97 protein-coding genes are annotated in these 115,343 nt (G+C 65.5%); 46 read left to right on the top strand and 51 right to left on the bottom strand.

Features of this window, described 5'->3' with window-relative positions; all coding sequences use genetic code 11:
- Positions 1–45: 45 nt before the first annotated feature.
- The 4 genes from ACQR1B_RS28230 (at position 46) to ACQR1B_RS28215 (ending at position 4,039) form a co-directional block, all read left to right on the top strand.
- On the top strand, positions 46–459 hold the full coding sequence (locus ACQR1B_RS28230) for a Zn-ribbon domain-containing OB-fold protein (RefSeq protein ID WP_434835612.1): 414 nt from the start codon (positions 46–48) through the stop codon (positions 457–459).
- A 4-nt stretch (positions 460–463) separates the two neighbouring features.
- Positions 464–1,606 carry a thiolase C-terminal domain-containing protein gene (locus ACQR1B_RS28225; RefSeq protein ID WP_434835613.1) on the top strand — a complete coding sequence of 381 codons (1,143 nt, stop codon included), beginning with the start codon at positions 464–466 and terminating at the stop codon, positions 1,604–1,606.
- Positions 1,607–1,883: 277 nt separating this feature from the next.
- Positions 1,884–2,798, top strand: coding sequence for an SDR family oxidoreductase (locus ACQR1B_RS28220; RefSeq protein ID WP_434835614.1), 915 nt, complete (start codon positions 1,884–1,886; stop codon positions 2,796–2,798).
- 125 nt (positions 2,799–2,923) lie between these two features.
- On the top strand, positions 2,924–4,039 hold the full coding sequence (locus tag ACQR1B_RS28215) for an SMP-30/gluconolactonase/LRE family protein (RefSeq protein WP_434835615.1): 1,116 nt from the start codon (positions 2,924–2,926) through the stop codon (positions 4,037–4,039).
- A 1,710-nt stretch (positions 4,040–5,749) separates the two neighbouring features.
- On the opposite strand, the gene ppc is transcribed toward ACQR1B_RS28215, so the two are convergent.
- The 3 genes from ppc to ACQR1B_RS28200 all read right to left on the bottom strand — a co-directional run bounded on the left by ppc (position 5,750) and on the right by ACQR1B_RS28200 (position 11,089).
- Complete coding sequence (gene ppc / locus ACQR1B_RS28210) at positions 5,750–8,536, bottom strand: phosphoenolpyruvate carboxylase (RefSeq protein WP_434835616.1); 2,787 nt, start codon at positions 8,534–8,536, stop codon at positions 5,750–5,752.
- A 129-nt stretch (positions 8,537–8,665) separates the two neighbouring features.
- Positions 8,666–10,210, bottom strand: coding sequence for an acyl-CoA synthetase (locus ACQR1B_RS28205; RefSeq protein ID WP_434835617.1), 1,545 nt, complete (start codon positions 10,208–10,210; stop codon positions 8,666–8,668).
- A gap of 69 nt (positions 10,211–10,279) precedes the next feature.
- On the bottom strand, positions 10,280–11,089 hold the full coding sequence (locus tag ACQR1B_RS28200; RefSeq protein WP_434835618.1) for a crotonase/enoyl-CoA hydratase family protein: 810 nt from the start codon (positions 11,087–11,089) through the stop codon (positions 10,280–10,282).
- Positions 11,090–11,194: 105 nt separating this feature from the next.
- Here ACQR1B_RS28200 and ACQR1B_RS28195 point away from each other — a divergent pair, with 105 nt between their 5' ends.
- Both ACQR1B_RS28195 and ACQR1B_RS28190 read left to right on the top strand, forming a co-directional pair.
- Positions 11,195–12,070, top strand: coding sequence for an SDR family oxidoreductase (locus ACQR1B_RS28195; RefSeq protein ID WP_434835619.1), 876 nt, complete (start codon positions 11,195–11,197; stop codon positions 12,068–12,070).
- Between the two features lie 126 nt (positions 12,071–12,196).
- Positions 12,197–13,777 carry a fatty acid--CoA ligase gene (locus tag ACQR1B_RS28190; protein ID WP_434835620.1) on the top strand — a complete coding sequence of 527 codons (1,581 nt, stop codon included), beginning with the start codon at positions 12,197–12,199 and terminating at the stop codon, positions 13,775–13,777.
- 283 nt (positions 13,778–14,060) lie between these two features.
- On the opposite strand, the gene ACQR1B_RS28185 is transcribed toward ACQR1B_RS28190, so the two are convergent.
- Positions 14,061–15,335 carry an acyl-CoA dehydrogenase family protein gene (locus ACQR1B_RS28185; protein ID WP_434835621.1) on the bottom strand — a complete coding sequence of 425 codons (1,275 nt, stop codon included), beginning with the start codon at positions 15,333–15,335 and terminating at the stop codon, positions 14,061–14,063.
- Positions 15,336–15,492: 157 nt separating this feature from the next.
- On the opposite strand from ACQR1B_RS28185, the gene ACQR1B_RS28180 reads away from it, so the two are divergent.
- Positions 15,493–16,272 (top strand): enoyl-CoA hydratase-related protein, encoded by a 780-nt coding sequence (locus ACQR1B_RS28180; protein ID WP_434835622.1) that lies wholly within the window; start codon positions 15,493–15,495, stop codon positions 16,270–16,272.
- A 226-nt stretch (positions 16,273–16,498) separates the two neighbouring features.
- Here the strand turns inward: ACQR1B_RS28180 and ACQR1B_RS28175 are convergent, their stop codons facing one another.
- From ACQR1B_RS28175 to ACQR1B_RS28165, 3 genes are read right to left on the bottom strand one after another with little or no spacing between them, the layout of a single operon-like run.
- Complete coding sequence (locus tag ACQR1B_RS28175) at positions 16,499–16,885, bottom strand: DUF6285 domain-containing protein (RefSeq protein ID WP_434835623.1); 387 nt, start codon at positions 16,883–16,885, stop codon at positions 16,499–16,501.
- Positions 16,885–17,874 carry a phosphotransferase family protein gene (locus ACQR1B_RS28170; RefSeq protein ID WP_434835624.1) on the bottom strand — a complete coding sequence of 330 codons (990 nt, stop codon included), beginning with the start codon at positions 17,872–17,874 and terminating at the stop codon, positions 16,885–16,887. Before ACQR1B_RS28170 ends, ACQR1B_RS28175 begins: the two co-directional genes overlap by 1 nt.
- Positions 17,871–18,665: an enoyl-CoA hydratase/isomerase gene (locus ACQR1B_RS28165; RefSeq protein WP_434835625.1), complete on the bottom strand. Its 795-nt coding sequence runs from the start codon at positions 18,663–18,665 to the stop codon at positions 17,871–17,873. Before ACQR1B_RS28165 ends, ACQR1B_RS28170 begins: the two co-directional genes overlap by 4 nt.
- Before the next feature lie 164 nt (positions 18,666–18,829).
- Between ACQR1B_RS28165 and ACQR1B_RS28160 the strand changes: the two genes are divergently transcribed.
- On the top strand, positions 18,830–19,609 hold the full coding sequence (locus ACQR1B_RS28160; protein ID WP_434835626.1) for an SDR family NAD(P)-dependent oxidoreductase: 780 nt from the start codon (positions 18,830–18,832) through the stop codon (positions 19,607–19,609).
- Positions 19,610–19,777: 168 nt separating this feature from the next.
- Complete coding sequence (locus ACQR1B_RS28155) at positions 19,778–20,611, top strand: alpha/beta fold hydrolase (protein WP_434835627.1); 834 nt, start codon at positions 19,778–19,780, stop codon at positions 20,609–20,611.
- Positions 20,612–20,645: 34 nt separating this feature from the next.
- Here ACQR1B_RS28155 and ACQR1B_RS28150 read toward each other — a convergent pair whose 3' ends face one another.
- Positions 20,646–20,942 carry a hypothetical protein gene (locus ACQR1B_RS28150; protein ID WP_434835628.1) on the bottom strand — a complete coding sequence of 99 codons (297 nt, stop codon included), beginning with the start codon at positions 20,940–20,942 and terminating at the stop codon, positions 20,646–20,648.
- Between the two features lie 188 nt (positions 20,943–21,130).
- Here ACQR1B_RS28150 and ACQR1B_RS28145 point away from each other — a divergent pair, with 188 nt between their 5' ends.
- Positions 21,131–21,742, top strand: a complete 612-nt coding sequence (locus tag ACQR1B_RS28145) for a flavin reductase family protein (protein ID WP_434835629.1) — start codon at positions 21,131–21,133, stop codon at positions 21,740–21,742.
- Between the two features lie 29 nt (positions 21,743–21,771).
- Here the strand turns inward: ACQR1B_RS28145 and ACQR1B_RS28140 are convergent, their stop codons facing one another.
- From ACQR1B_RS28140 to yghU, 3 genes are all read right to left on the bottom strand, one after another.
- A complete protein-coding gene (locus ACQR1B_RS28140; RefSeq protein ID WP_434835630.1) occupies positions 21,772–22,095 on the bottom strand; it encodes a cytochrome c in 324 nt (107 codons plus the stop codon).
- Positions 22,096–22,106: 11 nt separating this feature from the next.
- A complete protein-coding gene (locus ACQR1B_RS28135; RefSeq protein WP_434835631.1) occupies positions 22,107–23,306 on the bottom strand; it encodes a molybdopterin-dependent oxidoreductase in 1,200 nt (399 codons plus the stop codon).
- A gap of 544 nt (positions 23,307–23,850) precedes the next feature.
- Positions 23,851–24,726, bottom strand: a complete 876-nt coding sequence (gene yghU, locus ACQR1B_RS28130; RefSeq protein ID WP_434835632.1) for a glutathione-dependent disulfide-bond oxidoreductase — start codon at positions 24,724–24,726, stop codon at positions 23,851–23,853.
- 195 nt (positions 24,727–24,921) lie between these two features.
- On the opposite strand from yghU, the gene ACQR1B_RS28125 reads away from it, so the two are divergent.
- A complete protein-coding gene (locus ACQR1B_RS28125) occupies positions 24,922–26,433 on the top strand; it encodes an acetyl-CoA acetyltransferase (RefSeq protein WP_434835633.1) in 1,512 nt (503 codons plus the stop codon).
- A 32-nt stretch (positions 26,434–26,465) separates the two neighbouring features.
- Here ACQR1B_RS28125 and ACQR1B_RS28120 read toward each other — a convergent pair whose 3' ends face one another.
- From ACQR1B_RS28120 to ltnD, 10 genes are all read right to left on the bottom strand, one after another.
- Positions 26,466–26,804, bottom strand: coding sequence for a hypothetical protein (locus ACQR1B_RS28120; protein WP_434835634.1), 339 nt, complete (start codon positions 26,802–26,804; stop codon positions 26,466–26,468).
- 99 nt (positions 26,805–26,903) lie between these two features.
- The gene (locus ACQR1B_RS28115; protein WP_434835635.1) at positions 26,904–28,034 is read right to left on the bottom strand and encodes a J domain-containing protein; all 1,131 of its coding nucleotides are present in this window, start codon (positions 28,032–28,034) and stop codon (positions 26,904–26,906) included.
- 39 nt (positions 28,035–28,073) lie between these two features.
- Positions 28,074–29,066 (bottom strand): MBL fold metallo-hydrolase, encoded by a 993-nt coding sequence (locus tag ACQR1B_RS28110; RefSeq protein ID WP_434835636.1) that lies wholly within the window; start codon positions 29,064–29,066, stop codon positions 28,074–28,076.
- 254 nt (positions 29,067–29,320) lie between these two features.
- Positions 29,321–31,012: a methyl-accepting chemotaxis protein gene (locus tag ACQR1B_RS28105; RefSeq protein ID WP_434835637.1), complete on the bottom strand. Its 1,692-nt coding sequence runs from the start codon at positions 31,010–31,012 to the stop codon at positions 29,321–29,323.
- Positions 31,013–31,210: 198 nt separating this feature from the next.
- Positions 31,211–32,839 (bottom strand): methyl-accepting chemotaxis protein, encoded by a 1,629-nt coding sequence (locus tag ACQR1B_RS28100; RefSeq protein ID WP_434835704.1) that lies wholly within the window; start codon positions 32,837–32,839, stop codon positions 31,211–31,213.
- 667 nt (positions 32,840–33,506) lie between these two features.
- Positions 33,507–35,534 (bottom strand): methyl-accepting chemotaxis protein, encoded by a 2,028-nt coding sequence (locus tag ACQR1B_RS28095; protein WP_434835638.1) that lies wholly within the window; start codon positions 35,532–35,534, stop codon positions 33,507–33,509.
- Positions 35,535–35,813: 279 nt separating this feature from the next.
- On the bottom strand, positions 35,814–37,505 hold the full coding sequence (locus ACQR1B_RS28090; protein ID WP_434835639.1) for a methyl-accepting chemotaxis protein: 1,692 nt from the start codon (positions 37,503–37,505) through the stop codon (positions 35,814–35,816).
- Positions 37,506–37,690: 185 nt separating this feature from the next.
- On the bottom strand, positions 37,691–38,968 hold the full coding sequence (otnK, locus tag ACQR1B_RS28085) for a 3-oxo-tetronate kinase (protein WP_434835640.1): 1,278 nt from the start codon (positions 38,966–38,968) through the stop codon (positions 37,691–37,693).
- The gene (gene otnI, locus ACQR1B_RS28080; RefSeq protein WP_434835641.1) at positions 38,965–39,747 is read right to left on the bottom strand and encodes a 2-oxo-tetronate isomerase; all 783 of its coding nucleotides are present in this window, start codon (positions 39,745–39,747) and stop codon (positions 38,965–38,967) included. The genes otnK and otnI overlap by 4 nt, the downstream gene beginning before the upstream one ends.
- A gap of 32 nt (positions 39,748–39,779) precedes the next feature.
- Entirely contained in the window at positions 39,780–40,688 is a 909-nt protein-coding gene (gene ltnD / locus ACQR1B_RS28075; protein WP_434835642.1) for an L-threonate dehydrogenase, read from the bottom strand.
- Positions 40,689–40,820: 132 nt separating this feature from the next.
- On the opposite strand from ltnD, the gene otnC reads away from it, so the two are divergent.
- From otnC to ACQR1B_RS28045, 6 genes are all read left to right on the top strand, one after another.
- Entirely contained in the window at positions 40,821–41,483 is a 663-nt protein-coding gene (gene otnC, locus ACQR1B_RS28070) for a 3-oxo-tetronate 4-phosphate decarboxylase (protein WP_434835643.1), read from the top strand.
- 24 nt (positions 41,484–41,507) lie between these two features.
- Positions 41,508–41,720 carry a hypothetical protein gene (locus ACQR1B_RS28065; protein WP_434835644.1) on the top strand — a complete coding sequence of 71 codons (213 nt, stop codon included), beginning with the start codon at positions 41,508–41,510 and terminating at the stop codon, positions 41,718–41,720.
- 540 nt (positions 41,721–42,260) lie between these two features.
- Entirely contained in the window at positions 42,261–43,295 is a 1,035-nt protein-coding gene (locus ACQR1B_RS28060; RefSeq protein ID WP_434835645.1) for an ABC transporter ATP-binding protein, read from the top strand.
- A 39-nt stretch (positions 43,296–43,334) separates the two neighbouring features.
- Complete coding sequence (locus ACQR1B_RS28055; RefSeq protein WP_434835646.1) at positions 43,335–44,624, top strand: ABC transporter substrate-binding protein; 1,290 nt, start codon at positions 43,335–43,337, stop codon at positions 44,622–44,624.
- Between the two features lie 83 nt (positions 44,625–44,707).
- Positions 44,708–45,643 carry an ABC transporter permease gene (locus ACQR1B_RS28050; protein WP_434835647.1) on the top strand — a complete coding sequence of 312 codons (936 nt, stop codon included), beginning with the start codon at positions 44,708–44,710 and terminating at the stop codon, positions 45,641–45,643.
- A 2-nt stretch (positions 45,644–45,645) separates the two neighbouring features.
- The gene (locus tag ACQR1B_RS28045) at positions 45,646–46,548 is read left to right on the top strand and encodes an ABC transporter permease (protein ID WP_434835648.1); all 903 of its coding nucleotides are present in this window, start codon (positions 45,646–45,648) and stop codon (positions 46,546–46,548) included.
- Positions 46,549–46,976: 428 nt separating this feature from the next.
- Here ACQR1B_RS28045 and ACQR1B_RS28040 read toward each other — a convergent pair whose 3' ends face one another.
- The 6 genes from ACQR1B_RS28040 to ACQR1B_RS28015 all read right to left on the bottom strand — a co-directional run bounded on the left by ACQR1B_RS28040 (position 46,977) and on the right by ACQR1B_RS28015 (position 52,624).
- Positions 46,977–47,681 carry an ABC transporter ATP-binding protein gene (locus ACQR1B_RS28040; protein WP_434835649.1) on the bottom strand — a complete coding sequence of 235 codons (705 nt, stop codon included), beginning with the start codon at positions 47,679–47,681 and terminating at the stop codon, positions 46,977–46,979.
- A complete protein-coding gene (locus ACQR1B_RS28035; RefSeq protein WP_041756408.1) occupies positions 47,665–48,396 on the bottom strand; it encodes an ABC transporter ATP-binding protein in 732 nt (243 codons plus the stop codon). The genes ACQR1B_RS28040 and ACQR1B_RS28035 overlap by 17 nt, the downstream gene beginning before the upstream one ends.
- Complete coding sequence (locus tag ACQR1B_RS28030; protein WP_434835650.1) at positions 48,393–49,397, bottom strand: branched-chain amino acid ABC transporter permease; 1,005 nt, start codon at positions 49,395–49,397, stop codon at positions 48,393–48,395. The genes ACQR1B_RS28035 and ACQR1B_RS28030 overlap by 4 nt, the downstream gene beginning before the upstream one ends.
- Positions 49,397–50,275 carry a branched-chain amino acid ABC transporter permease gene (locus tag ACQR1B_RS28025; protein ID WP_035643020.1) on the bottom strand — a complete coding sequence of 293 codons (879 nt, stop codon included), beginning with the start codon at positions 50,273–50,275 and terminating at the stop codon, positions 49,397–49,399. Before ACQR1B_RS28025 ends, ACQR1B_RS28030 begins: the two co-directional genes overlap by 1 nt.
- A gap of 193 nt (positions 50,276–50,468) precedes the next feature.
- A complete protein-coding gene (locus tag ACQR1B_RS28020; RefSeq protein WP_434835651.1) occupies positions 50,469–51,713 on the bottom strand; it encodes an ABC transporter substrate-binding protein in 1,245 nt (414 codons plus the stop codon).
- 92 nt (positions 51,714–51,805) lie between these two features.
- A complete protein-coding gene (locus tag ACQR1B_RS28015) occupies positions 51,806–52,624 on the bottom strand; it encodes a putative hydro-lyase (RefSeq protein ID WP_434835652.1) in 819 nt (272 codons plus the stop codon).
- 113 nt (positions 52,625–52,737) lie between these two features.
- On the opposite strand from ACQR1B_RS28015, the gene ACQR1B_RS28010 reads away from it, so the two are divergent.
- From ACQR1B_RS28010 to ACQR1B_RS28000, 3 genes are all read left to right on the top strand, one after another.
- On the top strand, positions 52,738–53,700 hold the full coding sequence (locus ACQR1B_RS28010) for a LysR family transcriptional regulator (protein ID WP_434835653.1): 963 nt from the start codon (positions 52,738–52,740) through the stop codon (positions 53,698–53,700).
- Positions 53,697–54,947, top strand: a complete 1,251-nt coding sequence (locus ACQR1B_RS28005) for a Zn-dependent hydrolase (protein ID WP_434835654.1) — start codon at positions 53,697–53,699, stop codon at positions 54,945–54,947. Before ACQR1B_RS28010 ends, ACQR1B_RS28005 begins: the two co-directional genes overlap by 4 nt.
- A 385-nt stretch (positions 54,948–55,332) precedes the next feature.
- Positions 55,333–56,244, top strand: coding sequence for an NAD(P)-dependent oxidoreductase (locus ACQR1B_RS28000; RefSeq protein WP_434835655.1), 912 nt, complete (start codon positions 55,333–55,335; stop codon positions 56,242–56,244).
- Positions 56,245–56,501: 257 nt separating this feature from the next.
- Here ACQR1B_RS28000 and ACQR1B_RS27995 read toward each other — a convergent pair whose 3' ends face one another.
- On the bottom strand, positions 56,502–57,575 hold the full coding sequence (locus ACQR1B_RS27995) for a tartrate dehydrogenase (protein ID WP_434835656.1): 1,074 nt from the start codon (positions 57,573–57,575) through the stop codon (positions 56,502–56,504).
- A gap of 157 nt (positions 57,576–57,732) precedes the next feature.
- On the opposite strand from ACQR1B_RS27995, the gene ACQR1B_RS27990 reads away from it, so the two are divergent.
- From ACQR1B_RS27990 to ACQR1B_RS27970, 5 genes are all read left to right on the top strand, one after another.
- Entirely contained in the window at positions 57,733–58,509 is a 777-nt protein-coding gene (locus ACQR1B_RS27990) for an SDR family oxidoreductase (protein ID WP_434835657.1), read from the top strand.
- A gap of 79 nt (positions 58,510–58,588) precedes the next feature.
- Positions 58,589–60,013 (top strand): amidase, encoded by a 1,425-nt coding sequence (locus tag ACQR1B_RS27985; protein WP_434835658.1) that lies wholly within the window; start codon positions 58,589–58,591, stop codon positions 60,011–60,013.
- A gap of 214 nt (positions 60,014–60,227) precedes the next feature.
- Complete coding sequence (locus tag ACQR1B_RS27980) at positions 60,228–60,890, top strand: sulfite oxidase-like oxidoreductase (RefSeq protein ID WP_434835659.1); 663 nt, start codon at positions 60,228–60,230, stop codon at positions 60,888–60,890.
- Positions 60,891–61,299: 409 nt separating this feature from the next.
- Positions 61,300–61,665 carry a hypothetical protein gene (locus ACQR1B_RS27975; RefSeq protein ID WP_434835660.1) on the top strand — a complete coding sequence of 122 codons (366 nt, stop codon included), beginning with the start codon at positions 61,300–61,302 and terminating at the stop codon, positions 61,663–61,665.
- A 50-nt stretch (positions 61,666–61,715) separates the two neighbouring features.
- Positions 61,716–62,933: a bifunctional alpha/beta hydrolase/OsmC family protein gene (locus ACQR1B_RS27970; RefSeq protein ID WP_434835661.1), complete on the top strand. Its 1,218-nt coding sequence runs from the start codon at positions 61,716–61,718 to the stop codon at positions 62,931–62,933.
- A 233-nt stretch (positions 62,934–63,166) separates the two neighbouring features.
- Here ACQR1B_RS27970 and ACQR1B_RS27965 read toward each other — a convergent pair whose 3' ends face one another.
- Positions 63,167–64,213, bottom strand: coding sequence for a YeeE/YedE family protein (locus ACQR1B_RS27965; RefSeq protein ID WP_434835705.1), 1,047 nt, complete (start codon positions 64,211–64,213; stop codon positions 63,167–63,169).
- Between the two features lie 244 nt (positions 64,214–64,457).
- Between ACQR1B_RS27965 and paaI the strand changes: the two genes are divergently transcribed.
- The 3 genes from paaI to ACQR1B_RS27950 all read left to right on the top strand — a co-directional run bounded on the left by paaI (position 64,458) and on the right by ACQR1B_RS27950 (position 66,704).
- Entirely contained in the window at positions 64,458–64,916 is a 459-nt protein-coding gene (gene paaI, locus ACQR1B_RS27960) for a hydroxyphenylacetyl-CoA thioesterase PaaI (RefSeq protein ID WP_434835662.1), read from the top strand.
- Positions 64,917–64,953: 37 nt separating this feature from the next.
- Entirely contained in the window at positions 64,954–66,282 is a 1,329-nt protein-coding gene (gene paaK / locus ACQR1B_RS27955; protein ID WP_434835663.1) for a phenylacetate--CoA ligase PaaK, read from the top strand.
- Positions 66,283–66,497: 215 nt separating this feature from the next.
- The gene (locus ACQR1B_RS27950; protein ID WP_434835664.1) at positions 66,498–66,704 is read left to right on the top strand and encodes a GIY-YIG nuclease family protein; all 207 of its coding nucleotides are present in this window, start codon (positions 66,498–66,500) and stop codon (positions 66,702–66,704) included.
- Positions 66,705–66,977: 273 nt separating this feature from the next.
- On the opposite strand, the gene paaE is transcribed toward ACQR1B_RS27950, so the two are convergent.
- The 8 genes from paaE to ACQR1B_RS27910 all read right to left on the bottom strand — a co-directional run bounded on the left by paaE (position 66,978) and on the right by ACQR1B_RS27910 (position 73,329).
- A complete protein-coding gene (paaE, locus tag ACQR1B_RS27945) occupies positions 66,978–68,057 on the bottom strand; it encodes a 1,2-phenylacetyl-CoA epoxidase subunit PaaE (RefSeq protein ID WP_434835665.1) in 1,080 nt (359 codons plus the stop codon).
- A gap of 135 nt (positions 68,058–68,192) precedes the next feature.
- Positions 68,193–68,696 (bottom strand): 1,2-phenylacetyl-CoA epoxidase subunit PaaD, encoded by a 504-nt coding sequence (paaD, locus tag ACQR1B_RS27940; protein ID WP_434835666.1) that lies wholly within the window; start codon positions 68,694–68,696, stop codon positions 68,193–68,195.
- The gene (gene paaC, locus ACQR1B_RS27935) at positions 68,690–69,466 is read right to left on the bottom strand and encodes a 1,2-phenylacetyl-CoA epoxidase subunit PaaC (RefSeq protein ID WP_434835667.1); all 777 of its coding nucleotides are present in this window, start codon (positions 69,464–69,466) and stop codon (positions 68,690–68,692) included. The genes paaD and paaC overlap by 7 nt, the downstream gene beginning before the upstream one ends.
- A gap of 140 nt (positions 69,467–69,606) precedes the next feature.
- On the bottom strand, positions 69,607–69,894 hold the full coding sequence (gene paaB / locus ACQR1B_RS27930; RefSeq protein WP_434835668.1) for a 1,2-phenylacetyl-CoA epoxidase subunit PaaB: 288 nt from the start codon (positions 69,892–69,894) through the stop codon (positions 69,607–69,609).
- A gap of 15 nt (positions 69,895–69,909) precedes the next feature.
- On the bottom strand, positions 69,910–70,899 hold the full coding sequence (paaA, locus tag ACQR1B_RS27925) for a 1,2-phenylacetyl-CoA epoxidase subunit PaaA (RefSeq protein ID WP_434835669.1): 990 nt from the start codon (positions 70,897–70,899) through the stop codon (positions 69,910–69,912).
- Between the two features lie 78 nt (positions 70,900–70,977).
- Positions 70,978–71,859 carry a phenylacetic acid degradation operon negative regulatory protein PaaX gene (paaX, locus tag ACQR1B_RS27920; protein WP_434835670.1) on the bottom strand — a complete coding sequence of 294 codons (882 nt, stop codon included), beginning with the start codon at positions 71,857–71,859 and terminating at the stop codon, positions 70,978–70,980.
- Positions 71,860–71,947: 88 nt separating this feature from the next.
- Entirely contained in the window at positions 71,948–72,424 is a 477-nt protein-coding gene (locus tag ACQR1B_RS27915; protein ID WP_434835671.1) for a phasin, read from the bottom strand.
- Positions 72,425–72,612: 188 nt separating this feature from the next.
- Complete coding sequence (locus ACQR1B_RS27910; protein ID WP_434835672.1) at positions 72,613–73,329, bottom strand: hypothetical protein; 717 nt, start codon at positions 73,327–73,329, stop codon at positions 72,613–72,615.
- A 198-nt stretch (positions 73,330–73,527) separates the two neighbouring features.
- Here ACQR1B_RS27910 and ACQR1B_RS27905 point away from each other — a divergent pair, with 198 nt between their 5' ends.
- Positions 73,528–74,448 carry an alpha/beta fold hydrolase gene (locus tag ACQR1B_RS27905; RefSeq protein ID WP_434835673.1) on the top strand — a complete coding sequence of 307 codons (921 nt, stop codon included), beginning with the start codon at positions 73,528–73,530 and terminating at the stop codon, positions 74,446–74,448.
- A gap of 272 nt (positions 74,449–74,720) precedes the next feature.
- Here the strand turns inward: ACQR1B_RS27905 and ACQR1B_RS27900 are convergent, their stop codons facing one another.
- Both ACQR1B_RS27900 and ACQR1B_RS27895 read right to left on the bottom strand, forming a co-directional pair.
- Positions 74,721–75,722, bottom strand: coding sequence for an alpha/beta fold hydrolase (locus ACQR1B_RS27900; RefSeq protein ID WP_434835674.1), 1,002 nt, complete (start codon positions 75,720–75,722; stop codon positions 74,721–74,723).
- Positions 75,723–75,857: 135 nt separating this feature from the next.
- A complete protein-coding gene (locus tag ACQR1B_RS27895) occupies positions 75,858–76,118 on the bottom strand; it encodes a DUF6489 family protein (protein ID WP_434835675.1) in 261 nt (86 codons plus the stop codon).
- A 581-nt stretch (positions 76,119–76,699) separates the two neighbouring features.
- On the opposite strand from ACQR1B_RS27895, the gene ACQR1B_RS27890 reads away from it, so the two are divergent.
- The 10 genes from ACQR1B_RS27890 to ACQR1B_RS27845 all read left to right on the top strand — a co-directional run bounded on the left by ACQR1B_RS27890 (position 76,700) and on the right by ACQR1B_RS27845 (position 88,712).
- Positions 76,700–78,295 (top strand): ABC transporter substrate-binding protein, encoded by a 1,596-nt coding sequence (locus ACQR1B_RS27890; RefSeq protein WP_434835676.1) that lies wholly within the window; start codon positions 76,700–76,702, stop codon positions 78,293–78,295.
- 110 nt (positions 78,296–78,405) lie between these two features.
- Positions 78,406–79,386 carry an ABC transporter permease gene (locus tag ACQR1B_RS27885; RefSeq protein ID WP_434835677.1) on the top strand — a complete coding sequence of 327 codons (981 nt, stop codon included), beginning with the start codon at positions 78,406–78,408 and terminating at the stop codon, positions 79,384–79,386.
- A 2-nt stretch (positions 79,387–79,388) separates the two neighbouring features.
- Positions 79,389–80,354, top strand: a complete 966-nt coding sequence (locus ACQR1B_RS27880) for an ABC transporter permease (RefSeq protein ID WP_434835678.1) — start codon at positions 79,389–79,391, stop codon at positions 80,352–80,354.
- A gap of 46 nt (positions 80,355–80,400) precedes the next feature.
- Positions 80,401–81,384 carry an ABC transporter ATP-binding protein gene (locus ACQR1B_RS27875; protein ID WP_434835679.1) on the top strand — a complete coding sequence of 328 codons (984 nt, stop codon included), beginning with the start codon at positions 80,401–80,403 and terminating at the stop codon, positions 81,382–81,384.
- Positions 81,381–82,376 carry an ABC transporter ATP-binding protein gene (locus ACQR1B_RS27870; RefSeq protein ID WP_434835680.1) on the top strand — a complete coding sequence of 332 codons (996 nt, stop codon included), beginning with the start codon at positions 81,381–81,383 and terminating at the stop codon, positions 82,374–82,376. The genes ACQR1B_RS27875 and ACQR1B_RS27870 overlap by 4 nt, the downstream gene beginning before the upstream one ends.
- A 45-nt stretch (positions 82,377–82,421) precedes the next feature.
- Positions 82,422–84,224, top strand: coding sequence for a gamma-glutamyltransferase family protein (locus ACQR1B_RS27865; protein ID WP_434835681.1), 1,803 nt, complete (start codon positions 82,422–82,424; stop codon positions 84,222–84,224).
- A gap of 9 nt (positions 84,225–84,233) precedes the next feature.
- Complete coding sequence (locus ACQR1B_RS27860; protein ID WP_434835682.1) at positions 84,234–84,941, top strand: DUF1028 domain-containing protein; 708 nt, start codon at positions 84,234–84,236, stop codon at positions 84,939–84,941.
- A 232-nt stretch (positions 84,942–85,173) separates the two neighbouring features.
- The gene (locus tag ACQR1B_RS27855; RefSeq protein WP_434835683.1) at positions 85,174–86,685 is read left to right on the top strand and encodes an ABC transporter substrate-binding protein; all 1,512 of its coding nucleotides are present in this window, start codon (positions 85,174–85,176) and stop codon (positions 86,683–86,685) included.
- Positions 86,686–86,875: 190 nt separating this feature from the next.
- The gene (locus tag ACQR1B_RS27850; protein ID WP_434835684.1) at positions 86,876–87,817 is read left to right on the top strand and encodes an ABC transporter permease; all 942 of its coding nucleotides are present in this window, start codon (positions 86,876–86,878) and stop codon (positions 87,815–87,817) included.
- Position 87,818: 1 nt separating this feature from the next.
- Entirely contained in the window at positions 87,819–88,712 is an 894-nt protein-coding gene (locus ACQR1B_RS27845; protein ID WP_434835685.1) for an ABC transporter permease, read from the top strand.
- An 82-nt stretch (positions 88,713–88,794) separates the two neighbouring features.
- Here ACQR1B_RS27845 and ACQR1B_RS27840 read toward each other — a convergent pair whose 3' ends face one another.
- From ACQR1B_RS27840 to ACQR1B_RS27830, 3 genes are all read right to left on the bottom strand, one after another.
- Positions 88,795–91,893 carry a MexW/MexI family multidrug efflux RND transporter permease subunit gene (locus ACQR1B_RS27840; RefSeq protein ID WP_434835686.1) on the bottom strand — a complete coding sequence of 1,033 codons (3,099 nt, stop codon included), beginning with the start codon at positions 91,891–91,893 and terminating at the stop codon, positions 88,795–88,797.
- Between the two features lie 84 nt (positions 91,894–91,977).
- Positions 91,978–93,168 carry an efflux RND transporter periplasmic adaptor subunit gene (locus tag ACQR1B_RS27835; RefSeq protein WP_434835687.1) on the bottom strand — a complete coding sequence of 397 codons (1,191 nt, stop codon included), beginning with the start codon at positions 93,166–93,168 and terminating at the stop codon, positions 91,978–91,980.
- Between the two features lies 1 nt (position 93,169).
- A complete protein-coding gene (locus ACQR1B_RS27830) occupies positions 93,170–93,856 on the bottom strand; it encodes a TetR/AcrR family transcriptional regulator (protein ID WP_434835688.1) in 687 nt (228 codons plus the stop codon).
- 266 nt (positions 93,857–94,122) lie between these two features.
- Between ACQR1B_RS27830 and ACQR1B_RS27825 the strand changes: the two genes are divergently transcribed.
- Positions 94,123–95,343, top strand: a complete 1,221-nt coding sequence (locus ACQR1B_RS27825) for a cytochrome P450 (protein ID WP_434835689.1) — start codon at positions 94,123–94,125, stop codon at positions 95,341–95,343.
- Between the two features lie 129 nt (positions 95,344–95,472).
- On the opposite strand, the gene ACQR1B_RS27820 is transcribed toward ACQR1B_RS27825, so the two are convergent.
- Positions 95,473–96,384: a DMT family transporter gene (locus tag ACQR1B_RS27820; protein ID WP_434835690.1), complete on the bottom strand. Its 912-nt coding sequence runs from the start codon at positions 96,382–96,384 to the stop codon at positions 95,473–95,475.
- A 116-nt stretch (positions 96,385–96,500) separates the two neighbouring features.
- Here ACQR1B_RS27820 and ACQR1B_RS27815 point away from each other — a divergent pair, with 116 nt between their 5' ends.
- Complete coding sequence (locus ACQR1B_RS27815; RefSeq protein WP_434835691.1) at positions 96,501–96,959, top strand: winged helix-turn-helix transcriptional regulator; 459 nt, start codon at positions 96,501–96,503, stop codon at positions 96,957–96,959.
- A gap of 1,033 nt (positions 96,960–97,992) precedes the next feature.
- Here ACQR1B_RS27815 and ACQR1B_RS27810 read toward each other — a convergent pair.
- From ACQR1B_RS27810 to ACQR1B_RS27800, 3 genes are all read right to left on the bottom strand, one after another.
- Complete coding sequence (locus ACQR1B_RS27810; protein ID WP_434835706.1) at positions 97,993–98,958, bottom strand: NAD(P)H-binding protein; 966 nt, start codon at positions 98,956–98,958, stop codon at positions 97,993–97,995.
- 495 nt (positions 98,959–99,453) lie between these two features.
- Positions 99,454–100,302, bottom strand: a complete 849-nt coding sequence (locus ACQR1B_RS27805) for a VOC family protein (protein ID WP_434835692.1) — start codon at positions 100,300–100,302, stop codon at positions 99,454–99,456.
- A complete protein-coding gene (locus ACQR1B_RS27800; RefSeq protein ID WP_434835693.1) occupies positions 100,299–101,558 on the bottom strand; it encodes a Glu/Leu/Phe/Val family dehydrogenase in 1,260 nt (419 codons plus the stop codon). The genes ACQR1B_RS27805 and ACQR1B_RS27800 overlap by 4 nt, the downstream gene beginning before the upstream one ends.
- 205 nt (positions 101,559–101,763) lie before the next feature.
- Between ACQR1B_RS27800 and ACQR1B_RS27795 the strand changes: the two genes are divergently transcribed.
- Together ACQR1B_RS27795 and ACQR1B_RS27790 are read left to right on the top strand one after the other, a co-directional pair.
- Positions 101,764–102,657 carry a sugar kinase gene (locus tag ACQR1B_RS27795; protein ID WP_434835694.1) on the top strand — a complete coding sequence of 298 codons (894 nt, stop codon included), beginning with the start codon at positions 101,764–101,766 and terminating at the stop codon, positions 102,655–102,657.
- Positions 102,658–102,679: 22 nt separating this feature from the next.
- On the top strand, positions 102,680–103,588 hold the full coding sequence (locus ACQR1B_RS27790; protein WP_434835695.1) for a ribokinase: 909 nt from the start codon (positions 102,680–102,682) through the stop codon (positions 103,586–103,588).
- Here the strand turns inward: ACQR1B_RS27790 and ACQR1B_RS27785 are convergent.
- The gene (locus tag ACQR1B_RS27785) at positions 103,585–104,820 is read right to left on the bottom strand and encodes an NAD(P)/FAD-dependent oxidoreductase (protein WP_434835696.1); all 1,236 of its coding nucleotides are present in this window, start codon (positions 104,818–104,820) and stop codon (positions 103,585–103,587) included. The two genes, ACQR1B_RS27790 and ACQR1B_RS27785, sit on opposite strands and share 4 nt — an antisense overlap.
- 104 nt (positions 104,821–104,924) lie before the next feature.
- Here ACQR1B_RS27785 and ACQR1B_RS27780 point away from each other — a divergent pair, with 104 nt between their 5' ends.
- On the top strand, positions 104,925–105,710 hold the full coding sequence (locus ACQR1B_RS27780; RefSeq protein ID WP_434835697.1) for an enoyl-CoA hydratase/isomerase family protein: 786 nt from the start codon (positions 104,925–104,927) through the stop codon (positions 105,708–105,710).
- 8 nt (positions 105,711–105,718) lie between these two features.
- Here ACQR1B_RS27780 and ACQR1B_RS27775 read toward each other — a convergent pair whose 3' ends face one another.
- Positions 105,719–107,425: an IlvD/Edd family dehydratase gene (locus tag ACQR1B_RS27775; RefSeq protein ID WP_434835698.1), complete on the bottom strand. Its 1,707-nt coding sequence runs from the start codon at positions 107,423–107,425 to the stop codon at positions 105,719–105,721.
- A gap of 62 nt (positions 107,426–107,487) precedes the next feature.
- Complete coding sequence (locus ACQR1B_RS27770) at positions 107,488–108,306, bottom strand: NAD-dependent epimerase/dehydratase family protein (RefSeq protein ID WP_434835699.1); 819 nt, start codon at positions 108,304–108,306, stop codon at positions 107,488–107,490.
- A gap of 89 nt (positions 108,307–108,395) precedes the next feature.
- Here ACQR1B_RS27770 and ACQR1B_RS27765 point away from each other — a divergent pair, with 89 nt between their 5' ends.
- Positions 108,396–109,364, top strand: a complete 969-nt coding sequence (locus ACQR1B_RS27765; protein WP_434835700.1) for an SMP-30/gluconolactonase/LRE family protein — start codon at positions 108,396–108,398, stop codon at positions 109,362–109,364.
- 72 nt (positions 109,365–109,436) lie between these two features.
- Here the strand turns inward: ACQR1B_RS27765 and ACQR1B_RS27760 are convergent, their stop codons facing one another.
- Both ACQR1B_RS27760 and ACQR1B_RS27755 read right to left on the bottom strand, forming a co-directional pair.
- Positions 109,437–110,867: an aldehyde dehydrogenase family protein gene (locus ACQR1B_RS27760; RefSeq protein ID WP_434835701.1), complete on the bottom strand. Its 1,431-nt coding sequence runs from the start codon at positions 110,865–110,867 to the stop codon at positions 109,437–109,439.
- A 516-nt stretch (positions 110,868–111,383) separates the two neighbouring features.
- Positions 111,384–113,753, bottom strand: coding sequence for a transketolase (locus tag ACQR1B_RS27755; RefSeq protein WP_434835702.1), 2,370 nt, complete (start codon positions 113,751–113,753; stop codon positions 111,384–111,386).
- A 143-nt stretch (positions 113,754–113,896) separates the two neighbouring features.
- Here ACQR1B_RS27755 and ACQR1B_RS27750 point away from each other — a divergent pair, with 143 nt between their 5' ends.
- A complete protein-coding gene (locus ACQR1B_RS27750) occupies positions 113,897–114,358 on the top strand; it encodes an Lrp/AsnC family transcriptional regulator (protein WP_012042979.1) in 462 nt (153 codons plus the stop codon).
- Positions 114,359–115,343 lie beyond the last annotated feature (985 nt).

Below are 115,343 nucleotides of genomic sequence, written 5' to 3'. Positions count from 1 at the left end.
AAACGAGCGGGCGACGGAGCCCGCCGCACGGGAGGATCGATCCGGATGGCCGAGCCGATGCGCGCACGTCCCAAGCCGACACCCGAGACCCAGCATTTCTGGGACGGCACGAAAGCTGGCGAGCTCAGGCTGCAGCGTTGCGACGCCTGCGCCCACGTCTACTTCCCGCCGCGTCCGTTCTGCCCATCCTGCGCCAGCCGTGAGGTCAGCGCCTTCAAGGCCTCGGGCAAGGGCACGCTCTACAGCTACGTCATCAATCATCGTCCATTGGCGCCCGGCTTCACCACGCCCTACGCGATCGCCGTCGTGGCGCTCGAAGAAGGGCCGCGGATGATGAGCAACATCACCGGGTGCCCGCAGACGCCCGAAGCGCTCGAACTCGACATGGCCCTCGAAGTGATGTTCGAGAAGCTCGACGAGCAGATCACCCTGCCCCTGTTCCGGCCGGCGAAAGGATAGCGCCATGCGTCGAAACCAGGTTGCCGTGGTCGGCGCGGCCGAGACCACCGAGCTCGGAATCATTCCGACGATGTCGCAGATCCAGCTGCATGCGGATGCCGCGCTGAACGCGATCGCCGATGCCGGCCTGAAGCTGTCCGACATCGACGGCTTCGCCACCGCGGTCGAGACGCCGCAGCAGATCTGCCATTATCTCGGCATCACGCCGACCTGGGTCGACGGCACCTCGGTCGGCGGCTGCTCGTTCATGCTGCACGTCCGCCACGCCGCGGCGGCGATCGAGGCCGGGCTGTGCAAGACGGTGCTGATCACCCATGCCGAGAGCGGCAAGTCGATGATCGGCAAGCTGCCGCGATCGATTCCGCCCGACAGCCTGCAGGGCCAGTTCGAGGCGCCGTTCGGCGTCTACGGACCGCCCAGCATGTTCCCGATCCCCGTGCTGCGCTACATGAAGACCTATGGCATCACCCATGAGCAGCTCGCCATGGTGGCCGTGGTGCAGCGCGAATGGGCGGCGAAGAATCCGCGCGCGATGATGAAGGACCCGATCACGGTCGACGACGTCCTCAACTCGCGCATGATCGCCTACCCGTTCCGCCTGCTGCAGTGCTGCCTCGTCACCGATGGCGGCGGCGCGCTGATCCTGACCTCGGCCGATCGCGCCAAGGATTTTCCGCAGAAGCCCGTGTACATTCTCGGCACCGGCGAGAGCGTGGAGACGCCGATGGTCAGCCAGATGGAGACCTTCACCTCGTCGCGCGCCTTCAAGGTCGCAGGGCCCCTCGCCTTCAAGGAGGCCGGCATCGGCCATGCCGACGTCGACCATCTCATGATCTACGACGCGTTCGCGCATCTGCCGCTGTTCGGGCTCGGCGACCTCGGCTTCATGCCGCATGAGGAGACCGGGCCGTTCATCGCGGCAGGCCATACGCGGCCGGGCGGCAAGCTGCCGCTCAACACCAATGGCGGCGGCCTGTCCTACATGCATTCGGGCATGTACGGCATGTATGCGCTGCAGGAGAGCGTGCGCCAGATGCGCGGCATCGCGCCGGCGCAGGTGCCGAATGCCAAGATATCCGTGTGCCACGGCGTCGGCGGCATGTTCGCCGCGTCGGGCACGATCATCTTCACCAACGAGAGGTCGTGACAGCCGTCATTCCGGAGCACTCTCCCTCTTGCCGTCCCTCCTCCATGGCGATCGCATGTGATGGTGCAGATTTGAGGCGGGCTTTCTCCACGCCGTCATGGCCGGGCTTGTCCCGGCCATCCACGTCGATCGGCGTACTCGGACGGACGTGGATGCCCGGGACAAGCCCGGGCATGACGACGTAGAGAAAGCGTCGCGAACCACTCAGATCCTCATATGCGGTCGCCCGCGGCCAACGGACGAACCAGATTCTCACATCAAGCCAAGGAAACCCACCATGACCAAATCACTCCAGGACAAAGTCGTCATCGTCACCGGCGCCGGCCGCGGCATCGGCCGGGAGATCGCGCTGCTGTGCGCCGCCGAGGGCGCCAAGGTCGTGGTCAACGATCCCGGCGTCGCCTCCGACGGCTCCGGCACCAGCGCGGCCCCCGCGGAGGAAGTGGTCGAGGAGATCCGGAAGGCCGGCGGCACGGCGGTTGCGAATTTCGAGAGCGTGTCCGAGGCCATTCCGGCCAGCAAGATCGTGAAGGCGGCGACCGATCACTTCGGCAGGCTCGACGGCGTCGTCAACAATGCCGGCATCCTGCGCGACATGATCTTCCACAAGATGAGCATCGAGGCGTTCGAGGCCGTCATCAAGGTGCATCTGATGGGCTCGTTCTACGTCGCTCACTCCGCGGCACGGCTGTTCCGCGAGCAGGAGAGCGGCTCCTTCGTCCACTTCACCTCGACCTCCGGCCTGATCGGCAATTATGGCCAGGCCAACTACGCCGCCGCCAAGCTCGGCATCGTCGGCCTGTCGAAGTCGATCGCGCTCGACATGGGCCGCTTCAACGTCCGCTCCAACTGCGTCTCGCCGTTCGCCTGGAGCCGCATGATCGGCACAATTCCGGCCGAGACCGAGGCCGAGAAGGAGCGCGTCGAGCGGATGAAGCGGATGGGGCCGGAGAAGATCGCGCCGGTCGTCGCCTATCTGCTGAGCGATGCCTCGAAAGACGTCACCGGACAAATCTTTGCCGTCCGCATGAACGAGATCTTCCTGATGGGCCAGTCGCGCCCGCTGCGCTCGGTGCACCGCGGCGAAGGCTGGACGCCGCAGACCATCGCGGAACATGGCATGCCGGCGCTCAAGCCGTCATTCTACAAACTCGATCGCTCGGCCGACGTGTTCGGCTGGGATCCGATCTGAGATTGCGGCGCGGCAAGTCCGCTTGCAGCGCACACCATTTCAAGTTGTTTTTTGTGCAACCGACCCGCTGACGGCCATGATTTTGTCGTATGGTCGCCTCCCAACAAAAAAACGGGAGGACACAGATGACAAATCCACGACAGAACGACACACAGAGTTCGCCGGTCGGAGCCAATGGCTTCGACCGGCGCGCGCTCCTCAAGGGCGTCGCAGGCTTTGCCGCCGCGGCCGCCGCGGTGTCACCGGCCGTCGCGCGCGATTTCGGTCCGGGCGCGCAGCCACAGCGCTATCCCGATCCCGACATCGTCGTGATCGACGAGAAGCGTTTCAAGGCCAAGGTCGGCAACACCGTCATCAAGCGGCTGTTCACCGGCTGCCTGTGGGCAGAAGGGCCGGCCTGGAACACGCAAGGCCAGTATCTGGTCTGGAGCGACATCCCGAACAACCGCCAGCTGCGCTATCTCGACGACGACGGCCACATCTCGCAGCAGTTCCGCAAGCCCTCCAACGAATCGAACGGCAACACCTTCGACTATGAGGGCCGGCAGATCACCGCGGAACGCACCCGCCTCGTCCGCTTCGAGCACAACGGGACAGTCACCGTCCTCGCGGAAAAGGCCAACGACAAGCCGCTGAACGGCCCGAACGACATGGTCGTCAATCCCAGCGACAAGTCGATCTGGTTCACCGACCCGGGCTACGGCTCGATCAATCTCTATGAAGGGCAGAACGTCAAGAACGGCTCCAATCAGCCGTTCCAGAAGGAGGCGGTCTACCGCGTCGACGCGCAATCGGGCGCGATCACCAAGGTCGCCGACGATCCGTTCAAGCCGAACGGCATCGCCTTCAGCCACGACTACAAGAAGCTCTATGTCTGCGACACCGGCATCACGCATTATCCGAACGCCAAGAACGTCGTCTGGCAATACGACATCAACGGCGACAAGCTCTCCAACGGCAAGCAGCTGGTCGACATGACCCTGGACGGCAAGTCGGGCTTCCCTGACGGTTTGCGGGTCGACGTCGACGGCAACCTCTGGGTCGGCGCCGGCTGGGTCGGCGAAGGCTATGACGGCGTCCACATCTTCGCGCCCGACGGCCAGCGCATCGGCCAGATCAAGCTGCCTGAGATCTGCGCCAATGTCTGCTTCGGCGGCAAGAAGCGCAACCGGCTGTTCATGACCGCGAGCCAGTCGCTGTATGCGGTGTATGTGGAGACGCAGGGCGCGCATATTTGTTAGACGAGCTGCCGCTCCCGGCGCGCGCTGTTCGTCCGCCCGACGTCAGCGCGCGCTCGCCGAGGTCATCTGCCGCCGCTCTCCACGAGAACGCTGCTCGCGGTCCATGTGGCGCTCCCCGCTTCGGAGCTGGCGCCTCTTCCCGCTCCTCGAGATCTGTTCTTTCCTGATCTCTGTCCGTCAATGGTCGCGTTCGAACCAACCTGCAACCTCCGCACCGCTGCGCAATGCAAAGCCCTCGCCCCTTGTGGGAGAGGGCAGCATCAGCCGATCCGCAGGCTCGGTTGGGTGAGGGGTTCTCTCCGCGAGCGCAACTCGTTGAGACAGACCCCTCACCCGACCGAGTTCGTTGCGCGGCCGTCCATGCCCTCTCCCACAAGGGGCGAGGGCGCAGTCATGACCATCATGCCCGCGGCGAGATGGATTCGTCGTCCGCTTCTCCATGAGGGTCAAAAGCCAAGGCGGCACTGCACACCGGACCATGAACACGCCAAGAGGCGTGTTCATGGAGAGGACGCGGCTCATCGTTCATGTGCAGATCCGGCTTCGAAGTTGGCTCCTCTTGGTGAGGAGCCGTGCCCCGGTCGTGCCACTATAGACGGTCTGCATGGGGGCGCGTCTCGAACCATGAGGCCCCGGCCGGGCCTCGCCCTTCGAGACGGGCACCAGGTGGCGCGCTCCCCGGGGTGAGGGGTGAAAGTGTGCTGTAACGAGTGACGCCCTTCATTGGGGCCAGACCTTCGGTTCTGCGACGGCTTCATTGGCCCTGCATCGACTTCTACAAAAAATAAATCTCTTGCTCTTTTTCAGAATTCATGTTTTCATCCCGCCATCCCGCCTCACCGCAGAGGGGCGTAGCGCGCGATCGTCACGACACGCGAGGCGGGGATGCGATGGCCGCGATGGAGCCGCAGCGTGTCCGATTAAGGATGCGCGGACGAACGGCTGTGTTGCGGACGTGAAATCGCGTGGTCCTGGCGCCCCGATGCAGGCGTCAAGTCCGTGATGATGCGCAAGCATCGCACGGGCGACGGTGTCTACGAGCCGGCACACCGGGGAGAGCGCGTATAAGCGTGAAGACATCGCGCGGGGAATGCCGGATGTTCGGCTGAACCTGTGGTACCTGCCGCCTGCATTTTTTTCGCAGGCGGGCCATGGGTGAGGCCTTCGCCCGGCATTCCCTGCGCCCTCTGCACTGTTTGCGAGGGACGTGGCCGATCCAGCACTCGGGCGCCATGCGCCGCGGGAATGAGACCTCATGTCCCCTTGCTGTTTGAAACTGTGAAACGGAAGATGCTCAGACAATGCTGCCGTAGGGTGCGCAAAGGCGCACCTCCGAACTTGCGCCGCAAGCCGCGCTCCCTCGCGCGCCGTGACCACCATTGCGTTCGAGCGTGCAGCTCCGTGGTGGGCACGCAGCCGCCCAAGGGCGGCCGCTTTGCCCACCCTACGAACTACGAGCTTGACGATCGCGAAGACGCAAGGCGCCAGTGACTGCGCCCTCTCCCCTTGTGGGCCCCTTGTGGGAGAGGGCATGTAGGACGGCGCGGCACACGCGGTTGGGTGAGGGGTATCTCTCCAAGAACGCCAATCGCGGAGAAACACCCCTCACCCAAGCGAGCGCGCGGAGAGGCCATACATGCCCTCTCCCACAAGGGGAGAGGGCACAGTCATGAGCACCGGCTTCGTCTTCGATCGGACGCCGGACATCAACTACCCCGTATTCCTCAACCCCGCCGAGATGCCGTTGATCGTCAGCTGAATCCCGCGCAGCACCTGCTCGTCCGGGTTCTGCGCGCGGTGCTCCTTCAACAGCTCGACCTGCACGTGGTTGAGCGGATCGAGATAGGGGAAGCGGTTGCGGACCGAGCGCTCCAGCAGCGGGTTGCCCTGCAGCAGGCGGTCCTGCCCCATGATGTCGAGCAAGGTCTCGATCACCAGATTCCATTCGCGCCGGATGCGGCCGAAGATCTTTTCGCGCAGAGCTTCGTCGGGCACCAGCTCGGCATAGCGCGAGGCGATCGCGATCGAGCTCTTGGCGAGCACCATGTCCATGTTCGACAGGAGCATGCGGAAGAACGGCCACTCCTGATAGAGCTCGCGCAGGAACGGCATGCCCTGCTCGGGATTCTCGGCGATCCAGGTCTCGACCGCGCTGCCGAAGCCGTACCAGCCCGGCAGCATCAGCCGGCACTGCGCCCAGGAGAACACCCAGGGGATCGCGCGCAGGTCCTCGATCGCGCGGGTCTTCTTGCGCGACGCCGGGCGGCTGCCGATGTTCAAGGTCGCTATCTCGTTGATGACGGTCGAGGCCCAGAAATAGTCGACGAAGCCGTCGGTCTCGTAGACGAGGCCGCGATAGGCCTTGAAGGCCAGCTCCGAGAGCCGATCCATCGCGGTGAGATAGTCGCGCTTCGGCGCCGGCTGCCGCGGATGCAGCAGGCTCGCTTCCAACGTCGCTGCGGCGAGGATCTCGAGATTGTTGCGGCCGACCTCGGCGTTGGAATATTTGCTCGAGATGATCTCGCCCTGCTCGGTGATCCGGATCTGGCCGTTCACCGCGCCGCCGGGCTGGGCGATGATGGCGTCGTAGCTCGGGCCGCCGCCGCGGCCGACCGAGCCGCCGCGGCCGTGGAACAGTCGCAGCCGGATGCCGTGCCGCTCGAAAATTTCGACGAGGCCGATCTCGGCTTTGTACAGCTCCCAGCCCGAGGTGACGAAGCCGCCATCCTTGTTGCTGTCGGAATAGCCGAGCATGACCTCCTGCACGGCGCCGCGGCTGTCGACCAGGCGGCGATAGTCGTGCAGCGCCAGCATCCGGTCCATGATGCCGCTGGAGGCCTGCAAATCCTCGATGGTTTCGAACAGCGGCACGATGTTGACGGCGCAGCGGCCCGACGGGTCGATCAGGCCGACCTCCTTCAACAGCAGCGCGACCTCGAGCATGTCGGACATGCCCTTGCACATCGAGATGATGCACTGGCAGATCACGTCCGCGCCGAAGGTGGCGTGCGCCTCGGCGGCGGCGCGAAACAGTTCGAGCTCGCCGACCGTCTCGTCGCTGTATTTGATGAACTGCGACACCAGCGGCCTGGAATTGCGCAGCTCGCTGACCAAGAGGCCGACCCGGGCATCCTCGCTCAGCGCCATGTAGGACATGCCGGGCATGGCAGTGTCGATCAGCTCGGCCACCGTGCGCTCATGCACCGCCGAGTTCTGCCGGATGTCGAGCCGCGCCAGATGGAAGCCGAAGCAGTCCACCGCACGGCGCAGCAGCCGCAGCCGGCCGCGCGCGATGACCTCGGCATTGTTGGCGATGAGCGAGCGATGCAGCACGTCGAGATCGTCCTGCAATTCCTTGACGCTGTCATAGGGCGCGACCGCCGCCACCGGCAGCCGGCTGATCTGGATGCCGAGCTTCTTCGCTGTGGCCGCCAGCCGCGCATAGATGCCGGACACCGCCAGGCGATACGGCTCGCCGCGACGATGCGGCGACGAATCGGGCGAGCGTTCGGCGAGCGCGCGCAGCTCCTCGGAAACATCGGCGAGATGCGCCGCGATCGACAGCTCGCTGCCGAGCACATGCAGCTCTTCCAGGTAATAATGCAGCGCAAGGCTCGATTGCAGCTTCAGCGTGCCGCGCATCACCTCGGCGGTGACGAACGGGTTGCCGTCGCGATCGCCGCCGATCCAGCTGCCCATGCGCAGGAACGAGGCGAGATCGCCCGCGACCTCGGCGCCGTCATTGAGACGGTCCTCCAGCGAGCACAGCAGCCGCGGCACCTCGCGCAGGAACGTGTAGTCGTAGAACGACAGCCCGTTGGTGACCTCGTCGAGCACCGTCAGCTTGGTCCGCCGCAAGAGATTGGTCTGCCACAGGGTCAGCACGGCGCGGCGCAGCGCCTCGTCATTGGCCTCGCGCTCGTCCGGCGTCAGTTGCATGCGCTCGCGGCGGTCGAGCAGCGTGGCGACCTCCATCTCGCGGTCCATGGTGCTCTTGCGCCGCACCTCGGTCGGATGCGCGGTCAGCACGGGACTGACCAGGGCCGTCGAAAAGAACTTGCGCAGGTCGGCCGCATCGAAGCCGGCCGACTTGGCGTGGCCGAGCGTCGCCGCCAGCATGCCGGCGCCACCATTGGCGTCGGTCCTGGCGCGCATGCGGCGGATGTTGTTCTGGTCCTCGGCGATGTTGGCGAGGTGGGAGAAATAGCTGAAGGCGCGGACGATGCGGACGGTCTCCGCGGTCGTCATGCCGTCGAGAATGTGCTCCAGCTCGTTCCGCGCCTGGCGGTCCTCGTCGCGATGGAAGCGCACCGAGGTCTGGCGGATGCGCTCGACGAGATCGAATACGTCGGCGCCCTCCTGGTCGCGGACGGTGTCGCCGAGGATGCGGCCGAGCAGGCGGATGTCATCGCGCAACCGCGCATCCTCCTCCATCGCCTGCGCGTCGGCGGCACGGTTGGGTCGGATTTCCTCGGACGGCATGATTTGCGGCGACATGGATGCGCTCTCCAGCAGCTGCCTATTTGCAGGTCAGTCTGCCGTATCTGTCCCGCAGCGCAAGATCAAGAAACAGGCGTTGCCTGCCCTATTCGATGCTGTCGTCGTATCCTCACCGTGGCCAATCCGTCAAATTTTCCGCCCCGCCTGTTCCCAATACGGATCCCGCAACCGCCGCTTGAAGATCTTGCCGGAATCCTCGCGAGGCAATTTGCCGTGGATTTCGATGTGTCGGGGCACCTTGTAATCGGCCAGCGATGCCTTCAGCCGGGCCTTGATCTCGCTGGTGTCCAGCACCGCGCCCGCCTGCGGCTCGACCACCGCCATCAGCGCCTCGCCGTATTCGGTATCAGGAATACCGAATACGGCGCAATCATGCACCCCGGGCACGGCATGCAGCACCGCCTCGATCTCGGCCGGATAGATGTTGACGCCGCCGGAGATGACCATGTCGCGTTTGCGGTCGCACAGGAAGACGTAGCCGTCGGGATCGATGTAGCCGATATCGCCGGAGGTGATGAAGCCGTCGCGGTCGATCTCGGCGCGCTTCTCCGGCTTGTTGTGATAGGTGAAATCCGGGTTGCCTTGGATGCGCGAATAGATCTCGCCGACCTCGCCCTGCGGCAGGATGCGGCCATCCGCAGCCACGAAGCGCAGCTCGGCGCCCGGCGAGACCTTGCCGACGGTGCCCGGCTTCCTCAGTGCATCCTCGGAGGTCGCGAAGGTGACGGCGCCCGATTCGGTCGAGCCGTAGAACTCGTAGATCACCGGCCCCCACCATTCGATCATGGCGCGCTTGACGTCGGCCGGACACGGCGCCGCGGCATGGATGATGTGACGCAGCGACGACATGTCGTAGCGGCGGCGGACCGCCTCCGGCAGCTTCATCAGCCGGATGAACATCGTCGGCACCATGAAGATGGTGTCGATGCGCTCTTGCTGGATGATGCCGAGAAACTCCTCCGGCTCGAAGCGCGGCATCAGCACCAGCGCGCCGCCGAGCCGGCCGGCGCGCAGGCCGAACGCGTTCGGCGCCGAATGATACAGCGGTCCCGGCAGCAGCGCGCGCGAGCCGGGTTTGAGGCCGTAGATCAGCGCCCGCATGCGCTCGGCCGACGCGGCCTGCTCGACCGTCGGCGCGTTGCGGCGCACGCCCTTGGGGTGGCCTGTCGTGCCGGAGGTGTAGATCATGTTCTGCGGCTGCGGCACCTGCGGCCCGTCGTAGGGACCCTGCTGGGCAAGCCAGTCCTCGAGCCCGATCGCAAAGTCCGGGGTTTCCAGCAGATCCACGCTGAACTTGTAGTTCGACAGGATCTCCGGCGGCGTCGGCACGCTGAGCACGGTGACACCGGACGGAATCAGGCCGCGCAGCTGGTGCAGCAGGTCAGCATGACCGATCAGCACCCGCGTGGCGGAGTCTTTCAGGATGTAGTCGATCTCCTCCGGCTTGAAGTGCCAGTTCACCGGCACGCCATAGGCCCCCAGCCGCATCGCGCCATAGGCGGCCTCGATGAAGGCGATGTCGTTGCGCATCAGCACGCAGACGCAATCGCCCTGGCGCACGCCGAGCTTGGCGAGACCGCTCGCGATGCGCGCCGCACGATCGGCGATGTCGGCGTGACTGCGGCGGCGATTGCCGGAGACGATGCCGCAGAACGGGGAGGACGTTTCCATGGATCAAGTGTCCGATCTGGCGTCGGTTCGATCCGGGGCGACGCGCAGCATCGCCCCGCAATGAGGGGATTAGTCCGTGAACTTCGGCGCGCGCTTCTCGATATTGGCGCGCACCGATTCGAGCTGGTTCGGGCTGCCGATCAGCTTCTGCTGCTCGACCGATTCCGCGAGCAGCGCCGGCCCCGGATCGACCGAGAGGTTGTTCAGCATCCGCTTGGCGGCGCGGATTGCATCCGGGTTCTTAGCCGCGATCTCGCGCGCCGTCTCCAGCGCAGCCGCGCGCGGATCCGCGCAGATGCGGGTGACCAGGCCGTAGGCCTGTCCCTCCTCCGCCGAAAACACCCGGCCGGTGTAGGTGAGCTCACGCAAAATATCGTCTCGCATCAGCGTCGCCAGAACCGGCGTGCCCGCCATGTCCGGCACGAGGCCCCATTTGATCTCCATGATCGACATCTTGGTGTCGGGCGCGACGTAACGCATGTCGGCGCCGAGCGCGAGCTGGAAGCCGCCGCCATAGGCCACGCCATGCACTGCAGCAATCACCGGCACCGGCAGCTGCCGCCAGCCCCAGACCGCCTGCTGGGCGAAATTGGCCTTGCCATGGGTGCGAATAGTGAGATCGCGGTTTTCGCCGCCGGGCACGCCGTTGCCGCCCTTCTCCTTCATCGCGGCGAAGCGGCCCATGTCGAGGCCGGCGCAGAACGCCCGCCCCTCGCCCGACAGCACCACCGCGCGCAGGCCGTTCTCCTTCGACAGCCGCTCGGTCGCCGCCACCAGCGCCTCGAACATCGCGACATCGAGCGCGTTCATCTTGTCGGCGCGGACCAATCGGACGTCGGCGACGCCGTCGGTGATCTCGATCGCGACCCGGTTCTCCATGATGCCGTTCTCCCTGCATGTGGTCTTTGTGACTTTACAGAAGGCTGTCGGAGCGATTTAGTCAATCGACCAATTAACTCACAACATCTCAGGCGGGAAGCTCCCATGTTCAAGGACAATCTCCTCGAAGGTCGACGCATTCTGGTCACCGGCGGCGGCACTGGCCTCGGCAAGTCGATGGCCGCGCGCTTCCTGCAATTGGGCGCCGAGGTGCATATTTGCGGCCGGCGGAAAATCGTCTGCGACGAGACTGCGACCGAATTGATGGACTTGTATGGCGGACGAGTCACCAGCCACGGCGTCGACATCCGCAATGCGCTGGCCGTCGAGGAAATGATCGAAGCCATCTTCCAGGAAGGCGGCCTGACCGATCTCATCAACAACGCCGCCGGCAATTTCATTTCCCGCACCGAGGAATTGAGCCCGCGCGGCTTCGATGCGGTCGCAAACATCGTGATGCACGGCACCTTCTACGTGACGCATGCTGTCGGCAAGCGCTGGATCGCGGCGAAGCAGCCGGGCAACGTCGTATCGATCACGGTGACGTGGGTGCGCAACGGCTCGCCCTATGTGGTGCCGTCGGCGATGAGCAAGTCGGCGATCCACGCCATGACGATGTCGCTCGCGACCGAATGGGGCCGCTACGGCATCCGCCTCAACACGATTGCGCCGGGCGAGATCCCGACCGAAGGCATGAGCAAGCGCATCAAGCCGGGCGACGAGGCTGGCGCGCGCACCAAGGCGATGAACCCGATGGGCCGCGTCGGCACCATGGAGGAGCTGCAGAACCTCGCGGTGTTCCTGATCTCCGGCGGCTGCAACTGGATCAATGGCGAGACCATCGCGATGGACGGCGCCCAGGCGCTGGCGATGGGCGGCAATTTCTATCAGCTGCGCGATTGGAGCGACGACGACTGGACCAAGGCCAAGGAGTCGATCAAGGCGCAGAACGAAAAGGACCGCGCGACCCGCACGAGTTGACGGCGCAACCGCGCCGTTGATCGGCCGCGGGCGCGCTGTAGACTGGACCAAAGGCTGCTCGCTCCGGCTCGAACCGGTGCGAGAACGACAAGACAACAAACAACGACACACAATCGGAGGGGAAACATGTCCGTCACGACGGCAGCGTCGACGCTCGTCGACGTCGTGCGCAAGCAGGCGCAAACGCTCGGCTCCGCCACCGCCTACGAATTCGAGGGACGCATCACCAGCTTCGCCGAGTTCGACCGCAAGACCAACCAGGTCGCGAATGCACTCAAGGCGCTCGGACTGAAGCCGAATGAGCGGATCGCCTATTTCGGCAAGAACAGCGACCTCTATTTCGAGCTCCTGGTCGGCGCCATGAAGGCGAACGTCGTGATGGCGCCGGTCAACTGGCGTCTGGCCGGTCCGGAGGTGGCCTTCATCGTGGAGGACTGCAAGGCCCCCGCCCTGTTCGTCGGCCCCGAGTTCATCACCATGATCCGGCAGATCCGTGACCAGCTGCCCAGCGTGCGGCACATCATCACCACCGAGGGCGGCGCGCCGGAATGGCAGGACTACACGGCCTGGCGCGATGCGCAGAGCGTTGACGATCCAGGCGTGACGATCGCGCCGAAAGACATCGCGCTGCAGCTCTACACTTCCGGCACCACCGGCAAGCCCAAGGGCGCGATGCTGTCGCACGCGAACTTCCTCAACCTGGTCAATACCGGCAATCCCGACGACAAGCCGGACTGGAACAAATGGTCGACCGACGATGTCTCGCTGATCGCGATGCCGATCTTCCACATCGGCGGCTCCGGCTGGGGCCTGATGAGCCTCTATCACGGCGCCCGCGGCGTCATTGCCCGCGAGTTCGATCCGACGAAAATCCTCGACGTCTTCGAGCAGTCCGGCATCACCAAGCTGTTCATGGTCCCCGCCGCGATGCAGTTCGTCGTGCGGCAGCCGCGCGCCCGGCAGGTCGATTTCTCGCGGTTGAAATACATGCTCTACGGCGCCTCGCCGATCCCGGCCGCGCTGTTGAAGGAGTGCATCGAGGTCTTCAAATGCGGCTTCGTGCAGATGTACGGCATGACCGAGACCACCGGCACCATCATCGCGCTGCCGCCCGAGGACCATGTCGAAGGGCTGGAGCGGATGCGCTCGGCCGGCAAGCCGCTGCCGGGCATCGAGGTCACGATCATCGATGTCAACGGCAATCCGCTGCCGCCGCGTCAGGTCGGCGAGATCGCGACGCGCTCCGGCTCCAACATGGCCGGCTACTGGAATCTGCCGGAGGCAACCGCGCGCACGCTCGGCAAGGACGGCTGGTTGCGCACCGGTGATGCCGGCTACATGGACGAGGACGGCTACGTCTACATCCACGACCGCATCAAGGACATGATCATCTCCGGCGGAGAGAACATCTATCCGGCCGAGGTCGAGAGCGCGATCTGCGACCATCCCGATGTCGCCGAGGCCGCCGTCATCGGCATTCCCGACGACAAATGGGGCGAGGCGGTCAAGGCGATCGTCGTGATGAAGCCGGGCAAGCGCGCCACCGAGACAGACATCATCAATTTCACCCGCACCCGCATCGCCGGCTTCAAGGCGCCGAAGACCGTCGACTTCCTTGACGCTTTGCCGCGCAATCCCTCCGGCAAGATCCTGCGGCGAAATCTGCGCGACCCGTATTGGGCAGGGAAAGACAGGCAGGTGAACTGAGTGGACGCAGCATTGTCAACCGCTCGCCCGAGGCCGCGCGGGCCTTGCGCTCGTGACGAGGCTTGGCGATGAGCACCGCGTCGCCGCACGATCGATTCGTAGGGGGGCAAAGCGCCGCCGCAGGCGGCGCGTGCCCACCGTCTCTCGGCGTTCGCGCAAGCAAATGGTGGGCACGGCGCGCGCGAGAGCACGGCATAAGCGCCGCGGCGTAGGCGCGCCTTTGCCCACCCTACGCACTCTCCCCGTCATCGCGAGCGATCGCGGCGCGCCGGTCAAAATTCGCTCACCTCTTGTTCACCCCCATGTAGCCAAACAGGAATCCGGCCACCTTGCGCATCTGGATTTCCTCGCTGCCCTCGGTGATGCGGTAGCGGCGGTGGTGGCGGTAGATGTGTTCGAACGGCTTGTGGCGCGAATAGCCCACGCCACCATGGACCTGCATGGCGCGGTCGGCCGCTTCGCAGCACAGGCGATTAGCCCAGTAGTTGCACATCGACACCTTGTCCGACAGCGTGTGCTCGACCTGCGCCTGCGTCAGTTGGTCCATCTCCCAGGCGGTCTTGCGGATCAGGAGCCGCAGCATCTCGGCTTGCGTGGCCAGTTCCACCAGCGGCCATTGGATCGCCTGGTTCTCGGCCAGCGCCTTGCCGAACGGCTTGCGCTCCCGCGCATAATTCACACTCTCGTTGATGCAGAACACCGCGGCGCCGAGCGAGCTCGCCGCCTGGCGGATGCGGTTCTCGTGCACGAAGCACTGCGCCAAGGACAAGCCGCGCCCTACTTCGCCGAACAGCGCATCCTCCGGCACGAACACATCGGTGAAGCTGACGCGCGGATGATCGGTCGGCATGTTGAAGGTCCAGAGATATTCTTCGACCTTCACGCCCTTGCTCTTGGCCGGCACCAGGAAGCAGGTGATGCCGCGGGCATCGCCGTCATTGCCGGACGTGCGCGCGAACAATGCGCAGTGGGTGGCGACATGCATGCCGGTCGTCCACATCTTCTCGCCGTTGATCAGCCAGCCCTTGAGGTTGTCGCGGGTCGCAGGCTGCGCCTTGGTCTCCATGTGGGTCGCGTCCGAGCCGTGATGCGGCTCCGTGAGGCCGAAGGTGATGCGGTACTTGCCGGTGATCGAGCCGTCGATCATCGCCTTCTGGTCGTCGCGGCCGTAGCGGTCGAGCATGGTGACGATCGGCAGATTGCCGACGATCGAATGCTCGTTCTGCAGGTCGTTGTGCAGGCCGAGGCCCTTGGACGCAAAATGCTCGCGGATCACTGCCATCCAGAGGTTGGAGCCGTCCTTGCCGCCGTAGCGCTTCGGAATCGCGAAGCGCAGATGGCCCGCGGCGTCGGCACGATCCTTGGCCTTGCGCAGCAGCTGCTCCCACTCATGCCGCGGCAGGCCGCCATTCTCGAAATCGGTCCGCGCCCATTCGCGGCGATGGTCGAAGAAGCGGATGTTGTCGTCGGCCTCCTCCAGCGGCTTGATCTCGGCAGCGATGAAGCGGTCGAGCTCGTCGAGATAGGCGACGAGCTCCTTCGGCAAGGAAAAATCCATGGCGTGTCTCCCTATGCGTGTCGTTGTTGTTCTTGATCTTGGATCTTTGCCGCGTGCTTGTGGCGCGCAGCGCGGTTGCGTATTTGGATGACTGCAGATGCAGCGCAGGCGCTAAGCTCGCGCGACATTGCCAATCAGAAACCAGGAGGGACGGCCGATGGAGCTGAAATTCTCGAAAGTCACCCGCAAGGGTCCGGTCACGATCGTGACCCTGGCGCGCCCCGAGGTCTACAACGCGCTGCATACCGACGCGCATTACGAGCTCGAGGCGGTGTTCGACGGGTTCGCCGCCGATCCCGAGCAATGGATTGCGATCGTCACCGGCGAGGGCGACAAGGCATTCTGCGCCGGTAATGACTTGAAATGGCAGGCGGCCGGCGGCAAGCGCGGCTGGGGCCGAAGCGGCTTCGGTGGCCTCACCTCGCGCTTCGACTGCGACAAGCCGCTGATCGCGGCCGTGAACGGCGTGGCCATGGGCGGCGGCTTCGAGATCGCGCTCGCCTGCGACCTGATCATTGCCTCCGAGAATGCGACCTTCGCTCTGCCCGAGCCACGCGTTGGCCTCGCCGCGCTCGCCGGCGGCCTGCAGCGGCTGCCGCGCCAGATCGGCATGAAGCGCGCGATGAGCATGATCCTGACCGGCCGCCATGTCGCTGCTCGCGAAGGCCACGAGCTCGGCTTCGTCAACGAGGTGGTGCCGCAGGGCGAGGCGCTGGCCGCCGCCGAGCGCTGGGCCGAGACCATCGCCAAGAACTCGCCGATGTCGATCCGCGCCTCCAAGCAGGCGATCGAAAAGGGACTTGCGGTGTCGCTGGAGCAAGCCATCACCGAGCAGCGCGACTATCCGGCGGTGCAGGCGATGATCCACTCGCAGGACTACATCGAGGGACCGAAGGCGTTCTCGGAGAAGCGGCCGCCGAAATGGCTGGGGCGGTAGAGCCTCACTGATTTCGTCATTCCGCGGCGCGCGTAGCGCGAGCCCGGAATCCATACGCCCGATCGTGGTTATGGATTCCGGGCTCGCGACTGCGTCGCGCCCCGGAATGACGGCGCCAACTTGATTCCGCTCTGTCATGGCCGGGCTTGACCCGGCCATCCACGTCAGGCGGAAAATTCGTGGTCGGATGGATGCCCGGGTCAAGCCCGGGCTTGACGCCGGTGGGTCAGGAGCCATCAGTGGCCCTCCCCGCTTCGCGCTTGTAGGAGGCGTAGTTCGGCTGATCGACGGCGAGCTTGGCGAGGGTGGTCTGCCAGAGGTGGTCCTTCAGGCCCGGCGTTGTGAGATCAACGGCACCACTGGCGATCTGCTCCGAGAGCGTCCGGTTCAGGGTGAGCAGATCACCATCCCGTCCCAGCAGCTGCTTCAGCTGCGCATGCTCCGCCTCGTCCGTCGCAGCCGCCTGCGTCAGCTGCCGCACCACGAGATCGAGCGCGTTGATGCCGACGCGCAGCTTGAACGCCTCGTGGCCCGAGATCAGCGGCGCGATGTCGGTGCGCAGGAAGTCGGCCACGGCCTGCACCAGCTCGGTCGGCGTCGGTTCGTCCTGCATCAGCCCTCTCCGCGCGGCGCGAGCAATCGCAACAGATCGATCTCGGTCTCCGAGGCGCGGCGGCCGATCATCGCGCGTTCCATCGAGTGATCGGGGCCGAGACGAAAGCGCTGCATCATGCCGCAGCACATCACGCCCCAGCGCAACGTGCCCATGACCTCCCAGAACTTCACCCTGTCAGCATCGACCTTGCGGCCCGCGGATTCGTAGCCGGCGAACAGTTCGTCACGGGAGCCGAAGCCGCCGACAGGCTTGTCGATCTCGCCGAAACGCCAGGAGTTGACGCAGATCCAGCCGAGGTCCTCCATGGGATCGCCGAGATGGGCGAGCTCCCAGTCGAGCACGGCGCGAACGCCGTCGGAACCGATGATCAGATTGCCGTTGCGGAAATCGCCATGCACCAGCGTTATCTCGGCCGAGGAGCCGGGATCGTTCTGCGACAGCCAGCGCAGCGCCAGATCGAACACCGGCCGCGGCCAGTCGAAGCTGCGATACTCCCGGGCGAGCTCTGCGATCTCCCTGGTCGCATTCATCTCGCGCAGCTTTGGCAATGCGTCGCGCGCGATGCCATGAATGCCGGCCGCGATCTGCCCGAGCTGGCGCGCGAGCCGCGGCCGTGCCTCGGCGTAGTCGGCATCGCGCAAAATCTTGCGCGCGATGGTCTCGCCGTCGACGCGGCGCATGATGAAGCCGGTGCCGAGATCGTCCGCAGGCTGCAGCACGTGCAGCACCTCGGGCGACGGCACGCCGGCCGCATAGGCGAGCCGCATCAGCGGCGCCTCGTTGTCGAGCCCCGCGGCGCGTCCGGGCGCAGCGCCATAGCCCTTGGGCGAACGGCGCAGGATGGCGCCGACATCGCCGTCGGGATGGACGATGTCGAAGCGCCACGTCTCCTGGCTGGCGCCGCCGGAGAGTTTGGCGGCGCCGCGCACGCCGGTCGCGCCCGGCATGAACGCAGCGACGCAGCGGGAGAGCTCCGTCTCGATCATTGGCCCTTGAACTTGGCCGGACGTTTTTCGAGGAATGCGGTGACGCCCTCCTTGAAGTCCGAGGTGCTGCCTGCGACGCGCTGCGCCTGGAACTCCGCGTTGAGCTGCTCCTCGAACGAGTTCTCCGGACTGTCCCAATACAGGCCGCGAATCTGCGCCAGCGCGACCGTCGGCCCGTTGGCGAGCTCATGCGCGAGCTTCATGGTCTCCTCCTTCAGCGCCGCGTCGTCATAGACGCGGTTGACGAGGCCCCATTGCAGCGCCGTCTCGGCCGGCAGCTTCTCGCCGAGCAGCGACAGCTCGATCGCGCGCGCCTTGCCGACGAGGCGCGGCAGCAGCCAGGTCGAGCCGCAATCGGGGACGAGGCCGATGCGGCGGAAGGCCTGCAGAAAGTAGGCGGACTTCGCGCACAGGATCATGTCGCCCATCAGCGCGAAACTCATGCCGGCGCCGGCGGCCGGGCCGTTGACCGACGTGACGATGGGGCAATGAAGGTTGCGCAGGCGGCGCAGGAACGGGTGGAAGGCCGTCTCGAGCGCGGCACCGGCATTGCTGCGGCCGGGCTTGGCCTGCGCGTTGCGGCCCTGCAGATTGGCACCGGTGCAGAACGCGCGGCCGGCGCCGGTCACGACGAGGCAGCGCACCTCGGCCTTCCTCTCCTCGATCTCGTCGAGCGCCTCGGCGAGGCCGCCGAGCATGTCGATCGAGACCGCGTTCATGACCTCCTGATGATCGAGCGTAAGGATGGCGACGGGCCCGTCGAAATCGAGCGTGACGTGCTTGAACTGCATGGTTTCCTCTCAAGAGCTTGTCGAGCGCTGCATTCTTCGCCGCGGAAATTGCCAGCGCAGCGTGGTTCGGCCGGCATATTTGATTTTTGCGCTTGGCTTGTCCATGGTTGCATCATCCAAATAGCCGACGCGCGCGCAGGCCGCTCACATCGACGGAAACACCCATGATCCTATTCGATCTCACCGGCCGCGTGGCGGTCGTCACCGGAGGCAATGGAGGCATAGGCCTCGGCATCGCCCAGGCACTTGCGTCCAGTGGCTGCAACGTCTCGATCTGGGGCCGCAACGCCGAGAAGAACAAGGCGGCTGCAGCCTCGATAGCCGCAGGCCCCGGCAAGGTCGACACCCGTGTGTGCGACGTGACGAGCACGGCCTCCGTCAATGAGGCGATGAAGGCCACGCTCGACACCTTCGGCCGCGTCGACGGCTGCTTCGCCAATGCCGGCATCGGCGGCGGCGGTCGCAAGCCCTTCATCGAGCGCAGCGAGGAGGAATGGCGCACGATGTTCGCGACCAATCTCGACGGCGTCTTTCATGCGTTCCAGGCGGCCGCGAAACACATGACCGCGCGCGCCGAAGCCGGCGACGCGTTCGGCCGGCTGGTGGCGACCTCGAGCCTCGCATCGCTGTTCGGCACCGCGCGCAACGAGCACTACGCCGCGACCAAGGCCGCGATCAACGCGCTGTGCCGGGCGCTGGCGGTGGAGCTCGCCCGTCATGGCGTGACCGCGAACGCCATTCTGCCGGGCTGGATCAAGAGCGACATGACCGCGGGCATCATGGGCAACGACAAGTTCGTCGCCAACGTGATGCCGCGGATTCCGGTGCGCCGCTTCGGCGAGCCGTCGGATTTCGGCGGCATCGCCGTGTATCTCATGAGCAAGGCGTCGTCGTACCATACCGCCGACTGCTTCGTGATCGACGGCGGCTATACCGCGTTCTGAGCCGGCCGGTGCGGAGGTGATCCGGTATGCCGGTTCGCCTCGTGCCGGAATGTTCCCGCGCTGCGGTGCGAGATTTCGGAAATTTAATGCGGCCGGCGCCGCTACGCCCTCGTGATCCAGGCGTTGTCCCGCATCACATGACGAGGAGACGTGAGCAGGAAGGGTGCCATGAAGCGTGGACTGACCGTTTTGGCCTGTGTGTCTGCTCTGACCGTCGCGGGCTATTTCGCGATGGCCAAGTGGGGCATCGCGCATGAGAGCCGCGACTTCTTCGATGCGGCGCGCCAGCGCCCGGTGACGGTCGACGTCGCGGTGCGGCGGGACTACGAAATGAAGGCCAATGCCGGGCTGTGGCGGCTGCCGGTTGCGGTCATCAGCAACGGCAACACCGTCAAGAACACCGAGTACTCGTTCCTCGCCAACGTTTTTGCCGCGCGCGGCTACCTCGTCGCCAGCATCCAGCAGGATCTGCCGACCGATCCGCCGCTGGTCACCAAGGTCGGCATGCCCTATGTCGGCCGGCTCGACGTCTACAAGAAGGGCGAGGCCAACATCCTGTTCGTGCTCGGCGAGATGAAGCGGCTTCATCCCAATGCCGACTACGGTCATCTGACTCTGGTCGGCCATTCCAATGGCGGCGACACCGCGATGTATTTCGCCCAGGAGCATCCAAACCTGGTCGCGCAGGTCGTGACCCTGGACAATCTGCGCGTTCCTTTCGTCGTCCGCGACAAGCTGAAGATCCTCTCGTTCCGGTCCGACGATCCGCAGTTCAAGACCGACCCGGGTGTCCTGCCGACGCATCTCGACAAGAAGAGCGGCATCGACATCATCAAGACCGAGTTCCAGCACACCTGGATGAGCGATCGCGGCCCGTACACCGCACGGGAGCGAATCCAGGCGACGCTCGACAAATATCTCGGCGGTGAGACGACCAGCCAGCTGGCGCCGGCGGATACCGACAACCTCATCGTCACCAACGGTGCGGCGGCGCTGCCATAGGCATGGGCGAGCAGCCGCCGGCACCAGACCTGTGTTAGTTCTGCGGCTTCTTGGCCGGCGGGCCGTTCTTGTTGCCCGGCATGCCCTTGATGTTCGACGGATCCTGCGCACTCACGTCCGGATTCTGCCGGTTGATCGTCGGCGCCGCTCCGACCGTGCCTTTGCCCGACTCAGTCGTCGGCGCTCCGTTCTTGTTGCCGGGAGCGCCCTGAATGCCGGCTCCGGAATTTTGCGCGCTCGGCGGCGTCGTGGGCTGCTGCCCGCCCTGTGCCAGGGCCGAGGTGGCCGAGACGACGAACGCGCAGGCGAACAGGCTGATCATGGGTTTCATGGCGTGACCTCCATTTGTCGTTGCTATGCTGGTCGAACGTGGTGCCGCCGGAGCCGTTCCTCGGAAGCATGGAATTTCCGAAGCCGCCGCAGAAGCCATCGCGTGCGCAGCCGCTGCCCGCAATATCGGCTTCCGCATTGCATCAACGCCCACTACGGTCGGATCAGCAACGCACCGGGAACAGCGACATGGAATATCTCTCGACCGATCTCAGCCCGCGCGAGCGTTACAAGATCCTGACCTCCTTCGTGCTGCCGCGGCCGATCGCCTGGGTGACCACGAGGGGCGAGACAGGGGTCGTCAACGCCGCACCATTCTCGTTCTTCAACGTGCTCGGCGAGGACCCGCCGCTGTGCGTGTTCGCGATCAATCTGCGGCCTGACGGCCGGGTCAAGGACACGCTGGTCAACATCCGCCGCGAAGGCGAGTTCGTCGTGCACATCACCGACGAGCCGCTGGCGCAGGCGATGCACGAAACGGGTGGTGACTTTCCGCCCGAAATCGGCGAGCCGGATCATCTCGGGCTGAAGCTCACGCCGTCACGCGTGATCGGCGTTCCACGGCTGACCGAGGCGCCGTTCGCGATGGAGTGCAAGACCTGGCAGCTCATCGATGTCAACGGCGACCGGGTGCTGGTGCTCGGCGAGGGCCTCGCCTTCCACATCCGTGACGAATTGTGGGACACCGAGAAGATGCGTGTCGCCATGGAGCTGTTCCACCCGGTCGGGCGCATGTTCGCCGACCGCTACTGCCGCACCAACGACCGCATGGATTTTCCGCCGGCGAAGGGGGCAGGCTGAGCGATCCCGGCCGCCGGCAACACCGGACGTCAGTAGGTTGCAGCGAGATAGTCGACGATCCTGCCGACATCGGCATCGTCGATCGGGGCACCATAGACCTTGATCATCTTGGTGACTTCGGCTTGCCAGAACTCCTTCTTGTTCTTCATCGGCGGCTGCATCTTGATATAGTCGGCGGAGTGGCAGGCCGTGCAATTGCCCTGCACGACGGTGAGATCGGGCCCCGGCCTGAAGGCTGCCGTTTCCTGTGGTACCCGGTAGTTGACCGGCGCAGCGATGAGCAAGCCCGAACCGCCTGCGAGGCAACCTACGCCGAGAGCCAGCGCAGCGGCGAGGAAGGACGTCCGTTGCATGGTCTTGCTCCTCAGGCCGCGGTGACGCGGACGGTTTCAATGACGTTGCGCAGATAGCCGGCCGGATTCCAGCGCGGTGTCTCCGGCTGGGTCTCGCCTGAATTGCCGGTGGCCCGGACCTTGAGATCGTGGGGGCCCGCTGCAAGCTTCACCGGCAACGTCCACTCACGGAAGGAATATTTTCCGAGGTCCTTGCCGAGCTTGGCGTCGGTCCAGGTCTTGCCGCCGTCGGTCGAGACCGCGACCTGCTTGATGCCCGTCCCGCCATCGAATGCGATGCCGCGCAACATCGACGTGCCCACCTTCAGTTTGGCGCCATCGGCCACGCTGGTGATGAAGGAGCGAACCGTGAAGCGGTTGATCGGGATCGTCGCTTTCGGCGCGGTGCCGGGCTCGACGGCATTGTTCGGCGTGTCGGGAATTCGGTACGCCGACTTCATCCAGAAGCCGTCGAAAACGCCGTCGACGACGGTGATCTCGTTGAGGTGCTTGACCCAATAGGTGCCGTAATGGCCGGGCACGATCAGGCGCAGCGGAAAGCCGTTGAGGAACGGAAGATCCTCTCCGTTCATGCCGTAGGCCAGCATCACCTCGCCGTCCCTGGCGTGATCCAGGTCGAGCGCCTTGACGAAATCCGGCGTCTTGTCGACGACGGGGCCGTCCATGCCGCCGAAGGTGACCTGCCTGGCGCCGGCCTGGACACCCGCCATGTCGAGCACGGTCCTGAGCGGAACGCCGCGCCAGCGGGCGTTGCCCATGGCGCCATTGCCGAGTTGGCCGCCTGCGACGCGCGGCTCGAAGAAACCGCGGCTATTGCCGGAGCACTGATTGACGGCGACGATCTCGGTCGCCTTCATCTTGCGGATGTCCTTGAGCGACAGCTTGAGCGGCTTGTCGACCTTGCCCTTGATCTCAAGGGTGAACTTGTCCGGATCGAGATCGTAGGGAAGGCCCGCCAGATGATAGCGGACGAAGAAGGCGTTGTTCGGCGTGATCGCTCCGTCATTGAATACCGCGAACGGCGTTTCGAGTTGCGGCGGCCGGCTGGTCAGGCCGATCATCGGCCGCTTCTGCGGATACTTCACCAGCGGGCGCTCGCCATTCGCAAAGGGCAGCGTCACCATGTCCTCCGCCAGCGCGCGGCTGGCGCCGGAGCCGCCCAGCAAGGCAGCAAGCCCCGCGCCCTTCAGCAGATCACGTCGGTCGATCATGGGTCCCTCCGAAGTGGTCGTTGAACCCGGCGGTCATCACCGCAGGCTCCCTCTGCTCGAACTCGTCCGGCACGCGGCACGCCCGGCTGCTGCGAATTGATAGTGACACGATTCTGTTCTGCCGCTGCGAGAAAACACGCCGACATCGTGAGAGCCAAACAATCGCAGTGCGGCAACGGCCTCGTCTTCGCACGTGCAAATAGACTGGTCGCCGACCGGCGCGACCAGACCTCCCGACGGTTATCTCCCCTGTCGTCAGCCGGCGGACGCGGGTCGGCGCGTCCTCAAAGTCCATTGAAGCGATCCAGAGTCGCGCGCTGGACCCAGGATTGCTTCGTCGCTTCGCTCCTCGCAATGACGGTGGGGTTCACCGCGATCGCGGAATCGTAGGGTGGGCAAAGCGGCGCCGGCAGGCGACGCGTGCCCAGCGGTGGTGACGGTGAGTCAAGGCGGTGGGCACGGCGCGCGAGACTGTGTTTGCCGAAGTGGTGGTGGAGCGCCTTTGCCCACCCTACAGGAGCAACTACAAGAGCAACGCGAGCAACTACTTGCCCGGCCCGATCTTGTCCTGCGTCTTGGTGTCGAAATCGGACGCGTCGTGGCGCTCGTGCAGTTGGCTCGCCGGATCGCCGGAGACGCGATTGACCATGCGGCCGCGCTTGACGGGCGTGCGCTGGGCGATCTGGTCGGTCCAGCGCTGCACGTGCTTGTAGTCGTGCACCGAGAGGAATTCGCCGCCTTCGTAGAGCAATCCCTTCGACAGCGCGCCGTACCAGGGCCACACCGCGATGTCGGCGATGGTGTAGTCGGGGCCGGCGAGATATTCGCTCTCGGCGAGACGGCGGTCGAGCACGTCGAGCTGGCGCTTCACCTCCATCGCGAAGCGGTCGATGGCGTATTCGATCTTGGTCGGCGCGTAGGCGTAGAAATGGCCGAAGCCGCCGCCGAGATAGGGTGCGGCGCCCATCTGCCAGAACAGCCAGGACAGACACTCGGCGCGCTTCGCCGGCTCAGTCGGCAGCAAGGCGCCGAACTTCTCGGCGAGATACACCAGGATCGCCCCGGACTCGAACACGCGGATCGGCTCGGGCCCGCTGCGGTCCAGCAGCGCCGGGATCTTCGAGTTCGGATTGATGGCAACGAAGCCGGAGCCGAACTGGTCGCCCTCGCCGATGCGGATCAGCCAGGCGTCATATTCCGCGCCGGCATGGCCGAGCGCCAGCAGCTCCTCCAGCATCACGGTGACCTTCACGCCGTTCGGCGTTCCGAGCGAATAGAGCTGCAAGGGATGACGGCCGACAGGCAATTCCTTGTCATGCGTGGGACCGGCGATCGGCCGGTTGATGTTGGCGAAGCGGCCGCCGCTGGCCTTGTTCCAGGTCCAGACCTTGGGCGGCACATAGCTGTTCTGTTCGGACACGGGGAAACTCCGGCGTAAGCGGCAAGGGAGCGGACGTTTTAGGCGCATATGCCGTACTGCGGAAGCCATCTCGAGCGCGGGCGCCATCCGCATTTTCTGCATTGCGCGGTCGAACCTGCGATGACAGAACGGAGACAAGACAACAATGCAAGACAACAATGATGGTCCGTCACGGGCCGCTTCCTGGAAACGCCCATGACTGCAACTGCCCGGCCCGCGGAGCGCATTCCCGTCATCGTCGGCGTCGGCGAGATCGTCGATCGCACCAAGGAGCTCGCTGAGGGATTGGAGCCGCTGGCGCTGCTCGAACAGGCGATCCGTCGCGCGGAAAACGACGCCGGCGTCAAGCTGATCCACGAGCTGGGCTCGCTCGACGTCGTCAACTTCCTGAGCTGGCGCTACCGTGATCCGGAGCAGTTGCTGGCGCAGCGGCTCGGCGTCAGGCCGGCGCACTGCCATTACGGCCCGGTCGGTGGCGAGAGCCCGATCCGCTTCCTGCACGAGGCGGCACTGCGCATCGCACGCGGCGAATGCGAGGTCGCCGTGGTCTGCGGCGCCGAGGCGCAGTCGACCGCGACCAAGGCGGAACGCGCCGGCGTCACCCTGCCATGGACGCCGTTCGCCCACGATGTCGAGGAGCCGAAGCGCGGCGCCGCCTTCCAGAAACCGCTGGCCGTGCAGCTCGGCGTGTTCCGCCCGGTCACGGTGTATCCGTTCTACGAGGTCGCGAGCTCCGCCAGATGGGGCCAGACGCCGCAGCAGGCGCTCGCCGAATCCGGCGAGCTGTGGTCGCGGTTCTCGGCGGTCGCGGCCTACAATCCGAATGCCTGGCTGAAGCGGCACTTTGCGCCGGAGGAGATCACCACGGCGTCAGCCGACAACCGCCCGATCGCCTGGCCCTACACCAAGCTGATGGTCGCCAATCCCATGGTCAACATGGGGGCTGCGCTGATCCTGACCAGCCTGGCCAAGGCGCGCGCCGCCGGCATTGCCGAGCATCGCATGATCTATCCGCTCGGCGGCGCATCGGCGGAAGACCCGCGCGACTATCTCACGCGCGATCAGTTCGCCGAGAGCCATCCGCAGAACGCGGTGCTGCAGGCGGCGATGAACCTCGTCGGCGGCAATGGCTCGGCGTTCGACGTGATCGAGCTCTACAGCTGCTTCCCCTGCGTGCCCAAGATGGCGCGGCGGACGCTCGGCCTCGGTGCCGACGTCGAGCCGACCGTCACCGGCGGGCTGACCTTCTTCGGCGCGCCGCTCAACACCTACATGACGCATGCCGCCTGCGCCATGGTGCGGCGGCTGCGCGGCGGCGCCAAGCGCGGCCTGCTCTACGGCCAGGGCGGCTTCGTCACCAAGCATCATGCGCTGGTGATCTCGCGCGAGCCGCCATCGGCGCTGTCGCAGGACGTCAGCGTGCAGGCGGAGGCCGACCGCCATCGCACCCCGGCACCGGAGTTCGTCGCCGAAGCCGGCGGCCACGGCAAGGTCGAGAGCTTCACCGCGCTGTATGACCGCAATGGCGAGGTCGAGCATGGCGTGGTGATGCTGCGGACGGAGCAGGACACGCGTACGCTCGCGCGCGTGCCCGCCCGGGACGACGCGACGCTGGCCCGGCTGATGAAGCCGGACAAGACGCCGGTGGGCGCGCTCGGTCCCATCACCATGGCCGCCGATGGCGTGCCGGAGTGGCGGGTCAGTTAGTTGCACCGACAACGGCCGGTGCGGATCACGCCTCAAACCGCCCGCGCCTCGCGCTGCCAGCGCGCATAGGCCTCTTCCCAGGCGGGCTCGACGTCGGCCACGAAGCCGAGTGTCCTGCCGCTGCCGAGATCGCGGAAGCCGATCATGGCGCTCCGATGCGCGCCGCTCCGCACGTAGTCGCGCATGCTGGCTTCGTCGGACCAGACCGTCAGCGTGTGGAAGATGCCGTTCACCGGACGGAGCACGACCCGCACATTGCCCGGCGCGTTGCGCGCCTGTCGCGTCGCGCGCAGCGTGTTCCACCAGAACCGCGCCAGACGAAACAAGCCCCCGTGCGGGCGAAAGCCGGTCACCGAGACGTACACGCTCATCGTTCGCTCCAGGATCGCCGCGTCGCCCGCCGCGGAGGGATTTGAAGCAAAACGATGGCCAGCCCGTTCTGGATGCCCGGGAACGCGTGGAAGGGCTGTTCAGCGTGGCGCCGTGGCGGGAGCGGATCCGGGCTCGGTCTCGGTCGGCAGCGCTCCGGTCGTCTCGGGGCCGGGCTGACGCGGCGGCGGGGCGGCGCTGTTACCGGCCAGAAGCTGCTCGCGCTTGCGCGCCAGCGCATCGTCGCGGCGGGCCGCCGCGGTCGCCAGCTCAGGGTTCAGCTTGAGCGCCTGATTGAAGTCGGCGAGCGCACGGTCGTAGCGCCCCTTGGCGAGCCAGATGGCGCCGCGGTCGCTGTACAAGTCGGCATCGCTGAAGCTCATGCGCACCGCGCGATCGAGATCCACCAGGGCCTCGTCGAGATCGCCCTTCTGCTGTAGCGCGAGCGCGCTATCGTGCAACAGCGCCGGATTGTTCGGATCGAGACGAATCGCCCGCTCATAGTCGGCCACCGCGCGGTCCCAGCGGCCTCTGCGGCCGAGGTCCTTGGCGCGATAGCGATAGATGTCGGCGATTCGCGGCGCGAGCCGGATCGCCTCGTCAAAGTCGGCGATGGCGCCATCGAGATCACCCTGCCGGCTGCGCTCCAGCCCTCGCCTCACGAAGCCCGCGGCGGTCGCCGGCGACGGCGGCGGGACCGGCGCCTCGGCCACAGGCTCCGGAGACGACAACGGCACCGGGCTGCCCGCAACCACCGGCGGCGCGGCCGGCGGCACATCGACCGCCGCGTTTCGGACGGCTGGCGCCGGCTCGCCGCCCGACTCGCGCGGCGGCCGGGATCGCAGCGGAGGCGCGGGCTGCAGCGTCACCGAGCGCGTTGCCGCCGGTCTGTTCACCCAATCACCCAGCGAGGGAAACAGCAGGATCTCGAGCCCGATCAGGACCACGCTGAGCACCGCGGTCGCGCCGGTGAACTGCAGGATCGCCTTCCAACGTTCCCGGCGGACACGACTCCGCTCGAGGGCGAGCTCTTCGTCATATTCGGCGCGCAGATCGGGATCGCGCAGCACCTTGTAGGCGATGATGATCATCTTGAGCTGATGGTCCGCCGCCGCGTCGCCAGTGCCCCTGAGATCCGGATGGTGCGCCTTCGCCGCCTGGCGGAACGCCCGCTTGATCGTATCGAGATCGGCACGCGGCGAAATCCCGAGCACCTCGTAGTGCGTTTTCATAATGTTGCCCCGAGGCCTCATCTGGATCTGCGTTCGGAATCATGCAGAGAGCATGTCGAGCGCGTAGTGAGCGCCATCGCGAACTAGCCGGCCAAATCCCGGCCATGGAAAATGCGAGCCGCAGATCAGCATCCCGTCGGCGATCACCCTGTCGAGCAATCTGCGCCGGCTGACCTCGGCAGCCGCACCATCCTGGTCGTACGCACCACGCCAATCCGGATGGCGCAGGCTGAGCGCCGGCACATAGGCCGTGTCGCCGGAGATCATCAACTGCTCAGCGCCGGAGCTGAGATGAAAGGCGGTGTGTCCCGGCGTATGCCCATAGGCACTGACGAAACGGACGCCGGGCACCACCTCGTCCTCCCCCTCGACCGGCAGCACGTTCTTCCAGCCAGGAAGCACGCCCTGGATGCGACGGGCCAATGTCTGCCGCCATGGCGGCAGGCGGCTGGTCAAAGATGGATCGGTCCAGAATTTGTACTCGGCCGCAGCCACGATGATCTCGGCATTGGGAAACACGGGCGCATTGGTATCCTCGCCGAGCAGTCCGAAAATATGATCGGGATGGAAGTGCGAGATCAGGATGGTGTCGACGTCCTGGGGACGAATGCCGGCCGCCTTGAGATTGCCCAGCATGTGGCCGGACACGAAGATGGAGTCGGAATTGTAACCCTGCACCTGACCGCCGCCGCCGGCATCGCACAGCACCGTCTTGCCCTTCAGCCGCACCACATAGGTGCTGATCGGAATCGGGACGAAGGCCGCGTCGAGGCCGGACGCGCGCAGCGCAGCCTTGACGTCATTGACGCCGGCATTGCTCAGGAAGCCCGCCTCGTGCGGCTTCTCCCATATGCCGTCATAGAGCGCGATCACCTCAGCCTCACCGACGGCGATCCGGCGAAAGCCGCGCTCGGGGTCCGAGGTGCGGCGGCGAGGCTTGGCGGCGACGGCAAGAGGCGCATCGAGACCAAAGGCCGCGGCAGCGATCGCGGCCGACAGCACCAAGGTCCTGCGGGAGGGTCCGCACGCCATTACATTATTCGCCACAAAATTGTACCGCTGGTTGAAAAATTTTGAAATACAAGGAAAGCTGTGCACCGTAGCGGGATTATGGCGGGATGGCGGCGTTTCTGGCCGGAGGCCTGCTTCCTTGGTCCAATGCGACGCGCGCGCGAGTTCGGCCTGCTCGCGTCGAGGCATGGCCTGGTGGCGTACAAGAACGAAGACGGCGCCCGATGGGGCGCCGTCGTTCGACTATCGCATATCGTCAGACAGGCAGCCGCCGATCAGGCGGCGCGGACCGACTGCAGGAAGCGGCTGACCTCCTGCTTGAGCTTGTTGCTGTCGCCCGAGAGCTGGCGTGCCGCCTGGAGGACCTGGCTCGAGGTGTCGCCGGTCTCGCTGGCTCCGCGCTGCACGTCGCTGACGTTGGACGAGACCTCCTGCGTGCCGGACGCAGCCTGCTGGATGTTGCGGGAGATCTCGGAGGTGGCCGCGCCCTGCTCCTCAACGGCGGCGGCGACCGTCGAGGCGATCTCGGACAGCCGTTCGATCGTCATCGAGATCTCGCGGATGGCGCCGACGGATTCCTGCGTGGCGGCCTGGATGCCGGAGATCTGCTGGCCGATCTCGCCGGTGGCCTTTGCGGTCTGCTCGGCCAGCGCCTTGACCTCGGAGGCGACGACCGCGAAACCGCGGCCGGCCTCGCCCGCCCGCGCGGCCTCGATCGTCGCGTTGAGCGCCAGCAGGTTGGTCTGGCCCGCAATCGTGTTGATCAATTCGACGACATCGCCGATGCGGGTCGCGGCTTTGGACAACTCGGCGACCCGGTCATTGGTCCGGCGCGCCTGATCGACGGCGTCGGAGGCGATGCGCGCCGATTCCTGGACCTGGCGGCTGATCTCCCGGACCGATGACGTCAGCTCTTCGGTCGCAGAGGCGACGGCCTGAACGTTCGCGGACGCCTCCTCGGAGGCACCGGCAACGCTGGTCGACAATTGCTGCGCACGCATCGCCGTGCTGGACAGCGAATTGGCCGAGCTCTCGAGATGGTTGGCGGCCGAGGAGACGGTGTCGACGATGTTGCCGATGGCCCCTTCGAAGTTGTCGGCAAGCGACGACATCTCCTGCTTGCGCGTGACGGCTGCGTGGCGTTCCTGCTCGACGAGCTCCTTGGCATTGAAGCGCACCATCGTCTGCACGGTCTGCAGGTTGCGCAGGGCACGGCCGATCTCGTCGTCACGCTCGATGCGCATGCGGGTGTCGAGCTTGCCCTGGGTGATGCTCTCCATCGTCTCGTTCAGATGGTTCAGCGGCCCGACGACCACGCTCAGCGTACGCAGGCCGATCAGGCCGCACAGCACGATCCCTGCAACGGCGATCGCCACAGCGGCCATGCCGCCGAGTCCACCGTCGCCGAACGAGAACACGCCGAGCGCGATCAGGAACAGCGTCTGCAGCCCGATCAGCGTCCGCAGCCGGGCCGAGACCGTCCCACTGAACATCGCGAGATGGTCGAACACGGAGCGACGACGGACGATGCCGTCATCGATCTTGTAGCCGTGCGGCTTGTTTTCCCGGATCGCGGCATAGACCTGCTCCGCCTCCGCACGCTGGTCGGAAGGCAGCCTGGTGCGCACCGACGTGTAGCCGACGACCTGGCCGTCCTTGCAGATCGGCGACGCCGTCGCCAGAACCCAGTAATAGTCGCCGTTCTTGCGCCGGTTCTTCACCGCGCCGACCCAGGGGCGGCCGGCCTTCAGCGTGCTCCAGAGATTGTCGAAGGCCTCGGGGGGCATGTCCGGATGGCGCACGATGTTGTGCGGCTGGCCCATCAGTTCGGCTTCGGTAAAGCCGGCGGCGTCGACGAAATCCTTGTTGAAGAAGGTCAACTTTCCCTTGGTGTCGGTCTTCGATACGATGAGGGTGTCATCCGTAATGGGATATTCGACATTGGTAACGGGCAAATTCTTGCGCATGGCAGCTCTCGGAGTAGGAAGGGTGCGACTTCAGTCTTGCCCGCACTGGCTCGACCTGAATCTTAGGCAATGATGAATCATTCATTGCAGGCACCGATTAACTCAGACTGAAATTTTGCAACCGTAGAAGTACGCGCCGGCGGCAACCATGTTGCCGTCGTTGCCGATGATGAGTCGCTGAGGCTTTGCTGCTGCGGATCAGGCGGCGCGGACCGTCTGCAGGAAACGGGACACTTCGGCCTTCAACCGGCTGCTGTCGGAAGACAGCGCCTGCGCCGCCGAGAGCACCTCGGACGAAGCGGAGCCGGTCTCGTTGGCGCCGCGCTGGACTTCGACGATGTTGCTTGAGACGTCCCTCGTACCCTGCGAGGCGTGCTGCACGTTGCGGGAAATCTCCTGCGTCGCGGCGCCCTGCTCTTCGACCGCGGCGGCGATCGTCGATGCGATCTCCGACAGCTTCTCGATGGTTCCCGAAATCTCCCTGATGGCGCCGACCGATTCCTGCGTTGCGCTCTGGATGCCGGAGATCTGCTGACCGATTTCGCCGGTCGCCTTGGAGGTCTGCTCGGCGAGCGCCTTGACCTCGGTCGCGACCACGGCGAAGCCGCGGCCGGCCTCGCCGGCACGGGCCGCCTCGATGGTGGCGTTCAGCGCGAGCAGGTTGGTCTGGCCGGCGATGGTGTTGATGAGCTCGACGACGTCGCCGATCCGCGCGGCCGCCTTGGACAGTTCGCTCACCTGCTCGTTGGTCCGGCGCGCCTGATGGACGGCCTCGTTGGCCATACGGGCGGATTCCTGCACCTGCCGGCTGATCTCGGTGACCGATGATGACAGTTCCTCCGTGGCCGAGGCGACCGACTGCACGTTGGTCGAGGCCATTTCGGATGCCGACGCCACCGTCGTCGTGATCTCCTGCGCATGTTCGGCGGACCGGCTCAGCGAATTGGCCGACGCTTCCAGCCGTCCCGAAGCACTGGACACGGCGTTCACGATGTCGCCGACGGTCTGCTCGAACCGGCCGGCCAGATCCATCATGTCGCGACGGCGATTCTCGGCCTGGCGGCGCTCCGTTACCTTCTGCTCGGCTTCGAGTGCCTGAACGCGGACGGCATTATCCTTGAAGATCTGGACCGCCTTCGCCATGTCGCCGACTTCGTCACGGCGCTCGGAGAACGGGATCGTGACGCTCAGATCGTTCGCCGCGAGCCGCCCCATCGCGGCGGTCATGCTCGTGATCGCCCGCGTGATCGTGACATTGATGACGAACATCGAGATCAGCGCGATCAGGGCCATCCCAGCCCCGCCCGCCATGATCGCGATCTTCGACGACGCCAGAGCCGCGTCGGCAGCATCGGCACGCGTCTTCAGAAGCGACTCTTCAGCGTCGACCGCTTCCTTCACCAGGCCGCGGAGACCATCCATGTATTTCTTGCCGGCACCGGACGATTCGAGGTTGCGGGCCTCCGCCACCGTCTGCGGATTGCGCATCAGCGCGATCTCTTTCTCCGCCACGTCCTGCCGCCAGCCGGTCGCGGCGCGCTCGATCTCATCGAAGCGCCGCTGCTGGGCGGCATTGTCGGACGTCAGCTTCTTCACCTCGCCGAGCGCCTTCTTGAAAGCCGTGTCCGAATTCCGGTACGGCTCCAGGAAATTATCCGTGCCGCCGACCAGGAAGCCGCGCACGCCGGTTTCCGCATCGACCATCGCCGACACCAGCAGCTTGGCCTGCTCCATGACCTGATAAGTGTGGACGGTCCACTGATTGTTCTGGGCCAGCGTCGACAGGTTCTGCCAGGTCACGACGCTCGCGACCAGAGACACGATCATGGTCATCAGGAAGGCCGTCCCGACCTTGCGCGACGTCTTCATATTCATCAGAAGGGCGAGCATATGGATCCTTTGAGCAGGCTCGGCGGCCCCGCCCGACTGCAGGTGCGGCGAATTGTGCCAATCTCGGCAAATTGTCGCCGACGGTTGAAATGTTGATTAACTTTCGGGGCCGTAGTTCACCGGGTCACTCGCAGGCCAATCCGGTGTCCGACACCCACACGGGTGGGGCCGCGCGCCCGCGGAACAGAGGCGCGGCCGGTGACCACACCGGGCTGTCGACGCCATGATTTCGTGACGGCGCCCGCCGCGATGACCGAGGAAATTCCGACAGCCTCTCGATCGTGCCGAAGATCTCTCTGATGGCGCCGACCGACTGCTGGGTCACCACCTGAATGCTGCCGATCTCACCGCCGGCCTCGCCGGCCCGCCACGCCCGGTCGCATCGAGCGTCAGCTTGGTCTGGCCGCCTACGGCCGGATGGTCGGCCGACGAAGCGATGACAGCTCGTAGACGGGCGCGTTTCCGGCGGATCGGCAATGACACGCCATCGATTGACGGGACGCGCAGACGTTCTCAATTTCCGGCGCTGTGGCTTGCCGGACCGGACGAATGCGGATGCCCGCACAGACCAGCCGGTCCGCGCGAGCATCCCATGACGAAGCCCCTAGGCTGCCCGCACCGAGCCGAGGAAGCTCGCGACCTCCTGCTTCAGGCGGTTGCTGTCGCCGGACAGCGCCTGCGCCGCAGCGAGCACCTGCGCCGAGGCCGAGCCGGTCTCGGTCGCGCCGCGCTCGACGTCCGTGATGTTGGCCGAGACCTGCTGCGTGCCGTGTGCCGCCTGCTGCACGTTGCGCGAAATTTCCTGCGTCGCGGCGCCCTGTTCCTCGACCGCGGCGGCGATGGTCGACGAGATCTCGGACAGCTTCTCGATCGTGGCGGAGATTTCCTTGATGGCGCCGACCGATTCCTGGGTCGCCGCCTGGATGCTCGAGATCTGCTGGCCGATCTCGCCGGTGGCCTTGGCCGTCTGCTCCGCCAGCGCCTTGACCTCGGAGGCGACCACGGCGAAGCCGCGGCCGGCATCGCCGGCGCGCGCCGCCTCGATGGTGGCGTTGAGCGCCAAGAGGTTGGTCTGGCCGGCGATGGTGTTGATCAGCTCGACGACGTCGCCGATGCGGGTGGCGGCCTTCGACAGCTCGCTGACGCGGCCGGTCGTGGTGCGGGCCTGGCCGACGGCCTCGTTGGCGATGCGTGCCGATTCCTGCACCTGACGGCTGATCTCGTTGACCGAGGAGGCCATCTGCTCGGTGGCGGACGCGACCGACTGGACGTTGGTGGTGGCTTCCTCGGAGGCCGATGCGACCGCGGTGGTCAGTCCCTGCGACCGTGTCGCGGCGTGGGTCAGCGTGGTCGCGGACTGTTCGAGCTGGCTGGAGGCTGCCGACACGGTGTCGACGATCTCGCCGACCGCCGCTTCGAACTGCTCGGCGAGCCGCTGCATGTCGGCCCGGCGCTGGCGCACCGCGATCGCGTCCTGCGCGCTCTTCTCCTCGGCCTCGGCGCGCGCCTTCTCTTCGGCATTGCCACGGATCACGGTCACGGTCTTGGCGAGATCGCCGATCTCGTCGCCGCGCGCGGCGCCGGGAATTTCGATGTCGAGCCGGCCGCGGGCCATGTCGCCGAGCGCACCGTTGAGCCGCGTCAACGGCCAGGCAATGCCGAAGAATGAGAACACGACCGAGCAGACCACGGAGACCAGAACGGCCAACCCGACGATCAGCGTGATTCGGCTCGCCTGCGAGGCGACCTCGTTGGCGTCCTGCCTGGCGCTGGCGTTGCGGGCGCGCGCGTCCTGAATCGACGCAGTCATCAGCTCGCCGGCTTCGGCGAGATATTTGAGCGTGCGGTCGCGAACCAGCATTTCCTTGACGCCCTCGGTCTTGACCACTTCCTCGTTGGCGACGACGAAATCGGACGCGACGCCGTTCAGCTTGGTGATCGCAGCCTGGATTTCGCGGTCGTCCGCGAGCATGCGGGCGTCGGACAGAGAACTCTTCACCACCGGCACGGTCTGCTTCACCAGGGCAATCGTGGACGCGTCACCGGTCACGCCGAAGCGCCAGGCCTGCGCGCTCACATAGTTCAGCTTGGCATCGGCGGCATGGAGCTGCCGCTCGATCCGCTCGCGAAAGGCGAGGTTCGGCAGCGTCGGCGAGGACAGCACGGCCTGCAGCCCCTTGGTCCATTCGTTGGAAACGGCGGTGCGCTTGTCGATCTGCAGCAGCAGGGTCTTTTGCGCCTCCGCCAGGTCGACGGCGCCGGAGGCATAGCTCGTCATCAGTTCCTTGAGACGGGTCAGGCGGGAACGATTTTCGCTCGTGGTGACATTGGCGAGGGCGGCATCGATGTCCGTGACCATGGCAGCCGAGAACTGCCGAATATCGGCGCCGGCCTTCTCGGCCTCGCCCGGCACCCGCGCCAGCCGCGCCGTGCGGCCCGCCAGCTGGCTCTGCTGCATGTTGATGCTGGCCGACATCACGCTTTCGACCACCCGGCGCGCGCGCTCGGCCTGTTCATTGGCCCGATCGACCGCAGCCCCCGCGATCATCTGATTTACGATCATGCCGACCGCGAGCGTTGCGCCGATGGCGCCAGCAAGACCGAGTTTATTGCCAATCCGATTCAGTTTCATTGCCCAACCCACATGTGGACGCGTCACGCGACCGTCTCCATGCCGGTATAGGGGTGAGGCCGCATAAATACCGTTAATGCTGCGCCGCAAGTACGAGATTCCCGAAAAAAACTTCGATGTTCGAACGATCATGCCCCTGAAAAAAGGTCCTGACGGGCACGTGGACAGGCTCAATTCTCCGGACGCATGCGCTGAAGCAGCATGAAGGCCGGAACGACGTTCCGGCCTTCTCGGCTCACAAGACAGGGTTTGAAATAGCCCCTGCCGCTGAAACCCCGGTCAGGCAGCCCGGACCGAGGTCAGGAATTTCGCGACCTCCTGTCGCAGCCGGTTGCTGTCGCCCGACAGCGCCTGCGCCGCCGACAGCACCTGTGACGACGCCGCGCCGGTGTCCGCAGCACCACGCTCGACATCGGTGATGGTAGAGGAAACCTGCTGCGTCCCCTGCGCCGCCTGCTGCACGTTGCGCGAAATCTCCTGGGTCGCCGCGCCCTGCTCCTCGACCGCGGCCGCAATCGTCGACGAGATCTCCGACAGCCGCTCGATGCTCGAGGAGATTTCCTTGATGGCGTTGACCGACTCCTGGGTGGCGACCTGGATGCCCGAAATCTGCTGGCCGATCTCGCCGGTGGCCTTGGCGGTCTGCTCGGCGAGCGCCTTCACCTCGGAGGCGACCACCGCGAAGCCACGCCCGGCCTCGCCGGCACGGGCCGCCTCGATCGTGGCATTGAGGGCGAGCAGGTTGGTCTGGCCGGCGATCGTACTGATCAGCTCGACGACGTCGCCGATGCGCGTCGCAGCCTTCGACAGCTCGCTGACGCGATCGGTCGTATGACGCGCCTGCCCAACCGCCTCGTTGGCCATGCGGGCGGATTGCTGAACCTGGCGGCTGATCTCGTTGACCGACCCGGCCATCTGCTCGGTCGCCGACGCCACCGACTGCACGTTCGTGGTGGCTTCCTCCGAGGCCGCGGCCACCGTGGTGGCGAGCTGCTTGGAACGTTGTGCGGTCGCGGTCAGCGTGCCGGCCGAGCTTTCGAGCTGGGTCGAGGCCGATGACACCGTGTTCACGATCTCGCCGATCATCGCCTCGAACTCGCGGGTGATGCCGTCGACACGATGGCCGCGCTCGATCTTGGCTTCGGCGTCGCGCGCGGCAGCCTCGTCGGCCGCCTTCTTGGCGATCAGCGCCTCCTTGAACAGCTGCAACGCATCCGCCATGGTGCCGATCTCGGTCTTCTCCCCGCGATGCGGAACGTCGACGGCGAGATCGCCCTCGCCGAGCGCCTGCATCGGCTTGACGATCGACGCGATGCCGGCGGAGACGTCGCGTACCATCAGCCAGCTGAGCGCGATGCCGACGATCAGCGCGACCCCAAGCATCAGTCCGACCACCAGCAGCGCCGACGCATAGTGGTCCCCGGCATTCTTGAATGCGCTGTCGGCGCCGCGATTGTTGAGCTCGATGTCCTGCTTCAGCATCACGTCGGCATCGGTCAGCAGCTTGTTGACCTTCTTGCTGTTGAGCTCGTTCGCCTCTCGCGGAATCTGCCCCGCCTCCTTGCGCGACACCGCCAGCACCTCGTCGACGCCGCGCTTGTACTCCTCCCAGATCCTCGACCAGTCATTGAAGATCGCGCGTTCCTCGTCGCTCGTGATCAACGGTTGGTAGACTTGGATGGTCTTGGCGATCGAATCGAAATTCGCGCTGAGCGCCTTTTCGACGCGGACCTTGGCTTCAAGCGTCTCCGCCAGCAGATGGGCACGCACGATGTTGCGGTTCATCACCACGGCTTGCTGCAATTCGCCCAGCGTGCGGACGCTCGGCAGCCAACTGGTGGCGATATCGACCGTATTCGCATTGATGGCGCGCATGTTGATGACCGCCTGCAGGCCCATGCCGGTAATGGCGGCGAGCAGGAACGCGACGACCGTGACGATCTTCGCGCGGATCGAGTATTTGGCGAGCATGGCCTTTGTCTCTTCTTCGGGCGCTCGAGGAGGCGCCGGCAGCATCAGTTGACACCGGCAGATCCCCATCCACCCGCCGGCTGCAAACCGGGACGACGCCGAAAGCCGCAAGAGCCGAATCCGAAAATCTCCCGTAAATCTACGGAAGACCAAAACAATTTAAATCGACTTAAATAGACCTGCGCCTAGCGCATGAGAGCGAGCGCATCACTGAAAAATTGCGGCCCCCCGAAATTGCCGGACTTCAGGGCCAGCAGCATGTCGCCTGCTTTGCCCCCGACGGCTCGAAGCACAGGCACGCCGGCCGCAATCTCGCGTCCGACCAGGAAGCCGGGAATCTTCAGACGATCGACCACGGCGCCGGAGGTTTCGCCGCCCGCGACGATCAGTCGCCTCACACCCGCATCGATCAGTCCATCCGCGAGATCGGCCATCGCCTGCTCGATCGCATGGCCGGCGGCCTCGCGACCGTGCCTGGCCTGCAGCGCACTGACCTGATCCGGCGTCGCGCTGGAGGCGATCAGCACCGGCCCGTTGCCGATCCGTTCGAGTGCCCACGCCAACGCCCGCCGCGTCTCGTCCGGGCCCACGACCAGGCCGGCCGCGTCGAGATGGAGCACCGGCATGATGCTCTCGGCCCGCGCGATCTGCTGCAAGGTCGCCTGCGAGCAGCTGCCGGCGAGGCACGCCGCCATGCCGCCGACCGGCGCATCGCCGTGATGCCCGAGGCCGTGCGCATGCACGTGCCCTTCATCGACCAGCGCCCGCGCCAGACCGAGCCCGATCCCGGAGGCGCCGACCGACACGCGGCTCGCCAAGGCTGCCGCACCGACGGCGGTCAGATCGGCATCGAACACGGCGTCGATGATGGCGGCGCCGATGCCCTGCCCGGCGAGTTCGGCGAGGCGATGGCCGATCGCCTCGGGACCGTGCACGACGGTGGTGAGATCGACGAGCCCGATCTTCCTCTTGCTCTGCTGGCCGAGCACGCGCACCAGATTGGCATCGTGCATCGGGTTGAGCGGATGATCCTTGAGCGGGCTCTCGTTGAGCGGTACACCGCCGACGAACAGGTTGCCCTGGTAGACGGTCCGCCTGGTTTCCGGGAAGGCCGGCGTCACCAGCACGATCGTGTCGCCGGCATCGCTGGCCAGCGCGTCCATGACCGGGCCGATGTTGCCGCCATCGGTGGAATCGAACGTCGAACAGATCTTGAACAGGACGTGGCGGGCGCCCCGGGCGCGCAGCCATCCATCCGCCTCGCGCGAGCGCGCGACGGCGAGCGAGGCTTCGATCGAGCGGCTCTTCAAGGATACCACCACGGCGTCGACCTCGGGCAGCGCCAGATCATCCGCCGGCACGCCGATGGTCTGCACCGTGCGCAGTCCGGCGCGGGTGAGCGTGTTGGCGAGGTCGGACGCGCCGGTGTAGTCGTCGGCGATGCAGCCGAGCTTCAGGGTCACGGCTTCACTCCCTTGTAGGGCGCGAACCAGGCGAGCCCTTCCTCGGTGCGGCCGCGCGGATTGTACTCGCAGCCGACGAAGCCGGCATAGCCGAGCCGGTCGAGCTCGGCGAACAGGAACGGATAGTTCAACTCCTCGCCATCGGGCTCGTTGCGCGAGGGAATGCTGGCGATCTGGACGTGGCCGGTGATGTCCATCATCTCGCGCAGCCGCATCGTGACGTCGCCATGGATGATCTGGCAGTGATAGATGTCGAACTGCAGCTTCAGGTTCGGAATTTTCAGATCGCGGAGGAGATCGCGGGCGAAGCCGAAATCGTTGAGAAAGTATCCAGGCACATTACGCGCATTGATCGGCTCGATCACGACGTCGAGGCCATGGGGCGCGAAGAACTCTGCCGCCCACGCCACCGACTTGGCATAAGCCTCCACGGCCTTCGCATCGCTGCGCTCCGCGATCCCCGCCATCATGTGCAGCCGCTTCACTCCGGTCGCCTTGGCATAAGGCAGCGCCGTCTCCAGGCTCGCCTTGAGATCGTCGAAACGCTCCGGCAGTGCGGCAAAGCCTTTCTCGCCGGCATCCCAATTGCCGGGCGGCAGGTTGAACAGCGCCTGCGTCAGACCGTTGTCGCGCAGCCGCCTGCCGACCTCCTCGGCCGGATGATCATAGGGAAATAGGAACTCCACCGCGGTGAAGCCGGCCGCGGCGGCGGCCGCGAAGCGGTCGAGAAACGGATGTTCGGTGAACATCATCGAGAGATTGGCGGCGAAGCGCGGCATGGCGTGACCACTCGTCTTGTTGTTACTTGTTGTTATTTGGAGGGACCCGGCAGCTTGGTGCCGGTGACCTGCGCATACATCCGCGCCACCGAGGCGTCGTCGTCGCGGCCCATGCCGGCGGCTGCCGTCATCAGGAACATCTGCAGCGCGGCGGCCGACACCGGCACCGGGAAGCGATGGCTGCGCGCCATGTCCTGGATGATGCCGAGATCCTTGACGAAGATCTCGACCGCGCTGCGCGGCGTGTAGTCGCCGTCGAGCACATGCGGCATGCGGTTCTCGAACATCCAGGAATTGCCGGCGGACGCGGTGATGACCTCATAGACCTTGCGGATGTCGAGGCCCTGCTTGGCGGCGAAGGCGATGGCCTCGCTGGCGGCGGCGATGTGCACGCCGGCGAGCAGCTGGTTGATCATCTTGAACGCGGCGCCCTGGCCCGCGGCATCGCCGAGCTCATAGAGCTTGGCCGCCATCGCATCGAGCGCCGGCCGCGCCTTGGCGAAGGCCGCCGGGGTGCCCGAGGCGAGAATGGTCAACTCGCCTTGCGCCGCGCGCTGCGCGCCGCCGGAGATCGGTGCGTCGAGGTAATGCCGGCCGGTTGCTTCGAGCTGCTTGGCGAGCCGGCGCGCCACATCGGGGTCCATGGTCGCGGAGGACACGAATACGGCCTCCTTCGGCATGGTCTCGGCGGCCCCGCCAGGGCCGAACAGAATGGCTTCCGTCTGCGCCGCATTGACCACGACGCTGACGACGATGTCAGCGCCCGCCGCCGCCTCAGCCGGGCTGCTTGCGCCCTCGCCACCATCGGCGACGAAGCGCGCCACGGCATCGGCCGAGACGTCGCATCCGGTGACCGCGAAGCCCGCACGCTTGAGCGAGGTCGCCATGCCGAATCCCATCGAGCCGAGCCCGATCACGGCGACGTTCAATTGCGATGGCATGCGGCAAATCCCTGAAGCGTTTCCTGGCGGCGTCCGATTGCCCCGGACTACGGGCTTGGGTATCACGGCTTGGCCGGCTTGCCAAAGCGTGAGACAAAGCGGCAGGGACGAACGAACAAGGACGAGAGAGCTGTGGCGGAATCTGCGATTCGCGAGGCCATCTGCCGGTTCGGCCGCTCGCTGTTCGAGCGCGGGCTGACGCCGGGCTCGTCCGGCAACATCAGCGTGCGGCTCGACGATGGCGGCTGGCTGGTGACGCCGACCAATGCCTCGCTCGGCTTCCTCGATCCGGCCCGGCTGTCGCGGCTCGATGCTGCGGGAAGACTGGTCTCGGGCGACGCGCCGACCAAGGAGGTGCCGCTGCACACGGCGCTGTACCAGACGCGCGATGCGGCGCGCGCCGTGGTGCATCTGCACTCGACGCATTCGGTCGCGATCTCGATGCTGCCGGAGATCGATCCGTTGATGGCGCTGCCGCCGCTGACACCCTATTATTTGATGCGCTGCGGTCAGACCGCGCTGGTGCCGTATCATCGCCCGGGCGATCCCGCCGTCGCCGACGCCATCAAGGGTCTCGCCGGCAAATACGCCTCGGTGCTGCTCGCCAATCACGGGCCCGTCGTGTCCGGCGACACGCTCGAGGCCGCCGTGTTCGCGATGGAGGAGTTGGAGGAAACGGCAAAGCTCTATCTGCTGCTGCGCGGGCTCAATCCGCGTCACCTGTCGCCGCAGCAGGTCGACGATCTGGTGAAAGTGTTCGGCCTCAGCCTGCCTGATCACCCCGGTCATCATTGACCCAGCCGGCGAGGATGGAGGCGCATGCAATACCCCGCACCATCGCCCGCCGAGATCGAAGCCGCCGCCCAGATTCTGTTTGAAGAAGCCCGCTTCTATCGCTGGTTTCAGATCTCGACCGACTCCTACGACCTGTTCGCCGAGTCCGATCCGATCGGAGTCAGCGAATTGCGCGGCATCGCCGAACGGATGCTGCTGGCGGCCGCCCAGGCCAAACGACAGGCGCGGCTGCGCTAGCCGGGAGGCGCCTGCGCCGCCGTGTCGCTCGTCAAGCCGCCTTGCCTCCAGACGGCATTAATGCCTAAGATTGAGGCAGAATCTGGCTGTGCAGGCACTCAGCCGCCGCTCGATGGATAGGCAGACCTCGGCAGTGCCCCGTCGGATTGGCGTGGGTGCACGGCCAGCCTTCCACCGTCGATTGCAGCGTAATCTGCCGCGTTCGCCAAGCGCATTGAAGGGACTCCATAAAGTGCCCCCCACAGCGCCGCGGTTGCCGCTGTTTTCCTGGGTCATCGCCCGGCCCGCGCCCGCCGCAGGCCGGAGCGGGAGGCATGCTCTGGCCCATTGTATACGCGACCGCACCCGGCGCGCACGCGTCGTGCAGCGCGCCATCCGCGGGCCAGTCGTTGGCATATCCGTTGCAGACGACTTCGATACAGAAGACTTCGATACAGAAGACTTCGCTACAGACGTTCCTCGGGTCGGCAGCCGGGCGCCCGATCGTGCAGGCGATGAACTGACCCGGTTTCAGATAACGACTTAGGACACGGAGGGCGGATGGCGGCGGGCGCGAGCTTGGAACTGGTGAAGGTGACGAAGATGTACGGTCACGTCACCGCCGTCGATGCGATCGACCTGCGGATTCCCGCCGGCTCCTATTGCTGCCTGCTCGGCCCGTCCGGCTGCGGCAAAACCTCCACCCTGCGCATGATCGCCGGCCATGAGTCCGCGACGTCCGGCGACATCATCGTCGGCGCCAGGAACGTCACGGAGCTGCCGCCCGCGGGCCGCGGCACCGCGATGATGTTTCAGTCCTACGCGCTGTTTCCGCATCTCTCGGTGATCGACAACGTCGCCTTCGCGCTGAAGATGAAGGGCGTGTCGAAGCCCGAGCGTCATGCGAAAGCACGCGAGCTGCTCGAACTCGTGGACATGCAGAGCTATGCCGGCCGCCTGCCGGCGCAGCTCTCCGGCGGGCAGCAGCAGCGCGTGGCGCTCGCGCGCGCGCTGATCACCTCGCCGCAGATTCTTCTGCTCGACGAGCCGCTGTCGGCGCTCGATCCGTTCCTGCGGCTGCGCATGCGCGCCGAATTGAAGCGGCTGCAGCGCGAGCTCGGCCTCACCTTCATCCATGTCACGCACGGCCAGGACGAGGCGATGGCGCTGTCCGATCTCGTGGTGCTGATGAATGGCGGCAAGATCGAGCAGCAGGGCAGCCCGCGCGAGATCTTCAACCATCCGCGCACCGAATTCGCGGCCCGCTTCATCGGCGGCCACAACGTCATTCCGCTCAAGGGCGAGACCTTTGCTGTGCGTGTCGACCGCATCCAGCTGAAGGCGCCGAATGCCGCCATCGACGGTCCCACGGTGCCCGGCACGATCAGCAAGATCGAATATCAGGGCACCTACGTCCTGGTCGCGGTGGCGACCGACGGCGGTCCCGAAATCTCGGCCCAGCTCAGCGACGACCAATTCGATGCGGAGACGCATAGCATCGGCGAGCGCGTGGTCGTGACCTGGAATCCGGCTCTGGCCGATGCGCTGACGCCGCGCCCCGCTGCAGCCGCCGAAGCGGCCGAGCTCGTCGCCTGATTTCGTTTGCCCGTTCCTTCTGTCCTCAAGGAGATGATCATGACTGATCGATCGAAGTCCAAATCCATCAGCCGCCGCTCGCTGCTCAAGGGCGCGGCCGGCGTCGCCGGCCTCGCCGGCACCGGCACGCTGCTCAGCGCGCCCTACGTTCATGCCGCCGACCCGAAGGTGCTGCGCTATCTCGGCACCGCCGTGAACGAGGGCGACGAGATCGCCAAGAAGTGCCTCGCCGACACCGGCATCAAGATCGAATACATCACCGCGACCACCGACGACGTCACCAAGCGCGTCATCACCCAGCCGAACTCCTTCGACGTGCTCGACACCGAATATTTCTCGCTGAAGAAGCTCGTGCCGTCGGGCAACATCTTCCCGCTCGATGCGCGCAAGATCAAGGAGTTCAACAACATCACGCCCGTCTTCACCAAGGGCGAGCTGCCGAACGGCAAGAAGATCGGCGGCCAGGGCACCGCGCCCTGGAAGGTGCTGTATCTCGACGGCCCGAACTCCAAGACCTTCTCGGCGACGCCGACCGAATACGTCACGCTGATTCCGACAGTGTACAACGCCGACACGCTCGGCATCCGTCCCGACCTGATCAAGCGCCCGATCTCGTCCTGGGCCGAGCTGCTCAACCCCGAATTCAAGGGCAAGGCCTCGATCCTCAACATCCCCTCGATCGGCATCATGGACGCCGCCCTCGTCGTCGAGGCCACCGGCCAGTACAAATATGCCGACAAGGGCAACATGACCAAGGCCGAGATCGACCTCACCATGAAGGTGCTGACCGAAGCCAAGAAGGCCGGCCAGTTCCGCGCCTTCTGGAAGGACTTCAACGAGTCGGTCAACCTGATGGCCTCCGGCGAGACGGTGATCCAGTCGATGTGGTCGCCGGCCGTCACCAAGGTGCGCTCGATGGGCATCCCTTGCGTGTTCCAGCCGCTCAAGGAAGGCTACCGCTCCTGGGCCTCGGGCTTCTGCGTCTCCAAGGCCGTCGCCGGCGGACCGAAGCTCGACTGGGCCTACGAGTTCGTCAACTGGTATCTCTCGGGCTGGGCCGGCGCCTATCTCAACCGCCAGGGCTACTACTCCGCCGTGCTCTCCACCGCCAAGGCCAACATGACCGAGGACGAATGGGGCTACTGGATGGGAGGCAAGCCGGCCAAGGCCGACATCAAGGCGCCGGACGGCACCCTGATGGAGAAGGCCGGCGCCGTGCGCGACGGCGGCTCCTACGAGGAGCGCATGGGCGGCGTCGTGTGCTGGAACGCCGTCATGGACGAAAACGACTACATGGTCCGCAAGTGGAACGAGTTCATCGCCGCGTGATATAACCACCATCGCTGCCGCGCCCGTGACGTCATGGGCGCGGCAGTTCTTCCGCTCAGCATCCGCATCGGACAGGTTCGCACGTGGCCGTGACGATCGACAATTCGCCCGACACCGTCGCGCCGGCCGAGAGCGGCTTGCGCAAGTTCACCATGCGCTCGATCGCCTGGCTGCAGGCCGGCCCGATGACGCTGGTGTTCGCGCTGTTCTTCCTGCTGCCGCTGGTGCTCGTCGTCATCGTCAGCGTCTGGGACTACAATGAATATGAGATGATCCCGGCGTTCAGCTTCCGCGGCTATACCGACACCTTCGAAGGCTGCGTCGCCAACCTGCCCGAGCTCTGCACCATCCTGAAGACCTATCTGAAGACCTTGAAGCTCTGCCTGCTGACCTGGGCCCTGACCTTGCTGATCGGCTTCTGGGTCGCCTACTTCCTCGCCTTCCACGTCCGCAGCAAGACCTGGCAGATCGTGCTGTCGCTGTTGTGCACGATCCCGTTCTGGACCTCCAACGTCATCCGCATGATCGCCTGGATCCCCCTGCTCGGCCGCAACGGCCTGGTCAACCAGGGCCTGGTCGGCGCCGGATTCATCAACAAGCCGGTCGAGTGGCTGCTGTTCTCCGAATTCTCGGTGGTGCTGGCGCTGGTCCACCTGTTCACCTTCTTCATGGTGGTGCCGATCTTCAATTCGATGATCCGCATCGACAAGCGCCTGATCGAGGCCGCCTATGATGCCGGCGCGTCCGGCTGGCAGACGCTGGTCAACATCATCATTCCCCTGGCCAAGCCCGGCATCGTGATCGGCTCGATCTTCGTCATCACCATCGTGATGGGCGACTTCGTCACCATCGGCGTGATGGGCGGCCAGCAGATCGCCTCCGCCGGCAAGATCATCGAGGCGCGGCTCTCGGCGCTGCAATTCCCGGCCGCCGCGGCCAATGCGGTGATCCTGCTCGGCATCACGATCATCATCATCTCCGCGCTGACGCGGATCGTCGACGTGCGCAAGGAACTGTGACGATGGGAGACAAGCGCCCCCGCTCGTTCTACATCCTCGCGCTATTCTTTGCCGCCTACGTGCTGTTCCTGTACGGGCCGATGATCGCGATCTATATCCTGTCGTTCCAGGGCCCCGACGGCGGCTTGACCTTCCCGATGAACGGCGTGTCGCTGACCTGGTTCGGCAAGGTGTTTTCCGGCGGCGGCATCGTCGACATCGGCGCCGCCTTCAAGCGGTCGCTGATGCTCGGCCTCGTGGTGATGGTGATCACGGTGGTGCTGTCGGTCGCCGCCGGCATGGCGTTCCGCAAACCGTTCCGCGGCGCCTCGATCCTGTTCTACACCGCGATCGCCAGCCTGATCATGCCCTCGATCATCACCTCGCTCGGCATCGCCCTGGAGTTCCGCCTGATCGACGACTTCATCAACAAGCACGCGGCTGATTACGGCCTCGGCTGGCTGGCCGAGGGCCATACCACCGCGATGGGCCTGTTCACGTCAGGTCTCGGCGCGCACCTGACCTGGACCTTGCCGTTCGGCCTCCTGATCATGTTCGCGATCTTCAACCGCTTCGACGGCCGCCTCGAGGAAGCCGCCCGCGATCTCGGCGCCACGCCGTGGCAGACCTTCCGCCACGTCGTGCTGCCGATCATCCTGCCGTCCGTGGTCGGCATCGGCCTGTTCGGCTTCACCTTGTCCTGGGATGAACTGGCCCGTTCGAGCCAGGCCATCGGCTCGGTGAACACGCTGCCGCTGGAATTGCAGGGGTTGACGACAACGGTGACGAAGCCGGATATTTACGCGCTGGGCACGCTGACCTCGGCGGTGTCGTTCGTGGTGATCTTCGCCGCGCTGTCGGTCATCCTGGTGCTGCAGGCGCGCCAGCGCCGGCAGGGATCGGATGCGGGCAAGGGGATGGTGTAAACATCCAATGACGGACGTCGTACCGATCAAACGCGTTGCCGCGACGTTTGACAACAAACAACGAGCGCGGTGCCAATGAATGTGCCCTCTCCCCTTGTGGGAGAGGGCATGTAGGAAAGTGCCGCAAGCTCGGTCGGGTGAGGGGTATGTCTCTACGAATGGCGCTCGCCGAGAGATACCCCTCACCCGACCGCATGCGTGGATGGGCCGCACATGCCCTCTCCCACAAGGGGCGAGGGCGCTGTATTGAACATCGCGCAGTTGAGCTAATAGGTCCGTAGTCCGTAGGGTGGGCAAAGGCGCGCCCGGCTCGTTGTCGTGGAGATGACTGTTTCCCGCGCCGTGCCCACCGGCCACACTCATTGGCACCGTTGGTGGGCACGCGACGCCTGACGGCGGCGCTTTGCCCACCCTACGAGGTCATCGACTCACAGCCCCAGATACGCCTTCCGGACATCCTTGTTGCCGCTGATCTCCGCGGCCGTGCCCTGCATCAGGACCCGGCCGGTCTGCAGGATGTACGCCCGGTCGGCAATCTCCAAACACTCCGCCATGCGCTGCTCGACGATGAGCACGGTCATGCCGGCGTCGCGGATGCGCTTGACGGCCTGGAAGATCTCGTCGACCAGCTTCGGCATGATGCCCTGCGACGGCTCGTCGAGCATCAGCAGCCGCGGCCGGGTCATCAGCGCGCGGCCGATCGCCAGCATTTGTTGCTCGCCGCCGGACAGCGTTTCGGCGCGCTGATCGAGCCGCTCGGACAGGCGCGGAAACAGCTTGAACACGAAGTCGAGCGGCTCCTCGCGATTGGCCTCGCCGCGATAGAGATAGCTGCCGAGCCGTAAGTTGTCGCGCACCGCAAGCCGCGGAAACAGCCGGCGGTTTTCCGGCACATAGGCGATGCCTTTCGCGGTGATCAGATGCTGCGCCATGCCGTCGATGCGGCTGCCGTCGAAGGTGACGGAGCCGGCCCGCGGCCGTTCGGCGCCGGCAATCGACTTCAGCAGCGTCGACTTGCCCGCGCCATTGGCGCCGGCGACGCAGACGATCTCGCCCTGCTCGACGTCGATCGAGACGTTCGAGATCGCGACGAGGCCCTGATAGGCGGTGGTGACGTCACGCACCGACAGCATGGCGGTCTCCGAGATAGGCGGAAATGACTTTGGGATCGCGGACGACGTCCTTGGGGCTGCCCTCGATCAGCACCTTGCCGAGGTCGAGCACGATGGCGCGGTCGACCAGCGGCATCACGATCTCCATGACGTGCTCGACCATCAGCACCGTGATGCCGGTGTCGCGCACGCGGCGGACAAGTTCGACGCCCTTCTGCGACTCGACCGGCGTGAGGCCGGTCAGCACCTCGTCGAGCAGCAAGAGCTTCGGCTCGGTGGCAAGCGCACGCGCCACTTCGAGGCGTCGCTTCTCCGACGGCACGAGGTCGCTCGCCAGCACATCGGCGCGCGCATCGAGGCCGCAGAACGCCAGCACCTCATGCGCCTTGCGGCGGGCGTCGCGCATATTGGTGGTGCGCACCAGGGAGCCGACGATGACGTTCTCGATCACCGTCATGCTCTCAAAGCTTTTCACGACCTGGAAGGTCCGGCCGATGCCGCGCTGGCAGCGCTCGGCGGCCGGCAACGCGGTGACGTCCTCGCCGTCGAACAGGATCTGGCCTTCGGTCGGCTTGAACGCGCCGGCGATCAGGTTGAACAGGGTCGACTTGCCGGCGCCGTTCGGCCCGATCAGGCCGACGATCTCGCCGCGCCCGACCGAAATCGAGACGTCGGAGTTCGCCGTCAGGCCCGAGAAGCGCTGGGTGATGTTGCGGGTTTCCAGCAATGCGGTCATGACGCCACCGCCTCTCGCGCCGGCTGCGTGGCCGGCTTGGGCTTGCGGGAGAACAGGCTGACCAGGCCTTGCGGTCGTGCCAGCGAGATCGCAATGATCAGGCCGCCATAGACGATCAGGTCGACGCCGCGGCCGGAGCCGCCGATATAGGAGCGCGTCAGTTCGGTCAGCGGGATCAGGATGACGGCGCCGAGCATCGGGCCCCACAGGGTGCCGATCCCGCCGAGCACGGCCGGCAGCGCCATCAGCAGCGAGAACTGGAAGCCCATCACGCTCTCGGGGTCGATGTAGCTGACGAACTGCGCGTAGAAGCTGCCGCCGATCGCCACCAGGAAGGCGGAGACGGCCGCCGCGCCCATCTTGGAGTTGAACACGTCGACGCCAAGGCTCTCGGCCGCGACCGGATTGTCCTTCACCGCGCGCCACCAATAGCCCCACTTGGAATCTTCCAGCCACCAGGTCACGAACCAGGCCACGCAGGCGAGCGCCAGCGCAAAGTAGAAGTATGGCAGCTTCGAGCGGGTGAACTGGAACGTGAGCCAGGAATCGCGCCGCACCGGGATGTCGATGCCGAGCGCGGCCCCGGCCCAATCCCAGTTCTGGAACAGGAGCAGCGTGATCTCGGCGATGACGATGGTTGCGATCACGAAGTAATGGCCGCCAAGCCGGAAGCAGGGATAGCCGAGCGCCATCGCGATCACAGCCGAGATCAGGCCGCCGGCGAGCATGCCGAACCACGGCAGCACGCCGAACTTGGTGAACAGGATCGCGGTCGTATACGCCCCGAGACCGAAATAGAGCGCATGCCCCAGGGAGATCTGACCGCAATAGCCGGACAGGATGTTCCAGCTCTGCGACAGCGCCGCATACATCAGGGTCAGCACCATGATGTTCTGGACGTAGACGTCCTTGACGAAGAACGGCACGGCGGCGGCGATCGCCGCTAGGAAGGCGGCCAGGACGAGGTCGCGCCGGCGACGTTGAATGAATGCCTTGTCCATCAGATCGATCCGAACAGGCCGCGCGGGCGGACGAACACGACGAGGAGATAAACGCCGTAGATGCCGACGGTCTTCAACGAGGGCGGCAGGATCAGCGTGGTCATGGCCTCCACGAGGCCGACCACGATGCCGCCCGCGAACGCGCCGAACACGCTGCCGAAGCCGCCGAGCGCCACCGTGACATAGGCGATGGTCGCAAACGACGCGCCGACATCGGGGAAGACGTAGAAGAAGATCGCCATCACGGCGCCGGCGAGGCCGACCAGTGCCGCACCCAGGCCCCAGCCAAGCGCGAACACCTTGTTCTTGTCGATGCCGACCAGCGCCACCGCGCCGGCATCCTCACGCGTCGCCTCGAGCGCGCGGCCGAAATCGGTGCGGTGGATGAAGAAGTACAGGCCGGCGAAAGCCGCGATCGCGATGAGCGCGCCCACGAGCTGCGGCTGCGGCAGATAGATCCCTGCGATCGAGATCGTCTTGCCGCCCAGATAGGAGTGCGGAATGCTGCGATAGTCGGGCGTGAAGAAATACTGCGCGACGCCGCGCATCAGCACCGCGAGGCCGAAAGTGGAGAAGATCTGCACCATGCCGGTGTTGGCCTTGGCACGGACGGCAAATCTGACAATCAGCAGATAGACCACCGCGCCGAACACGAACAATCCGGCCGCGACGATCGGCGCCGACAGCAGCGGGTCGAGCGCAAAATACGCGAACAGAAAGAAGGTCGCGTACATCGCGATCATCAGGAACTCGCCATGCGCGAAGTTCACGACGTCCATCAGGCCGAAGATGAGGGCCAGGCCGACGGCGATGAGGCCGTAGAGCAGGCCCATCAACAGGCCGCTGGCGAGACTTTGGATGATTGTTTCTGCTGTCACAGATCTTGCCCCACTCTCGATGTGACTCGGGGTGTCGTCCTGGCGAACGCCAGGACCCATAACCACGACTGTTTGTGTGGGGCACGACGACAAACAGTCATCGTCCAACCACGGCCTCGGCGTATGGGTCCCGGGTCGGCGCCGCCACGCGCTGGCGCGCGTCGCGGCTTGCCCGGGACGACATCCGAGACGATTACTTCATCGGCCAGCTGGCTTCCGCCACGGCGGCCTGGGTCGGGAAGATGGTGACGAACTTGCCGCCGACATATTGCAGCAGCACCGGGTCGGCGTCGTTGTTCTGGCCGTTCTCGTCGAACTTCACGCGCTTCCACGGCATGATCGTCTGGTCGCCCGGCATGTCGGTGGCGGCCAGCGCGTCGCGGATCTTCTCGCCGTCGGTCGACTTGGCGCGGTTGATGGCATCCGCCATCACGATCAGGCCCATGAACTGGCGCGACGAGTAGTCGTTGAAGTCCTTGCCCGACTTCGCCTTGAACATGTCGTTGATCTTGCCGACCATCGGCCGCTTGGCGGCGAGGTCGAGCGAGAACGAGCCGCGCGAGATCACGCCTTCGAGCTTGTCGCCGACCGCGTCATACAGCGCCTTCTCCGAGAAGCCGGCGTCCTGGGCGACGATCGCATTCGGCTTATAGCCAAGCTCGGCCATCGTCTTGACCAGCAGGATGCCGTCGGTGGTGTAGCTCGACGGCATCAGCACGTCGGCATTCGCCGCCTTGAGCTGCTGCACCTCGGCCGACAGCGACGGCGAGTTGGCGCGGTACTTGATGTCCGCGACGACCTTGTAGCCGCGCTCCTGGGCCAGCTTGAGCTGAGCGTTGCTCGAATCGGTGCCGAAGATGGTGTCCTCGTGGAACAGCGCGAGCGTGTCGATCTTGGTGCCCTTCTTCTTCATCGCGTCGAAGAAGTCGAACATCGCCTGCGAGAACATCTCGTCATGCGGCGCTGCGCGGAAATAATACTTCAGGCCGCGGCGATGCAGGCTCGGCGAGGAATTGTCGGCCGAGAGATACGGGATCTGGTAGCGCTCGCAGATCTGGCTCGCGGTCACCGCGACCGCGCTCTGGTAGGAACCGATGACGGCGGCGACCTTCTCCTGGGTGATCAGGCGCTCGGCTTCGGCGCGGCCCTTCTGCGGGTCGGCCTGGTGGTCGGCGAACACCAGCTTGATCTTGGCGCCGCCGAGGCCCGGCAGGCCCTCGGTGCGGGCGAGCGGCAGGTCAAAATCATACTTGCCGTTGATGATTTCGGCTGCGGTCTCGAAGGCGCGCTGCGCGTCGACGCCGATCTGCGCGCTGGCGCCGGAGAACGGATAGATGACGCCGATCTTCACTTCGGAGGCCTGCGCGCGGGCGGCGATCGGCCCGAGTGCGGCGGCAGCGGTGGCTCCAAGCAGGACGTTACGGCGCGTGATGGTCATGAGAAGATCCTCTGATGAAAGCGCATCGATGAAGCGGTTGAGGTCGTCGGTAAAGGCTCAATAAGCAGCATGGCTGCCTGATTAAAGGCTGATTAGAGGACGGCGAGATCCTTGTTCCGGAGATCGGTGATCAGCATCAGGCCCGGCGCATGCGTGATCGCGAACGGCAGCTTCGCCGCGGCGATCACCGCCTGCGGCGTCACTCCGCAGGCCCAGAATACGGGAATTTCGTCCGCGCCCACCGGCACCGGGTCACCGTAGTCGGGCTTGTTGATATCGGCGATGCCGATCTGCTCCGGAAGGCCGAGATGCACCGGCGCGCCGTGCACGGCGGGAAAGCGGGTCGTGATCTGCACCGCACGGATGGCCTGCGCCGGCTTGAACGGGCGCATCGACACCACCATGGGACCTGCGAACGGCCCCGACGGCGTACAGGCGATATTGGTGCGATACATCGGCACGCGGCAGCCCTGCTCGATATGGCGGATCGGCAGGCCGTCGGCCATCAGCGCCTCTTCGAACGAGAACGAGCAGCCGAGCACGAAGGTGACGAGATCATCGCGCCAATGCGACAGGAGATCGGTCGGCTCCTCGACCATCTCACCGTCGCGCCAGACCCGATAGCGCGGCACGTCGGTGCGGATGTCGAGATCGGCGCCCAGTGCCGGAATATGAGGATTGCCCGGATCGGACATGCCGATGATCGGGCACGGCTTCGGATTGAGCTGACAGAAACGGTGGAATGCGCCGGCGTACCGCTCCGGAATAATCGCGAGATTGCCTTGGACGAAGCCGTTGGCCACGCCCGCCGTGCTCCAGCCCTTGCCGGTGCGATAATCCAGGCGAGCCTGATGGCTGGGAAGAAGCCCTGCCTCTTCGCCCTGTTGCTGCACTGCCGCGGAAACAGTCATTTGAGCCATTTGCCTAATATCTCGACAAACTCACTCAACATCAGCCATGCTATAAAGTCTAATCTTCGTTTTTAATCAGGATCGATAAAACAAATTGATCCTAGGCGGGCCTGATGCTGGATTTCCGTTCCATCGAGACCTTTCTCTGGGTGGTCAAGCTCGGCAGCTTCCGCGGCGCTGCCCAGCGCCTCAATACCACCCAGCCGGCGATCTCCCAGCGCATCGCCCAGCTCGAGCGCGAGCTCGGCGTCAAGCTGCTCAACCGCGACCATCGCGTGGCCTCGCCCACCGCGGTCGGCCGGCAGATGCTGGTCTATGCCGAGAAGCTGATCGGGCTGCGCGCGGAGATGTTGGCCGAGGTCGGCGACCGCTCGGCGATGCGCGGCGTGCTCCGGCTCGGCGTCGCCGAGACCATCGTGCACGACTGGCTGCCGCGGCTGATCAAGAGCGTCAACGAGAGCTATCCGAACCTGTCGCTGGAGATCGAGGTCGACGTCACGCCCCATCTGCACGCGCGCCTTTTGGCGCAGGAGATCGAGCTCGCCTTCGCGCTCGGCGCGCCCTCGGAGTCGGGCATCCGCAGCCGGGTGCTATGCGACTATCCGATCAGCTTCCTTGCGAGCCCTGCCCTCGGCTTCGGCACGGGCGTGGTGACGGCCGAGCAGATGGCGCGGTTTCCGATCATCACCTTCCCGCGCAACACTCAGCCCTATGACAATGTGCGCTCGCTGTTCAACCGCCCGCATCTGCCGCCGATGCGGCTGCATGCCAGCGCCTCGCTCGCGACCGTGATCCACATGGCGGTCGAGGGGCTCGGCGTCGCCGTCATTCCCGCCGCGATCGTCGCCAACGAGCTCGCCAGCGGCCGCCTGCAGGAGCTCGAGACGGACCTGCGGATTCCGCCCCTGACCTTCACCGCGAGCTGGCTGTCGTCGCCCGAGATGGTGGCGATCGAGCGCGTCGCCGAACTTGCGGCCCAGACCGCGCAGACGACCAGCCATCCGGTCGCATCGGTTGACGCCGTCGCCGCGGCGCGCGATGGACAGGACGCCGGAGTACAGGGATTTCAAGCATGAGCCGCGCCGTTACCAATCTGCAGATCGATTCCGCCCGCCTCTGGGACAGCATCCACGAGACCGCCAAGTTCGGCGCCACGCCGAAGGGCGGGGTGCGGCGGCTGACCTTGAGCCAGGAAGACAAGCAGGTGCGCGACTGGTTCCGTCGGGCCTGCGAGGACGCCGGGCTCGAGGTTTATGTCGATGCACTCGGCTCGATGTTCGCGCTTCGCAAGGGCCGCGATATGTCGAAGGCTCCGGTCGGCCTCGGCTCGCATCTGGATACGCAGCCGACCGGCGGCAAGTTCGACGGCATCCTGGGCACGCTCGGCGCGCTGGAAGTGATCCGCACGCTGAATGACGCCGGCATCGAAACCGACGCGCCGCTGTGCATCGTCAACTGGACCAACGAGGAAGGCTCGCGCTTCGCGCCGGCGATGATGGCCTCGGCGGCTTATGTCGGCGACTTCACCGTCGAGGACATCTTGTCGCGCAAGGACGCCGAGGGTGTCACGGTCGGCCAGGCGCTGGACGGCATCGGCTATCGCGGCGAGACCAAGGTCGGCACGCAGAAGTTCTCCGGCTTCGTCGAGCTGCATATCGAGCAGGGCCCGATCCTGGAGGCGGAGAACAAGACCATCGGCGTGGTCGATCACGGCCAGGGCGTGTTCTGGTATGACGGCAAGGTCACGGGCTTCGAGAGCCATGCCGGCTCGACGCCGATGCCGCTGCGGCGCGACGCGCTGCTGGCGCTGTCGGAGTTCGCGCTGACCCTGGAGCAGATCGCGCTCAAGCTCGGGCCGAACGCGGTCGCCACCATCGGCGAGGCCGTGATCGCCAATCCCTCGCGCAACGTCATCCCCGGCGAGATCGCCTTCACCATCGATTGCCGCAGCGCCAATGCCGACACCTTGGAGGCGCTCGACGCCAGCCTGCGCTCGGCAGCAGCCGAGATTTCCAAGAAGCGCAGGGTCGAGATCGTGATCGACCAGGTCTGGCGCAAGCCGCCGACGCATTTCGATCCGAAGCTGATCGACGCCGTCGAGCGCGCCGCCGGCACGCTCGGCTATGCGCACCGCCGCATCACGTCGGGCGCCGGTCACGATGCCTGCAACCTCAACACGATCATGCCGGCAGCGATGGTGTTCGTCCCCTGCAAGGACGGCATCAGCCACAACGAGCTGGAAGACGCGACGCAATCCGACTGCGCGGCGGGCACCAATGTGCTGCTGCATACGGTGCTGTCGCTGGCGGGCGTGGCGTCGTGATGAGCTGATGACTGCAGACGGGCCTCATCCTTCGAGACGCCGCTGCGCGGCTCCTCAGGATGAGGGGAAAGCCTGCGGTGAAAGGTTTTGCGGCGAGGTTCGTTTTTTTCAAGAGCGCGCTGCTCATCGTCAGTCTGCAGCTCTAGCTCCGATATCGGAACTAACCTCTTCATGAACACGCTTCTCGGCGTGTTCATGGTCCGGTGTGCAGTACCGCCTCGGCTTTTGAACCTCATGGTGAGGAGCGCCGCGCCCGAGCTGGTGCGGCAAAGCCGGTCCATACCTACGGCGCGTCTCGAACCATGAGGCCCGAGACGCTTCGACCAGAACCACAGTCAGTCGCCCTACTCCCATCTACTGAATGGGATCTTATCAGGAGGTATCCGTGCGCGGAGTTTTCATCGACGCCAACGAATCGCTTGCCGATATCTTCGAGCGGCAGCGCCAATCGGGCGATCCCGAGATGCGCGTGCACCTCGATCCCGACATCAAGCCCGAGGACTGGCCGGCCATTCTCGACGGCGCCGAGATCGGCGTGGTCGATCACACCGCGCTGCCGACCGATGTCGCGAAACAGTGCAAGGGCCTCAAGCACGTCGTCTTCCTCGGCACCGGCGCCCGCAGCTACATGAACCCGGAAGAACTGGCCGAGCTCGGCATCACCGTCCACCTGATCAAGGGCTATGGCGACACGGCCGTCGCCGAAGCCGCCATCGCACTGATGTGGGCCTCGGCGCGCGGCCTCGCACAGATGGACCGCGAGATGCGCGCCGGCAACTGGCTGCGCGACGACGGCATGCAGCTCACCGGCAAGACGCTCGGCCTGATCGGCTTCGGCGGCATCGCCGCCGAGGTCGCGCGCATCGCGTCCGGCAGCGGCATGAAGGTGATCGCCTGGAACCGCTCGCCGAAGAGCCATCCGGGCGTCGAGTTCGTGTCTCTCGATCAGTTGCTGGCGACCAGCCAGATCGTGTCGCTGCACCTTCTGCTCAACGACGAGACCCGCGGCTTCCTGTCACGCGAGCGCATCGCGCAGATGCGCCAGGGCGTGATCTTCGTCAACACCGCCCGCGCCGCCATCGTCGACGAGCCCGCCATGATCGACGCGCTGCGCTCCGGCCACATCCGCCACGCCGGCCTCGACGTCTTCACCACCGAGCCGCTGCCCGCCGGTCATGTGCTGACGACCATCCCGAACGTGACGCTGTCGGCGCACTCCGCCTTCCGCACGCCGGAAGCGAGCGAGAACCTGATCCACGCGGCGTGGGAGCATTGCCGCCGGGTGGCGAAGGAATAATGGTTGACGCGCAGGGTGGGCAAAGCGGCCGCGCAGGCGGCAGCGTGCCCACCATCCATCAGCGCGCACGCGGCAAGACGGTGGGCACGGCGCCACCGCGATCTCATGTGGGGATACAGCGAGGCCGCGCCTTTGCCCACCCTACACGTCAGCGAGTCCTGCCGACGCGCGGCGAAGGAATAATAGCAGGACTTGCTCGGTGCACCCTCTCCCACAAGGGGAGAGGGTGCACCGGGCGCTGGGCTACTAATACTGAACTAATCCACCATCTCCGCAACCGCCTTGCCGCACGCCGTCGTGTCGGCATTGCCGCCAAGATCCCGCGTCCGCAACGTCCGCTCCGCCAGCGTGCGCTCGATGGCGCCGACGATCGACTGCGCCGCGGTTGTCTCTCCGAGATGCTCCAGCATCATCGCGCCCGACCAGATCATGCCGATCGGATTGGCGATGCCCTGCCCGGCGATGTCAGGCGCCGAGCCGTGCACCGGCTCGAACACCGACGGGAAATTGCGCTCGGGATTGATGTTGCCCGATGGCGCGATGCCGATGGTGCCGGTGCAGGCCGGGCCGAGATCCGAGAGAATGTCCCCGAACAGGTTGGAGCCGACGACGACGTCGAACCAGTCCGGATGCAGCACGAAGTTCGCGGTGAGGATGTCGATGTGGTACTTGTCCCACTTCACGCCCGGATAGTTCTTCGCCATCGCCTCGACGCGCTCGTCCCAGTACGGCATCGTGATCGAGATGCCGTTCGACTTGGTCGCCGAGGTCAGATGCTTCTTCGGCCGCGACTGCGCCAGCTCGAAGGCGAACTTCAAAATGCGGTCGACGCCGGTGCGCGTCATCACCGTCTGCTGGGTGACGAACTCGCGATCGGTGTCGGGGAACATGCGGCCGCCGACCGAGGAGTATTCACCCTCGGTGTTCTCGCGCACCACCCAGAAATCGATGTCGCCCGGCTTGCGGCCCGCCAGCGGCGACGGCACGCCCGGCATCAGCCGCACGGGGCGCAGGTTCACATATTGATCGAACTCGCGGCGGAACTTGATCAGCGAGCCCCACAGCGAAACGTGGTCGGCGATTTTTGCCGGCCAGCCGACCGCACCGAAATAGATCGCGTCATGGCCGCCGATCTGGGCCTTCCAGTCGTCCGGCATCATCTGGCCGTGCTTCTCGTAATAGTCGTAGCTCGAGAAGTCGAAATGATCGAACTGCACCGCGACGCCGTGCTTCTTGGCGGCGGCCTCGATCACGCGAATGCCCTCGGGCATGACCTCCTTGCCGATGCCGTCGCCGGGAATGACTGCGATGCGATAGGGCTTCTTGCTCATCGAGCGGATCCTTGAGATGTCTGGGCCGGCCGTGCCGGCTGAATTGTCAGCGTTTGAATGGACCAAACGGCCGGGAAGCGCAACGCTGCGGTGCAAGATTGACCGCATGGCTGGCGCGCCCGACAATCACGTCTCCTCCCATCCAGCGAGCATGTTCATGGACCTTCACCTTCGCGGCAAGCGCGTTCTCATCACCGGCGCGTCCAAGGGGATCGGCGCTGCAGCGGCCGAAGCCTTTGCCGAGGAAGGCTGCCATGTCAGGCTCGCCGCACGCAGCGGCGACCGGCTCGGGGCGCTGGTCGAGCAGCTCCGCTCCAAGCACCAGATCGATGCGGCCGCGCATGTCGTGGACCTGCGCAAGTCCGAGGACGTCGCGCGGCTGGCGCATGAGGCGTCCGACATCGACATCCTCGTCAACAATGCCGGCGACATTCCGGGCGGCGCGATCGACAAGATCGACGAGGCGGCCTGGCGGCATGCCTGGGACCTCAAGGTATTCGGCTTCATCAACCTGACGCGGCTGGTCTATGCCCAGATGAAGGCGCGCGGGGCCGGCGTGATCATCAACGACATCGGCGCGGCCGGCGAGAAGTTCGACGCCAACTATATCTGCGGGAGCGCCGGCAATGCGGCGCTGATGGCCTTCACCCGCGCGCTCGGCTCCAAGAGCCTCGCCGACAACATCCGCGTCGTCGGCATCAATCCAGGCCCGGTCGGCACCGACCGCCATGTCACCCTGCTGAAAACCCGCGCGCAGCAGCAATTCGGCGACGAGAGCCGCTACACCGAATTCCAGAAGGGCCTGCCGCTCGGCCGTCCCGCGCATGTCAGAGAGATCGCCGATTTGATGGCGTTTCTGGCGTCGAATCGCGCCGGCTACACCTCGGGCGTGATCTATACCGTCGACGGCGGCATCAGCGCAGGGTGGGGTTGACAGCGGCGATCTTTCCACGCCGGGCGAAACATGATCTACGACGTGGCGCCGGGACGCTTCCAATCAGGAGAACTGCATTTTGGCCGACCAGGGATTGATCCGCGAGACCGCCTGCGCCGTCGTCGACAAGTTGAAGTCCGGCGAGGTCACCCCGCTCGATTGCCTCGATGCGCTGGAGGCGCGCATCACAGCGGTCGACGACAAGGTCAATGCGCTGCCGACGCTATGCTTCGACCGCGCGCGCGATCACGCCAAGGCGCTGATGCAGAAGAAGGCCTCGGAGCGCGGGCTGCTCGCCGGACTTCCCGTGCCGATCAAGGACCTCACGGATGTCCAGGGCGTGCTGACCACGCAAGGCTCGCCGATCTACAAGGACCGGATTCCGGAACGCTCCGATCTCCTGGTCACGCATCTCGAAGCCAATGGCGGCGTGATCTACGCCAAGTCGAACACGCCGGAGTTCGGCGCCGGCGCCAACACCTTCAACGAGGTGTTCGGCGCGACGCGCAATCCGTGGGACATTTCGCGCTCGGCGGCCGGCTCCTCCGGCGGCGCGGCCGTTGCGCTCGCCACCGGCATGGCCTGGCTGGCGCACGGCTCCGACATGGGCGGCTCGCTGCGCAACCCCGCGAGCTTCTGCGGTATCGTCGGCCTGCGCCCGAGCTTCGGCCGCGTGGCGCATACGCCTGGCGTCGCCGTCGACCGCAATCTCGGCGTCCAGGGCCCGATGGCGCGCAGTGTCGAGGATCTCGCGCTGCTGCTGGACGCGATGAGCGGCGAGTATGCCGCCGATCCGATCTCGCTGCCCTCGCCCGCGACCTCGTTCCTGGCCGCGGCCCGTTCGGCCAAGACGCCGATCCGCGTCGCCTACTCGCCCGACCTCGGCATCACGCCGGTCGATCCTGAAGTGATCGCCGTCACCCGCAAGGCCGCGCAGCGCTTCGCCGAATTGGGCGTGATCGTCGAGGAAACGCATCCGGACTTCAGCGAGGCGCATGACTGCTTCCACGTGCTGCGCGCGCTCGATTTCGCGATGAGCAAGGCCGAGCTGCTGCGCACCAAGCGCGACCTGTTGAAGCCCGAGGTGATCTGGAACATCGAGGAAGGCCTGAAGCTGACGGTCGCGCAGATCGCGCGCGCCGAGGCGCAGCGCGTGGCGATCACCGCGCGCGCGGTGAAGTTCTTCGAGACCTACGACCTGCTGCTGGCGCCGGCGACGATCGTGCCGCCCTTCCCGGTCGAGCACCGCTACGTCGCCGAATGCGCCGGGCACACATTCGACAATTACGTGCAGTGGCTCGGCATCGTCTACGCGATCACGCTCGCCTGCTGCCCGGCGCTGTCCTTGCCCTGCGGCTTCACCGCATCGGGCCTCCCCGTCGGTCTGCAGGTGATCGCACGGCCGCGCAACGACGCCGGACTGCTGGCAGGCGCCAAGGTGCTGGAGGACATTCTCGGGCTCGCCGACGCGACGCCGATCGATCCCCGCGCGCCGAAGAGCTGAGCGGACCATCGGCAGTCTGGTCCAGCCCGCTGGACCAGACTGAGTTCCATACGCGGGGCCTGTCAGCCGGTGACCGCATGATGCTTCAAAGGCATTGGGCCGGAGCCCACGTTTGACTATGATCCCGCTGAACCGGTCATGCCATGCACGACGCCAGCACGCCACGGCGATGCACCGGCAGGCGTGAGCAAGACCAACCGACGAAGGTGCCGACATGGCTGACGAGTCCGGGCTGCCGCCCGAGAGCAAGCTGACCCGCAGCAAGGAGCGCTGGGCGCGCGAGGGCAAGTTCCTGACCGGCCGCATCGTGCGGCCCGAGGAGCAGCGCCTGCCGCCGGGCCAGCATCTAACCCGCGACTGGCCCGTGCTCGACCTCGGCGTGACGCCGTCGGTCACATCCGAGCGCTGGCGGCTCGACGTCTATGGTGCGGTTGAGACTCCGCTGTTCTGGGACTGGCCCACCTTCCTGGCCCAGGAGCAGCGCCAGTTCGTCTCCGACATCCATTGCGTCACGACCTGGTCGCGCTACGACAATCAATGGGAGGGGCTTGCCACGCGCGACCTGCTCGCCGCCTGCCGCCCACGCGAGCACGCTGATTTCGTCGTGCTGCATTCCTATGACGGCTACACCACCAACCTTGCGCTGGAGGATTTCGCTGCCGAGGACGCGCTGCTCGCGCACAGTTGGTCGGGCGCGCCGATCACAGGGGAGCATGGCGGCCCGGTGCGCGTCGTGGTGCCGCATCTGTATTTCTGGAAGAGCGCGAAATGGCTGAAGGCGATCGAATTCCTGGACAAGGACCAGCCCGGCTATTGGGAGTTGCGCGGCTATCACAACCGCGGTGACCCCTGGGCCGAGCAGCGTTATTCGGAGTGAGGAAATGACAGAGCCGCAGGGTGGGCAAGGACGCGAAGCGTCGTCCCCACCATCGTCCCGCCGCCCAGAAGAGAACGGTGGCACCTGCGGGGCCGAGTTCGTTACAAATATCCGAGGGTGACTGCGCGATACAGCGCCCTCTCCCCTTGTGGGAGAGGGCATCTCCGGCCTATCCAGTCCCTCGGTTGGGTGAGGGGTCTCTCTCCGCGGACCGCGATCGCGGAGGCATACCCCTCACCCAAGCGAGTGTGCTGCTCCGTCCTACATGCCCTCTCCCACAAGGGGAGAGGGCGCAGTAACGACCAGCGTGGCGATGTATCTTGATGGATGCTGCAGGCTGAGTTCCGACGAGCTCTGAACTGCGGTTCAGCACAGGGATCGTCATATCCGAACGTGCCAGAGACACAGCATGGAGTTCACCTCTGAGACCGGCAAGATTCCCAAGGGCTATGGGTATCTTCTGAAGCCTTCCGTCATCCTCGCCGCGCTGACCGCGAGAGATCTCGGCGGCATTCGCATCCATCTCGTTCGCAGCCACGGCAGGCGCCTGTTCGATGCACGATATCGGCCACCGGACGGCGACATTCCTTATGAGCGTCTCAACATCAAAGTCGGCACCGCGCACGAACGCGACTTGCCTCCACTTCGCCGGCAGGCGAAGGACGAAGCACTGCCGGCGCTCATCCGATGGATTACCGATCTTGTCGCGCAGGACCTGCCGACGGCGATCCGACACGGTGAACAGGTGATCGAGCTTCTGCCTCCGCGCGAGTGATCATGCGCGGTCGCGAGTTGCTGTGAAGATGCAACGATTGGAGACCAACCATGCCGACCGAACGGTTCCAATTTGACGGCGCAGGCGGCGACAGACTGTCCGCGGCCCTCGATCTCCCCGACGGCGCGCCACGGGCGTATGCGCTGTTCGCGCATTGCTTCTCGTGCGGCAAGGACACCCATGCGGCGCGGCGCATCGCGATGGCGCTGACGGCGCACGGCATCGCGGTGCTCAGGTTCGACTTCACCGGGCTGGGCTCCAGCGAAGGCGACTTCGCCAACACGACGTTTTCGTCCAACGTTGCCGATCTCGTCCGCGCCGCCGATCATCTGCGTGATATCAGGCAGGCGCCGGCGATCCTGATCGGCCACAGCCTGGGCGGCGCCGCGGTGCTGGCCGCAGCGGGCGACATCCCGGATGCGAAGGCCGTGGTGACGATCGCGGCGCCTTCGGATCCCGGTCACGTCACCAACATGTTCAAAGGCAGCATCGAGGCGATCCGCCGCGACGGTTCGGCGGAAGTCTCGCTCGCCGGCCGTCCGTTCCGCATCAGCAGCTCCTTCCTCGACGACGTCGCCGAGCAGCGCCTGCTCGACAGGGTCAAGCATCTGCACAAGGCGCTGCTGGTGATGCACTCGCCGCTCGACGACACCGTCGGCATCGACAACGCCACCCACATTTTCGTCGCCGCCAAGCATCCGAAGAGCTTCATCTCGCTCGATCATGCCGATCATCTGATCAGCCGGAAGGAGGACGCCGCGGACATCGCCGAGATGATCGCGAGCTGGGCCAGCCGCTACGTTGCAGCGCCGACGGCCTCGCCCGCAGCTCAGGATGGTCCACGCGATGTCGTCGTGCGCGAGACCCGCACCAGCAAGCTGCAGCAGAGCATCGCGCTCGGCCCGCATCGGCTGACGGCCGATGAGCCCCTCTCCGTCGGCGGCCAGGATTCCGGCCCCGGCCCTTACGACCTGCTGCTGGCGGCACTCGGCGCCTGCACCTCGATGACGATGCGGCTCTATGCCGATCGCAAGGCGCTGCCGCTCGACCGCATCACCGTCACCCTGCGCCACAGCAAGATTCATGCGGAGGATTGCGCGGAGTGCGAGACCAAGGTCGGCCTGATCGATCAGCTCGAACGCGAGATCCACCTCGACGGCGCGCTCGACGACGAGCAGCGCAAGCGGCTGATGGAGATCGCCGACAAGTGCCCGGTGCACCGGACCCTGACCTCGGAGATCCGCATCGTCACACGCGCGGTGGAGTAAGCTTGAAACACAGCTCGATGCGTGATGTTCGACGGCGGCGCGCTCCCTCTCCCCGTCTTTACGGGGAGAGGGTTGGGGTGAGGGGCAGACGCACGGGAAGTGTATGTGGCACGACCTGTACCCCCTCACCCGGATTGCATCTTCGATGCAATCCGACCTCTCCCCGCAAGCGGGGCGAGGTACACCGAGCCAGCCGCAAGATGGCTCTTTATTCAATAGAAACGCATCGTGATTCAACGCGCCGGCTGCGGCTCGATCTTGAGCGGCCGCACGCGCAGCGCGCCACGCAAGCCCGCCGCCGTGCCGATGAAGATTCCGGCGATAGCGACGAACGACGGCAGCGCCAGGGTCGAGAGCCCCGTCAGACCCTGCCCGACCGAGCAGCCGAGAGCCATCACGCCGCCGATTCCCATCAGCGCGGCGCCGCCGGCCGAGCGCAGCATGTGCTGCGGCGAGTGAAAGCCTTCGAGCTCGAAGCGGCGCGTCGCCACCGCCGTCACCAGACTTCCGACGAGCACGCCGGCGACGGTCGCGATACCGAAATTCACCGTCGAGCCGGTCGACAGCATCACATATTGCAGGCCATCGGCGATCGGCGCGACGAAGGTCAGCGAGGCCACCGGCGCCGGATTGAACTCATCGGCGCCGAGAGAGCCGGTCGCGAACCAGCCTGCTGCGATCAGCAGCCCGACGATCAGCCCCGCAAGCATCTGCCCCGGCGCGCGCCGGAACGGCGCATGCGCGAAGGCGAAGGCGATCAGCGCGCCACCGAGCGCGAGCGCCGGCACGAGCCGCGCTGGCGCGCCATGCAGGCCGCCGACCGACAGCAGCGCAGGCAGCGACGTTGCGGTTGCCGCGGTCTGCGAGCCCTGCAGCAGCGCGATCCGCAGCGGCGCGATCAGGCCCTTCAAGGTCATCTCGGCCGCGATCGCCAGCACCGTCACCACGACGAAGGAGCGCAGGTTGCCGCGGCCGAGCAGCACCAGCGCGCGCGAGCCGCAGCCATTGGCCAGCACCATGCCATAGCCGAACAGGACGCCGCCTGAAAACATCAGCGGCACGGAGAAGGTCGGCTGCAGATAGATCGACTTGCCGAGATCGACGATACCGTCGGCCGCGAGCACCTGCGTGGCGACGACCGCGATCCCCATCGCCAGCGCGTAGGTTCGCACCTTCAGGCCGTCGCCATCGGCCCACCAGCCGCGCAGGCTGCTCATCATGCAGAAGCCGCTGAGAAGCCCGACGACGCCATAGACCAGGCCGATCAAAAGACCGGCCATCACGGCCAGATTGGCGGCTTCCGGCACGGTCGGGAATCCTTCGGGTTACGAAAAAGAGAGGCGGCGGTGCGCGCGTTGCGTAAGCATCGCTTTTGCTTGACGCGCGCGGAAACTTTGCCACGATGTCAGCCCTAACTAGATGAGAATGCTTGTTCCAACAAGCATCAGCGGGAGAGAACGCCGTGGTTTCACAAGCGCAGCCGTTTGCGTGGCCGATCGGCCGTGCGTGCCTGGAGGCCCGGCAGTGAGCGGCGCGACGGGACTGTCGCCGGAGGCTCTTGCCCGCGCCTGCGCCGACGCGATGTGGCGGGAGGATCGCGCCAGCCAGGGGCTCGGCATGGAGATCGTCGAGATCGGCCCGGGGCGCGCCACCCTGCAGATGACGGTGCAGCCGCTCATGGTCAACGGCCACGGCATCGCCCATGGCGGCTTCATCTTCACGCTCGCCGATTCGGCCTTCGCGTTCGCCTGCAACTCGCACAACGACCGCACCGTGGCCGCGCAGGGCAGCATCAGCTTCATCCGACCGGGAAAGCTCGGCGATGTCCTGGTGGCCCGCGCCAGCGAGATTTCGCGCAGCGGCCGCTCCGGCATCTACGACGTCCGCGTGACCGCGGGCGACACCGTGATCGCGGAGTTTCGCGGGCATTCCCGCAGCATCGGCGGGACGCTGGTCCCAACCGAAGCAAACCACGCGACTTGACCCTTTCGACCACGTTCCTGCCGGAGGACCTGACGCCATGACATCGAGCAAGCATCAATTGGCCGGCAGCTACGTCCCCGAGATGGACCAGACCGAGCGCGCTTCGCGCGACGAGATCATGGCGCTGCAGACGAAGCGGCTCGCCTGGTCGCTGACCCACGCCTATGACAACGTCGCCCATTACCGCCGCGCCTTCGACACGGCGGGCGTGCATCCTGCCGACTTCCGCGAGCTTGCCGATCTCGCCAAATTCCCGTTCACGGTAAAGACCGACCTGCGCGACAACTATCCATTCAACATGTTTGCCGTGCCGCGTGAGCAGCTTGTGCGCGTGCACGCCTCCTCAGGGACCACCGGCAAGCCGATCGTGGTCGGCTATACCAGGGCCGACATCGCGACCTGGTCGCACGTGATGGCGCGCTCGATCCGTGCCGCCGGCGGCCGCAGCGGCATGATCATCCACAATGCCTATGGCTATGGCCTGTTCACCGGCGGCCTCGGCGTGCACTACGGCGCCGAGGAGCTCGGCTGCACCGTGGTGCCGATCTCCGGCGGCATGACCGAGCGGCAGGTGCAGCTCATCAATGATTTCCGTCCCGACATCATCACGGTGACGCCGAGCTACATGCTGGCGATCCTCGATGAGTTCAAGCGCCAGGGCCTCGATCCCCGGCAGAGCTCGCTCAAGATCGGTATCTTCGGCGCCGAGCCCTGGACCAACGCGATGCGCGCCGAGATCGAGGACGCGTTCGCAATGGATGCGACCGACATCTACGGCCTGTCCGAGGTGATCGGCCCCGGTGTAGCGCAGGAATGCCTGGAGACCAAGGACGGGCTGCACATCTGGGAGGATCATTTCTATCCGGAGATCGTCGACCCCGACACCGGCCGGGTGCTGCCCGACGGCGAGATCGGCGAACTGGTGTTCACCTCGCTGACCAAGGAGGCGTTCCCCGTGATCCGCTACCGCACCCGCGACCTGACGCGGCTGCTGCCGGGCACGGCGCGGCCCGGCATGCGGCGGATGGAGAAGGTGACGGGCCGCTCCGACGACATGATCATCCTGCGCGGCGTCAATTTGTTCCCCTCGCAGATCGAGGAGATCCTGCTGACCACCGAATGGTGCGGCGGCCATTTCATGCTGGAGCTCACACGCGAAGGCCGCATGGACGAACTGACGATCTATGCGGAATCGCGCCCGGAACATTGGAACGAATCCGCCCTCGGCGAGCACGCCGAGCGCATCTCGATCCACATCAAGAACACCATCGGCGTGACGGCAAAGGTGAAGGCTGTCCCGCCCGACACGCTGGAGCGCTCGGCCGGCAAGGCCAAGCGGATCAAGGATCGGAGGCCGGCGGAATGATGCATCCTAGCTTTGCCATCTCACCCCTCTCCATGAACACGCCTCTCGGCGTGTTCATGGTCCGGTGTGCAGTGCCGCCGTCGGCTTTTGCCCCTCATGGTGAGGAGCGCCGCAGGCGCGTCTCGAACCATGAGGCCACAGTGCAGGCCTCGCCCTTCGAGACCCCCGCCTGCGGCGGGCTCCTCAGGGTGAGGGTCGACAGTACGAGAAGTCTGATGACCGAAGGAGCGTATCTCTACATCGTCCTCTGCGCCGACGGCCGCCTCTATATCGGAACGACCAGAACGTCGCTGGAACTACGGGTGGCCCAGCACAATGACGGGACCTTCGGTGGCTACACGCTGACCCGTCGTCCCGTCAAACTGGTCTACACGCAATGGTTCGAGCGGATCACGGACGCCATCGAAAGCGAACGCCGTTGAAAAAGTGGAGCCGCGCCAAGAAAGACGCGCTTATACGCGGCGATCTCGATGGCCTACGGGCTCTCTCGGCACGGAGAACGACTTTCAAGTGAAAACCTTCGCCGCGTCCAAACGGAGTTCAAAGCCACAAGTCCGAGCAACGCCCCATCTCCTCATGGTGAGGAGCGCCGCACGGCCCGTCTCGAATCATGAGGCCACAGCACGGGCCTCGCCCTTCGAGACGCCCGCCTGCGGCGGGCTCCTCAGGGTGAGGGTCGAGAGCGGAGCGTGCCCTCACATATGATCGTAATCCACCACCACCCGCTCCGTCACCGGCCTCGCCTGGCACGTCAGCACGAAGCCGGCCTGCAGCTCCCAGAGCTCGAGCGAGTAGTTCAGCTCCATCTCGGCCTTGCCCTCGACCAGCTTGGCGCGGCAGGTGGAGCACATGCCGCCCTTGCAGGCGAAGGGCAGGTCGACGCCGGCGCGCAGCGCGGCGTCGAGGATGGCCTCGCCGTCGGCGACCGGGACCTCGCGGCGCTTGCCGTCGATGATCAGGGCGGCGATGGCTTTTGGCTGAGCCGAATCCGGAATGACCATCTTCGGCCGCGGCTTGCCGCCGGCGCCGGAGACGAAGCGCTCGATATGGACGCGGTCGTCGGCGATGCCCAGCGCGTGGCAGGCGGCCTCGATATCCTCGCTCATTCCTGTGGGACCGCAGATGAAGACGTGATCGACGCGCTCGGCCGGCACCAGCGAGCGCAGCAGCAGGCGCACCTTCTCGCCGTCGAGGCGGCCGTGCAGGATCGGCAAATCCTGGTCCTCGCCGGAGATGACGTGGAACACCGAGAAGCGATCGAGGAAGCGATCCTTCAGCTCCTCGAGCTGCTCGCGGAACAGCATGCCGGCGGTGGTGCGGTTGCCGTAGAACAGGAAGAAGCGGCTATTGGGCTCGCGCGCCAGCACGGCTTTCACGATCGACAGGATCGGCGTGATGCCTGAGCCGGCGGCGAAGCCGACATGGGTGCGCGCGGCCTCCGGCTGCAGCGCCACGCCGAAACGCCCGGTCGGCGTCATCACGTCGATCTCGTCGCCGCGCTTCAGCTCGTCAGTGACGAAGCTGGAGAACGCGCCGCCGTCGACGCGCTTCACGGCGATGCGGATCTCGTTTTCATCGGGGCCGGAGCAGATCGAATACGACCGACGCACCTCTTCACCGCCGAGCGTGGTCTTGAGCGTGAGGTATTGTCCGGGCGCGAACTGATAGTCCGCGACCAGTTCGTCAGGGACCGCAAAAGTCAGCGACACCGCATCAGGCGCTTCGCGGCGAAGGTCACGAACGGCAAGGCGGTGAAAGCGTGGCGTTGTCGACATCGGTTCTATCCCCGCGTCATTGCGAGCGCAGCGAAGCAATCCAGGGCTGCGCACTCGACTCTGGATTGCTTCCGCCTACGTCCATTGGGCTTCGGCGGACACGTCGCTGCGCTCGCAATGACGGATGTGGCGGCATCAGTGGCACTTGAAATAATCGAACGGCTCGCGGCAGGATTTGCAGCGCCACAGCGCCTTGCACGAGGTCGAGCCGAATTCGGCGAGTTGCTCGGTGTCATCAGAGCCGCATTGCGGGCACGCCACCTCGGCGACGCCGAACAGCGCGCGGCGGCCGCTCGAAGCCTGCGGCGGCGCGATGCCGTAGTCGCGCAGCTTGCGCCGGCCCTCCTCGCTCATCCAGTCCGTGGTCCAGGCCGGCGACAGCACGGTGCGGACGTGAGCCGCGCGAAACCCGGCGCGCTCCAGTGCGAGCTCGATCTCCAGCGCGATTATGTTCATCGCCGGACAGCCCGAATAGGTCGGCGTGATCGCGACCTCCACGCGCTCGCCAACCACTTCGACCTCGCGCAGCACGCCGAGATCGTCAATGGTCAACACCGGAATTTCCGGATCCGCCACCGACGCCGCCGCCTCCCAGGCGCGCCGGCGCAGGTCGGCCGGACTGAGGTCCGCGACTACCACGTCGCACCGGGAAAGCTGCGCTGCATATGTTGCAGTTCGCTGAGCAGATGGCCGAGATGCTCGCTGTGGCGGCCGTCGCGGCCACCCTGCTGCATCCACTCGTTCTCCGGCAAGACCAGTGTCGCCTCGCGCGCGACGTGCGAGACGATCGACAGCCATTCCGGCAGCAGCATCGTCGGGTCGATCGCAATGCCGGCATCGATCAGGACACGCTCGGCATCATCGACGCCAAACATCTCGCCGGTATAGGCCCAGAGATCGTCGACCGCCCCTTGCGCGCGGCCGTGGCTCTCGTCGGTACCGTCGCCGAGCCGGATGACCCATTCGCTGGCGTGGCGCAGATGATAGGCGAATTCCTTCTCCGACTTGGCCGCGATCGCCGCCAATGTCGCATCGCTCGAACCCATCATGCCGCGCCAATAGAGATCGGCGAACGCTGCATAGAACAGCTGCCGCACCATCGTCTGCGCGAAGTCGCCATTGGGACGCTCGACCAGCAGCAGGTTGCGGTATTGCCTGACGTCGCGGAGATAAGCGAGATTGTCCTCGTCATTGTCACGGCCCTCGACCTTGGCGGCATAGCCATAGAGCTCGCGGGCCTGGCCGATCAGATCGAGCGCCATGTTGGACAGCGCCATGTCCTCTTCGAGCATCGGGGCGTGACCGCACCATTCGGAGAGACGATGGCCGAGGATCAGCGCATCATCGGCCCGGCGCAGCGTGTAGAGCACCAGCGGTGTTTCGGAGACGGTGATCGAGGGGGCGGTCATAGTTGATTGCCTTTGCAGCCGCGCATTCCGCCTCATCCTGAGGAGCCCGCCGCGGGCGGGCGTCTCGAAGGATGGGCTACACACTCCGGCCTCATGGTTCGAGACGGCGCTACGCGCCTCCTCACCATGAGGAGCTTCAACTACATATGCCCGACGTCCTCGGGCACTTCGTAGAATGTCGGGTGGCGATAGATCTTGGACTCCGCCGGCTCGAACATCATGCCCTTGTCGGCGGGATCCGACGCGGTGATGGCGCTCGACGGCACCACCCAGATCGACAGGCCTTCGCCGCGACGGGTGTAGAGGTCGCGCGCGGCCTGCAGCGCCATGGTGGCGTCGGGCGCGTGCAACGAGCCGCAATGCTTGTGCGCGAGGCCGTTGCGGCTGCGGATGAACACTTCCCACAACGGCGTGTTCGGCGTCGCCATCTTGCTCTCTCCCTGCTATTCGGCGGCTTGCGCCATCTGGCGCCGCGCGCGCTTATCGGCATAGGCGACCGCGGCGTCGCGCACCCAGGCGCCGTCGGCATGCGCCTTGCGTCGCGCGGCCAGCCGATCGCGATTGCACGGGCCGTTGCCGGCCAGCACCTGCTTGAACTCGTTCCAATCGATCGGGCCGTGCCGCCAGTGGCCCTGCTCGTCCTGCTTCATCTCTGGATCAGGAATGGTGAGGCCGAGATACTGCGCCTGCGGCACGGTGGCATCGATGAACTTCTGGCGCAGCTCGTCGTTCGAGAAGCGCTTGATCTTCCATTTGGTGGAGGTGTCGCTGTGCTGGCTGGCCTGATCCGGCGGACCGAACATCATCAGCACCGGCCACCACCAGCGGTTCAGCGCATCCTGCGCCATCGCCTTCTGCTCGGGCGTGCCGCGGCACAGCGTGAGCATGATCTCGTAGCCCTGGCGCTGATGAAACGACTCTTCCTTGCAGACGCGGATCATCGCGCGCGCATAGGGACCGTAGGAGCAGCGGCACAGCGGGATCTGATTCATGATCGCGGCGCCGTCGACCAGCCAGCCGATCACGCCGATATCCGCCCAGGTCAGGGTCGGGTAGTTGAAGATCGAGGAGTACTTGGCCTTGCCGGCCAGCATCGCGTCGACCAGCTCCTCGCGCGAGGCGCCGAGCGTCTCGGCGGCGGCGTAGAGATACAGCCCATGACCGCATTCGTCCTGGACCTTGGCGAGCAGCGCGGCCTTGCGGCGCAGGCTCGGCGCACGCGTGATCCAGTTGCCCTCGGGCAGCATGCCGACGATTTCGGAATGGGCGTGTTGGGAGATCTGCCGGACCAGCGTCTTGCGATAGGCCGCGGGCATCCAGTCGTTCGGCTCGATGCGCTCCTCGGCGTCGATGCGGGCCTGAAAGCGCGAGGCGCGCCCGGCGTCCTCGGCGAGGCTGCCCTCCTCGGGCGAATTAAGCGCCTGCGTATACATGCGGCGGCGTCCTCCCAGGACTTGGTTGCAGCCAATATATAACAAGATTCAACAGATGCAATCGATTCTTGTAATATATCAGAGCGTGTCATCCTCGTCGGCGAAACGCCGAGACAGGGCCGCATCCGCCGCGGGCAACGGTCCGTCCTCATTGGTCGCGTGGGCATCGAGCCAGCGCTCCGCGCCCGGCAGCAGCAGCCGGTAGATCTGGCCGCACAGGGTACGCGCCTGCCGGCCCGGCCAGTCCCTGGGCAGCAGCTCGGCCGGCAACAGCGGATCGCGCAGCACGATACGGCGGTAGTGATGGATCAGCAGGATCCGGGCGGTGAAGGCCTGGCCGTCGGATAGCGCCTCGCCGCGCGCGATGCTGCCCTTCAGCGGCGCGAACGAGGCGCTGAATCTGCGGTAGGCGTCCGCCGTCCGCTCCAGCGCCCAGCTCTCCGCCACCAGCCGCCGCGCCATGTCGGAGCCCGCGGAGGCCTGCAGCCGGATCGCCCCTTCGACGGCATCCGGCACGACAATGCTGGTGGGCGCCACGAACACGCCGGCCAGCGGGCTGCCGAAGCCGGCGTCGCGCAGCGCGGTCCGGGCCTGCTCACGGTCATCGGCGCTGCCGATCAGCAGCAGCTCGAAGCTGCCGTTCCATTCGGCCGGCGGCGAATCGTAAATGTGGCGGGTTGCGCCGGCGAAGGTCTGCTCGCCGCGCCTCGTCAGCCGATAGAAGCTGTTGCGGCCGCTCTTGGTGCGTTCGAACCAGCCTTCCGCCGTCAGCCGCGACATCGCCGTGCGCACCACGCTGCCGTCGATCGCAAGCCCCTCGAAGAAGGCGAGCAAGCTGCCGAGCCAGACGCTGCCGCCGCGCGGCACGATGGCATCGCCGAACACGGTGATGATCAGCGAGCCGGTCCGCGACGGTTCGCTCTTGAGCTGATTGACGATGCGGGACAGCGGCTGCGGCATGCCTCCGCTTTATCCGGTTTCGCCTGATCACAAAAGAAAAGGCCCGCGCAAGCGGGCCTTCAGAACGATCGACTGATGCGTCAAGCGATCAGGCGGTCTTGTTGTAGGCCTTGGCCATGTTCTCCTGGGCGACCTTGGCGCCCTCGGTGACGAGCTTGCCGACATATTCGCTGGTCGACTTCGCACGTGCGACGAGCGCCTCGCCACGGGCACGGGCCAGCTCACCCTGAATCTGAACCGCTTCGCTGATCGACTTGGCCGATGCGAGCTTGTCGAGGCCGTCGAAGAACGCCTCGGTGTCCTGATACAGCGCCTGCTGGATGTTGCGGCTGATCTTGCCGGCCTCGGTCACGCCGTCGAACACGGCGGTCTCGATCGCCGAGGTCACCTTCTCGGAGCCCGCCAGGGCCTCCGCAGCGCGCTCCTTGGCCGTCGACGCGGTCTTCTTGACGAACTCCCGCGCGGACTCCGGAACTTCCATGGTCTGCAGGTTCTTGAACGCGTCGGTCATCGGCGCGAAGGCATCCTTGACAGTCTCGAACACGTTGTTGGTCTCGGTGGTCATGGTCGTCTCCATCCTCAATGCGTCTGAGCTATGGGCTCACTCCGTTTCTTATGAAACCGGAGTGACTCAGCTATATCAGCTCGAATGATGCGTCGCAACAAAAATGTTGCAGTGCACCATTATGGGAGGATGGAGGGAAGCAACGGCCACCGCCGAACCGCTCGGCCGCATATCCGGAAGGCCGGACTTCAATGCTCGGCGGCGGTGCCGCCGTGCTTCTTGTTGCGGTTCTTTCCCGGCCGGACCGGCTCTGCCGCCTTTGGAGCCGCGTCGTCGGCTTTGGGCTCGACTTCGGCCGGTTGCACCGGCTTCATCAACGCGTCGAGCAGAGCCCGGATCTCGCGCAACTCGTCCTTGATCGCCACGGTCGGAGCCGGATCGGGCACAATGTTCTGCATCTGGTCGAGCAACGCTTTGATCTCGCTCAACTGCGGCGTGACGTCGACGGCGGGTTTTGCCGCCGGCTGCGGCGCCTTGACTGCGGCGAGAAGCTCGTTGAGCAGATCCTTGATCCCCTTCAAGTCCGGCGTGAGGTCGACCGGAGGCGCCGCCGGCTGGGGCTTGGGTGCGGCGAGAAGCCGGTCGAGCAAGCCCTTGATCTCGTTCAACTCGGGAGCCAGATCGGCGGGCGGCTGCGGCACCGGCTGTGGCACCTGTGTGGTGGCCAGCAGTTCCTTCAGCAGCGCCCGCGTCACCGCCAGCTCGCCCTCGATCGAGGCGAGCCGCTCATTCAAGGCGGTGAGTTGACCACGACTCGGCACGTTCATGCCGGCGAAGTAGTTCTCCATCAAATCGGCCATGGGCTTGTGTCCGTTTCCTGAACCAGTTGCGGGATCATCGGAGGATGGACCCGGCGTCACGCCCATCGGGCGCAGCCGCGTGAAGGCGCTGAAGGTCTTCTGCATCTCACCGACCATCTGTTGCCAGAGTGCGATCGGATCGCCGGATTTGTTCACCATCGGCACGCTCCTTCAGACCAACGAGACTCAAACACAACCTCTCATAGCACGTCTTCGTTGCGATGCGGGAGACCTTGTAGTCTGCTTCTCTCAAGCAACAGAACCGTGGCATAGAGGGTTCCTAATGCTTGAAAGAGGGATCACGTGACTGCAACCGTCCATCAGCCGCCGCAGATGGTGCGCGCCAACGGTATCGACATCTGCTACGAAATCTTCGGAGAGCCGTCGGCGCCTCCGCTTCTGCTGATCATGGGCCTGGGCGCACAGATGATCATCTGGGACGACGAGTTCTGCGAACAGCTTGCAAGCCGCGGCTTCCGCGTCATCCGTTTCGACAATCGCGACATCGGCCAGTCGAGCAAGCTGCATGGCGGGCGCCGGCTGACGCCGTTCGAACTGATCAAGCTGCGGTTCTTCAACATCCCGGTGTCGGCGCCCTACAAGCTGCTCGACATGGCCAAGGACACGGTCGGCCTGATGGAGGCGCTCGACATCAAGTCGGCGCATCTGGTCGGCGCCTCGATGGGCGGCATGATCGCGCAGGAGATCGCGCTCTCCTTTCCGCATCACGTGCGCTCGTTGACCTCGATCATGTCGACGACAGGCAATCCGCGCATTCCGCCGCCGACCCGCGAGGTCGCGATGCTGCTGATGGCGCCGCCGCCGAAGACGAAAGACGAGTACATCAGGCGCTTCCAGAAAACCTGGCGCGCGCTGCGCGTCGGCTCCTTCCCCGAGGACGAGGCGCGCGATGTCGCACTCGCCGAACGCTGCTTTGCGCGCGGCCTCAACCCGGCCGGCGTCGGCCGCCAGTTGCGGGCGATCCTGGCCTCCGGCAGCCGCAAGCCGCGGCTGCATGCGGTCAAGGCCCCCACCCTGGTGATCCACGGCACCGTCGATCCGCTGGTCCATCACACCGCCGGCAAGGACACCGCGGCGTCGATCCCCAATGCCAAGCTCTTGATGATCGAGCGCATGGGCCACGCCATCACGATCCCGATGTGGCCGCAGATCATCACGGCGATCGCCGAGCATGCGCACGGCGCGAATGCGCAGGCAGCTTAGACCTTCGCGCTCGTAGCCCGCGGGGCCGCCCAAATCGAGCTGTTGTCCCGGCGAACGCCGGGACCCATACCGCGTGATGTCCGAAATGGGCAGGCGGCACGTTCCGCGCGCCTGATTGCGTTCGGTGGTTATGGATCCCGGATCGGCGCCCGCCGACGCGTTGCGTCGGCAGGCTTGTCCGGGATGACACCTGATGATTGCCGCCGCCGCAGCCTCTCCGGAAGGCATACGATCTGCCTTCCTGTTCTTTCACTGAACCACCACAGCGAGCTTCAGCCGAACCGCCGTCTTCGCCATTCGATCAGCTTGGCGCTGACTTCCTCCGGCTGCTCCTGCTGGGTCCAATGGCCGCTGTCGCGGACGAGATATTTCTCGAGGTCCGGGACCAGCTTCTCCATGCCGTCGGCGGCGGAGGGCGGCAGCACGGCATCGTTTGCCGCCATGATCATCAGCGACGGCACGCGCACGGTGTGGTCGAGATGTTCCGAACGCTGCCAGTTGCGCGTCATGTTGCGGTACCAGTTGATGCCGCCCGTGAAGCCGGTGCGCGTGAAGGTCTCGACGAACACCTGCTTCTCGTCGTCCGATAAGATCCGCTGCCGTGCATCCTTGGCGGAATCATAGGCCGCGATCATCTGCGGGAAAGCAAGGTTCAGCGACGCCGAGGCCGCAATGCCTCCCACAGGCGGCTCCGGGGGCGCAGCATCCGTTCGCGGCAGTGGCTTGCGCATGAAGGCGTCGAAAGTCTGCGCGACGCGGCTGCCGAAGATGCGATCCGGCTCGCGTCCGGGGTCCTGGAACTGGACGATGTACATCATGTCGCCGAAGCGTTTGCGCATGATCGCAATCGGATCGGCGGGCGCGCGCGGCAGATGCGGCGTGTTGATGCCGACCACGCCGGCGACGCGGTCGGGATAGCGCAGCGGCATTTGCCAGACGACGAAGCCGCCCCAATCGTGGCCGACGAAGATCGCCTTGTCGATGTCGAGATGATCGAGCAGGCCGACGAGATCGGCCGTCAGATGTTCGAGATCGTAGGCCTCGACCGGCTCGGGCCGGTCTGTCGCACCATAGCCGCGCTGGTCGGGCGCGATGACGCGGATGCCCGCATCAGCCAGCGCCCGGATCTGGTGCCGCCAGGAAAAGGCCAGCTCCGGCCAGCCGTGACAGAGGATCATGGGCGGCCGGTCGGTCGCGGGACCGGCCTCGTAGTAGCCCATGCGGATTCCATTGGTGACCGCATATTGCAGCGGCGGCATGTGCGTCGCGCTCATTCGTCCTCCCGGCCGCAGGCTCTCCGGCCTGCTGGCGATCCATGCCGCCTATCGTGCAGATGGCTCCCATTGCGGCAAGAACCATCTGAGCAGATCAGCCAAAAGCTGCAACGCCTACGACATCAGACGCGCAAATCAGGCCGACTTCTTGTCGTTCGAGCGGCTGCCGCCGAGGCCGGTCATGGTCAGCATCAGGTCCTGGAACCGCTCGGCCAGGCGGGGATCGAAGGTGAACCAGCTCTGCATGATCGCTTCAGGGGTCAGCTTGTCGATGTTGCTCGTCATCTGATGCTGCAGCCTGTCCATCACGGCGGACTGCATCGGACCCACGTCGGGAAGTCCGAAGAACTGCCGGGCTTCGAGCGGTGTACAATCGATCTCGATATTGACTTTCATCTCCGCTCCGCGCTGCTTGAACCGTCCCACGCTGCTCCCAGCACAGCCCCGTGACGACGGGACTCGCATCCCAGGACCGAGGGCAGTATCACCGCGCCGCCCCCTCTCTAGCAAGCGGCGCGTTGCTGCAGGTGCGCAATTCCCGGGACATGGTCAATCGGCCCCCGCGGGACCCGAATGCGACCTCCGAGCCGCCTGCGTGCGCCGCACATCGCCGGCTGCGGGATAACCATATCATTTAGGCTTAAACAAACTGCCCTTGTGTGCGGCCGCTGAACTCTGGCAACATCATTCGGATCGATGTGCCGCAGGTCTTACGGCGCATCGTCAGGCCGACCTCGGGACCAACTCATTCCGGCGCGGCATCAGACTTGCAAGCCTATCGCCCGGCGTCCTGTTGCTTCTCGAAGTTCGTGCAAGAGGCGCTGCAGACATCACGAACTTCGAGCCAAGACTTCGAGCCAAGACTTCGAGCCAAGGCTTCGAGCCAAGGCGGGCCGGATGCGATCCGCGTCTGCCAGGACAAGCTGCCAACAGAACCTGCCAAGAAAACAAGCGTCAAACGCGGAGAATTTGAACATATGTCGGGACGCAAATCCCTGCTCATCGCGGCGGCGGTCGCATTCGGCCTCGCCGTCCTGCCGGCCTCGGCGCAAACCCTGCGCTACGCCAACCAGGGCACCCTGAAGTCGCTCGATCCCTACACCTTCAAGGAATCGACCACGATCGCGCACCACGCCCACCTCTACGAGGGGCTGACCGCGCGCGACAAGGATCTGAAGATCATCCCCGCTTTGGCCGAGAGCTGGGAGACACCGGAGCCGACCCGCTGGCGCTTTCACCTGCGCAAGGGTGTCAAGTTCCACAATGGCGAACCCTTCACCGCCGACGACGTGATCTTCTCCGCCGACCGCGTTCGCGCCACCGGCTCCAACTTCCTGTCCAACGTTCCGCCGGACGCGAAGTTCGTCAAGGTCGACGACTACACGGTCGACGTGAAGCTCGATGCCCCCAATCCCATCCTGATCTCGCAGTGGGACACGTGGTACATCATGAGCAAGAAGTGGTGCGAGGACAACAACTCGGTCGCGCCGACGCCGGTCTCGGCAACCACGCCGAGCTACGCCGCGCTGCATGAGAACGGCACCGGCCCCTTCATCATCGAGAGCCATCAGCCCGGTGTGAAGACGGTGTTCAAGCCGTTCGCAGGCTGGTGGAAGAAGCCCGAGCACAATCTCAAGGAGATCGTGTTCACCACCATCTCCTCCGACGCCACGCGCGTCGCGGCCCTGCTGTCCGGCGAGGTCGACATCATCGAGCCGGTCCCGGTGCAGGACATCGGCCGCGTCGATTCCAGCCCGAACGCGCAGGTCCTGAAGGGACCCGAGCTGCGCACGATCTTCCTCGGCATGGACGAGACCCGCGACGAGCTGCTCTACTCGAACGTCAAGGGCAAGAACCCGTTCAAGGACATCCGCGTCCGCGAAGCGTTCTACAAGGCCATCGACGTCGAGCTGATCAAGACCCGTGTCATGCGCGGCCTGTCGACGCCGTCGGCGCTGATGATCGCGCCGGAGCTGTTCTCGCTCTCGAAGGAGTTCACGCGGCCGAAATACGATCCGGACGCCGCCAAGAAGCTCTTGACCGAGGCCGGCTATCCCGACGGCTTCGAGGTCACGATGGACTGCCCGAACGACCGCTACGTCAACGACGCCGCGATCTGCCAGGCCGTCGTCGGAATGCTCGCCCGCATCGGCGTCAAGGTGAACCTGAATGCGCAGCCCAAGGCGCAATACTTCGCCAAGGTGCTGAAGCCGGGTGGCTACAACACGTCGTTCTTCCTGCTCGGCTGGACGCCGTCGTCGATGGACTCGCACAACGTGATGCATGACATCATGGGCTGCCGTGACGACGCCAAGGACCCGACGCGGGGCGAGGCCAATCTCGGCAACTACTGCAACAAGGAGTTCGACGCCCTGACCGACAAGGTCCTGGTCGAGACCGACACGGCCAAGCGCGACCAGCTGATCAAGCAGGCGTTCGAGATCGGCATCAAGGACTATGGCTACATCCCGCTGCATCAGCAGGCCGTGGCCTGGGGCGTATCGAAAAAGGTGAAGATTCCGCTGCGCGCCGATAACGAGGTGATGCTGTTCCTGGCCACCAAGACCGAATAGTCCGCGCCGCGGACCAAGAGTCCCGGAAAGCAGAACTGCTTTTCGGGACTTTTCATTTCCCACGGCAGGTGCTACCCGCCGCCGCGTCTTGCAAGTCCTGAAAGGGTCAGATGCTCGCCTTCACGCTTCGCCGAGCGATCCAGGCCATCGGCGTCATGATCGCCGTCGGAATCATCGCGTTCGCCATGTTCCGCTTCGCCGGCGATCCGGTGAGCCAGATCGTGCCGATCGACGCGTCGGCAGCAGAGCGCGCCAGCATCCGGCAATCCCTCGGCCTCGACGATCCCTTCATCGTGCAGTTCGGCCGCTATCTTTTCGACGCGGCGCAGTTCAAGTTCGGCGTCTCCTATCAGTTCCGCCAACCCGTCTCGGATCTCCTCAAGGAGCGTATGCCCGCGACCCTGGAGCTCGCGATCTGCGCGACCATCCTGTCGCTGGTCTTCGGCATCCTGATGGGCGTGTTCTCGGCGTTGCGCCGGGATTCGCTGATGGCGAAGCTGTTCCAGATGGTGTCGCTGATCGGCATTTCCTTACCGACCTTCCTGATCGGCATCCTGCTGATCTATCTGTTCTCGGTCACGCTGGGCTGGCTGCCGTCGTTCGGCCGCGGCGACACCGTCAGGCTCGGCTGGTGGACGTCGGGCCTGTTCACCGTCTCCGGCTGGAAGGCGCTGATCATGCCCTCGATCACGCTCGGCCTGTTCCAGATGACCTTGATCATGCGGCTGGTCCGCGCCGAGATGCTGGAGGTGCTGCGCACCGACTACATCCGCTTCGCCCGCGCCCGCGGCCTCACCACCCGCGCCATCCATTTCGGCCACGCGCTGCGCAACACGCTGGTTCCCGTCATCACCGTGGTTGGGCTGCAGTTCGGCTCGGTGATCGCGTTCTCGATCATCACCGAGCAGGTGTTCCAATGGCCGGGCATGGGCCTCTTGTTCGTGCAGGCGGTGCAGAATGTCGACATCCCGATCATGGCGGCCTACCTCATCATGGTCTCGCTGATCTTCGTCACCATCAATCTCGTGGTTGATATCCTCTACACCGTGGTCGATCCGCGCCTGCGCGCGACCATCAGCCGACCGGCCTGACCATGAGCGACGCAGCCCTTCCCCACCCCACGCCGGTCGAGGCGCCGCGCGCCGCCGATGGCTGGCTCAAGCGTGCGCTCGCGAGCGACCTGTTCTACTCGTTCCGCCGTTCCAAGCTGACCGTGATCGCAGCCGTGGTCACGCTGGTGTTCTTCCTGCTCGCGATCTTCGCGCCGCTGCTGTCGCCGCAGAACCCGTTCGATCCCGCGCAATTGCAGCTGTTGAACTCGCGCATCGCGCCGCTGTGGACCGCCGACGGCCAGAGCCCGTTCCTGCTCGGCACCGACGAACAGGGCCGCGACGTGCTCTCGGCGATCCTTTACGGCCTGCGGATCTCGCTGCTCGTCGGCATTCTCGGCGTCGTCTTCTCCGGCGCGCTCGGGATCGCGCTCGGCCTGATCGCCGGCTATTTCGGCGGCCGCGTCGACACCGTGATCATGCGCATCGCCGACGTGCAGCTCACCTTCCCGCCGATCCTGATTGCGCTGCTGGTCAACGGCATCGCCAAATCGGTCTCGGGCAATCATCTGGAATGGCTGAGCATGCTGGGCGTGCTGGTGCTGGCGATCGGCCTCTCGTTCTGGGTGCAATATGCGCGCACGGTGCGCAGCTCCGTCATGGTCGAGAAGAACAAGGACTATGTCGCCGCAGCCCAGCTGATCGGCCTGCCTGCGCCCGTCATCATGCTGCGCCACGTGCTGCCGAACACGACCGGCCCGGTGCTGGTCATCGCGACCATCAATCTCGCGCTTGCGATCATCACCGAGGCGACCCTGTCGTTCCTCGGCTCCGGCATGCCGGAGACGATGCCATCGCTCGGGACCCTGATCCGGATCGGCAACAACTATCTGTTCGCCGGCGAATGGTGGATCGTCGCCTTCCCAGGCATCGCGCTGGCCGGACTGATCCTGTCGATCAATCTGCTCGGCGACTGGCTGCGGGACGCGCTCAATCCGAAACTGCGATGACACCGTTCATGCGTATGAAGGCTTTGACCTTGAAGGCTTGGACCTCATGACCGCCCCCGTTCTGTCCGTGCGCAACCTGCAGGTCGAGTTCGAGACCAGGCGCGGCACCCTGCGTGCGATCGACGGCGTCTCCTGGGACATCGCCAAGGGCGAGGTGCTCGGCGTCGTCGGCGAATCCGGGGCCGGCAAATCCGTCACCGGCCTTGCCGTGATCGGCCTGATCGATCGTCCGGGGCGCATCTCAGGCGGTGAGATTCTGCTGTCCGGCCTGCGCATCGACAATCTGCCGCCGGAAGAGATGCGCAAGGTGCGCGGCAAGCGCATCGGCATGATCTTCCAGGATCCGCTGACCTCGCTCAATCCGCTGTACCGCGTCGGCGACCAGATCATCGAGACCATCAAGACCCACACCAACCTGACCGACCAGCAGGCGCGCAAGCGCGCCATCGACCTGCTCGCCGAGGTCGGCATCCCCGCCCCCGAGAAACGCATCGACGGCTACCCGCACGAGTTCTCCGGCGGCATGCGCCAGCGCGTCGTGATCGCGCTCGCGCTCTGCGCCGAGCCGGAGCTGATCATCGCCGACGAGCCGACCACCGCGCTCGACGTCTCCGTGCAGGCGCAGATCATCTCGCTGATCAAGCGGCTCGGCCGCGAGCACGGCACCGCCGTGATGCTGGTGACCCACGACATGGGCGTGATCGCCGAGACCTGCGACCGCGTCGCCGTGATGTATGCCGGCCGCGTCGCCGAGATCGGGCCGGTGCAGGAGGTCATCAAGAACCCGCTGCACCCTTACGCCAAGGGACTGATGGGCGCGATCCCGACGCTCGCAGGCGAGGACAAGCGGCTGGTGCAGATCCCCGGCTCGATGCCGCGGCTGTCGGCCATTCCGCCGGGCTGCTCGTTCAATCCGCGTTGCAGCTTCGCCTTCGACCGCTGCCGCATCGACCGGCCGGAGCCGCTGCGCCAGGGCACGCAGGCGGTCGCCTGTCATTTGTATGACCGCGCGACGGAGACCGCCGCATGAGCGATTTCGTCGAGGTCAAAAATCTCCGCCGGGTGTTCGACGTCTCGAAACCCTGGCTCAACCGCGTGATCGAGCGTCAGCCGCAGGAGTTTCTGAAGGCTGTCGACGGCGTCAGCTTCGGCATCAAGAAGGGCGAGACGTTTGCACTGGTCGGCGAGTCCGGCTCGGGCAAGACGACGGTCGCGCGCATGGTGGTCGGGCTGCTGGCGCCGACCTCCGGCGAGGTCATCATCGACGGCGTGTCGATGAGCGAGGCGCGTCAGGCGCAGGTGCGGCGCAAGCTGCGCCGCCGCATCCAGATGGTGTTCCAGGACCCCTACGCCAGCCTCAACCCGCGCTTTCGCGTCGACTCCATCATCGCCGAGCCGATCCGCGCCTTCAACCTGATCGACGGCGAGCGCCAGATCAAGGACCGCGTCGGCGAACTGCTGACCCTCGTCGGCCTGCATCCGGACGACGGCCAGAAGTTTCCGCACGAATTCTCCGGCGGCCAGCGCCAGCGCATCGCGATCGCGCGCGCGCTCGCCTCGGAGGCCGAGTTCATCGTCTGCGACGAGCCGACCTCGGCGCTCGACGTTTCCGTGCAGGCGCAGATCCTCAATCTGATGCGCGACCTGCAGGACAAGTTCGGCCTGACCTATCTGTTCATCAGCCACAATCTCGCGGTCGTCCGCCACATGGCGAGCCGCATCGGCGTGATGTATCTCGGCCGCATCGTCGAGATCGCCGACGGCCGCACGCTGTTCAGCGATCCGCGCATGCCCTACACCAAGATGCTGCTCGGCGCGGTGCCGGACCTGTCGATGTCCGGCCGCCAGCGCATCCCGGTCAAGGGCGAGATTCCGAACCCGATCAACCCGCCCGCGGGCTGCACCTTCAATCCCCGCTGTCCCCTTGCCTTCGATCTCTGCCGCCAGCAGTCGCCCGAACTCATCGGCGGCGTGGCCTGTCACGCCGTGAACCAGCCTGCCGTCACAGCCGTTCCCGCGTAAGGTAACGAGTGATGCGGACGGACCGATCATCAGAATGAAAGTCACATGAGCTTCATCAACCCAGATCCTTTCACCACCCGCCCCGAGATCGACGGCACCTTCGGTGTCGTGACGTCGACGCATTGGCTCGCCACCGCCGTCGGCATGGCGATGCTGGAACGCGGCGGCAACGCCTTCGACGCCGGCGTCGCGGCGGCCTTCACCCTGCAGGTGGTCGAGCCGCATCTGAACGGCCCCGGCGGCGACGTGCCGATCATCCTGCACGACGTCAAGCGCGGACGTACCGAGGTGATCTGCGGCCAGGGCCCCGCCCCCGCTGGCGCCACCATCGCGCACTACAAGCGCGAAGGCCTGGACATGGTGCCCGGCACCGGCCTGCTCGCCGCCTGCGTGCCCGGCACCTTCGAGTCCTGGATGCTCTTGCTGCGCGACTACGGCACGATGCGGCTGCGCGACGTGCTGGAGCCTGCGATCGCCTATGCTCGCGACGGCTATCCGCTGGTCGAGCGCGTCTCGGCGACGATCCAGACCGTCGAGCAGCTGTTCAAGACGCACTGGCCGACGTCGGCCGCGCTCTATCTGCCCAATGGCGAGGTGCCGAGGCCGGGCACGCTGTTCACCAATCCAAAGCTCGCGGAGACCTACGCGCGCATCCTCGCCGAAGGCGAGAGCGCGGGCGGTGATCGTGACGCGCAGATCGAGCGCGCCCGCAAGGCGTGGTCGCAGGGCTTCGTCGCCGAGGCGATCGACCGCTTCTGCCGGACGCAGGAGGTGATGGACGTCTCGGGATCGCGCCACAAGGGCGTGCTCACGGCCGACGACATGGCGCGCTGGCAGCCGACCATCGAGGCGCCGCTCACTTACGACTACGGCCGCTACACTGTGTGCAAGGCCGGCGTCTGGAGCCAGGGCCCGGTGCTGCTGCAGCAGCTCGCGCTGCTGAAGGGTTTTGCGCTCGACGGCCTCGATCCGACGGGCCCGGATTTCATTCACTGGCAGATCGAAGCCGCCAAGCTCGCCTTTGCCGATCGCGAGGCGTTCTACGGCGATCCCGCCTTCGCCGACATCCCGATCCAGACGCTGCTGTCAGACGCCTACAATGACGAGCGGCGCAAGCTGATCACCGGCAAGGCCTCGCTCGAGCTTCGGCCCGGATCGATCGAAGGCTTCGGCGCCAAGGTCGAGCTGCGCCGGGCGGACGGCCACCGCGAGGCCGTGGGCGCAATGGGCTCGGGCGAGCCCACCGTCGGCCGCTTCGGCGAGGTGCGCGGCGACACCGTGCATTTCGACATCATCGATTCCCAGGGCAACATGATCTCGGCGACGCCCTCCGGCGGCTGGCTGCAGTCGTCGCCCGTCATCCCCGAGCTCGGCTTCTGTCTCGGCACGCGCGCGCAGATGTTCTGGCTGGAGGAGGATCACCCGGCCGCGCTGGTGCCCGGCAAGCGGCCGCGCACCACGCTGTCGCCGACCATGGCGCTGCGCGACGGCGAGCCTTACGTCGCTTGGGGCTCGCCCGGCGGCGACCAGCAGGACCAGTGGAACACGCAGTTCTTCCTGCGCCACGTCCATGCCGGCATGAACCTGCAGGAATCGATCGACGCTCCGGCCTGGCATTCTGAGCATTTCCCGATCTCGTTCTGGCCGCGCACCGCGCGCCCCGGCGTGCTCGTGGTCGAGGGCCGCGTGCCCAAGTCGACGATCGAGGAGCTGCGCCACCGCGGCCACATCGTCGAGGTCGGCCCCGACTGGTCGGAAGGCCGATTGACCGCGGCTTCGCGCGTCGGCCGCCGTCGCCGCGCCGCCGCCAATCCGCGGGGCATGCAGGGCTACGCCGCCGGACGATAAGGGCAAACGATGACCTGGTCGATCATTGCCAAGGACGATCGCAGCGGCCAGATCGGCATCGCCGTCGCCACGCGCTTCTTCGCCGTCGGCGCGCGCGTGCCGTACATCGTTGCCGGCCGCGGCGGCATCGCCACCCAGGCGCTGGTCAATCCCTACTACGGCATCGATGGTGCGACGCTGCTGCGCGACGGCCGGCATCCGCGCGACATCGTGCAACGGCTGACAGCGGCCGATCCCGGCCGCGAGAGCCGGCAGATCCATATCCTCGATCACACCGGGCAGATCGCGGCCCATACCGGCCGCGACTGCATCGACTGGTGCGGCCATCTGGAAGGCCAGGGCTTCTCGGTCGCCGGCAACATGCTGGCCGGCCCGCAGGTGCTGGACGAGACAGCCAACGCCTATGTTGCCAACAGCGGCCAGCCGTTGGCGCAGCGCCTGATCGCAGCGATGAACGCAGGCGAAGCAGCCGGCGGCGACAAACGCGGCAGACAATCGGCCGCGCTCCTGATCCATGGCACGGAGGAATGGTCCGAGCTCGATCTGCGCGTCGACGATCACGCCGATCCGCTCAGCGAACTCGCACGTCTCGAAGCCGTGAGCCGCAGGCATTGGGGCGTGTTCCGGCAGTTCATGCCGACGCGCGACAACCCGGCCGGGATCACCGATCGCGCCATCATCGATGCCGGCCTCGCCGCATCTGCCGGTCGGACATGATCACCCACATACGACCGTTCGCAATTCGAATGCCCATGCTCGAGGCAACGCATCGCCGCCTTTTGCAACACGAGTCCGCGCCATGACGACCGTCGCAGCCGCGACAGACTGCCCACGCGGAAGGACGGCATGACCTCGGGGTTGGTATGGATAGTGCAACGGCGGGATTCAAAGGCGCAGTGCATTTCGCACGGGCGTCAGGTGAAGGCTGCATTCGCGTGAGGAAGATATGATGAGGAATTGGCGTTCGGCCCTGGTTGCGGCCGCTTTCACGGTCTCGTTCGGCGCGGTCGCGCACGCGCAGACGACGCTGCGCGTCGGACTGGCCGAGGATCCCGACATGCTCGATCCCTCGCTGGGACGTACCTATGTCGGCCGCATCGTGTTCTCGGCCTTCTGCGACAAGCTGTTCGACATCGACGAGAAGCTGAACGTCGTGCCGCAGCTCGCGCTGTCGCATGAGACCTCGGCCGACGGCAAGGCGATGACGATCAAGCTGCGCCCCGGCGTCAAGTTCCACGATGGTGAACCGCTCGACGCCGAAGCCGCGAAATTCTCGATCGAGCGCCACATGACCATGCCCGGCTCGTTCCGAAAATCGGAACTCGCCAGCGTCGATCATGTCGAAATCGTCGATCCCCTGACCATCAAGCTGGTGCTCAAGACGCCGTTCGCGCCGCTGCTGTCGCAGCTCACCGACCGCTCGGGCATGATCATGTCGCCCAAGGCGGTGAAGGAGGCCGGCGACAAGTTCGGCCTGCATCCGGTCTGCGCCGGGCCGTACAAGTTCGTCGAGCGCGTGCAGCAGGACCGCATGGTGTTCGAGAAGTTCGCCGACTACTGGAACAAGGACAACGTCTTCATCGACAAGATCGTCTATCAGCCGATCGTCGATGCCACGGTGCGGCTCGCCAATCTGAAATCCGGCGGTCTCGACCTGGTCGACCGCGTGCTCGCCACCGACATCAAGGACGTGCGCGACGACAAGAACCTCGTGCTCGCCACCGCGCCGGAGCTTGGCTATCTCGGCCTCACCATCAACGTCGCCCGCGACAAGGCCAAGGGACCGCTCAGCCAGTCGGAGAAGGTGCGCCAGGCGCTCGACCTGTCGATCGATCGCGAGGCGCTGAACCAGGTCGTGTTCAACGGCGAGTTCACCGCCGGCAACCAGTGGGTGCCGCCGTTGCATCCCTATTATCAGAAGGCCTTTCCCGTCCGCCCGCGCGACGTCGCCAAGGCCAAGGCGCTGCTGAAGGAGGCCGGCGTCGCCACACCCGTCAGCGTCGACTACATGATCCCCAAGGGCGCGGAATACGAGGCGATCGCCCAGGTCGTCCAGTCGATGGCGAGCGAGGCCGGCTTCGACATCAAGATTCGCGTCGTCGAATTCGCCACCACCTTCAAGCAGGCGCAGGCCGGCGAATTCCAGATCTTCCAGATCAACTGGAGCGGCCGCATCGATCCCGACGGCAATTCCTACGTCTTCCTGCACAGCGGCGCGCCGCAGAACGACGGCGGCTATTCCAATCCCGAGGCCGACAAGGTCATGGAAGACGCCCGTGCCATCGCCGATCCGGCGCAGCGCAGCGCGCTCTACGAGAAGCTGACCAAGATCGTACTGAACGACGAGCCGATCATCTATCTGTTCCACCGCAAGCTGCTGTTCGCCCACACCAAGAAGCTCGAAGGCTACAAGCAACTGCCCGACGGCCTCGTGCGCGTGATCGGGCTCAAGCTGAAGTGAGCAGCCAGGTGGCCCCTCGAATATCCTGGCAATTAGTTGCTCCGTCATGCCCGGGCTCGTCCCGGGCATCCACGTCGTTCTCAGCACGCCGAACGACGGGGATGGCCGGGCCTTCGCTGCGCCGAAGCGGCTTCGGCCGCGCAGGCGGGACAAGCCCGGCCATGACGACTTGGAGATATGCGAGCGTATCATGCTGACCTTCCTCGCCAACCGCCTCGCACAGATCGTGCCGACGCTGTTCTTCGTGTCGATCCTGATTTTCTCGTTGCAGCAATTGCTGCCCGGCGACCCCGCACTCGTGATGGCGGGCGAAGAGCGCGACCCGGCCGTGATCGAGCAGATCCGTAAGCAGTACCGGCTCGATCAGCCGATCCCGGTGCAATACGCCTATTGGGCCAAGGGCGTGCTCACCGGCGATTTCGGCGAGTCGCTGCGCGTGAAGGTGCCGGTGCGCGATCTCATCGTGCAGAAGCTGCCCGTGACCCTGCAGCTTGGACTGATGGCGATCGTGATCGCCTTCCTGATCGGCATTCCCGCCGGGATCGTCTCGGCGGTCAAGCAGGGCACCGCGTGGGACTACGGTGCCAACCTGTTCGCGCTGTGGGGCATCTCGACGCCGAATTTCTGGCTCGGCATCATGTTGATCTTCCTGTTCTCGATCAAGCTCGGCTGGCTGCCCGCCTCCGGCTATGTGCCGCTGACGGAGGATTGGCGGGCCAGCCTTGCCGCCACCATCATGCCGGCCTTCGTGCTGGGCAACGCGATATCCGCGGTCCTGATGCGCCACACCAGGAGCGCGATGCTCCAGGTGCTGCACAGCGACTACATCCGCACCGCGCGCGCCAAGGGCATCTCCGAACGCCAGGTCATTCTCGGTCATGCCCTGCGCAACGCGCTGACGCCGGTGATCACGCTCGGCGCGCTCGAGCTCGGCACGCTGCTCTCGGGTGCGGTTCTAACCGAGCAGATCTTCTCCATTCCCGGCTTCGGCAAGCTGATCGTCGACGCCGTGTTCAACCGCGACTATGCCGTGGTGCAGGGCGTCGTGCTGGTGACGGCGACCGTCTACATCGTGCTCAATTTGCTCGCCGACATCGCCTACGTCCTCGTCAATCCGCGTCTGAGGAGCTGACATGGCCGAGACCATCCTGACAGCCCCTTCGCTCTCGCACGGCCTCTCCCCGCTCGAACACCCGGCGCAGCGCGCGCTGCGTCGCCTCGTCAAGCGAAGGAGCGCGATGATCGGGCTCGGCCTGATCGTGATCTTCATCCTGCTCGCGGTGTTTGCCCCGCTGATCGCGCCCTACGATCCCGTCGCCACGAGCTGGTCGCTGGTCCGCAAAGCCCCGTCGGCCGCGCACTGGTTCGGCACCGACGATCTCGGCCGCGACGTGCTGGCGCGCGTCATCTACGGCGCGCGCGCCTCGCTGATGGCCGGCGCGATCTCGGTCGTCATCGCGCTGTCGATCGGCGTGCCCATCGGCATGCTCTCCGGCTACCGTGGCGGCTTCGTCGACGCGCTGATCAGCCGCATCACCGATGCCATGCTGGCCTGCCCGTTCCTGATCCTGGCGATCGCGCTGGCCGCGTTCCTGGGGCCGAGCCTCGGCAACGCCATGATCGCGATCGGCATCACCGCGACGCCGATCTTCGTGCGGCTGACCCGGGGCGAGGTGATGACGGTCAAGGTCGAGGAATATGTCGAGGCGGCGCGCAGCCTCGGCGACTCCGATTGGAAGATCGCCGTCAAGCACATCCTGCCGAACATCATGCCGGCACTCCTGGTGCAGGCGACGCTGTCAGTCGCCGCCGCGATCATTGCCGAAGCTGCGCTCTCGTTCCTGGGGTTGGGCCAGCAGCCGCCGGCCCCATCCTGGGGAAGCATGCTCAACGCCGCCCAGCGCTTCCTCACCAATGCGCCATGGATGGCGATCTGGCCGGGACTCGCGATCTTCCTCGTCGTGCTGTCGCTGAACCTGCTGGGCGACGGCCTGCGCGACGCGCTCGATCCGCAGCAGGAGAAGTGAAGACCGGCTCGGCGGCTTCGCCCAAAACAAAACGGCGGCTGCAGGCGCAGCCGCCGTTGGTGTTTTTAAAACTGAGCCCGCCTCACGTCGCCTTCAGCGCGTGGTCGGTCTCGGCGTCGAACTGGGCGATCTCCTTGGCGCGCTGCGACTTGGCGGCGGCCTGGTGGTTGGTGGCGATGACGGTGTAGACGGCCGGCAGCACGAACAGCGTGAACAGCGTGCCGATCGACATGCCGGCGACGACGACGAGGCCGATCGAGAAGCGGCTGGCGGCACCGGCGCCGGATGCGGTCAGCAGCGGGATCAGGCCGGTGACCATCGCCGCCGTCGTCATCAGGATCGGCCGCAGACGGATGCGCGCCGACTTTTCGATCGCCGCACGGCGGTCGAGGCCCTCACTGAGCTGCAGCTCATTGGCGAACTCCACCATCAGGATGCCGTGCTTGGTGATCAGCCCGACCAGGGTCAGGAGGCCGACCTGGGTGTAGATGTTCATCGTCGCCACGCCGAAGAACAGCGGGATCAGCGCGCCGACGATCGCCATGGGCACACTGATCATGATCACCAGCGGATCGCGCAGGCTCTCGAACTGAGCCGCCAGCACCAGGAAGATGATGATCAGCGCGAAGCCGAAGGTGATGGCGAGCTGGTTGCCTTCCTGGACGTATTGGCGGGCATCGGCGAGATAGTCGTGGCTGAAGCCGGCCGGCAGGTTCTTGGCTTCCTTCTCGAGGAAGTCGACCGCCTGCCCGACCGTGACGCCCGGCATCGGCACCGCCGAGAAGGTCGCCGAATTGAGCTGGTTGTAGTGCGTCAGCGAGTTCGGGTCGGTCGCGGTCTCGATGCTGACGACCGTCGACAGCGGCACCTGCTGGCCGGCCGCGGTCGCGACGTAGTAGCCGGACAGCGCTTCCGGCGACAGCCGCTTGTCGCGCGGCACCTGCGGGATCACCTGATAGGAGCGGCCCTCGAGGTTGAAGCGGTTGATGTAGTTGCCGCCGAGCAGCACGGCGAGCGTGTTGCCGACCGCCTGCATGGTGATGCCGAGATCGCTGGCCTTGCTGCGGTTGATCCAGACCCGCACCACCGGCTGGTTGAACTCGAGATCGCTGTCGCTGACGATGAACATGCCGCTCTTGCGCGCGGCATCCTTGAGCTTGGCCATCTGCTCGTAGACCGCCTGGAAGCCGTTGGTCGAGTTGATCACCATCTGCACCGGCAGGCCGCCTGGTCCGCCCGGCAGCGCCGGCAGATTGAAGGCGAAGGCCTGCACGCCCTCGATCTTGGAGAGCTCCGCCTGCACCAGCGGCTTCAGCTTGGTCGACGAGCGCGTGCGCTCGTCCCACGGCTTCAGCAGCATGCCGGCAATGCCGCCCTGCGGGCCGTTGATGCCGTTCAGCACGAAGGTGAGATCGGTTTCGGGAAACTTCTGGAACGCCTTGTTGAGCTTGTCGCCGTAGAAGTTGACGTAGTCGATGTTGGCGTATTTCGGAGCCTTGGTGATCGAGAACACGATGCCCTGATCCTCTTCCGGCGCCAGCTCCTTGGCGGTGTGCATGTAGAGGAAGCCGACGAGGCCCAGGATCGTCAGCGCGAACAGGCCCGTGATCGGACGATAGTCGAGCGAGCGATCGAGCTGCCGGCCATACCAGCGGGTCATCGCGCCGAACACGCGGTTGACGACGCGGGCGAAACGGCCCTCCTCCGCGCTGCGCAGCAAGACCGAGCACATCATCGGCGACAGCGTCAGCGCGATCACGCCGGAGACGATGACGGAGCCGGCGAGCGTGAAGGCGAATTCGCGGAACAGCGAGCCGGTGAGCCCGCCGAGGAAGCCGATCGGGGCGTAGACCGCGGCGAGCGTGATCGTCATCGAGATGACCGGGCCGACGATCTCGCGCGCGCCCTGTAGCGCCGCCTGGACCGGCGCCTTGCCCTCCTCCAGATGGCGGTGAATGTTCTCCACCACCACGATGGCGTCGTCGACCACGAGGCCGATCGCGAGCACCATGGCGAGCAGGGTCAGCAGATTGATGCTGAAGCCGAGCGCCAGCATCATCGTGCAGACGCCGATCAAGGACAGCGGAATGGTGACGACGGGAATGATGACCGAGCGCAGCGACGCCAGGAACAGGAAGATCACGACGATGACGATCAGGACGGCTTCGCCGAGCGTATGCTCGACCTCGTCGATCGAGGACTGGATGAACTTGGTGGAATCATAGGCCACCTTCATCTTCATCGACGGCGGCAGATTGCGCTCGAGGTCGGGGAACAGCGCGCGCACGCCCCTGACGATGTTGAGCGGGTTGCCCTGCGGCGTCGCGTCGACGCCGATGAAGATCGCGCGCTCGCCGCTGAAGGCCACGCTCGCGTCGGTGCTCTGCGCCGCGAGCTCGATGGTGGCGATGTCTTCCATCCGGACGAAACCGCCGTCCTTCGCCTTGACGATCATCCGCTTGAACTGGTTGACGTCGGTCAGGCCGGTATTGGTCGAGACGTTGGAGACGGTGAGATAGCCCTTGGATTGTCCGGCCGCGGACTGGAAGTTGTTGGCGGCGATCGCGGCCGCGACGTCGGCGGGCGACACGTTGCGGCCGGCCATCTTCTCCGGATTGAGCCAGATGCGCATCGCGAAGGTCTGGCCGCCGAGAATATTGGCGGCCGCGACGCCGTCGACCGTCGACAGCACCGGCTGCACCACGCGCGTCAGATAGTCCGAGATCGCCGATCCGGACAGCTCCTCGCTGGCGAAGCCGATATACATCACCGACGTGGTCTGGCCGGTGGTCTTGGTGACGATCGGGTCGTTGGATTCCTTCGGGATCAGATAGCGGACCGAATTGACCTTGGCGAGCACCTCGGTGAGCGCCTGGTTCGGATCGAAGTTGAGCTTGATGAAGACCTGGATCGTGCTGGTGCCCTGCACCGAGGACGAGGTGATGTAGTCGACGCCCTCGGCGGAGGCGACCGCCTGCTCCAGCGGGGTCGTGATGAAGCCCTGGATCAGGTCGGCGGAGGCGCCGGGATACACGGTCGTGACGTTGACGACCGTGTTCGACAGCTTCGGATATTGCCGGATCGGCAGCACGAAGGCGGCGCGCAGGCCCAGCAGGAGAATGAGCAGGCTGACCACGACCGACAGCACCGGACGCTTGATGAAGATATCGGTGAAACGCATCGCGGCAATCTCGTCAGCAGGAAGCGGGTGAAATCCGGGCGGGCCGCCGTATCCCGGCGGCCCGGCGATGGGTCGGAGGTTCGATCAGTAGCGCGGCGGCTTCGCCGGGATCGGCGGCGCCGGATCGGTCGAGATCGAGACCGCGGCACCGGACTGGATCTTCAGCTGGCCGACGGCGACGACCCGGTCGCCTTCCTTCAGGCCCTTCAGGATCACTGCGCGGCCATTGATGCGGTCGCCGGTCTGCACGTAGATGCGATCGGCCGTCAGCGCCGTCTTGCCGTCGTCGGCCTTCTTCTCGTTGATCACGAACACCGAGTCGCCATAGAGCGTGTAGTCGACGGCCGTCTCCGGCACCGTCAGCACCGGCGGCTTCTCCGGCAGCACCACGGTGGCGGTCGCGAACATGCCGGGCTTCAGGATGCGCTCCGGATTGGCGATCGTCGCCTGCACGCGGATGTTGCGGGTGTCGGTCGCGATCTGCGGCTCGATGGTCGTGATCTTGCCCTCGAACGTCCGCCCCGGATAGGCATCGACGCCGATGCGCACGGTCTGGCCGACCTTCAACTGACCGCTGTCCTTCTCGGTCACGGTGAAGTTGACCCACAATTGCGACAGGTCCGTCAGCGACACGATCTGCGTGCCGGCGGACAGATACTGGCCGACCTCGACCTTGCGGACGCCGAGATCGCCGTCGAACGGCGCGCGCACCAGCTTCTGCGCGATCAGGGCCTCGGTCTTGGCGATGCCGGCCTGGGCCTGGTCGTAGGCGGCCTGGGCCTGGTCGACGGTCGCCTGCGGGCCGAACTGGCGCGAGGCCAGCTGCTTGGCGCGGTCGAGCGACAGCTGCGCCACGGTCACCTGCGCCTTGAAGTTGGCGAGATCGGCCTGGTCCGGCGCATCATAGAGCTGGACCAGCGGCGCGCCCTGCTTCACGGTGGTGCCCGGGCTGAACATGATCTCGGTGATGCGGCCCGAGACGTCCGAGGTCACATTGACCTGATGGACGGCGGCGAGATCGCCGACGGCCGTCAGCAGGTTGGGCACATTCTCGGTCGTCGCGGTCGCCGCGCTGACGCTGATCGGCGGCGGCTTCATGTTGGCGAAGAACTGCGCGATCATCTTGTCGCGGAACATGTTGAACCACACCAGGCCGCCGACCAGCGCCGCGAGCAAGGCGCCGACGATGATGAACCACAGCACCGGGCGGGTGCGCTTGCGCGGCTTGTCGTCGATCGGCTTTCCAGAGAGCTTGGGTTCGGTCGCAATGTTCATGTCATGCACTTTCTGCCGTCGCCGGCCGGGCCGGGGGTTGCGACAATTCGTGGTCGAGATAGCACGTGATCGCGATATCGGTCAGTCCGAGACCGCGCAGGATGAACTCGCTGAGCTGGCGCTCCAGGTTCGCTCCGGTTCCATAGGACAGACACGGAGGTGATGGAAGCCGCGTCAGCGCGGCCATGAACACCGTGTGATGGGCGAACCAGAACAGATCGCGCGGCGCTGCCGCCAGCCGCACGGCGTCCCCGGAGGCGACGGCGCTCTCCAGGGAGAGAACGAATTTGGGGCCCATCAGATCATCGATCTTCGTATATAACAGACGTGCGAATTCGCCGTCGTCGAGATGGCTGCTGGCCATCAGCCGCAGCCGCTGCTCTTCCTCGTCATCGGGGCCGTCGGCGATGCCGAGAAAGTGGCGCACCATGGCGGCCACGATCTTGACCACGGTCGCGGTCGAAGGTTCCTGTCCGAGCAGCAGTTCGAAATCCGGATCGGCCTCGCATTCCTCGGTGAGGATCTCGGCATAGAGCGCAGCCTTCGACGGAAAATGCTTGAACAGCAGCGCTTCCGAGATGGCCGCCGCCGCCGCGACACTCTTGGTCGTGGTGCCCGCATAGCCATGGCGCGCGAAGCAACGCTTGGCTGCACCGAGGATGAGTTGCCTCCGGAGGTCGCTTGTCATGCGCAAGGTGGACATCACTCGTGAGTAAATACTCACTTGATCTATGTCAAGAAATATGCCGCAACGCCGCGGCGTGCGCCGTCCAAGTCCCTGACCTGCAACGAAAAATTCGGCGGCGCCAGAGGCAACTTCATACCGCTCGACAAAGGCGGATCTGCGGCACGGCGGGCGCGGGCGCAGAGGCGCCCCGGCGGCGCATTTTCTTCTGCCGTTCGCCGTGCCACGGTCGCGCCGACAAGACCAAGAATTGGCCGGGAGGACCAGCGATGACCGACGACGCCGCGCTCGCCAGCGAGTTCGATCTCGAGAACCTCAGCCCGGCGTTCTACGCCGACCCCTACCCGACCTACCGCGCGCTCCGCCAGCATGCGCCGGTCAAGCGCCTGCGCAACGGCTCGTATTTTCTCACCCGCTATGACGATCTCGTCACCGCCTACAAGGGGACGAAGGCGTTCTCATCGGACAAGACGCGCGAATTCGCCCCCAAATACGGCGCCTCGCCGCTCTACGAGCACCATACGACCAGCCTCGTCTTCAACGATCCCCCGGCACATACGCGTGTCAGGCGCCTGATCATGGGCGCGCTGTCGCCGCGGGCGATCGCCGAAATGGAGCCTGCGATCATCGCGCTGGTCGAGGGCCTGCTGGAGCGGATCGCGGAGAAAGGCCACTTCGATCTGATCGAGGATTTCGCCGCGGCGATTCCGATCGAGGTGATCGGCAACCTGCTCGGCGTGCCGCATGACGAGCGGGCCCCCTTGCGCGACTGGTCGCTCGCCATCCTCGGCGCGCTCGAACCGGTGCTGTCACCAGCGCAATTAGACCGCGGCAACCGGGCCGTCGCGGAGTTCCTCGCCTATCTCGAAGGCCTCGTCGCCCGCCGTCGCGCCACGCCCGGCAACCCGGAACGCGACGTGCTGACGCGGCTGATCCAAGGCGAATCCAACGGCGAGCGGCTGAGCGAAACGGAGCTGCTGCACAACTGCATCTTCCTGCTCAATGCCGGCCACGAGACCACGACCAATCTGATCGGCAACGGCCTCGTCCTGCTGTGCCAGCATCCGGCCGAACGGCGAAAGCTGATCGAGGCGCCCGCCCTGATCCGCACCGCCGTCGAGGAGATCCTGCGCTACGAGAGCTCGAACCAGCTCGGCAACCGCATGACGACCGAGCCGGTCGAGCTCGGCGGCGTGACGCTGGACGCCGGCACCTCCATCACCCTGTGCATCGGCGCCGCCAACCGCGACCCCGCCCAGTTCGACGACCCCGAACGCTTCGACATCACCCGCCTCGCCAACCGCCACCTCGCCTTCGGCACCGGCGCCCATCAATGCGCGGGAATGGCGCTGGCCAGGCTGGAGGGGGCGGTGGCGATCGCGCGGTTCGTGAGGCGGTTTCCGGACTATCAGCTGGATGGCGCGCCGGTGCGCGGCGGCAGGGTGAGGTTTCGCGGGTTTATGAGCGCGCCCTGTGCGCTTGATATCTGAAAGGTGATGATCTCGGCCCAAAAGCGGGAGGCGTCCACGTAACGCCGACCTGTCCACTTGGCCCGCGTCCGACACGACGTCGAGAAGATCGATAGACGTCGATGGTGAAGCGGCTGGCGTCACATCCAACTACGTCTTTGCGGTCGCTGAATTTGTCCATGCCGAGTGCAGACCACTGCCGACCAGAATGCCGACCAGCACGAGCATCATCCCGACCACCAGTTCGAGCGTCAGCCGTTCTCCCAGAAGGGCAATACCAAGCACCATCGCAGTGATCGGATTGAGCGTCAGATACAGCGTGGTCGTGGTTGGCGGCAGCCAGCGCAAGGCCCACATGTAGAGCGAGAACTGCAGTGCGCCGGCAACGGATCCGAGAAACAGGATCGCCATCCAGCCTCTAAAGCTGAAGACGGGAAGTACAGCGCCAGCGCCCTTCACGACAACAAAGGGGGCCAGGGCTGTCACAGCAAACGCCATAGCCAACGCCGTGACGAACAGAGGCCCATGCCGCATCAATGTCGAACGGCCGAACACGGAGGAAATCGCCGCGCATAGACCGCTCAGCAGCATGAGGCCGTCGCCGGCGAGATAACTGCCATCGCTCCGCGCGAATGCCGCCGCGCCGAAGGCGACGGCAATTCCGGAAAATGCAAGCAGCACACCCATGGCTTTGGAGGCCTTCAGTCGCTCGCGCCCGAAGGCGGTTGCCACAAGCAATGTCTGGATCGGAATCGTTGCCAGGCCGACCGCACCACGGGCGGCCGGATTGTATTGAAGCGCCGCGTTGAAAGTCCAAGGAAACAAGACAAAGAACAGAATGCCAAAGCCTGCGATCTTTCCATACGCGATGGCATCGAGACCTGCTCGTGGCCAGAGCATCGGCAGGATCGGGGCAAAGCAGATGACCGAGATCAGGTAGCGGTAGAAGACCAGCGAGATTGGGTCCGTTTCACCAATCACGAACCGCGTTGCCACGACCGCCGTACCGGCACTGAGAGCAGCCGCGGCAGCTGCCGCATGAGCTGCGAGACTTTTGTTCATGACACATACTCCGTCCTCCGGGCGCGACGAATGCCGCAGTCACTTTCATATTGAAAGTGACAATAGGCGAGACACTTTAAAAACGCAAGTATCTACGTTATTCTGGGATTTGGCACGTGACGCCAGTCGATCCAAACCGGTTGGATGAAGAAAACATGGCGGTGAACAAAAGTGATTTCCGGTCGACGTGCTCGATTGCGCGGACGCTGGACATCGTTGGGGACAAGTGGACGCTGCTGATCGTTCGCGATCTGATGTGGCACGGAAAGCATACGTTCGGTGCGCTTCAGGATAGCAAAGAACGTGTGCCGACCAACATCTTGTCGGAGCGCCTGAAACGACTCGAGGAATGGGGCCTGGTGCTCCGCGAGCCGTACCAGCAAAAGCCCGTCCGCTACGCCTACCATCTCACCGAAAAGGGAAAATCCCTGGAGCCGCTGTTAGTCCAGATCATGTCATGGGGACACGAGCGGCTGGGTGGCGGAAGGTATGACCCTGCAACTGGCAAGCATTGGAGACCCGGAACGGATTCAAAGTCGACGGGTTGTGAGAGCAAGTCAGCCAATGACAAGTAAGACGGATTGGCTTGCTACCTCGTGTAGCAGTCAATCCGGCGCAGACTGTCAACCCGTACCCGACGGGCAAATCACATGCACACATTTGTCGGCGCATGAACGCTATCCGCCGGCCACGACCGCCGATCACGGGATGATCGGCGACCAGCCGGCCTGCGCCGAAGAACCCATTTTGCCAGCCCTCTCCAACACATCAACCTATTCAGCTCCTGGCGAGAAAAATCTACTTTCGTTTTATCTGAAATTATGATTTTATACTCCCGTCCCGTCTCACAAGAGGGGCGCTTCGCGGTCGTCACGAACGTCGAGTGCGGGATGCGTGCTGCGCGTGGCTCATGCTGCGCGGACGAACGGCAGCGATGCGCACAGTCAAGTCGCGTGGTCCTGACACCCCGACGCTGGTGTCACGCCCGTGCCGGCGCTCACGCGCCGCACAGGCAACGGTGGCCAGAAAGCCCGGCGCACCGGGGAGAGCGCGAAGCAGCCGTTCAACCATCGCGCGGGGAATGCCGGGTGTTCTCGGCTGAACCTGTGGTTCCTGCCGCCTGCATTTTTTTAGCAGGCGGGCCATGGGTGCGGCCAGCGCCCGGCATTCCCTGTGCCCTCTCTCAGGAGGGGGCAGGAGAACAGCAAAGCTCGGACGCGACAACGCGCCGCGAGATGGCGAACGCATGTCTCTAGCACCTCATCGCAGATGTTGCCGCGCTGATCACAACTCTCACCATCGTCATTGCGAGCGAAGCGAAGCAATCCAGGGCCGCGCACACGACTCTGGATTGCTTCGTCGCTTGCGCTCCTCGCAACGACGGCGGGGTGATCGGGTACGAATAAAGAGGAGCGCGCTCCGAGTGAGTCCGTCAATGAGTTACTCCGTCATGCCCGGGCTTGACCCGGGCATCCACGCCTTTCTTTCCCGGCCAAACAGACGTGGATGGCCGGGACAGGCCCGGCCATGACGACGTGGAAACAGACGGGCACCAAGGAAAGATCGCCATATGCGATTGCCCTCGCAATGACGGGGAGAGATCGGGGCTCAAAACACCGCGTGGTCGCCGCGTTCGGCCTGGGCCTCGCCGCGAATGAGCTGCGCGTAGTAGTCGAACAAGGAGTCGGAGCCGGTCGACGGCGTGGCGTCGGCGTCGTAGCGGCCGGTCGTGGGGTTCAGCACCAGCATGGACTCGGTCGCGTAGTAGCGGCCGATCCTGGCGAGCTCCGCCTTGTCGGCAAGCCGCGGCACGATCCACCCGGCCATGCTGAGCCCTGCGATGATGCCGTCGAGCAGCGCCACCGGGACGCGCCGGATGTTCGGCTTGCGTCCGAGCAACGCGAACAGTCGCTCGCCCTGCTCGATCGGCGTGATCGCAGGCCCAGGGCCGCCGATCGGCAGCACCCGGTTCCAGCGGCGCTCGTCATCGAGGCATCCGGCCAGATAGGCGCCGAGGTCGTTGTCGCTGATCGGCTTGCACGCGGTCAGGCGGCCGTCGCCGAACACCAGGTAAGGCCGGCCCTGCTTGACCCGCGCGACCTGACCCGACAGCGACTTGAAGAAGGCGGTGGGCCGCACGATCGAATAGATCATGTCGTGCTCGACGAGATGCGTCTCGAACGAAAGCTTGGCCTGTTGGAAGGCCAGAAGCGGCTTCTGCACGCAGATGGCGGACAGCAGCACGAACTGGCCGACGCCCGCGTGTCGCGCCGCTTCGAGCACGTTGACATGCGCCTGATAGTCGATGGCCTGCGCATCGCGCGGCACGCCGGTCCGCGAGGCCATGCAGGACATGACAGCGTCGAACCGCTCGCCGCGAAAGCCGTCCTGCGCGAGCGAGACGGGGTCGGTGACGTCGCCCGTCCTGACGATGACGCCCGCAGGCAGCATGACGCCGTCCGCCGTCTCGCCTTGGGCTCGCGCCCGCGGGCGAACGAAGCACACCACCTCGTGGCCACGCGCGACGAGCGCACGCACGGTGGCGCGGCCGATCGTCCCGGTCGCGCCGAGCATGAAGACGCGGCGGGGATTGAACGCGGCGGCAGTATGATCAGATGGCGACATCATCGGCGGGAACGGAACGTTGAAAGACGACCCGACCTATACCACGTCCTACTGACCTCCGATGGAAACGGTTTGTCCTCGACCGCCCAACCAGCGACGATGAAGTTGCGCTGTCCCAGGCCTCATGGTTCGAGACGCGCCTGCAGCGCTCCTCACCATGAGGCGCCAGCTCCGAAACCGGCGCTGCACCTGGACCATGGACCGCGTGCTCATCGACAGGACCTGGCGCACTCAATTCGATTGACGGCGTCTCGATTGCCGACATTGCCGTCCCAACCAGCGGCCTTTGACCCTCACTCTGAGGAGCCTGCCAAAGGCAGGCGTCTCGAAGGGCGAGGCCCCTGGCCGCTCGGCTTTCAAGCCGATGCGAGACAATCGCCTGAACGCATCTGCGGCGCTTCCGGCCAGGAGAGGAGAGATCTCGAACAGCCGTATCGAACCGCTTCACTCGGCGGCGCGCGGCGCCTTCTCGAGGATCAGCGTATGGATGCCGGCGGTGCCGCTGTAAAGGCTGATCACCCGCGTGCCCGGCTTGCGGCCCGCGCGCGGTTCCGAGACCTGCAGGCCGGCGGCCAGCAACCGTGCGCGCGTCGCCTCGATGTCGGCCACACGCCAGCTCAGGCCCCACAGCTTGTCATTCGTCTTGTCGTTGCCGGCGACCGGCCGCTTCACCACCTCGACGATCAGGTCGCCGCAGCGGAAGAACATCAGCTGCCCCCATTCCTGATGGGTGCGGTCGAGCGCCATGTCGAGCCCGAGCCGGGCGCCATAGAGCGCCGCAGCACGCTCCGGATCCTCGGTCGAGACCACGATGTGGTCGAGGCCGAGCACAGCGGAGTCGGCGGTCTTTTCCGAAGGCGGCCGCTGCTGGCTGAGTTCCAGGAAGAACATGCGCACGCCGCGCGTCAGGTCGGTCATCGCGCGCGTGCGCTTCCAATGCAGTGTCTGGCCCGAAATCCGGTCGGTGTTGTCGACCTCGGTGATCGGGGCTGGCTTCAGCGCCACGCGCTCCAGCCGGCGATGCATCTTGCCGATGTCGGCAGTGGAGAAGCAGATGCTGGCGAGCCCTTCGCCCCAGATCTTCAGGACGTTGCGGATACGGTCGGCGGCGGGACTCTGCCCCACCGGCGCCATCAGCTCCAAGGTCATGTTGTCGAGCGTGAACAGGACGCGATCGGCGCCCTCGCCCGAATTCTGCCAGGACGGTTTGCGTGCCAGCAGCGTCTCGAACGCGGCGCTGCCGGTCTGGATGTCCTGCAGCAGGACGACGACGTGGTCGAGGCCGGTGATCACGGAAACAGTCCTCGCGAGTTCTTGGCGGCCCGCACCTTCTCGACGCCGATCGCCATCGCTGCGGTCCGATGCGAGATGTCGTCGGCCTTGGCCCGCGTCACCATCCGCTCGAAGGCGCGGTCGAGGATCTGGTACTCGCGGCGCATCACCTCTTCTTCTTCCCAGAACAGCTGCTGCAGGTCCTGCACCCATTCGAAATAGCTGACGACGACACCGCCGGAGTTGCAGAGAATGTCGGGAATGAGGAAGATCTCGTTGCGGCGCTGGTCGAGCACCAGATCGGCATCCGGCGTCGTCGGGCCGTTGGCGGCCTCGGCGATGATCCGGCATTTCAGATTCGCGGCCACCTTGGCGTCGATCACGCGCTCGACCGCCGCCGGAACGAGGATGTCGCAAGCCAGGGTCAGGAGCTGGTTCGGATCGAAGGCGAGCTCGGTGGAGAAACCGGCAATGCTGCCGCGCGCGCTCGCGTACTCCATCAGGGCCGGAATATCGAGGCCGCGGGGATCATGGAGCGCACCGGTATGATCGCTGACAGCAATCACCTTCATGCCCATCTGGTGGAAGCCGAGCGCGGCATAGGAGCCGACATTGCCGAAGCCCTGCACGACCGCGGTGGACCTGGTCGGGTCGATGCCGAGCACGTCCATGACCCGGCGCGACACATGGGCAACGCCGCGGCCGGTGGCCTCGCGACGGCCGAGCGTACCCCCGGAAAACACGGGCTTGCCGGTGACGATCTCCATCACGGTCTGGCCCTGATACATGGAATAGGTGTCCATGAACCACGCCATCACCTGCTCGTTGGTCCCCATGTCCGGCGCCATCACGTCGGTATGCGGACCGACGAACGGGATCATCTCCTGCATGTAGCGCCGCGACAGCGATTCAAGTTCCCGCTTCGACAGCTTGGACAGATCGACGTTGACCCCGCCCTTGGCGCCACCATAGGGCAAGCCCACGAGCGCGCATTTCCAGCTCATCCAGATCGCGAGCGCGGCGACCTCGCCGATGTCGACGGTCGGCGCGAAACGGGTGCCGCCCTTGGTCGGCCCCATCGTCAGAAGATGCTGAACGCGGTACCCTTCGTAAACGGCAATCGTGCCGTCATCGCGATGGATCGGACACGAGACGGTGATCGCCCGCTTGGGCAGCAACAACCGGTCGCGCTCGTCGGCTGGGATGCCAAGATGGTCGGCGATCACGTTGAATTGGTTCGCGGCCATCTCGAAGACCGGTCCCGCATAGACAGTCATCTTCCACTCCCGAATCTGCACACGTGCAGGCCGACAACCATAGCGCGACCGGGGCGGCGGCGGCAGGGGGCCGTTGGTTGCGCCGGACCGATCTCAACCACCATGGTGACGATTTGACGAAGAATTTCAGCGTTGATCCGCTTTAACCGCTTGCTAATCTGCGGCGCCGGGGCCGCAATCACCCCTTAGTGAGACAGAAATGCCAATGCAGGCCCTTTTCATCGGACAAACCTACATCGACGTTACGTTCATCACCGACCATATGCCGACCGGGGACGAGAAACACGTCGCATCCGACTATGCCGTCTCGTTCGGCGGCAATGCGGTCACCGCGGCATTTTGCTGCGCCAAACTCGGAATCGTGCCGGATCTGATCGCAACGGTGGCGAACGATTGGCTCGGGCGGATGTTCCAGGACATGACCGCGAAATACGGCATCTCCGTACATCCACGGAAGGTCAACGCGTCGTCGCTGTCGTTCATCATGCCGAAGGACGGTAAGCGCGCCATCGTCCGCTGCCGCGACGATGCGCACATCCATCCCTTTCCGCTGCTCAACCTCGGCAATTGCCGCGCACTGCACATCGACGGCCACCAGCCCGACGCCGCGCTGCATTATGCCAAACTGTGCCGCGAGGCCGGCATCCTGACCTCGCTCGACGGCGGCGGATTGCGCACCAACACGCACGAGCTCCTCGGATACATCGATGTGGCGATCGTCGCCGAGCGCCTGTGCGAGCAGATGGACCTCACGCCCGAGAAGATGCTGGACTACCTGAAGGAGCGCGGCTGCCGGATCGGCGGCGTGACCCAGGGCGAGAAGGGCCTGCTGTGGTATGACGAGACCGGCGCGGTCCATACGCTGCCGGCCTATCCGATCCCGCGCGAACGCGTGATCGACACCAACGGCGCCGGCGACGTGTTCCACGGCGCCTACGTCTATTCGTATCTCGCCAATCCGGCGAAGAGCTGGAAGGAGCATTTCGAGTTCGCGCGCGCGGCCTCGACGTTCAAGATCCAGAAGCTCGGCAACGAGGCCGGCCTGCCGACGCTCGCCGACATCGAACTCGTCCGGCAGGAATTCGAAGCCCGCGTCTAGCGGCGTGTGAGGGAGAGAGCGGATGGGGCGCGTCGTCGTCGCCGGCAGCATCAACATGGATGTGGTGGCGACGGCCGAGCGCCATCCGCGCATCGGCGAGACCGTCGCCGGCCGGTCGGTGATGTACTTCCATGGCGGCAAGGGCGCCAACCAGGCGGTGTCGGCGGCCAAGCTCGGCACGCCGACGTCACTGATCGGCCGACTCGGCCGTGACGCGTTCGGCGAGCAGTTGCGCGCGTTCCTCACGGCTCAGGGCATCGATCTCGGCGCGGTAAAGGACAGCGCCGGCGCGTCGACCGGCACCGCGATCATCACGCTGGCCAACGCCGACAACACCATCGTGGTGATACCGGGGGCCAATGCCGAGGTCGGCGCCGACGACGTGGCGCGGGTCGCCTTGGCCCCGGGCGACGTGGCCGTCAGTCAGTTTGAGATTCCGAAAGCGACGATCGCGGCCTTTTTCCTGCGGGCGAAAGCCGCCGGCGCCAGCACGATCCTCAACCCTGCCCCCGCGAGCGCCTTCGACGGCGCGCTGTTCGCGATTGTCGACATTCTCGTGCTCAACGAGACCGAACTCGGCTTTCTCGCCGGCATCGAACTCGGCGACGCGCCCACCCTGCCGCAGGTCAAGGACGCGGTTCGGGCGCTTCGGCCCCGCATCGACCAGATCATCTGCGTCACGCTCGGCGCGCGCGGCGCGGTCGCGGTCGTGGGCGAAGATGCGACGCTGGTCGAAGGCCGCAGCGTGAAGGCCGTCGACACCACCGGCGCCGGCGACTGCTTCGTCGGCGCGCTGGCGGCGCGGCTGTCGCAGGGCGCCGCGATCGCGGATGCGATCTCCTATGCCAACATCGCTGCATCGATCTCGGTGCAACGCATGGGCGCCGGCCCTTCGATGCCGTCGGCAGAGGAGGTGCGCGCGCTGCTCTAGGCGAGAGCGCTCTTCAGGTCGAAGCTGGGATCGGCTGCCTTCGCCGCGTCCACGCTGCCGCCCGCCGCCAGCAGCTTGCGGCCGAACATGTGGTCGCCGGCACGGTTGACGGACTCGATGCCGACCAGCCTGCCTTCCTTGTAACAGAATGCGGAGAACGCCTTTTGCGTGGGATCACCGCGCAGCACGACCTGATCATACCCCGTGGTGAGCCCCGCGATCTGCAGCTTGTCGTTGCCCTGGTCGCTCCAAAACCACGGCTGCCCGTCATAGGCCTTCACGTCGCCGGTGAGGCGCGCCGCGACGCAGCGGGCGTGATCGGTGGCGTTCTGCACCGACTCCAGCCGCAAGGTGCCGCCGAAGCGCGGGCTGGCGAACAGCGCGCAGTCGCCGATGGCCGAGATGTGCGGATCGCTGGTGAGCAGATATTCGTCGACGACGATGCCCGAGGCGACCTGCAATCCGGCTTCCGCCGCGAGTTCGACATTCGGCAGCACGCCGACGCCGACGACGACCAGATCGGCGGGAATGTGCCGGCCGTCGCTCAGGCTGACGCCGGTGACCTTGTTGCCGTCGGCCTCGATGCTGGTGGCCTGCACGCCGAGATGGATGCGCACGCCGGCATCGGCGTGCTGCTTCTGGAAGTAGTCGGAGATTTCGGCCGTCACGGCCCGCGCCATCACCCGCGCGCCGAGTTCGAGCACGTCGACCTCGAGACCCTTGATCCGCGCGGTGGCGGCGAATTCGAGGCCGATGAAGCCGGCGCCGATCACGACCACCCGCTTGGCATCGCCCATCAGGCCCCTGAGCGCTTCGCTGTCGTCGAGAATACGCAGGTATCGGACGGCAGGAAGACTGGCGTTGGGAATGTCGAGCAGCCGATTGCGTGCACCAGTCGCAAATACCAAGTGCCCATAGTCCAGTGTCTTGCCGGAGGCGAGCAGCACCTTGCGCGCCTCGCGCTGGACCGAGACGACGCGGTCATGGACGAGATCGATGGTCTGGTCGGCGTAGAACTTCTGCGGCCGGAACATCAGGGTCTCGGGGCCGCCGGTGCCCTTGAGATAGGCCTTCGACAGCGGCGGACGCTGGTAGGGCAGATGCGGCTCGTCGTTGATCAGATGAATCGGATCGGCAAAGCCTGCCTGACGCAGCGAGGTCGCAAGCTGAAAGCCCGCATGCCCCGCCCCCACGATCACAACCGGTCCCTTCGTCACTGCTCCCTGCCCCATTTTGTTCATCGGCGTTCAGGCCGGGTTGTCGCAGACTTCCCCGGCATTGTCACCGTCCCGCAGTGCGGTTTAAATGCGGCAACAATCAAACGTGGGAGGAATGAATGTCGGATGCAGCAGCGGAACCCGCCCGCCTCGGCATCGACGGTCCGATCGCGACCATCACGCTCGACCGTCCGGCGGCCTTCAACGCCATCAATCTCGCCATCGCCCGGCGCCTGGAGCGGCTCGCCGCCCAGGTCGAGGCCGACGAGACTATCCGGGTGTTGATCCTGCGGGGCGAAGGCCGCGCCTTCTGCGCCGGCGGCGACCTGCAAACCATCGGAGCGGCCGCCGAGAGCGATACCATCACACCGGTCGTGAGCGAGCTGCTGCACCACTATCATGCTTTCATTGCGAGCCTGCGGCGCATGCCCAAGATCGCGCTGGCGAGCGTGCACGGCTCCGCAGCCGGCGCTGGCCTGTCGCTCGCCTTCGCTGCCGATCTCTGCATCGCCGCCGAGGAGGCGCGCTTCACGCCGGCCTATGCCAAGCTCGGCGTGTCGCCCGATGGCGGCGGCACGGTCGGCGTCGTCGCGACCGTGGGCGTCCAGCGCGCGCTGCAGATCTTCCTGGCCGAGGACAGCTTCACGGCCGCGCAGGCCTATGAATGGGGCCTGGTCGCCAAGGTCGTCGCTGCTAGCGAACTCGCCGCGGCCACCCAGGCGCTGGCCGAGCGGCTGGCGCAAAATATGCCAGCGGGGATCGCGGCGACCAAGGCGCTGATCCATCGCGCCCCCGCGAGTTCGGTCGAAGACCAGCTCGGGGCCGAGCGTGATGCGATCATCGCTTGCATGCATACGGACGAATTCCGCGCCGCCGTGAAGCGGTTTACCAGCAAGCGCAAGTAGGACGGCGCTCACCCTTTCCCCTTCCGGCGCATGAAATCGAAATCGCAGCCGTCATCGGCCTGCAGGATCGTTTCATGAAACAGGTGCGCATAGCCGCGCTCGGCCCATTCCGGCGTCGCCGCTTGTGCCAAGGCAGCACGGCGGCGGTCGAGCTCGGCGTCGTCGACCAGCAGGTCGATGCTGCGCTTTTCGACATCGAGCCGGATCATGTCGCCGCTCCGCACCAGCGCCAGCGGACCGCCGACGGCGGATTCCGGCGTGACGTGCAGCACGATGGTGCCAAATGCGGTGCCGCTCATGCGCGCATCGGAGATGCGCACCATGTCCTTGGTGCCGCCGCGCGCGAGCTTTTTCGGGATCGGCAAATACCCCGCCTCCGGCATGCCAGGCGCACCTTTGGGCCCGGCGTTGCGCAGCACCAGGACGTCGTCGGCGGAAACATCGAGATCGGGATCATCGACCCGCAGGGTCATGTCCTCGATCGACTCGAACACGACGGCGCGCCCGGTGTGCTGCAGCAGCTTGACGCTCGCGGCCGAATGCTTGATGACGGCGCCGCGCGGCGCGAGGTTACCACGCAAAACCGCGAGCCCGCCCTCGGGCTTGATCGCGTCGTCGCGCGAGCGTATGACGTCCTGGCCCGGGACATCCTCGGCGGCGGCCACGATGTCGCGCAGCGATTGGCCGGTGATCGAGCGGCAATCGAGATCGATGAGATCGCCCAGCTGCTTCATCAGCTTCGGCACGCCGCCGGCATGGTGGAAATGCTCCATGTAGTGATCGCCGGACGGCTTGAGGTCCACGAGCACCGGCACCTCGCGGCCGATGCGGTCGAACGCATCGAGGTCGATCGTATGCGGCGTGCGCCCCGCGATCGCCGTGAGGTGTACGAGGCCGTTGGTCGAGCCGCCGATCGCCTGCAGCACCACCTGCGCATTCTTGAAGGCGGCCGGAGTCAGCAGCTCGCTCGGCTTCGGCCCTTTGGCCTTGGCCATTGCGGCGGCGACGCGGCCGCTGGCCTCGGCGGAGCGGAAGCGCTCGGCATGAGGCGCCGGAATCGTCGCGCTCATCGGCAACGACAATCCGAGCGCCTCGGTGATGCAGGCCATCGTCGAGGCCGTTCCCATCACCATGCAGGTGCCGACAGACGGCGCGAGCCGGCCATTCACCGCCTCGATCTCGCTGTCGTCGATCTCGCCGGCGCGATACTTGGCCCAAAGACGCCGGCAATCGGTGCAGGCGCCGAGCACCTCGCCCTTGTGATGGCCGACCACCATGGGACCGACGGGAATGACCACCGTCGGCAGATCGGCCGAGACCGCCGCCATGATCTGCGCCGGCAGCGTCTTGTCGCAGCCGCCGATGACGACCACGGCATCCATCGGCTGGGCGCGGATCATCTCCTCGGTTTCCATCGCCATCAGGTTGCGCAGATACATCGAGGTCGGATGCGCAAAACTTTCGGCGATCGAGATCGTCGGAAACACGAACGGCATCGCGCCCGACAGCATGACGCCGCGCTTCACCGCCTCCAGAATCTGCGGCACGTTGCCGTGGCAGGGATTGTAGTCGCTGTAGGTGTTGGTGATGCCGACGATCGGCCGGTCGAGCGCATCGTCGGAGTAGCCGGCAGCCTTGATGAAGGCCTTGCGCAGGAACAGCGAGAAGCCGGCATCGCCGTAAGCAGTCAGTCCCTTGCGCAGGCCGTCAGTCATGTCAGTCTCTTTTGCTGTCTGTTTTTGTTATCTGTTTCTTGTTGTCATTCGGAGACGATGCATCAGCCCCAATCGATGATCCGGCTGGTGTCGCCGTCGAACTCGGTGGCGCAGAACGCGCCGCCCTGGAAATAGTCGCCGACGGGATCGGCGGGCAGCGTGGCCTGTTCGGCAAGAGCGTGCTCGCGGAAATCCTCGGCGCGGCCGGTCGGGCGATAGCCGAGGTCATAGGCGCGCTGATTGTCCCACCAGGCCCGCTCGTTCAACGAGGCGCCGTAGAGCACTTCGAAATGAATGCCTGGATGTTCGAGCCCGATGCGGCAGAGCTGAACGAGATCCTCGGGCTTCAGCCAGATCGACAGCCGGCGCTTGTCGAGCGGCTTGTCGCCGAAATTGCCGATGCGGAGGCAGGTCACCTTCAGCCCATGCTTGTCGGCGTAGAGCGAGCCGACGGCTTCGCCGAACACCTTGCTGACACCGTAGCGGCCGTCGGGACGCGGCTGCACGTCGTTGTCGATTCTGCGGTGGCGCGGATAAAAGCCGACCGCGTGGTTCGACGACGCGAACACGACACGCTCGACACCCTTGCGACGCGCCGCCTCGAACAGGTTGTAAGCGCCGATGATGTTGGCCTGCAGGATGTCGTTCCAGGGACCTTCGACCGAATAGCCGCCGAAATGGATGATGCCGTCGACGCCTTCGCACAGCGCTTCGACCTGGGAGAGGTCAGCCAGATCCGCCGCCTTGAACGTCTCCTGGCTGGAGAGATCGGCCGGCGGCTTCAGGTCGCTGAGCAGAAGGTCCGGATAGATCGGCGGCAGCAGCTTCCGCAAAGAGGAGCCGATCCCACCGCTCGCGCCGGTCATCAAGATACGTGGCATTTCATCCCTCGTGTTCGCGCCGCAGGTTTGCGGTCGTGGCTGGCCAATGATAGCAGAGATCGCCAACGCACAATAACGGGACCGGCCAAATGTCCGACGGAAACGCTCACGCTCAGGGGTTTCGCCCTGCCACCTTCTATCCCGATCCGGCGATTCAGGCGCTCGATCCGCGGTTCGAGAAATATTGGCTCAAACTCTCGGCCGTCGAACGGCTGGCGACCGGCCTGCGCTGGGCCGAGGGACCCGTGTGGTTCGGTGACGGGCGCTACCTCCTGTGCAGCGACATTCCCAATCAGCGCATCCTCAAATGGGAGGAGGAGACCGGCGCGGTGTCGGTGTTCCGCAAGCCCTCCAACTTCGCCAACGGCAATACCCGGGACCGTCAGGGCCGGCTCGTCACCTGCGAACACGGCGGCCGCCGTGTCACCCGGACCGAATATGACGGCTCGATCACCGTGCTGATAGACTCCTTCGACGGCAAGCGGCTGAATTCGCCGAACGACGTCGTCGTCAAGTCCGACGGCTCGATCTGGTTCACCGATCCGACCTTCGGCCTGCTCGGCAACTACGAGGGCTACAAGGCCGAGCCGGAGATCGACACCCATGTCTACCGGATCGATGGCACCACCGGCCACGCCACGATCGTCGCCGAGGGCGTGCTGGGTCCGAACGGGCTGTGCTTCTCGCCCGATGAATCCATCCTCTACGTCGTCGAATCCCGCGGCGTCCCGACCCGCAAGATCCTCGCTTATAACGTCTCCGCCGACGGCACGCGGCTGACCAACAAGCGCGTTCACATCGATGCCGGGCCGGGGACGCCGGACGGCATGCGCTGCGACGTCGACGGCAATCTCTGGTGCGGCTGGGGCATGGGCAACCCCGAGCTCGACGGCGTCATGGTGTTCGCGCCCGACGGCGCGCCGATCGGCCGCATCGCTTTGCCCGAGCGCTGCGCCAATGTCTGTTTCGGCGGCCTCAAGCGCAACCGCCTGTTCATGGCCGCCAGCCAGTCGATCTACGCGCTCTACGTGAACACGCAGGGCGCGTTGGGGGGTTAATCCCACCAGCTTTGTTGTCGGCGCGAACGGTGGGCACGCTGCGCTTTGCCCACCCTACGCGCCCTCACGCGATCAAGCCGCGTTGTAGCCTGCGACCGCCTTGACCTCGAGATACTCCTCGAGGCCGAACTTGCCCCATTCGCGGCCGTTGCCGGACTGCTTGTAGCCGCCGAACGGCGCGGTGCGGTCGTTGGGGACGCCCTGCAGATTGACGTTGCCGGCGCGGATCTTGCGGCCGACCTCGCGGGCCTTCTCGATCGTCGGAGCCGAGACGTAACCGGCGAGACCATAGGGCGTGTCGTTGGCGATCCTAACCGCCTCGGCCTCGTCGCTCGCGCCGATGATCACCAGCACAGGCCCGAAGATCTCCTCGCGCGAGATCGTCATCTCCGGCTTGACGTCGGCGAAGACGGTCGGGCGCACATAGAAGCCCTTGTTGACGCCCTCGGGCAGGCCCGGACCGCCGGCGACGAGCGTGGCGCCTTCCTCGATGCCCTTGTTGATCAGCGCCTGGATCTTGTCCCACTGGCCGCGATTGACGACCGGGCCGATCGTGGTGCCCTCGCCGCGCGGGTCGCCCGCCTTGGTCTTGTCGGCGACGCCCTTCGCGATCGCCGCCACTTCCTTCATCCGCGCGGCCGGCACGATCATGCGCGACGGCGCGTTGCAGGACTGGCCGGAGTTGTTGAACATGTGCATGACGCCGCCGGTCACCGCCTTGACCAGGTCGGCGCCCTCCAGGATCACGTTCGGCGACTTGCCGCCGAGCTCCTGGCTGACGCGCTTCACGGTCGGTGCTGCGCGCTTGGCGACGTCGATGCCGGCGCGGGTCGAGCCGGTGAACGAGATCATGTCGATGTCGGGATGCTCGCTCATGGCGGCGCCGACCTCCGGCCCGAGGCCGTTGATCAGGTTGAACACGCCCTTCGGCACGCCGGCTTCATGCAGGATCTCGGCGAAGATCAGCGCCGAGGTCGGGGTGAACTCCGACGGCTTCAGGATCATGGTGCAGCCCGCTGCGAGCGCCGGCGCGACCTTGCAGGCGATCTGGTTGAGCGGCCAATTCCAGGGCGTGATCATGCCGACGACACCGACCGGCTCGCGCACCACGACGGACGCCGGCAGCGTCTCCTCGAACTCGTATTTCTTCAGCACATCGAGCGTCGACATCAGATGGCCGAGACCAGCGCCGGCCTGCAGCTTCTCCGCCATCGGCAGCGGCGCGCCCATCTCGTCGGAGACGGCGGCGCCGATCTCTTTCATGCGGCCCTTGTAGACGGCGATGATCTTTTCGAGCAGCGCGACGCGCTCCTCGCGCGAGGTCTGCGAAAAGGTCTCGAAGGCGCGCTTGGCGGCCGCGACGGCCTTGTCGACATCGGCCTTGGAGCCCAGCGCAACCTCGTACATCGCCTCTTCGGTCGCAGGATTGACGACCGGGGTGGACTTCTTGACGACCGGATCGACCCAGGCGCCGTCGATGTAGAATTGCAGGCGATTGACCATCGGAAAACCTCTTCGCGTGGAAGCATATGGGAGGGGCGGCAGCGCGCGGGCCGGCATCCTGGCACGAACGATCCGCGGGATGAACCCGCCACATGCGGGGACCGGGGTTGCGTCGGTCGGATATAGGATCAAGCCCGCGACCGGCGCAAGCTCGGCCGCCGCTGCATCTCGACGCCCCTCTTTTGCATCGCAGCAAAAGCGATGTGAGGGTTTTCCGGCCTACAGAATTCAAGCCGGAGGCCGCTTCGCAGAGCCCTCCCCCAAATTCATTTCAAGATTCATTTTCGATATGTGAACTGCTTCACATCCCGGCCCGGTCCTCTTCGCTAATCTCACCCCCGTAGATCGCCGGCCCCGAACGACATCGGACACCGTTTCATCACCAAACGATTTGTCCGTGCTTACTGACGACCCTTTATTGACGACGCTTTTCAGCACGTGGTTTTTGATCCAAGTTGCGACGCCGTCTCCTTCATCCAGGTGGGGGAGACGGCGCAACTGTATCCAGCCCCCGCATCACACCGCCATCTTGCGATGCCGCACCGGCGCGCCGGTCAGGCTTTCGGCGGCGTCGATGATCGCATTCGCGTCCATGCCGTTGTGACGGTAGAGATCGTCGATCGTCCCGGTCTGACCGAACTTCTCCACCCCCAGTGCCTCGACGCGATGGCCGCGCACCGAGCCGAGCCAACCGAGCGTCGCCGGGTGACCGTCGATGACGGTGACGATGCCGCAATCGCGCGGCAGTGGCGCCAGCAGCTGCTCGATGTGGCTGAGATGCTGCGTGCCGCGGCGATGCCGGCGCAGGCTGCGCGCCGCCGTCCATCCCGCGTGCAACCGGTCCGCCGAGGTGATCGCGAGCAGGCCGACGTCGCGCCGGGATTCGCCGATCAGGCCGGTCGCCTCAATCGCCTCCGGGGCGACCGCGCCGGTGTAAGCGATGATGACCTCCGCATTCGGACCCGGCTTGCGCAGCCAATAGGCGCCGGCGGCGATGTCGGACTCCAGCTCCGGCGTCATGATCCGTTGCGGCTGGTCGATCGTGCGCGTCGACAGCCGTAGATACAGCGAGCCACCCTCGCCGCTCGCGGCCTGCATGTGCGCAAAGCCCCATTTCATGATCGCGGCAAGCTCGTCGACAAAGGCCGGTTCGAACGACGACAGCCCGTCCTGCGCCATGCCGATCAGCGGCGTCGCGATCGACTGATGCGCACCGCCCTCCGGCGCGAGCGTCACGCCCGACGGCGTTGCCGCCACCATGAAGCGCGCATCCTGATAGCAGGCGTAGTTCAGCGCATCGAGGCCGCGCTCGATGAAGGGATCATACAGCGTGACGATCGGCAACAGCCGGGCGCCATTGATGGCATGCGACAGGCCGAGCGCAGAGGCCATGATGAACAGGTTCATCTCGGCGATGCCGAGCTCGATGTGCTGGCCCTTCGGCGAGGCGGCCCAGTTGAAGGTCGAGGGGATCTTCTCGCTGCGGAACAGGTCGGCCTTCTCGGCATGCGCGAACAGGCCGCGGCGGTTGACCCAGGCGCCGAGATTGGTCGACACGGTGACATCCGGCGACGACGTCACGATGCGCGAGGCCATCGCGGTGTCGCTGCGCGCGAGATCGTTGAGAACAAGGCCAAAGCCCTGCTGCGTCGACATCTGCGCCGCAGCGGTGAAGGTCAGCCGCTCCGGCACGTCGAACACGGCGTCATCGAGCCTGCGGCCGTCACGATTGAACGGCACGGCGGCAAGAAATGCCTCCAGCTTGGCCGGGTCCTGCGTCAGGCCTTCGAACTTGTCCCACTCACAGCCGGGGCGGATGTTCTGCTGGGCGCGGTACTTTTCCATCTGCGCGACCGTCATCAGGCCGGCGTGGTTGTCCTTGTGGCCCTGGAACGGCAGGCCGACGCCCTTGATGGTGTAGGCGATGAAGCAGACGGGACGGTCGTGATCGATCGACTCGAACGCCTCCAGCATGCTCGCCATGTCGTGGCCGCCGAGGTTGCTCATTAGCGCCAGCAGCTCGTCGTCGCTGCGCTTGTCGAGCAGCCGCGTCACCTCGCCCTGGTCACCGATCTCATCCTGGATGTGCTTGCGGAAGGCGGCGCCGCCCTGGAAGCACAGCGCCGCGTACAGCGCGTTCGGGCAATTGTCGATCCAGCGCCTGAGCGCCTCGCCGCCGGGCTCCGCGAACGCCTCGCGCATCAGCTTGCCGTATTTCACGATCACCACGTCCCAGCCGAAATTGCGGAACATGGTCTCGAACTTCTCCCACAGGCCCTCGCGCACCACTGCATCCAGGCTCTGGCGGTTGTAGTCGACGATCCACCAGGTGTTGCGCAGGCCGTGCTTCCAACCCTCGGCCAGCGCCTCGAAGATGTTGCCCTCGTCCATCTCGGCGTCGCCCACGAGCGCGATCATGCGGCCCTCGCGGCGATCCTTCATCCAGCCATGCGCCTTGACGTAGTCCTGCACCAGCGAGGAGAACAGTGTCTGTGCAACGCCGAGGCCGACCGAGCCGGTCGAGAAGTCGACGTCGTCGATATCCTTGGTGCGCGAGGGATAGGACTGCGCGCCCTTGAAGCCGCGGAAGTTTTCCAGCTTCTCGCGGGTCTGCCGGCCGAACAGATATTGGATGGCATGAAACACCGGACTCGCATGCGGCTTCACCGCGACGCGGTCCTCGGGGCGCAGCACCGAGAAGTACAGCGCCGACATGATGGTCGCGAGCGAGGCCGAGGACGCCTGGTGACCGCCGACCTTCAAGCCGTCGGTGTTCGGCCGGATGTGGTTGGCATGGTGAATGGTCCAGGACGACAGCCACAGCGCCTTGCGGGCCAGCGCGTTCAGGATGTCGAGACGGTCTGACGATGCGGATGGCGTGGCCATGGCGCGCGGCTCCCCAGGGGATCGTGTTGCGTTCGTCGATTTTAATCCCGTTGCACCGCCCATAATTCTCAATTTTTCGCGTGCAGTTGTGACCTATTGGGATATTTTCCTATTCCGAAGACAATTTCAGCGAATTGATCCCAATGCCCGACCTCGACGCCATCGACCGCAAGATCCTCGGCCATCTCCAGGCCGACGGCCGCATCACCATGCAGGAGCTCGCCGACAAGGTCGGCCTGTCCGTGTCGCCCTGCCACCGCCGTGTCAAGCTCTTGGAGGAACGCGGCGTCATCACCCGCTATCTCGCGACCGTCGACCAGAAGGCGCTCGGGCTGCACGTCTCCGTCTTCATCTCGATCAAGCTGGCGCGGCAGAAGGAGGAGGACCTGAAGCGGTTCGAAAAGGCGATCTCGGCCTGGCCCGAGGTGCTCGAATGCTATCTGATGACGGGCAACCGCGACTACCTGCTGCGGGTCGTCGCCGCCGACCTCTCCTCCTATGAAGCGTTCCTGAAGAGCAAGCTGACCCGCCTCGACGGCATCGCCTCGATCGAGTCGAGCTTCGCGCTGAGCCAGGTGAAATACTCGATCGCACTGCCGGTGTGAGGCGCACTGCCTCAGCAATCTCGGCTGTCGTCCCTGCGAACGCAGGGACCCATACTCCGCGGCGGATGTGGTGAGGAAAGACGGGGCCGACATCGTGCGCAACAACTTTTCCCTGGGATTGTGGATCCCGGATCTGCGCGTGCGACGCACGCTTGTCCTGGACGACAGTGGAGGTCGCAGAGGTTGCTCGCCTCCTACGGGCCACGGGTTGCCCGCAGCCTCGGAATGGGCACACGCATCCTCATTCCCGCGGCGCGCTGCGCCCGAGGTGATGCTGACCTCATGCCCCTCTTCACAACAGAGGGCGCAGGGAAGGCCGGGCGCTGGCCGCGCCCGTGGCCCGCCTGCGGAAAAAAATGCAGGCGGCAGGTACCACAGGTCTGGCCGAAAACGCCCGGCCCTCCCTGCGCAATGGTTTTCACGGCTGCTTCGCGTTCTCCCCGGTGCGCCGGCTTTTGGCCACCGTGCGCGACGACGCGCTTTCCGCGCGCCGCCGCGGGGACACCAGCATCGGGGTGCCAGGACCGCGCGACTTGACCGTGCGTGCATCATTGTTCGTCGGCGCGATTGATCACGCTGCAACGACACACGCCCATCGCATTCCGCTGCCGACGTCCATGACGACCGCGATACGTCCCCTCCGACGCAACGGAACGGGCTGGACTGTAATGCTGATTTTACGAAGTTGCCAAGCGGTTTATTTTTTGCGGGAGGGCTGGACAGACTTTTCGCGCAGGCCCCGATTTGCCCGTCGGGCTCTCCATCGGCTCCCTTGCGTGTTCATGGTCCAATGCGCAGTGCCGCGCTCGGCTTTCGATCCTCATGGTGAGGAGCGCCGCGCTGATCAAGTCAATTGCCAGGCGAGCTCATCGTTCGCGGCGCGTCTCGAACCATGAGGCCACGACTGGGGCCTCGCCCTTCGAGACGCCCGCCTGCGGCGGGCTCCTCAGAGTGTGAGAATGTTTTGTCGTTTCCACCAGTTTGC

Source organism: Bradyrhizobium oligotrophicum (assembly GCF_051168495.1).
Lineage (GTDB): Bacteria > Pseudomonadota > Alphaproteobacteria > Rhizobiales > Xanthobacteraceae > Bradyrhizobium > Bradyrhizobium oligotrophicum_A.
This window is presented reverse-complemented; position numbering and strand designations above follow the sequence as displayed.

Bases quoted from the DNA above. Each gene is read 5' to 3' on its own strand.
- ACQR1B_RS28230 (WP_434835612.1), top strand. From the start codon at position 46: ATGGCCGAGCCGATGCGCGCACGTCCCAAGCCGACACCCGAGACCCAG.
- ACQR1B_RS28225 (WP_434835613.1), top strand. From the start codon at position 464: ATGCGTCGAAACCAGGTTGCCGTGGTCGGCGCGGCCGAGACCACCGAG.
- ACQR1B_RS28220 (WP_434835614.1), top strand. From the start codon at position 1,884: ATGACCAAATCACTCCAGGACAAAGTCGTCATCGTCACCGGCGCCGGC.
- ACQR1B_RS28215 (WP_434835615.1), top strand. From the start codon at position 2,924: ATGACAAATCCACGACAGAACGACACACAGAGTTCGCCGGTCGGAGCC.
- ppc (WP_434835616.1), bottom strand. From the start codon at position 8,536: ATGTCGCCGCAAATCATGCCGTCCGAGGAAATCCGACCCAACCGTGCC.
- ACQR1B_RS28205 (WP_434835617.1), bottom strand. From the start codon at position 10,210: ATGGAAACGTCCTCCCCGTTCTGCGGCATCGTCTCCGGCAATCGCCGC.
- ACQR1B_RS28200 (WP_434835618.1), bottom strand. From the start codon at position 11,089: ATGGAGAACCGGGTCGCGATCGAGATCACCGACGGCGTCGCCGACGTC.
- ACQR1B_RS28195 (WP_434835619.1), top strand. From the start codon at position 11,195: ATGTTCAAGGACAATCTCCTCGAAGGTCGACGCATTCTGGTCACCGGC.
- ACQR1B_RS28190 (WP_434835620.1), top strand. From the start codon at position 12,197: ATGTCCGTCACGACGGCAGCGTCGACGCTCGTCGACGTCGTGCGCAAG.
- ACQR1B_RS28185 (WP_434835621.1), bottom strand. From the start codon at position 15,335: ATGGATTTTTCCTTGCCGAAGGAGCTCGTCGCCTATCTCGACGAGCTC.
- ACQR1B_RS28180 (WP_434835622.1), top strand. From the start codon at position 15,493: ATGGAGCTGAAATTCTCGAAAGTCACCCGCAAGGGTCCGGTCACGATC.
- ACQR1B_RS28175 (WP_434835623.1), bottom strand. From the start codon at position 16,885: ATGCAGGACGAACCGACGCCGACCGAGCTGGTGCAGGCCGTGGCCGAC.
- ACQR1B_RS28170 (WP_434835624.1), bottom strand. From the start codon at position 17,874: ATGATCGAGACGGAGCTCTCCCGCTGCGTCGCTGCGTTCATGCCGGGC.
- ACQR1B_RS28165 (WP_434835625.1), bottom strand. From the start codon at position 18,665: ATGCAGTTCAAGCACGTCACGCTCGATTTCGACGGGCCCGTCGCCATC.
- ACQR1B_RS28160 (WP_434835626.1), top strand. From the start codon at position 18,830: ATGATCCTATTCGATCTCACCGGCCGCGTGGCGGTCGTCACCGGAGGC.
- ACQR1B_RS28155 (WP_434835627.1), top strand. From the start codon at position 19,778: ATGAAGCGTGGACTGACCGTTTTGGCCTGTGTGTCTGCTCTGACCGTC.
- ACQR1B_RS28150 (WP_434835628.1), bottom strand. From the start codon at position 20,942: ATGAAACCCATGATCAGCCTGTTCGCCTGCGCGTTCGTCGTCTCGGCC.
- ACQR1B_RS28145 (WP_434835629.1), top strand. From the start codon at position 21,131: ATGGAATATCTCTCGACCGATCTCAGCCCGCGCGAGCGTTACAAGATC.
- ACQR1B_RS28140 (WP_434835630.1), bottom strand. From the start codon at position 22,095: ATGCAACGGACGTCCTTCCTCGCCGCTGCGCTGGCTCTCGGCGTAGGT.
- ACQR1B_RS28135 (WP_434835631.1), bottom strand. From the start codon at position 23,306: ATGATCGACCGACGTGATCTGCTGAAGGGCGCGGGGCTTGCTGCCTTG.
- ACQR1B_RS28125 (WP_434835633.1), top strand. From the start codon at position 24,922: ATGACTGCAACTGCCCGGCCCGCGGAGCGCATTCCCGTCATCGTCGGC.
- ACQR1B_RS28120 (WP_434835634.1), bottom strand. From the start codon at position 26,804: ATGAGCGTGTACGTCTCGGTGACCGGCTTTCGCCCGCACGGGGGCTTG.
- ACQR1B_RS28115 (WP_434835635.1), bottom strand. From the start codon at position 28,034: ATGAAAACGCACTACGAGGTGCTCGGGATTTCGCCGCGTGCCGATCTC.
- ACQR1B_RS28110 (WP_434835636.1), bottom strand. From the start codon at position 29,066: ATGGCGTGCGGACCCTCCCGCAGGACCTTGGTGCTGTCGGCCGCGATC.
- ACQR1B_RS28105 (WP_434835637.1), bottom strand. From the start codon at position 31,012: ATGCGCAAGAATTTGCCCGTTACCAATGTCGAATATCCCATTACGGAT.
- ACQR1B_RS28100 (WP_434835704.1), bottom strand. From the start codon at position 32,839: ATGATCGTGTCTCTGGTCGCGAGCGTCGTGACCTGGCAGAACCTGTCG.
- ACQR1B_RS28095 (WP_434835638.1), bottom strand. From the start codon at position 35,534: ATGAAACTGAATCGGATTGGCAATAAACTCGGTCTTGCTGGCGCCATC.
- ACQR1B_RS28090 (WP_434835639.1), bottom strand. From the start codon at position 37,505: ATGCTCGCCAAATACTCGATCCGCGCGAAGATCGTCACGGTCGTCGCG.
- otnI (WP_434835641.1), bottom strand. From the start codon at position 39,747: ATGCCGCGCTTCGCCGCCAATCTCTCGATGATGTTCACCGAACATCCG.
- ltnD (WP_434835642.1), bottom strand. From the start codon at position 40,688: ATGCCATCGCAATTGAACGTCGCCGTGATCGGGCTCGGCTCGATGGGA.
- ACQR1B_RS28065 (WP_434835644.1), top strand. From the start codon at position 41,508: ATGCAATACCCCGCACCATCGCCCGCCGAGATCGAAGCCGCCGCCCAG.
- ACQR1B_RS28060 (WP_434835645.1), top strand. From the start codon at position 42,261: ATGGCGGCGGGCGCGAGCTTGGAACTGGTGAAGGTGACGAAGATGTAC.
- ACQR1B_RS28055 (WP_434835646.1), top strand. From the start codon at position 43,335: ATGACTGATCGATCGAAGTCCAAATCCATCAGCCGCCGCTCGCTGCTC.
- ACQR1B_RS28045 (WP_434835648.1), top strand. From the start codon at position 45,646: ATGGGAGACAAGCGCCCCCGCTCGTTCTACATCCTCGCGCTATTCTTT.
- ACQR1B_RS28040 (WP_434835649.1), bottom strand. From the start codon at position 47,681: ATGCTGTCGGTGCGTGACGTCACCACCGCCTATCAGGGCCTCGTCGCG.
- ACQR1B_RS28035 (WP_041756408.1), bottom strand. From the start codon at position 48,396: ATGACCGCATTGCTGGAAACCCGCAACATCACCCAGCGCTTCTCGGGC.
- ACQR1B_RS28030 (WP_434835650.1), bottom strand. From the start codon at position 49,397: ATGGACAAGGCATTCATTCAACGTCGCCGGCGCGACCTCGTCCTGGCC.
- ACQR1B_RS28020 (WP_434835651.1), bottom strand. From the start codon at position 51,713: ATGACCATCACGCGCCGTAACGTCCTGCTTGGAGCCACCGCTGCCGCC.
- ACQR1B_RS28015 (WP_434835652.1), bottom strand. From the start codon at position 52,624: ATGACTGTTTCCGCGGCAGTGCAGCAACAGGGCGAAGAGGCAGGGCTT.
- ACQR1B_RS28010 (WP_434835653.1), top strand. From the start codon at position 52,738: ATGCTGGATTTCCGTTCCATCGAGACCTTTCTCTGGGTGGTCAAGCTC.
- ACQR1B_RS28005 (WP_434835654.1), top strand. From the start codon at position 53,697: ATGAGCCGCGCCGTTACCAATCTGCAGATCGATTCCGCCCGCCTCTGG.
- ACQR1B_RS27995 (WP_434835656.1), bottom strand. From the start codon at position 57,575: ATGAGCAAGAAGCCCTATCGCATCGCAGTCATTCCCGGCGACGGCATC.
- ACQR1B_RS27990 (WP_434835657.1), top strand. From the start codon at position 57,733: ATGGACCTTCACCTTCGCGGCAAGCGCGTTCTCATCACCGGCGCGTCC.
- ACQR1B_RS27980 (WP_434835659.1), top strand. From the start codon at position 60,228: ATGGCTGACGAGTCCGGGCTGCCGCCCGAGAGCAAGCTGACCCGCAGC.
- ACQR1B_RS27975 (WP_434835660.1), top strand. From the start codon at position 61,300: ATGGAGTTCACCTCTGAGACCGGCAAGATTCCCAAGGGCTATGGGTAT.
- ACQR1B_RS27970 (WP_434835661.1), top strand. From the start codon at position 61,716: ATGCCGACCGAACGGTTCCAATTTGACGGCGCAGGCGGCGACAGACTG.
- ACQR1B_RS27965 (WP_434835705.1), bottom strand. From the start codon at position 64,213: ATGGCCGGTCTTTTGATCGGCCTGGTCTATGGCGTCGTCGGGCTTCTC.
- paaK (WP_434835663.1), top strand. From the start codon at position 64,954: ATGACATCGAGCAAGCATCAATTGGCCGGCAGCTACGTCCCCGAGATG.
- ACQR1B_RS27950 (WP_434835664.1), top strand. From the start codon at position 66,498: ATGACCGAAGGAGCGTATCTCTACATCGTCCTCTGCGCCGACGGCCGC.
- paaE (WP_434835665.1), bottom strand. From the start codon at position 68,057: ATGTCGACAACGCCACGCTTTCACCGCCTTGCCGTTCGTGACCTTCGC.
- paaC (WP_434835667.1), bottom strand. From the start codon at position 69,466: ATGACCGCCCCCTCGATCACCGTCTCCGAAACACCGCTGGTGCTCTAC.
- paaB (WP_434835668.1), bottom strand. From the start codon at position 69,894: ATGGCGACGCCGAACACGCCGTTGTGGGAAGTGTTCATCCGCAGCCGC.
- paaA (WP_434835669.1), bottom strand. From the start codon at position 70,899: ATGTATACGCAGGCGCTTAATTCGCCCGAGGAGGGCAGCCTCGCCGAG.
- paaX (WP_434835670.1), bottom strand. From the start codon at position 71,859: ATGCCGCAGCCGCTGTCCCGCATCGTCAATCAGCTCAAGAGCGAACCG.
- ACQR1B_RS27915 (WP_434835671.1), bottom strand. From the start codon at position 72,424: ATGACCACCGAGACCAACAACGTGTTCGAGACTGTCAAGGATGCCTTC.
- ACQR1B_RS27910 (WP_434835672.1), bottom strand. From the start codon at position 73,329: ATGCAGAAGACCTTCAGCGCCTTCACGCGGCTGCGCCCGATGGGCGTG.
- ACQR1B_RS27900 (WP_434835674.1), bottom strand. From the start codon at position 75,722: ATGAGCGCGACGCACATGCCGCCGCTGCAATATGCGGTCACCAATGGA.
- ACQR1B_RS27895 (WP_434835675.1), bottom strand. From the start codon at position 76,118: ATGAAAGTCAATATCGAGATCGATTGTACACCGCTCGAAGCCCGGCAG.
- ACQR1B_RS27890 (WP_434835676.1), top strand. From the start codon at position 76,700: ATGTCGGGACGCAAATCCCTGCTCATCGCGGCGGCGGTCGCATTCGGC.
- ACQR1B_RS27885 (WP_434835677.1), top strand. From the start codon at position 78,406: ATGCTCGCCTTCACGCTTCGCCGAGCGATCCAGGCCATCGGCGTCATG.
- ACQR1B_RS27880 (WP_434835678.1), top strand. From the start codon at position 79,389: ATGAGCGACGCAGCCCTTCCCCACCCCACGCCGGTCGAGGCGCCGCGC.
- ACQR1B_RS27875 (WP_434835679.1), top strand. From the start codon at position 80,401: ATGACCGCCCCCGTTCTGTCCGTGCGCAACCTGCAGGTCGAGTTCGAG.
- ACQR1B_RS27870 (WP_434835680.1), top strand. From the start codon at position 81,381: ATGAGCGATTTCGTCGAGGTCAAAAATCTCCGCCGGGTGTTCGACGTC.
- ACQR1B_RS27865 (WP_434835681.1), top strand. From the start codon at position 82,422: ATGAGCTTCATCAACCCAGATCCTTTCACCACCCGCCCCGAGATCGAC.
- ACQR1B_RS27860 (WP_434835682.1), top strand. From the start codon at position 84,234: ATGACCTGGTCGATCATTGCCAAGGACGATCGCAGCGGCCAGATCGGC.
- ACQR1B_RS27855 (WP_434835683.1), top strand. From the start codon at position 85,174: ATGAGGAATTGGCGTTCGGCCCTGGTTGCGGCCGCTTTCACGGTCTCG.
- ACQR1B_RS27850 (WP_434835684.1), top strand. From the start codon at position 86,876: ATGCTGACCTTCCTCGCCAACCGCCTCGCACAGATCGTGCCGACGCTG.
- ACQR1B_RS27845 (WP_434835685.1), top strand. From the start codon at position 87,819: ATGGCCGAGACCATCCTGACAGCCCCTTCGCTCTCGCACGGCCTCTCC.
- ACQR1B_RS27840 (WP_434835686.1), bottom strand. From the start codon at position 91,893: ATGCGTTTCACCGATATCTTCATCAAGCGTCCGGTGCTGTCGGTCGTG.
- ACQR1B_RS27835 (WP_434835687.1), bottom strand. From the start codon at position 93,168: ATGAACATTGCGACCGAACCCAAGCTCTCTGGAAAGCCGATCGACGAC.
- ACQR1B_RS27830 (WP_434835688.1), bottom strand. From the start codon at position 93,856: ATGACAAGCGACCTCCGGAGGCAACTCATCCTCGGTGCAGCCAAGCGT.
- ACQR1B_RS27825 (WP_434835689.1), top strand. From the start codon at position 94,123: ATGACCGACGACGCCGCGCTCGCCAGCGAGTTCGATCTCGAGAACCTC.
- ACQR1B_RS27820 (WP_434835690.1), bottom strand. From the start codon at position 96,384: ATGAACAAAAGTCTCGCAGCTCATGCGGCAGCTGCCGCGGCTGCTCTC.
- ACQR1B_RS27810 (WP_434835706.1), bottom strand. From the start codon at position 98,958: ATGCTCGGCGCGACCGGGACGATCGGCCGCGCCACCGTGCGTGCGCTC.
- ACQR1B_RS27800 (WP_434835693.1), bottom strand. From the start codon at position 101,558: ATGACTGTCTATGCGGGACCGGTCTTCGAGATGGCCGCGAACCAATTC.
- ACQR1B_RS27795 (WP_434835694.1), top strand. From the start codon at position 101,764: ATGCAGGCCCTTTTCATCGGACAAACCTACATCGACGTTACGTTCATC.
- ACQR1B_RS27790 (WP_434835695.1), top strand. From the start codon at position 102,680: ATGGGGCGCGTCGTCGTCGCCGGCAGCATCAACATGGATGTGGTGGCG.
- ACQR1B_RS27785 (WP_434835696.1), bottom strand. From the start codon at position 104,820: ATGGGGCAGGGAGCAGTGACGAAGGGACCGGTTGTGATCGTGGGGGCG.
- ACQR1B_RS27780 (WP_434835697.1), top strand. From the start codon at position 104,925: ATGTCGGATGCAGCAGCGGAACCCGCCCGCCTCGGCATCGACGGTCCG.
- ACQR1B_RS27775 (WP_434835698.1), bottom strand. From the start codon at position 107,425: ATGACTGACGGCCTGCGCAAGGGACTGACTGCTTACGGCGATGCCGGC.
- ACQR1B_RS27770 (WP_434835699.1), bottom strand. From the start codon at position 108,306: ATGCCACGTATCTTGATGACCGGCGCGAGCGGTGGGATCGGCTCCTCT.
- ACQR1B_RS27765 (WP_434835700.1), top strand. From the start codon at position 108,396: ATGTCCGACGGAAACGCTCACGCTCAGGGGTTTCGCCCTGCCACCTTC.
- ACQR1B_RS27760 (WP_434835701.1), bottom strand. From the start codon at position 110,867: ATGGTCAATCGCCTGCAATTCTACATCGACGGCGCCTGGGTCGATCCG.
- ACQR1B_RS27755 (WP_434835702.1), bottom strand. From the start codon at position 113,753: ATGGCCACGCCATCCGCATCGTCAGACCGTCTCGACATCCTGAACGCG.
- ACQR1B_RS27750 (WP_012042979.1), top strand. From the start codon at position 113,897: ATGCCCGACCTCGACGCCATCGACCGCAAGATCCTCGGCCATCTCCAG.